The organism is Ruegeria sp. CDSA141 (genome assembly GCF_059612005.1).
On the sequence record NZ_JBXWPT010000008.1, the window covers coordinates 57,672 to 168,874 of the forward strand.

At 58.1% G+C, this 111,203-nt stretch carries 115 protein-coding genes (2 of these 115 cut by a window edge); 58 read left to right on the forward strand and 57 right to left on the reverse strand.

The genetic code is table 11. The features are described from left to right. Positions 1–93: the 3' end of a bifunctional methylenetetrahydrofolate dehydrogenase/methenyltetrahydrofolate cyclohydrolase FolD gene (gene folD / locus AC2FLP_RS12825; protein ID WP_117869726.1), read on the forward strand. The gene continues 798 nt to the left of window position 1, outside the view; 93 of the gene's 891 nt are visible here — the last part of the coding sequence; the start codon falls outside the window, past its left edge; the stop codon is at positions 91–93. Positions 94–299: 206 nt separating this feature from the next. Continuing rightward, positions 300–1,046: a LytTR family DNA-binding domain-containing protein gene (locus AC2FLP_RS12830; RefSeq protein WP_496684067.1), complete on the forward strand. Its 747-nt coding sequence runs from the start codon at positions 300–302 to the stop codon at positions 1,044–1,046. A 2-nt stretch (positions 1,047–1,048) separates the two neighbouring features. On the opposite strand, the gene pdeM is transcribed toward AC2FLP_RS12830, so the two are convergent. The 15 genes from pdeM to AC2FLP_RS12905 form a co-directional block, all read right to left on the reverse strand. Next, positions 1,049–1,711 (reverse strand): ligase-associated DNA damage response endonuclease PdeM, encoded by a 663-nt coding sequence (pdeM, locus tag AC2FLP_RS12835; RefSeq protein ID WP_496684065.1) that lies wholly within the window; start codon positions 1,709–1,711, stop codon positions 1,049–1,051. Positions 1,712–1,752: 41 nt separating this feature from the next. Beyond that, positions 1,753–4,164, reverse strand: a complete 2,412-nt coding sequence (locus tag AC2FLP_RS12840; protein WP_496684062.1) for a ligase-associated DNA damage response DEXH box helicase — start codon at positions 4,162–4,164, stop codon at positions 1,753–1,755. A 40-nt stretch (positions 4,165–4,204) separates the two neighbouring features. Beyond that, positions 4,205–5,512, reverse strand: a complete 1,308-nt coding sequence (locus AC2FLP_RS12845; protein ID WP_117869723.1) for a DUF8689 domain-containing protein — start codon at positions 5,510–5,512, stop codon at positions 4,205–4,207. A 115-nt stretch (positions 5,513–5,627) separates the two neighbouring features. Further along, the gene (locus tag AC2FLP_RS12850) at positions 5,628–6,173 is read right to left on the reverse strand and encodes a prepilin peptidase (RefSeq protein ID WP_117869722.1); all 546 of its coding nucleotides are present in this window, start codon (positions 6,171–6,173) and stop codon (positions 5,628–5,630) included. A 3-nt stretch (positions 6,174–6,176) separates the two neighbouring features. Beyond that, positions 6,177–7,028, reverse strand: coding sequence for a tetratricopeptide repeat protein (locus AC2FLP_RS12855; protein WP_117869721.1), 852 nt, complete (start codon positions 7,026–7,028; stop codon positions 6,177–6,179). Positions 7,029–7,058: 30 nt separating this feature from the next. Then, positions 7,059–7,601 carry a tetratricopeptide repeat protein gene (locus tag AC2FLP_RS12860; RefSeq protein ID WP_496684057.1) on the reverse strand — a complete coding sequence of 181 codons (543 nt, stop codon included), beginning with the start codon at positions 7,599–7,601 and terminating at the stop codon, positions 7,059–7,061. Positions 7,602–7,658: 57 nt separating this feature from the next. Further along, on the reverse strand, positions 7,659–8,633 hold the full coding sequence (locus AC2FLP_RS12865; RefSeq protein WP_117869720.1) for a type II secretion system F family protein: 975 nt from the start codon (positions 8,631–8,633) through the stop codon (positions 7,659–7,661). Positions 8,634–8,643: 10 nt separating this feature from the next. Then, the gene (locus AC2FLP_RS12870; RefSeq protein ID WP_117869719.1) at positions 8,644–9,612 is read right to left on the reverse strand and encodes a type II secretion system F family protein; all 969 of its coding nucleotides are present in this window, start codon (positions 9,610–9,612) and stop codon (positions 8,644–8,646) included. 11 nt (positions 9,613–9,623) lie between these two features. Continuing rightward, positions 9,624–11,066 (reverse strand): TadA family conjugal transfer-associated ATPase, encoded by a 1,443-nt coding sequence (locus AC2FLP_RS12875; protein WP_299898589.1) that lies wholly within the window; start codon positions 11,064–11,066, stop codon positions 9,624–9,626. A 24-nt stretch (positions 11,067–11,090) separates the two neighbouring features. Further along, on the reverse strand, positions 11,091–12,326 hold the full coding sequence (locus AC2FLP_RS12880) for a CpaE/TadZ family protein (protein ID WP_496684054.1): 1,236 nt from the start codon (positions 12,324–12,326) through the stop codon (positions 11,091–11,093). A gap of 199 nt (positions 12,327–12,525) precedes the next feature. Further along, complete coding sequence (locus AC2FLP_RS12885) at positions 12,526–13,155, reverse strand: OmpA family protein (RefSeq protein ID WP_117869717.1); 630 nt, start codon at positions 13,153–13,155, stop codon at positions 12,526–12,528. Between the two features lie 17 nt (positions 13,156–13,172). After that, entirely contained in the window at positions 13,173–14,579 is a 1,407-nt protein-coding gene (locus AC2FLP_RS12890) for a type II and III secretion system protein family protein (protein WP_299898593.1), read from the reverse strand. A 195-nt stretch (positions 14,580–14,774) separates the two neighbouring features. Further along, positions 14,775–15,653: a Flp pilus assembly protein CpaB gene (gene cpaB, locus AC2FLP_RS12895; RefSeq protein ID WP_117869715.1), complete on the reverse strand. Its 879-nt coding sequence runs from the start codon at positions 15,651–15,653 to the stop codon at positions 14,775–14,777. Positions 15,654–15,944: 291 nt separating this feature from the next. Continuing rightward, positions 15,945–16,184 (reverse strand): hypothetical protein, encoded by a 240-nt coding sequence (locus AC2FLP_RS12900; RefSeq protein ID WP_117869714.1) that lies wholly within the window; start codon positions 16,182–16,184, stop codon positions 15,945–15,947. A gap of 312 nt (positions 16,185–16,496) precedes the next feature. Further along, positions 16,497–16,727, reverse strand: a complete 231-nt coding sequence (locus AC2FLP_RS12905; protein WP_117869713.1) for a Flp family type IVb pilin — start codon at positions 16,725–16,727, stop codon at positions 16,497–16,499. A gap of 353 nt (positions 16,728–17,080) precedes the next feature. Here AC2FLP_RS12905 and AC2FLP_RS12910 point away from each other — a divergent pair, with 353 nt between their 5' ends. Further along, positions 17,081–17,947 carry a lytic transglycosylase domain-containing protein gene (locus AC2FLP_RS12910; protein ID WP_496684049.1) on the forward strand — a complete coding sequence of 289 codons (867 nt, stop codon included), beginning with the start codon at positions 17,081–17,083 and terminating at the stop codon, positions 17,945–17,947. Positions 17,948–17,985: 38 nt separating this feature from the next. Here AC2FLP_RS12910 and AC2FLP_RS12915 read toward each other — a convergent pair whose 3' ends face one another. The 5 genes from AC2FLP_RS12915 to tldD form a co-directional block, all read right to left on the reverse strand. Beyond that, positions 17,986–18,612, reverse strand: a complete 627-nt coding sequence (locus AC2FLP_RS12915) for a CoA transferase subunit B (protein WP_152457252.1) — start codon at positions 18,610–18,612, stop codon at positions 17,986–17,988. Next, positions 18,612–19,316 carry a CoA transferase subunit A gene (locus AC2FLP_RS12920; protein ID WP_117872820.1) on the reverse strand — a complete coding sequence of 235 codons (705 nt, stop codon included), beginning with the start codon at positions 19,314–19,316 and terminating at the stop codon, positions 18,612–18,614. The genes AC2FLP_RS12915 and AC2FLP_RS12920 overlap by 1 nt, the downstream gene beginning before the upstream one ends. Positions 19,317–19,407: 91 nt before the next feature. After that, positions 19,408–22,035: a type I DNA topoisomerase gene (gene topA / locus AC2FLP_RS12925; RefSeq protein WP_496684045.1), complete on the reverse strand. Its 2,628-nt coding sequence runs from the start codon at positions 22,033–22,035 to the stop codon at positions 19,408–19,410. Positions 22,036–22,202: 167 nt separating this feature from the next. Beyond that, entirely contained in the window at positions 22,203–23,327 is a 1,125-nt protein-coding gene (dprA, locus tag AC2FLP_RS12930) for a DNA-processing protein DprA (protein ID WP_496684043.1), read from the reverse strand. A gap of 239 nt (positions 23,328–23,566) precedes the next feature. After that, the gene (tldD, locus tag AC2FLP_RS12935; protein ID WP_496684040.1) at positions 23,567–24,988 is read right to left on the reverse strand and encodes a metalloprotease TldD; all 1,422 of its coding nucleotides are present in this window, start codon (positions 24,986–24,988) and stop codon (positions 23,567–23,569) included. 176 nt (positions 24,989–25,164) lie between these two features. On the opposite strand from tldD, the gene coxB reads away from it, so the two are divergent. The 11 genes from coxB to AC2FLP_RS12990 all read left to right on the forward strand — a co-directional run bounded on the left by coxB (position 25,165) and on the right by AC2FLP_RS12990 (position 35,126). Further along, positions 25,165–26,076, forward strand: a complete 912-nt coding sequence (coxB, locus tag AC2FLP_RS12940; protein ID WP_299898603.1) for a cytochrome c oxidase subunit II — start codon at positions 25,165–25,167, stop codon at positions 26,074–26,076. Positions 26,077–26,163: 87 nt separating this feature from the next. Next, complete coding sequence (cyoE, locus tag AC2FLP_RS12945) at positions 26,164–27,114, forward strand: heme o synthase (RefSeq protein ID WP_299898605.1); 951 nt, start codon at positions 26,164–26,166, stop codon at positions 27,112–27,114. Further along, positions 27,111–27,272: a cytochrome c oxidase system small membrane protein gene (locus tag AC2FLP_RS12950; protein WP_162896804.1), complete on the forward strand. Its 162-nt coding sequence runs from the start codon at positions 27,111–27,113 to the stop codon at positions 27,270–27,272. Before cyoE ends, AC2FLP_RS12950 begins: the two co-directional genes overlap by 4 nt. After that, complete coding sequence (locus AC2FLP_RS12955; protein ID WP_299898608.1) at positions 27,272–27,847, forward strand: cytochrome c oxidase assembly protein; 576 nt, start codon at positions 27,272–27,274, stop codon at positions 27,845–27,847. The genes AC2FLP_RS12950 and AC2FLP_RS12955 overlap by 1 nt, the downstream gene beginning before the upstream one ends. 22 nt (positions 27,848–27,869) lie before the next feature. After that, positions 27,870–28,685, forward strand: a complete 816-nt coding sequence (locus AC2FLP_RS12960; protein WP_117869706.1) for a cytochrome c oxidase subunit 3 — start codon at positions 27,870–27,872, stop codon at positions 28,683–28,685. Between the two features lie 156 nt (positions 28,686–28,841). After that, positions 28,842–29,519, forward strand: coding sequence for an SURF1 family protein (locus AC2FLP_RS12965; protein ID WP_299898610.1), 678 nt, complete (start codon positions 28,842–28,844; stop codon positions 29,517–29,519). Next, positions 29,516–30,904, forward strand: a complete 1,389-nt coding sequence (gene thrC, locus AC2FLP_RS12970) for a threonine synthase (RefSeq protein ID WP_496684036.1) — start codon at positions 29,516–29,518, stop codon at positions 30,902–30,904. The genes AC2FLP_RS12965 and thrC overlap by 4 nt, the downstream gene beginning before the upstream one ends. Continuing rightward, positions 30,901–32,163, forward strand: coding sequence for a M16 family metallopeptidase (locus AC2FLP_RS12975; RefSeq protein WP_299898614.1), 1,263 nt, complete (start codon positions 30,901–30,903; stop codon positions 32,161–32,163). Before thrC ends, AC2FLP_RS12975 begins: the two co-directional genes overlap by 4 nt. Continuing rightward, entirely contained in the window at positions 32,163–32,747 is a 585-nt protein-coding gene (locus AC2FLP_RS12980; protein WP_117869702.1) for a GNAT family N-acetyltransferase, read from the forward strand. The genes AC2FLP_RS12975 and AC2FLP_RS12980 overlap by 1 nt, the downstream gene beginning before the upstream one ends. Before the next feature lie 106 nt (positions 32,748–32,853). Further along, positions 32,854–33,672: an MBL fold metallo-hydrolase gene (locus AC2FLP_RS12985; protein WP_496684132.1), complete on the forward strand. Its 819-nt coding sequence runs from the start codon at positions 32,854–32,856 to the stop codon at positions 33,670–33,672. A gap of 38 nt (positions 33,673–33,710) precedes the next feature. Next, a complete protein-coding gene (locus AC2FLP_RS12990; protein ID WP_496684033.1) occupies positions 33,711–35,126 on the forward strand; it encodes an FAD-binding oxidoreductase in 1,416 nt (471 codons plus the stop codon). 36 nt (positions 35,127–35,162) lie between these two features. Here AC2FLP_RS12990 and AC2FLP_RS12995 read toward each other — a convergent pair whose 3' ends face one another. After that, positions 35,163–35,645: a fasciclin domain-containing protein gene (locus AC2FLP_RS12995; RefSeq protein ID WP_117869700.1), complete on the reverse strand. Its 483-nt coding sequence runs from the start codon at positions 35,643–35,645 to the stop codon at positions 35,163–35,165. Positions 35,646–35,815: 170 nt separating this feature from the next. Then, on the reverse strand, positions 35,816–36,355 hold the full coding sequence (locus AC2FLP_RS13000) for an adenine phosphoribosyltransferase (protein WP_117869699.1): 540 nt from the start codon (positions 36,353–36,355) through the stop codon (positions 35,816–35,818). A gap of 435 nt (positions 36,356–36,790) precedes the next feature. On the opposite strand from AC2FLP_RS13000, the gene AC2FLP_RS13005 reads away from it, so the two are divergent. Further along, on the forward strand, positions 36,791–36,970 hold the full coding sequence (locus AC2FLP_RS13005) for a hypothetical protein (protein ID WP_496673857.1): 180 nt from the start codon (positions 36,791–36,793) through the stop codon (positions 36,968–36,970). A gap of 7 nt (positions 36,971–36,977) precedes the next feature. On the opposite strand, the gene AC2FLP_RS13010 is transcribed toward AC2FLP_RS13005, so the two are convergent. After that, positions 36,978–37,607, reverse strand: coding sequence for a LysE family translocator (locus AC2FLP_RS13010; RefSeq protein ID WP_496684028.1), 630 nt, complete (start codon positions 37,605–37,607; stop codon positions 36,978–36,980). 355 nt (positions 37,608–37,962) lie between these two features. On the opposite strand from AC2FLP_RS13010, the gene AC2FLP_RS13015 reads away from it, so the two are divergent. Beyond that, on the forward strand, positions 37,963–38,628 hold the full coding sequence (locus tag AC2FLP_RS13015) for a hypothetical protein (protein WP_117869696.1): 666 nt from the start codon (positions 37,963–37,965) through the stop codon (positions 38,626–38,628). Between the two features lie 37 nt (positions 38,629–38,665). Here the strand turns inward: AC2FLP_RS13015 and AC2FLP_RS13020 are convergent, their stop codons facing one another. Together AC2FLP_RS13020 and AC2FLP_RS13025 are read right to left on the reverse strand one after the other, a co-directional pair. Next, positions 38,666–39,538, reverse strand: a complete 873-nt coding sequence (locus AC2FLP_RS13020) for an S-methyl-5'-thioadenosine phosphorylase (RefSeq protein ID WP_496684025.1) — start codon at positions 39,536–39,538, stop codon at positions 38,666–38,668. 66 nt (positions 39,539–39,604) lie between these two features. Further along, entirely contained in the window at positions 39,605–40,240 is a 636-nt protein-coding gene (locus AC2FLP_RS13025; RefSeq protein ID WP_496684022.1) for a hypothetical protein, read from the reverse strand. Positions 40,241–40,331: 91 nt separating this feature from the next. Between AC2FLP_RS13025 and AC2FLP_RS13030 the strand changes: the two genes are divergently transcribed. Next, positions 40,332–41,966: a SulP family inorganic anion transporter gene (locus tag AC2FLP_RS13030; RefSeq protein WP_117869694.1), complete on the forward strand. Its 1,635-nt coding sequence runs from the start codon at positions 40,332–40,334 to the stop codon at positions 41,964–41,966. A gap of 31 nt (positions 41,967–41,997) precedes the next feature. On the opposite strand, the gene AC2FLP_RS13035 is transcribed toward AC2FLP_RS13030, so the two are convergent. Next, a complete protein-coding gene (locus AC2FLP_RS13035) occupies positions 41,998–42,636 on the reverse strand; it encodes a CatB-related O-acetyltransferase (RefSeq protein WP_299898625.1) in 639 nt (212 codons plus the stop codon). Then, positions 42,636–43,241 (reverse strand): flavin reductase family protein, encoded by a 606-nt coding sequence (locus tag AC2FLP_RS13040; RefSeq protein ID WP_117869692.1) that lies wholly within the window; start codon positions 43,239–43,241, stop codon positions 42,636–42,638. The genes AC2FLP_RS13035 and AC2FLP_RS13040 overlap by 1 nt, the downstream gene beginning before the upstream one ends. Before the next feature lie 71 nt (positions 43,242–43,312). Here AC2FLP_RS13040 and AC2FLP_RS13045 point away from each other — a divergent pair, with 71 nt between their 5' ends. From AC2FLP_RS13045 to AC2FLP_RS13065, 5 genes are all read left to right on the forward strand, one after another. Further along, positions 43,313–43,807 (forward strand): GNAT family N-acetyltransferase, encoded by a 495-nt coding sequence (locus tag AC2FLP_RS13045; protein WP_117869691.1) that lies wholly within the window; start codon positions 43,313–43,315, stop codon positions 43,805–43,807. Between the two features lie 52 nt (positions 43,808–43,859). Then, positions 43,860–44,603 (forward strand): EcsC family protein, encoded by a 744-nt coding sequence (locus tag AC2FLP_RS13050; protein ID WP_117869690.1) that lies wholly within the window; start codon positions 43,860–43,862, stop codon positions 44,601–44,603. A gap of 133 nt (positions 44,604–44,736) precedes the next feature. Beyond that, positions 44,737–45,198 (forward strand): NUDIX hydrolase, encoded by a 462-nt coding sequence (locus AC2FLP_RS13055; protein ID WP_117869689.1) that lies wholly within the window; start codon positions 44,737–44,739, stop codon positions 45,196–45,198. A gap of 72 nt (positions 45,199–45,270) precedes the next feature. After that, positions 45,271–45,726, forward strand: coding sequence for a DUF1178 family protein (locus AC2FLP_RS13060; RefSeq protein WP_299898630.1), 456 nt, complete (start codon positions 45,271–45,273; stop codon positions 45,724–45,726). A 2-nt stretch (positions 45,727–45,728) separates the two neighbouring features. Beyond that, positions 45,729–46,367 carry an SDR family oxidoreductase gene (locus AC2FLP_RS13065; RefSeq protein ID WP_496684016.1) on the forward strand — a complete coding sequence of 213 codons (639 nt, stop codon included), beginning with the start codon at positions 45,729–45,731 and terminating at the stop codon, positions 46,365–46,367. Here the strand turns inward: AC2FLP_RS13065 and AC2FLP_RS13070 are convergent. Then, positions 46,361–46,717, reverse strand: a complete 357-nt coding sequence (locus tag AC2FLP_RS13070; RefSeq protein ID WP_299898634.1) for a hypothetical protein — start codon at positions 46,715–46,717, stop codon at positions 46,361–46,363. The genes AC2FLP_RS13065 and AC2FLP_RS13070 overlap by 7 nt on opposite strands. A gap of 165 nt (positions 46,718–46,882) precedes the next feature. Here AC2FLP_RS13070 and AC2FLP_RS13075 point away from each other — a divergent pair, with 165 nt between their 5' ends. From AC2FLP_RS13075 to AC2FLP_RS13100, 6 genes are all read left to right on the forward strand, one after another. Next, positions 46,883–48,121, forward strand: coding sequence for an aspartate kinase (locus AC2FLP_RS13075; protein WP_117869686.1), 1,239 nt, complete (start codon positions 46,883–46,885; stop codon positions 48,119–48,121). A 46-nt stretch (positions 48,122–48,167) separates the two neighbouring features. After that, positions 48,168–50,411, forward strand: a complete 2,244-nt coding sequence (gene ptsP, locus AC2FLP_RS13080; RefSeq protein ID WP_117869685.1) for a phosphoenolpyruvate--protein phosphotransferase — start codon at positions 48,168–48,170, stop codon at positions 50,409–50,411. A 149-nt stretch (positions 50,412–50,560) separates the two neighbouring features. Continuing rightward, a complete protein-coding gene (zwf, locus tag AC2FLP_RS13085) occupies positions 50,561–52,006 on the forward strand; it encodes a glucose-6-phosphate dehydrogenase (protein ID WP_496673897.1) in 1,446 nt (481 codons plus the stop codon). Between the two features lie 2 nt (positions 52,007–52,008). Further along, positions 52,009–53,814: a phosphogluconate dehydratase gene (edd, locus tag AC2FLP_RS13090; protein WP_299898639.1), complete on the forward strand. Its 1,806-nt coding sequence runs from the start codon at positions 52,009–52,011 to the stop codon at positions 53,812–53,814. Between the two features lie 3 nt (positions 53,815–53,817). Beyond that, positions 53,818–54,450, forward strand: coding sequence for a bifunctional 4-hydroxy-2-oxoglutarate aldolase/2-dehydro-3-deoxy-phosphogluconate aldolase (locus AC2FLP_RS13095; protein ID WP_299898641.1), 633 nt, complete (start codon positions 53,818–53,820; stop codon positions 54,448–54,450). Positions 54,451–54,501: 51 nt separating this feature from the next. Beyond that, positions 54,502–55,692: a pyridoxal-phosphate-dependent aminotransferase family protein gene (locus AC2FLP_RS13100; RefSeq protein WP_496684010.1), complete on the forward strand. Its 1,191-nt coding sequence runs from the start codon at positions 54,502–54,504 to the stop codon at positions 55,690–55,692. A gap of 125 nt (positions 55,693–55,817) precedes the next feature. On the opposite strand, the gene AC2FLP_RS13105 is transcribed toward AC2FLP_RS13100, so the two are convergent. Next, positions 55,818–56,933: a pyridoxal phosphate-dependent aminotransferase gene (locus tag AC2FLP_RS13105; RefSeq protein ID WP_299898645.1), complete on the reverse strand. Its 1,116-nt coding sequence runs from the start codon at positions 56,931–56,933 to the stop codon at positions 55,818–55,820. An 87-nt stretch (positions 56,934–57,020) separates the two neighbouring features. Here AC2FLP_RS13105 and AC2FLP_RS13110 point away from each other — a divergent pair, with 87 nt between their 5' ends. Both AC2FLP_RS13110 and AC2FLP_RS13115 read left to right on the forward strand, forming a co-directional pair. Beyond that, complete coding sequence (locus AC2FLP_RS13110; protein WP_299898647.1) at positions 57,021–58,091, forward strand: SMP-30/gluconolactonase/LRE family protein; 1,071 nt, start codon at positions 57,021–57,023, stop codon at positions 58,089–58,091. 66 nt (positions 58,092–58,157) lie between these two features. Further along, the gene (locus AC2FLP_RS13115) at positions 58,158–58,940 is read left to right on the forward strand and encodes a crotonase/enoyl-CoA hydratase family protein (protein ID WP_299898649.1); all 783 of its coding nucleotides are present in this window, start codon (positions 58,158–58,160) and stop codon (positions 58,938–58,940) included. On the opposite strand, the gene AC2FLP_RS13120 is transcribed toward AC2FLP_RS13115, so the two are convergent. From AC2FLP_RS13120 to AC2FLP_RS13135, 4 genes are all read right to left on the reverse strand, one after another. Further along, positions 58,941–59,273, reverse strand: coding sequence for a DnaJ family domain-containing protein (locus AC2FLP_RS13120; protein WP_299898651.1), 333 nt, complete (start codon positions 59,271–59,273; stop codon positions 58,941–58,943). 39 nt (positions 59,274–59,312) lie between these two features. Further along, positions 59,313–60,476: a benzoate/H(+) symporter BenE family transporter gene (locus tag AC2FLP_RS13125; protein ID WP_299898653.1), complete on the reverse strand. Its 1,164-nt coding sequence runs from the start codon at positions 60,474–60,476 to the stop codon at positions 59,313–59,315. Between the two features lie 135 nt (positions 60,477–60,611). Next, positions 60,612–63,767: a valine--tRNA ligase gene (locus AC2FLP_RS13130; protein ID WP_496684005.1), complete on the reverse strand. Its 3,156-nt coding sequence runs from the start codon at positions 63,765–63,767 to the stop codon at positions 60,612–60,614. A 79-nt stretch (positions 63,768–63,846) separates the two neighbouring features. Continuing rightward, a complete protein-coding gene (locus AC2FLP_RS13135; protein WP_496684002.1) occupies positions 63,847–64,575 on the reverse strand; it encodes a dienelactone hydrolase family protein in 729 nt (242 codons plus the stop codon). Positions 64,576–64,689: 114 nt separating this feature from the next. Between AC2FLP_RS13135 and AC2FLP_RS13140 the strand changes: the two genes are divergently transcribed. Both AC2FLP_RS13140 and AC2FLP_RS13145 read left to right on the forward strand, forming a co-directional pair. Continuing rightward, entirely contained in the window at positions 64,690–66,981 is a 2,292-nt protein-coding gene (locus tag AC2FLP_RS13140; RefSeq protein ID WP_496683999.1) for a xanthine dehydrogenase family protein molybdopterin-binding subunit, read from the forward strand. After that, positions 66,959–68,035, forward strand: coding sequence for a T6SS phospholipase effector Tle1-like catalytic domain-containing protein (locus AC2FLP_RS13145; protein WP_117869674.1), 1,077 nt, complete (start codon positions 66,959–66,961; stop codon positions 68,033–68,035). Before AC2FLP_RS13140 ends, AC2FLP_RS13145 begins: the two co-directional genes overlap by 23 nt. 4 nt (positions 68,036–68,039) lie before the next feature. On the opposite strand, the gene AC2FLP_RS13150 is transcribed toward AC2FLP_RS13145, so the two are convergent. Further along, the gene (locus tag AC2FLP_RS13150) at positions 68,040–68,600 is read right to left on the reverse strand and encodes a hypothetical protein (RefSeq protein ID WP_496683996.1); all 561 of its coding nucleotides are present in this window, start codon (positions 68,598–68,600) and stop codon (positions 68,040–68,042) included. 306 nt (positions 68,601–68,906) lie between these two features. Continuing rightward, complete coding sequence (locus tag AC2FLP_RS13155) at positions 68,907–69,482, reverse strand: GcrA family cell cycle regulator (protein ID WP_117869672.1); 576 nt, start codon at positions 69,480–69,482, stop codon at positions 68,907–68,909. Positions 69,483–69,608: 126 nt separating this feature from the next. Between AC2FLP_RS13155 and AC2FLP_RS13160 the strand changes: the two genes are divergently transcribed. Continuing rightward, on the forward strand, positions 69,609–70,412 hold the full coding sequence (locus tag AC2FLP_RS13160) for an ABC transporter permease (protein WP_496683993.1): 804 nt from the start codon (positions 69,609–69,611) through the stop codon (positions 70,410–70,412). 103 nt (positions 70,413–70,515) lie between these two features. On the opposite strand, the gene AC2FLP_RS13165 is transcribed toward AC2FLP_RS13160, so the two are convergent. Beyond that, positions 70,516–71,400 (reverse strand): DMT family transporter, encoded by an 885-nt coding sequence (locus AC2FLP_RS13165; RefSeq protein ID WP_117872812.1) that lies wholly within the window; start codon positions 71,398–71,400, stop codon positions 70,516–70,518. Between the two features lie 273 nt (positions 71,401–71,673). Between AC2FLP_RS13165 and AC2FLP_RS13170 the strand changes: the two genes are divergently transcribed. Both AC2FLP_RS13170 and argF read left to right on the forward strand, forming a co-directional pair. Continuing rightward, positions 71,674–72,861 carry an aspartate aminotransferase family protein gene (locus AC2FLP_RS13170; RefSeq protein ID WP_496683991.1) on the forward strand — a complete coding sequence of 396 codons (1,188 nt, stop codon included), beginning with the start codon at positions 71,674–71,676 and terminating at the stop codon, positions 72,859–72,861. 74 nt (positions 72,862–72,935) lie between these two features. After that, positions 72,936–73,862 carry an ornithine carbamoyltransferase gene (argF, locus tag AC2FLP_RS13175; protein WP_299898669.1) on the forward strand — a complete coding sequence of 309 codons (927 nt, stop codon included), beginning with the start codon at positions 72,936–72,938 and terminating at the stop codon, positions 73,860–73,862. Here argF and AC2FLP_RS13180 read toward each other — a convergent pair. Both AC2FLP_RS13180 and AC2FLP_RS13185 read right to left on the reverse strand, forming a co-directional pair. After that, the gene (locus AC2FLP_RS13180) at positions 73,859–74,455 is read right to left on the reverse strand and encodes a ferric reductase-like transmembrane domain-containing protein (protein ID WP_496684129.1); all 597 of its coding nucleotides are present in this window, start codon (positions 74,453–74,455) and stop codon (positions 73,859–73,861) included. The two genes, argF and AC2FLP_RS13180, sit on opposite strands and share 4 nt — an antisense overlap. Before the next feature lie 8 nt (positions 74,456–74,463). Further along, on the reverse strand, positions 74,464–74,952 hold the full coding sequence (locus AC2FLP_RS13185; RefSeq protein ID WP_117869667.1) for a peptidase associated/transthyretin-like domain-containing protein: 489 nt from the start codon (positions 74,950–74,952) through the stop codon (positions 74,464–74,466). Positions 74,953–75,168: 216 nt separating this feature from the next. On the opposite strand from AC2FLP_RS13185, the gene AC2FLP_RS13190 reads away from it, so the two are divergent. The 3 genes from AC2FLP_RS13190 to AC2FLP_RS13200 all read left to right on the forward strand — a co-directional run bounded on the left by AC2FLP_RS13190 (position 75,169) and on the right by AC2FLP_RS13200 (position 78,138). After that, the gene (locus tag AC2FLP_RS13190) at positions 75,169–76,002 is read left to right on the forward strand and encodes a phytanoyl-CoA dioxygenase family protein (protein WP_496673947.1); all 834 of its coding nucleotides are present in this window, start codon (positions 75,169–75,171) and stop codon (positions 76,000–76,002) included. Positions 76,003–76,121: 119 nt separating this feature from the next. Next, positions 76,122–77,084, forward strand: a complete 963-nt coding sequence (locus AC2FLP_RS13195; protein ID WP_496683988.1) for a pirin family protein — start codon at positions 76,122–76,124, stop codon at positions 77,082–77,084. Between the two features lie 79 nt (positions 77,085–77,163). After that, entirely contained in the window at positions 77,164–78,138 is a 975-nt protein-coding gene (locus tag AC2FLP_RS13200; protein ID WP_117869664.1) for a 2-dehydropantoate 2-reductase, read from the forward strand. 9 nt (positions 78,139–78,147) lie between these two features. Here AC2FLP_RS13200 and AC2FLP_RS13205 read toward each other — a convergent pair whose 3' ends face one another. The 3 genes from AC2FLP_RS13205 to hrpB form a co-directional block, all read right to left on the reverse strand. Next, positions 78,148–79,623 carry an inorganic phosphate transporter gene (locus AC2FLP_RS13205; RefSeq protein ID WP_496683986.1) on the reverse strand — a complete coding sequence of 492 codons (1,476 nt, stop codon included), beginning with the start codon at positions 79,621–79,623 and terminating at the stop codon, positions 78,148–78,150. An 87-nt stretch (positions 79,624–79,710) separates the two neighbouring features. Then, on the reverse strand, positions 79,711–80,169 hold the full coding sequence (locus AC2FLP_RS13210; RefSeq protein ID WP_299898714.1) for an NUDIX hydrolase: 459 nt from the start codon (positions 80,167–80,169) through the stop codon (positions 79,711–79,713). Between the two features lie 156 nt (positions 80,170–80,325). Beyond that, positions 80,326–82,800: an ATP-dependent helicase HrpB gene (gene hrpB, locus AC2FLP_RS13215; protein WP_496683983.1), complete on the reverse strand. Its 2,475-nt coding sequence runs from the start codon at positions 82,798–82,800 to the stop codon at positions 80,326–80,328. Positions 82,801–82,992: 192 nt separating this feature from the next. Between hrpB and meaB the strand changes: the two genes are divergently transcribed. The 4 genes from meaB to AC2FLP_RS13235 all read left to right on the forward strand — a co-directional run bounded on the left by meaB (position 82,993) and on the right by AC2FLP_RS13235 (position 85,707). After that, on the forward strand, positions 82,993–83,964 hold the full coding sequence (gene meaB, locus AC2FLP_RS13220) for a methylmalonyl Co-A mutase-associated GTPase MeaB (RefSeq protein WP_117869661.1): 972 nt from the start codon (positions 82,993–82,995) through the stop codon (positions 83,962–83,964). Positions 83,965–84,150: 186 nt separating this feature from the next. Continuing rightward, the gene (gene rpmB, locus AC2FLP_RS13225) at positions 84,151–84,438 is read left to right on the forward strand and encodes a 50S ribosomal protein L28 (RefSeq protein WP_117869660.1); all 288 of its coding nucleotides are present in this window, start codon (positions 84,151–84,153) and stop codon (positions 84,436–84,438) included. A gap of 407 nt (positions 84,439–84,845) precedes the next feature. After that, on the forward strand, positions 84,846–85,196 hold the full coding sequence (locus tag AC2FLP_RS13230; RefSeq protein WP_496683979.1) for a glycosyltransferase family protein: 351 nt from the start codon (positions 84,846–84,848) through the stop codon (positions 85,194–85,196). Between the two features lie 40 nt (positions 85,197–85,236). Continuing rightward, positions 85,237–85,707: a copper chaperone PCu(A)C gene (locus tag AC2FLP_RS13235; protein WP_496683976.1), complete on the forward strand. Its 471-nt coding sequence runs from the start codon at positions 85,237–85,239 to the stop codon at positions 85,705–85,707. Positions 85,708–85,799: 92 nt separating this feature from the next. Here the strand turns inward: AC2FLP_RS13235 and AC2FLP_RS13240 are convergent, their stop codons facing one another. Continuing rightward, positions 85,800–86,408, reverse strand: coding sequence for an HdeD family acid-resistance protein (locus AC2FLP_RS13240; RefSeq protein WP_117869657.1), 609 nt, complete (start codon positions 86,406–86,408; stop codon positions 85,800–85,802). Positions 86,409–86,469: 61 nt separating this feature from the next. Next, complete coding sequence (locus AC2FLP_RS13245; protein ID WP_496684126.1) at positions 86,470–87,168, reverse strand: NAD-dependent deacylase; 699 nt, start codon at positions 87,166–87,168, stop codon at positions 86,470–86,472. 28 nt (positions 87,169–87,196) lie between these two features. Here AC2FLP_RS13245 and AC2FLP_RS13250 point away from each other — a divergent pair, with 28 nt between their 5' ends. Next, entirely contained in the window at positions 87,197–87,640 is a 444-nt protein-coding gene (locus tag AC2FLP_RS13250; RefSeq protein WP_496683974.1) for a low molecular weight protein-tyrosine-phosphatase, read from the forward strand. Here AC2FLP_RS13250 and AC2FLP_RS13255 read toward each other — a convergent pair. Further along, positions 87,637–88,590 (reverse strand): LysR family transcriptional regulator, encoded by a 954-nt coding sequence (locus AC2FLP_RS13255; protein WP_117869654.1) that lies wholly within the window; start codon positions 88,588–88,590, stop codon positions 87,637–87,639. The genes AC2FLP_RS13250 and AC2FLP_RS13255 overlap by 4 nt on opposite strands. Positions 88,591–88,656: 66 nt before the next feature. Next, a complete protein-coding gene (locus AC2FLP_RS13260) occupies positions 88,657–88,965 on the reverse strand; it encodes a hypothetical protein (protein WP_299643607.1) in 309 nt (102 codons plus the stop codon). A gap of 275 nt (positions 88,966–89,240) precedes the next feature. On the opposite strand from AC2FLP_RS13260, the gene AC2FLP_RS13265 reads away from it, so the two are divergent. Both AC2FLP_RS13265 and lepA read left to right on the forward strand, forming a co-directional pair. Beyond that, positions 89,241–89,771 carry a hypothetical protein gene (locus tag AC2FLP_RS13265; protein ID WP_496683965.1) on the forward strand — a complete coding sequence of 177 codons (531 nt, stop codon included), beginning with the start codon at positions 89,241–89,243 and terminating at the stop codon, positions 89,769–89,771. Positions 89,772–89,890: 119 nt separating this feature from the next. Continuing rightward, positions 89,891–91,690: a translation elongation factor 4 gene (lepA, locus tag AC2FLP_RS13270; protein WP_496683964.1), complete on the forward strand. Its 1,800-nt coding sequence runs from the start codon at positions 89,891–89,893 to the stop codon at positions 91,688–91,690. 64 nt (positions 91,691–91,754) lie between these two features. Here lepA and AC2FLP_RS13275 read toward each other — a convergent pair whose 3' ends face one another. Further along, positions 91,755–92,468 (reverse strand): class I SAM-dependent methyltransferase, encoded by a 714-nt coding sequence (locus AC2FLP_RS13275; RefSeq protein WP_117869650.1) that lies wholly within the window; start codon positions 92,466–92,468, stop codon positions 91,755–91,757. Between the two features lie 688 nt (positions 92,469–93,156). Here AC2FLP_RS13275 and AC2FLP_RS13280 point away from each other — a divergent pair. Both AC2FLP_RS13280 and AC2FLP_RS13285 read left to right on the forward strand, forming a co-directional pair. Beyond that, a complete protein-coding gene (locus AC2FLP_RS13280) occupies positions 93,157–93,477 on the forward strand; it encodes a hypothetical protein (RefSeq protein WP_170345061.1) in 321 nt (106 codons plus the stop codon). Between the two features lie 106 nt (positions 93,478–93,583). Further along, entirely contained in the window at positions 93,584–94,033 is a 450-nt protein-coding gene (locus AC2FLP_RS13285) for a hypothetical protein (RefSeq protein ID WP_496683961.1), read from the forward strand. 100 nt (positions 94,034–94,133) lie between these two features. On the opposite strand, the gene AC2FLP_RS13290 is transcribed toward AC2FLP_RS13285, so the two are convergent. From AC2FLP_RS13290 to AC2FLP_RS13300, 3 genes are all read right to left on the reverse strand, one after another. Then, entirely contained in the window at positions 94,134–94,550 is a 417-nt protein-coding gene (locus AC2FLP_RS13290; protein ID WP_496683958.1) for a type II toxin-antitoxin system Phd/YefM family antitoxin, read from the reverse strand. 827 nt (positions 94,551–95,377) lie between these two features. Beyond that, positions 95,378–95,515: an entericidin A/B family lipoprotein gene (locus AC2FLP_RS13295; protein WP_117869646.1), complete on the reverse strand. Its 138-nt coding sequence runs from the start codon at positions 95,513–95,515 to the stop codon at positions 95,378–95,380. Between the two features lie 61 nt (positions 95,516–95,576). Then, complete coding sequence (locus AC2FLP_RS13300; protein ID WP_496683956.1) at positions 95,577–95,918, reverse strand: ArsR/SmtB family transcription factor; 342 nt, start codon at positions 95,916–95,918, stop codon at positions 95,577–95,579. Between the two features lie 366 nt (positions 95,919–96,284). Between AC2FLP_RS13300 and AC2FLP_RS13305 the strand changes: the two genes are divergently transcribed. The 6 genes from AC2FLP_RS13305 to AC2FLP_RS13330 all read left to right on the forward strand — a co-directional run bounded on the left by AC2FLP_RS13305 (position 96,285) and on the right by AC2FLP_RS13330 (position 100,161). Beyond that, positions 96,285–96,917, forward strand: a complete 633-nt coding sequence (locus AC2FLP_RS13305; protein WP_117869644.1) for an ATP-dependent Clp protease proteolytic subunit — start codon at positions 96,285–96,287, stop codon at positions 96,915–96,917. A 131-nt stretch (positions 96,918–97,048) separates the two neighbouring features. Continuing rightward, the gene (clpX, locus tag AC2FLP_RS13310; RefSeq protein ID WP_117869643.1) at positions 97,049–98,317 is read left to right on the forward strand and encodes an ATP-dependent Clp protease ATP-binding subunit ClpX; all 1,269 of its coding nucleotides are present in this window, start codon (positions 97,049–97,051) and stop codon (positions 98,315–98,317) included. A 189-nt stretch (positions 98,318–98,506) separates the two neighbouring features. Then, positions 98,507–98,869, forward strand: coding sequence for a RidA family protein (locus tag AC2FLP_RS13315; RefSeq protein ID WP_117872810.1), 363 nt, complete (start codon positions 98,507–98,509; stop codon positions 98,867–98,869). Between the two features lie 79 nt (positions 98,870–98,948). Further along, positions 98,949–99,332 (forward strand): NADH:ubiquinone oxidoreductase subunit NDUFA12, encoded by a 384-nt coding sequence (locus AC2FLP_RS13320; RefSeq protein WP_299898731.1) that lies wholly within the window; start codon positions 98,949–98,951, stop codon positions 99,330–99,332. An 11-nt stretch (positions 99,333–99,343) separates the two neighbouring features. After that, a complete protein-coding gene (gene mlaD / locus AC2FLP_RS13325) occupies positions 99,344–99,796 on the forward strand; it encodes an outer membrane lipid asymmetry maintenance protein MlaD (protein ID WP_117869641.1) in 453 nt (150 codons plus the stop codon). Beyond that, positions 99,793–100,161 carry a DUF2155 domain-containing protein gene (locus AC2FLP_RS13330; protein WP_117869640.1) on the forward strand — a complete coding sequence of 123 codons (369 nt, stop codon included), beginning with the start codon at positions 99,793–99,795 and terminating at the stop codon, positions 100,159–100,161. The genes mlaD and AC2FLP_RS13330 overlap by 4 nt, the downstream gene beginning before the upstream one ends. On the opposite strand, the gene aat is transcribed toward AC2FLP_RS13330, so the two are convergent. The 4 genes from aat to AC2FLP_RS13350 form a co-directional block, all read right to left on the reverse strand. Further along, complete coding sequence (gene aat, locus AC2FLP_RS13335; protein WP_496683951.1) at positions 100,116–100,748, reverse strand: leucyl/phenylalanyl-tRNA--protein transferase; 633 nt, start codon at positions 100,746–100,748, stop codon at positions 100,116–100,118. The genes AC2FLP_RS13330 and aat overlap by 46 nt on opposite strands. A 48-nt stretch (positions 100,749–100,796) precedes the next feature. After that, positions 100,797–102,146 carry an acetyl-CoA carboxylase biotin carboxylase subunit gene (accC, locus tag AC2FLP_RS13340; protein ID WP_117869638.1) on the reverse strand — a complete coding sequence of 450 codons (1,350 nt, stop codon included), beginning with the start codon at positions 102,144–102,146 and terminating at the stop codon, positions 100,797–100,799. Positions 102,147–102,155: 9 nt separating this feature from the next. After that, positions 102,156–102,644: an acetyl-CoA carboxylase biotin carboxyl carrier protein gene (gene accB, locus AC2FLP_RS13345; protein ID WP_117869637.1), complete on the reverse strand. Its 489-nt coding sequence runs from the start codon at positions 102,642–102,644 to the stop codon at positions 102,156–102,158. Positions 102,645–102,795: 151 nt separating this feature from the next. Next, positions 102,796–103,332 carry a LuxR C-terminal-related transcriptional regulator gene (locus tag AC2FLP_RS13350; protein WP_496683947.1) on the reverse strand — a complete coding sequence of 179 codons (537 nt, stop codon included), beginning with the start codon at positions 103,330–103,332 and terminating at the stop codon, positions 102,796–102,798. A 201-nt stretch (positions 103,333–103,533) separates the two neighbouring features. Between AC2FLP_RS13350 and AC2FLP_RS13355 the strand changes: the two genes are divergently transcribed. The 5 genes from AC2FLP_RS13355 (at position 103,534) to AC2FLP_RS13375 (ending at position 109,450) form a co-directional block, all read left to right on the forward strand. Next, positions 103,534–104,826 carry a helix-turn-helix domain-containing protein gene (locus tag AC2FLP_RS13355; RefSeq protein ID WP_496683945.1) on the forward strand — a complete coding sequence of 431 codons (1,293 nt, stop codon included), beginning with the start codon at positions 103,534–103,536 and terminating at the stop codon, positions 104,824–104,826. A gap of 78 nt (positions 104,827–104,904) precedes the next feature. Continuing rightward, on the forward strand, positions 104,905–105,285 hold the full coding sequence (locus AC2FLP_RS13360; protein WP_117869634.1) for a response regulator transcription factor: 381 nt from the start codon (positions 104,905–104,907) through the stop codon (positions 105,283–105,285). Then, positions 105,282–105,590, forward strand: coding sequence for a hypothetical protein (locus tag AC2FLP_RS13365; RefSeq protein WP_496683942.1), 309 nt, complete (start codon positions 105,282–105,284; stop codon positions 105,588–105,590). The genes AC2FLP_RS13360 and AC2FLP_RS13365 overlap by 4 nt, the downstream gene beginning before the upstream one ends. Continuing rightward, positions 105,590–108,268: an ATP-binding protein gene (locus tag AC2FLP_RS13370; protein WP_496683939.1), complete on the forward strand. Its 2,679-nt coding sequence runs from the start codon at positions 105,590–105,592 to the stop codon at positions 108,266–108,268. Before AC2FLP_RS13365 ends, AC2FLP_RS13370 begins: the two co-directional genes overlap by 1 nt. A gap of 78 nt (positions 108,269–108,346) precedes the next feature. Then, positions 108,347–109,450: a FliM/FliN family flagellar motor C-terminal domain-containing protein gene (locus AC2FLP_RS13375; protein ID WP_496683936.1), complete on the forward strand. Its 1,104-nt coding sequence runs from the start codon at positions 108,347–108,349 to the stop codon at positions 109,448–109,450. 3 nt (positions 109,451–109,453) lie between these two features. On the opposite strand, the gene AC2FLP_RS13380 is transcribed toward AC2FLP_RS13375, so the two are convergent. The 4 genes in view from AC2FLP_RS13380 to AC2FLP_RS13395 are tightly spaced (at most 34 nt apart) and all read right to left on the reverse strand, a layout consistent with a single transcriptional unit that may run on beyond the window. Further along, a complete protein-coding gene (locus tag AC2FLP_RS13380) occupies positions 109,454–109,885 on the reverse strand; it encodes a protein tyrosine phosphatase family protein (protein ID WP_299639769.1) in 432 nt (143 codons plus the stop codon). 9 nt (positions 109,886–109,894) lie between these two features. Further along, on the reverse strand, positions 109,895–110,326 hold the full coding sequence (locus tag AC2FLP_RS13385) for a DUF6691 family protein (protein WP_299639766.1): 432 nt from the start codon (positions 110,324–110,326) through the stop codon (positions 109,895–109,897). After that, positions 110,326–110,754: a YeeE/YedE family protein gene (locus AC2FLP_RS13390; protein ID WP_117869629.1), complete on the reverse strand. Its 429-nt coding sequence runs from the start codon at positions 110,752–110,754 to the stop codon at positions 110,326–110,328. The genes AC2FLP_RS13385 and AC2FLP_RS13390 overlap by 1 nt, the downstream gene beginning before the upstream one ends. 34 nt (positions 110,755–110,788) lie before the next feature. Further along, positions 110,789–111,203, reverse strand: the 3' portion of a protein-coding gene (locus AC2FLP_RS13395) for an MBL fold metallo-hydrolase (RefSeq protein ID WP_117869628.1). It continues 449 nt past the right edge of the window; the window shows 415 of its 864 coding nt (coding positions 450–864); the start codon falls outside the window, past its right edge — the gene reads right to left on this strand; its stop codon occupies positions 110,789–110,791.

Sequence of the window (111,203 nt, forward strand, 5' to 3'; positions counted from 1 at the left end):
GGCCCGATGACCATTGCCTGCCTGCTGGCCAACACGTTGACTGCGTGCTGCCGTGCCAATGCTCTGCCCGAACCAGAAGGTTTGACGGCATAAAGCAATCTGGTCGGGCCGATCCATTCGGCCCGACAAACCCCTTGGTTGCGCTGGACAAACACTGGACGCCACGGCCATTTTGTTCCAAATGGGTTTGACAGCTTTAAAATTCGTGATATCCCTGTATTCCCAGCCAGTTACAGGTAAGGTGCATCAGTGCTCGACGTGCTCAGGTTGATTTTTATTAAATCGTGCACAAAAGCGGTATGACGTCCAAGATTGACACTATTCGGAAAGCATTTACCCCACAGCGGGTGATGGCGGGTCTCGTCTTTCTTCCTTTGCTTGCCTATGCGTTTCCGCCGTTTCTGGTTGCTGATCTGACCTTTGGATTGCGACTTCTTTTCTGGACCGGGGTGATGGTCCTTGCCTTGACTGTTACCGGGGTGGCGCGAAAGCTGATGCAGAAAAACCCTGCATTTTTGAATGTTCCTGCCCGTGATGTGGCATTTGCCGCTTTAATTCTGGTCTTGTTCACACCGTCCCTTTGGATGTTGGCTTGGGTTCTTTTCACCTGCGGTGGTCACATGGCACCAGGTGCCCAGACAGTAGCAGTCTATGGGGTCCTGTTCGCGACTGGTTTGGTTCTTGTGCAGCGCGGTGACCTAAATACTTCGATGGACTCTGCGCCTGAGATCGAGAAGCCGCGCCTTGTCAGACGCTTGCCACCCAATTTCGACGGTCAAATCCATCGTCTGACGGTCAGGGATCACAATGTGGATGTTGTGACCTCGGAAGGCACGTTCACAGTCCGCTCGCGCTTTACGGATGCAATTGCCGAGATGGAGCCGGTTCCCGGACACTGTTCGCACCGTTCACATTGGGTGGTGGATGCGTCCATCGTTTGCGTTGAAAAATCAGGCGGTAAAACCTTTTTGCGCCTGATGAACGACGACCTGGTTCCGGTGAGCCGCAAGTACAAACCCATGTTGGAAGAAGACGGGTTGATCTGAATTTACCGCGGCATTGGAATCATGCGCGGTTGCGGACCGGTCAGAATGGCCATTGCATCCGCGTCCATGAGATCTGCCAGTGCCTGATCCGAACTGCGCAACCCCCCGGTATAAGTACCGTAGGCAGGCAGGATCAGCCGATTGCTGTCCAGCAAGAAGGCGGGTCGTGAGATGTGCCTGCCTTTCGTCCGAATCCGAGCTTTTGGATGAAAATGGCCTGAAATCTCGCCTTGTGGCCGACTTTGAGCGATATGGCGAAAGATAAGCGGGCCACACTGCCATTCGACCAAATGAGAGCCGCCCATCTCGATCGGGCCTGGATCGTGATTTCCTTCGATCCAGATCCACTGGCGCCCGGCCTGCAACGTTGCAATCCTCAACCCTTCGGCGCCGGGTAGAGCCCGGGCGGCTTCAAGATCGTCGAAACTGTCACCCAGGCAGATGACGGTTTCAGCGTTGGTGTGTTCCAGATCGCGCGCCAGCCGATCAAGCGTTTCGCGACTGTCATAAGGCGGAAGCGTCGCCCCGCCTCGACGGGCCATGCGTTCGGATTTCCCCAGATGCAAATCCGAGACACAGAGCAGTCGCCGCTCCGGCCACCATAATGCGCCAGATGGCAACGCATCGAGCCGCTGACCGGCAAAGGAAAACTTGCACACGTTCATGATACGTTCTTGAACTGTTTGCGGATGTTGCGCAAGGGGGATCAAAGCTGGTCCAACCCGGCGGTCTCAAGCAGGCGCGCGCTTTCTTCTGCAAGCAGCCTTTCCTCGGCTGCACCTTTGACAGGCACCTTTCCAACTTCAAGAAACAGCGGCGCGGCAAGTGGGGAAACGTGGTCCAGACGCAGCAGGTCGATGCGGTCTCCGATGCGGGCCAGCATCGCCTCGATACGACCGAAGTCAACCAGCCCGCGCATGGCTTCTTCGCGAGTGATCTGCATCAACAGATGATCGGGATCATATTTCAGTAGTGTGTCATAGAGAATATCCGACGAAAATGTGGCTTGCCGTCCGCTTTTGCGTTGCCCGCCCGTGTTGCGTTCGATCAGACCGGCAATTGTTGCCGACGCGCGAAAGGTACGCTTCATAACCGCGTTGCCTGCCAGCCAGGTGTCCAGCCCCTCACGCAGCGCTTCGGGTTGAAACAAAGGGCGAGGGTCAGTGACTGCGTCCAGCCCCCAAATCAGCGTGGCATAGTCTGTGGCTACAAACCCCAACGGGGCCAAACCGGTTTCCTCCATTCGCTTTGTCAGCAGCAGGCCCAATGTCTGTTGCGCGTTGCGCCCGGCGAAACCGTAAACGCACAGATGCTCTCGCCCGTCACTTGGAAAGCTTTCGATCAGCAAACGATCGCGCTGAGGCAGGCGAGACACTTGGCGCTGTAAGTCCAACCAATCAGCCGTGTGTGAAGGCAGGTGCGGCCAGTCAGTTTGGGCGAACATGCGCAGAATGCGGTCACTGAGTTGCGTGGAGGTTGCAAACTTCGTACCCGAGAAGGTCGCGATCTTTGGTTTGCGATCTGCGCGACGGCTGACTTCGACCACCATTTCGCGCAGGCCCTCATAGCGCACGATCTGCCCACCGATCAGGAAGGTATCGCCGGGGGTCAGCGAAGCAGCAAAGGCTTCTTCAACTTCTCCCAACGGTTTTCCACCACGGCTGCGCTTCAGGCGTACCTTCAGGGTGTCGGTATCCTGAATCGTGCCCAAGTTCATGCGAATGCGTGACGTTGCGCGAGGATCGCGCAATTGCCATTGCCCGTCGGCACGCTGCTGCAATCTTTGCCAGCGATCATAGGCGCGCAAGGCGTAACCCCCGGTGGCACAGAAATCCAGACAGGCGTCAAACTCGGGTCGCGTCAACTGCGCAAAAGGCCCGGCGGATGTCATCTCAGCATAAAGGTCATCGGCGTCAAAAGGCCCGGCGCAGGCCGCAATCAGAATGTGCTGGCACAACACATCGCGAGGGCCGGGGCCTCGGGGTTCCCCGTCCAGGTCATGAGCCTTGGCAGCCTCGAGCGCTGCAATGCATTCGACAACTTCAAACCGGTTAGCAGGTACCAGTAGTGCCTTGGAAGGCGCGTTATAGCGGTGGTTGGCTCGTCCAATCCTTTGCACCAGCCGTTTGACGTTCTTGGGCGCACCGATCTGAATCACCAGTTCGACATCGCCCCAATCAATGCCCAGATCCAGCGAGCCGGTGCAGACTATAGCACGCAAGTCGCCACGCACCATCGCTGCCTCGACCCGCTCGCGTTGCTGTCGGTCAAGACTGCCATGATGGACGCCGATGGGCAGGCCGTCGTCATTTGCCAACCACAGATTGTGAAAGTAGATCTCGGCCTGCGCGCGGGTGTTGTGAAAGATCAGCGTAGTCTTGTGCCGCCGGATTTGTTCCAACACTGCCGGAATCGAATAAGCCGCACCGCCGCCGGACCAGGGCGGCATTTCGGTTGTTTCCAGCATCTGTATGTCCGGGTCCGGGCCGGGGTCGGCCTGCACGATCCGGCAGGGGTCCGGGTGGCGCGCCAGAAAGTGGGCAATCGCTGCGGGGTCTTCGACCGTGGCTGACAAACCAACACGGCGCAGATCCGGGTTGAGACGCTGAAGACGCGCCAGGGCCAGTATCAGTTGATCGCCGCGCTTGCTTTCCGCCAGCGCGTGGATTTCGTCGACGATGATCCGTTGCACGCCGTCGAACATGCGCGGCGAATCTTCGTAAGAGGTCAGCAGCGCCAGACTTTCGGGTGTGGTCAGCAGGATATGGGGCGGGTCGGCCCTTTGGCGTTTCTTCTGTGTGGCTGAGGTGTCCCCGGTGCGATCCTCGATCCGAATAGGCAGGCCGATCTCGTCCACCGGGGTGCGCAGGTTACGTTTGATATCAGCTGCCAGGGCCTTCAGGGGAGAGACATAGATCGTGTGCAATCCGCCATGGCCACCGTCGGCCAGCTCGGACAGGGAAGGTAGAAAACCGGCCATGGTCTTGCCGCCACCGGTTGGGGCGATCAGCAAGGTTGACGGGTCCTTCGCCCGATCGAACATCTCTTGTTGATGTGGGTGGATGGACCAGCCTTTGGTGGAAAACCACGTATCAATCCGAGCGGGAATCTGCGTCATGGTCACAGATTACCCGCCCGGAGGAGGAATTGGCACGGCGTTATTTGACGATTTTCTCGTCTTTGACGAACATATTGGCCCAGGCACGGTCAATCAGGTCCGGGCTCATCTGATAAGGTATGCCCTCGAACTCGCAGATCGAGATCATCTGGTCGATCAGGAAGATCGGCTGATAGTTGGCATAGATATTGTCGATAGTCGGATACTTGACCTTCAGCAGGTGTACCAGTGCCGCCTCGTCTAGTGGTATTCCTCGTTTGCGGGCCACCATGGCGAAAATTTTCAGGAAGTTTTCCTGGTTCGGGCCGTCAATCTTGATCTTGAAGAAGATTCGACGCAAGGCGGCTTGGTCGAAGATCTCGTTCGGGTGGAAGTTGGTCGAGAAGATGACCAGCGTGTCGAAGGGTACTTCGAATTTTTCACCCGATTGCAGGCCGAGGATATCCTTGTTTTCCTCCAGCGGGACGATCCAACGGTTGACCAGCGCCTGCGGCGGCTCGGCCTGACGGCCAAGGTCGTCCACGATGAAGATGCCACCGGTGGATTTCAGCTGCAACGGGGCCTGATAGGTTCGTGCGGTTGGGTTGTAGACCAGATCCAACATGCTGAGCGACAGTTCACCACCGGTTACAACGGTGGGGCGTTCACATTGCACATAGCGGGAATCGAACCGCTTGCGACGGCGCAGGCTGTTGGGATCATCCGGCTCCTGTTGGATCGCCGTGTGAACGATCGGGTCATAAACCGTGATCACCTGCCCCGAGTATTCGATGGCGTAGGGCACATAAACATTATCGCCCAGTGCGTCCCGTACACCGTTCGAGATTGAGGATTTACCGTTGCCCGGGGGACCATACATCAAAATCGACCGGCCCGCGCTGACCGCAGGGCCCAGATGATCCAGCAGGCTGTCGGGTAGGACCAGATGGCCCATTGCACCTACGAGTTGTTCTCGCGTGACCTGAATATTGCGGATCGACTGGCGTTTAACCTGCTCGCGATAGACATCCAGCGGCACCGGCATCGCACCAAAATACTCGGATTGGCTCAGCGCATCCAGCGAACGGGCCTTGCCCGCATCGGTCAGCTGATACCCCATCTCATTGCCGCTATTGGCGTTCAGTGTCCCGGTCGCTTCAAGCAGTTTCTGATCGCGCGCGATGTCGATCAGTTCCTGAGTAACCGAAGTGGGAAGACAGATGGCTTCGGCCACTTCCGACACGGTGCTCGCGTTTTTGCGGAAAATCGTCTTCAGCAGAATATCCCGCATCATTACAAGCGGAAGCTTCATTTCGCCCAGACCCTTGGGGGCAGGGGGGGCCATAACAGAGGAAGTCTGCATATTCATGCGCGGTGCTCGTCCATCAAAATGTCACGCCAAGAACCCAAAAATGGGCGTCTTGAAAAAAATGAACCAGCTTTGTGGCGGGACAAAGGCAGCGAAAAGGCGCGCTGATGATAGTTTACGATCCGAGAACAGTGCCCAAAATCAGGTACATGGCGAGCGATCCGCCCAAGGCGAACCCCATCGGAAACTGTTTGCCTCGATCCCAGCTTTCCCAATGCGGCGCAATGGTGCGCAGCTTTGTGATTTTGGCCAAACGATGAGTGACCACGGCAGCCAGAATGCAGGCGGTCACGATCACCAGCACAATTCTAAAATCGCCGAGCCATACAAACGCCGACGCGGCAGCCAGAAACTTGGCGTCGCCAGCGCCCATGGTGCCTGCAGCATTCAGGAAGATACCAATTACCAGGACCACGACGATATGCAGAAGTTGCCAGAAATAGACCGGCATCGACACGGTGAACGGCCCCAGGTTGCCGCTGATGCCGCCTGTGGACCAGGGTGGGAGGACGATCAGACCTATCACAATGTAAACCAGTGCCAGCGCAAGGACTGCATGGTTCTTGATCCGCATCTCACGCATATCCGTGAATGCCACGTAAAAGCAGATCGGCAGCACAAACGGCAGGAACCAAGCCGCGGCCACTGCAGGTATTTGCATGTGTCAGGCCCCTTCAAGCGCCCGAAGCGAGCGGACTGCCTCGTCGAAATGCTGCGGGTGGGTTGAAATGGCTTCACGGAACAGGTTCTTGGCAGTTGTTATATCGCCCTGTTTGACTGCTGAAATACCCATTGTGTTCAGCAAGCGCGCCCGTTCAACCTGAGTCATGGGGACGACTGGCAGGCTATAGTTGCCTTGCGCTGATCGGGCCAAAACAAGGTTGTTCTTTGCGGTAAACAATGAGTTGTCCTGGCGGATTGCATCCGAGAACAACCGCTCAGCTTCGGCATATTGGCCGCGGGTCAGTTTGGAATACCCCCAGTTGTTCATCACACTGCCTGGACGTGTCGTCAGTCCGACAGCGGTTTCATAGAAATGATCCGCGCGCTTCCACTCTTTCCGGGAATCCGCAACCACGGCTTCAAGGCGATACCGTTTGAAGGTTTCAAAGGTCGGGGGGACCGAATCCAGAACCGTTTTGGCCTGCGACCAGTCTCCGTTTCGGACTAGTGCGTCCGCGTATTCGACCTTGTCCGCGGCATTCGTGCCTTTCATCGTCGTAACGCGCTTCCACGCGGTTACGGCTTCGGTCGTGCGTTTGGCACGGCCCAAGGAAATTGCCAGTCCACGCTGAAGATCGATCCGGTCCGGGTTTTTGAGTGCTGCACCGTGGAAATAGGTCACTGCCTCATTTGGATCAGCGGCGCTCAGAAGCACATCGTTCAGGTTGGTTTCGTCAATTACGTTCACTTCCTGGAATGTGCGTTCAACCTTTTCCTCTTCGGTTTCCTTTGCACAGGCCGAAAGGATCAGACCACTGATAACAACAGTCGGAATCAAGAATTGCTGGCGCATTTTTTGCGTCCTTTACTGCTCTCGCCTCAATTACTGGATCTTGCGTAGCGTGAATTGCCCGTCGCCAAGCTGCTCCAGTGTGTATTCTTGTTGTTCTTGTGGTGTATTATTAACAGGATTTTCCATTTTTGCGAGTGCTAAGCGCAGATTGTCCCGGATTGCGTCACTTTCGCCATTGTCCAACGCATAGGCCCGCTGAAACACTTGCGCGGCTTCAGGGTATTCCTGTTTCTCCATCAGCAGGACACCGAGATTGTTCCACGCCACGGGCCAGTCCGTGTCGTCTTCTACAGCACGGCGCAGCAGTTTTTCGGCCTGACCCAAGCGGCGGAGTCCGACATTCGCGGTGCCCAGAGAAGTCAGGACCTGGGGCGTCATACCCTGCTCCAGCGCGGCCCGGGAAAAAGTTTCAAGCGCCAGTTCGTATTCTCCGGCGGCCATCAATCTGTTTCCGACTTTGATGCTGTCCTCGGCCTGACCTTTGGCGTCAATTCCCGGTGCATCCAATCCGTTAGGTGACAGGCCTTCTGTGCAAGAAGCCACCATGGCAAAAACCATGGTGGCCCGGAGCATTCGGCGAAACCCGGAAGGGAAGCACCTGATTTCAGCATTCATATGGTTCTATCCGACCTAGCGTCCAAAACTCGAAATAACGTTCGCCGACGGGCCGATCAGAATAATCAGCAGTGGCGGTACTGTCAGCATCATTGTGACAAGAGTCATCTTGGTCGGCAACTTGTTCGCGGCCTCTTCGGCGCGCATCACACGTTTGTCGCGCATCTCACCGGCGTAAACCCGCAACGCCTCGGCAATCGATGTGCCAAATGTCGCCGATTGGATCATAACGGTAACAAATGAGTTCACGTCCTGCACACCACATCGCACGCCGAAATCACGCAGGACGGTGTCCTTGTCCTTACCAGCCTTCATTTCATGCGCGACAGTTTCGAATTCCTGCGCGATATCTGGATACGACGCACTCATTTCACCGGCTACCCGAACAATGGCCTGATCCAGCGACTGACCGGCCTCAACGCAGACGAGCATCAGGTCGAGCGTATCGGGAAAGCCGGCGGTAATCGCTTCCTTCCGTTCTTCAACCCGGCGCGTAATCCAGTATTTTGGTGCGAAATAGCCAATCGCGCCGGGAACAAGCACCCGGATCATCATCTGTGTTCCGGTAAACTCCTGGCCGCCGGAAAAGACTGTGACCAACATAACACCAAGGAAAATGCCAAGGATACCCAAAGAAAACTGCGCAAAGTGAAAGAACCGAACTGAATCCTTCGACCTGTAGCCCGCCTGACGCAGTTTCAGCTCGACTGCCGAATATTCTTCTTCGTTCTTGGGCTCCAGAAAAGTCGCGAACTTCTCAAGCTGTTCGTTTCGGCTTGAGTTTCGAAGCTGCTCTTTTTTCCCCTTTTTCTGCTTTGGAGGGGCAGCATTAGATCTTTGCAGTTTCTTCAGGGGATCTTCCGGCTGCTTCATCATCAGTGTGACAGCGACCAGAACCAAAATCAGGCCAAGTACGCCGACAATGATCAGGGGGCCGAACTCACCCAAGTGCTGGGTCAACAGGTCATTGATGCTGGTCAGGAATTCCATGGTACTGCCCTCAGACCTTGATGTTGGTGATGATTTTCATGACGATCAGGTTCAATGTCAGCAGGATAGCGACAACAAAACACGCGGGAATAAACCAGGGGTGATCCAAAACATCGTCGTAATAGCCCGGGTCCTTGACCAGAATGAATATCAGACAGGCGACGGGAAACCCGGACAGGAACTTACCAGACCATTGTGCCTCGGCTGTAATCGCCTTGACGCGACGGAACAAGCGAAAACGAGCACGGATCACCTTTGCCAATCCGGCCAATATCTCAGCAAGGTTACCGCCAGATTGCTGCTGAATACCCACGGCTACGGCCAGAAAGCGCATATCCTGCATGTCCAGACGTTCAGCCATGTCCTTTAGGGCCTCGCCCACATCGCGACCATAGGCACATTCATCGGCGATAACGCCAAATTCGGTTCCCAGCGGATCCTGGACTTCGTTTGCAACCACTTGAATTGTCGATACAAATGGATTTCCGACACGCAGAGATCGCACCATCAGTTCAACCGCGTCCGGCAGTTGTTCTTCGATCATACCCATTCGTTTCTTGGCCTTGTGGTTGACCCAGGCGTAAACGCCACCGATGCCGATTGCGATGGAAACAACGATGCGCAGTGCCGTGTCCGTAGCGGTGCCAATGCTCAATCCGACAAAGGCCATGGCGGATACCAGACCCATGATCATGATCAATTGACGTGGAGAGAACGCGATTGCCGCCTTTTGCGCCTTGTCTGCCAGCAGTGAGTACAGAGGGATGCTCTGCGACTTCATATGCTGCTGCATCTCTTTGCGCAGCTGTTCCAGTACCTGTTCGCGCCCAGCACCCTTTTCCAGCATGTCCAGACGCCGGTTGACCCGGCTGTTCAGGCTGATGGACTTGCCGAAGGCGACAAGATAGATGCCCTCGACCAAGGCAAGAACCCCCACAAAGATGGCGACATAAATGATCGCCTCCATAGGCAATTGCATACCTGGTTCTCCTACATTGTGGTTGGGTCGTAGATGGACGCTGGCAAATCAAAGCCCCATAGACGGAAGCGTTCCGAATAGTGGCTGCGCACGCCGGTCGCGGTAAAGTGTCCGATGATCTTGTTGTCGGGTGTCAGGCCAACGCGTTGAAAACGAAATATTTCCTGCATGGAAATCACGTCACCTTCCATCCCGGTGATCTCGGTGATCGAGGTCATCCGGCGCGAACCGTCCTGCAGACGACTGGCCTGCACGATCAGGTTGACAGCCGAAGCGATCTGACTGCGGACGGCTTTGATCGGCATTTCGATCCCGGCCATGGCGATCATGTTTTCCAGACGTGAAATACCGTCCCGGGCCGAGTTGGCGTGGATCGTGGTCATCGATCCGTCGTGGCCTGTGTTCATGGCCTGCAACATATCGATCACCTCGGCACCACGCGTCTCACCCACGATGATACGGTCAGGACGCATACGCAGGGCGTTTTTCAGACAGTCACGCGGACTGACCTCACCTTTGCCTTCCACGTTGGGCGGGCGGCTTTCCATCCTGCCCACATGCGTCTGTTGCAGCTGAAGTTCCGCCGTATCCTCGATGGTCAGAATGCGCTCGGCGTCGTCGATGAAACTGGACAGGGCGTTGAGCGTGGTCGTTTTACCAGAACCCGTACCCCCGGAAACGATGATATTCAGCCGGGTGGACACGGCGGCCTGCAAATAGGCGGCCATTTCTTCGGTGAACGCCCCGAAATTGACCAGATCGTCAATGCCCAGCTTATCTTTCTTGAACTTACGAATGGAAACAAGCGATCCGTCCACCGCAATCGGTGGCACCATAGCGTTGAAACGCGAGCCATCGGCCAGACGGGCGTCAACATACGGGTTGGATTCGTCAACTCGACGGCCCACGGCGGACACGATCTTGTCGATGATCCGCATCAGGTGCTTTTCATCCTTGAAGGTAATATCGCTGATTTCCAGCTTACCGGAGCGTTCCACAAAGATCTGTTGTGGACCGTTCACCAGAATATCGTTGACCGTATCGTCCTGAAGCAATGCTTCAAGCGGCCCAAGCCCCGTTACCTCGTCATAAAGTTCCTTGTTCAGCTGGGACCGGTCTTCGCGGTTCAGAACAATGTTTCTTGTTTCCAGAACTTCACTGGCGATTGCACTGATTTCAGCACGCAACTCCGATTCGCCAGCGTTCTCCAGTGCTGCCAGGTTCAGGTTTTCGAGCAACTCGCGGTGTAGTTCGATCTTGATCTCGCCCAGCCGCTCTTTGCGTTTCCGATCCCGGTCCGAGCTTGCGACCTCACCTGCAATCTTTTTCACAGGCTTGCGGGCCACGGCAGTCGCAACAGGTGTCTCTTGCGCTGTGGACGCCCCAGTTTCGGGCTGTTGCGCCGGCGTTTTGACGGGCTGCGCTACGGGCTGCTTTTTGTATCTTGAAAACACGGCTTATCCCCCCTTGGGATGATGTTACGCAGCTTCTTCGGCACTGCTGCCAAGGCTGTGAAGCGACTTTGCCAGCTTTGCGATTTCCCGGCGTAACGGATTCTTGGCGGCCGCATTTGCCAGAGGCAGGCCGTGATCCCCACTTTGCATGACCGGTTTGCCACCATCAGGCAGTAGCAGGTCGATGGAGATACCAAGGCTTTCCCCCATGCGCTTCACACGGCTTTTTCCGTTCAGGTCGGTAAACTTCGGCGCCCGGTTCAATGCAAAGCGCAACTTGTTGAATGGCAGTTCCTCTGCCTGCAAAGCACGCTTCAGGCGCAGGGCATTCTGGGCGGACCGCATGTCCAGCTCAATCATGGCGAAATACACATGGGCAGCCTGCAAAACTGTTTCAGACCACAGGACAAGCGTCTTCGGCATATCAACAATGACGTAGTCGAAATGCGCGCGCGACACGTCAATCACGCGTTGAATGTCTTCCGGAGTAATCAGGTCCAGCGGCACCATATCAGAGGGGGCCGTCAAAACCTGCAATTTTTCTTCATATGTTTGAAGAGCTTGCGAGAACACTTCGCTGTCCATCGCATCCGTGTCCGATAACATTTCAAACACTGTTTCCCGCCGCGGCAGGTCTAGGTAGGTGGAAACGGTACCGTATTGCAGGTCCAGATCGATCAGGCAGACAGTTGGCGCGTCCTTGTCAGAGGCACATGCCAGTTCCCAAGCTAGGTTAACGGCCAGCGTCGTCGCTCCGACACCACCTGCCAGGCCCTGAACGACAAACAAGGCGCCTTCCTTTGATTCGCCACCCGCCAGAGGAACGGCAGCCGCTTGCGCCACGGCAACCGGGTCTGGCTGCTTCATACGCTCAATGGCTTCCTGCAACTCACCTTCCGGAAGAGGGTAGGGCACAAACTCGTCCGCGCCCTTGCGCAGCAGTTGGTGCAATGAAGCCGGAGTAACGTCCTCGGCGATCAGAACAACTTTTACTTTCTTTTCATTCGCTTGGGTAATTATCTCACCCAGCAGGGAAAGGTTGTCTTCATCTTCTCCGTCGATAGCCAGAGCTACAAATTCCAGTGCTTCAGCTTCGGGTTGGCTGAAAAAGGCCAACGCTTCTGCAAATCCCAGATCCCCCCAGCGCTCGCCCAGGATGGTTTCCATGTCTTCGATCAAAAGGTCGAAATTCTGAACATCCCGACTGATCGTGCAGGCCAAGATTGCAGTATTGTCGTCTTGCGGCGTCGCGCTGGTCATTAACATTATCCTCGTCGTGAGGGCTCAGCATGTCATATGAACGAAATCCGCCAGATTGATGTGCTGTCGCCCCAATACGGTCAAATTTGGCCGCAGGTCACCCTATTGTTCACAATGTTGCTTTGAAGTTGGGCAAGAATTGGGCGCAAAAGAACCAATTGTAGGGAAATGGGCGACGATGCCGCCCATTTCAAACGTATTATCCACCGCTGCCAGCGTCCTGGGCGTCAACTTCCTGAATCTGGCTTACAGCGGTCGCACTTTCTACATATTCGCGATAGATGACTTCGGCATATTTGCCATCCAGAAGCTGCGGGTTACGGTCAACAAATCCTGAAACTTCGGTGACCGTTCTGCGGTTCCTGCGATCCCGGTTTTGCGTTGCGACCAGCGGTTGCGTCTTGCCAAAGGACACCACCGCCTCAAGCCGTGAGCGCGAGATACCCTGTTGTCCCAAAAACGCGACGACTGCCTGTGCACGGCGTAAGCCAAGGCTTTTGTTGTAGCTGGTTGATCCCACAGCGTCCGTATGTCCGTAAACGCGGAAACGGGCTTCGGGAAACTGTTTGATCCAGTCCGCCTGTTGCAACAGAATACGCTGAGCCGAAGCATCCAGTTGCGAGCTGTTGAACGCAAAGTTCACCTGGCTGGGCACGTCAGCGGCAAACCGGCGGCTGAGAATCTGCGCATAGGTCAATTCACCGCTTTGAACCTGGACATTGTTTAATGTCGCGTTTCCGAAAGTGCCTGCATCGATCTCGTACCCGGCCTCACGCGTACACGCGGCGACAGCGACCGAAAGACCCAGTGTGATAATCCACTTCTGCATTGGTCCTATCCTCCTGATCAATCTAGGACGTAGCCGTAGGAGCTGCCGAAGTCTTGCTTGGCAACCTCTGACGCTCCGCCGGCTCCAGTGCGTTGTGTGCGCGCGACCCTGCCATTCACGAACAGGTCAAATTCGCTGGGCGGTTTTACCCGATCGGTGGGAAGGGCAAGTGTCTCTCCACGAGTTGGCGAAACCAGATGCGCGGTGATGATGACCACGAGTTCGCTTTGCTCGCGCTGGTAGTCGGCGCTGCGGAACAACGCGCCAAGAACGGGCACATCACCCAGCCATGGGACCTGATTGCTCAAATCGGCGAAGTTATCCTGGATCAAACCGGCAATGGCAAAGCTTTCACCATCCCGAAGTTCAATCGTTGTTTTTGCCCGGCGCGTGATGAAGCTGGGTACGGAGTCGCCGTTGATGGTGAAATCCGAGCTCTGATCGATACTTGAAACAGCGGTGCCCATTTCAAGATTGATCAGATCACCGTCAACAACGCGTGGGATGAAGTCCATCTCAACGCCGAATGCTTTGTATTCAATGGCAACAACGCCATCATCCTGTGGTACCGGAATCGGAACTTCACCGCCGGCCAGGAAGGAAGCTTCCTGACCTGACAAGGCGGACAGGTTCGGTTCAGCCAGACTGCGGGCCAACCCTTTGGTTTCAAGTGCTTCCAACAACAGGCGAACTTGCGTTGAGCCTGCGCCGAAACCAAACAGGATCGCGCCTGTATTGGCCTGAACGGCCGGAATGTTGTTCGACAAAGCGTTGTTCAGTGCGAACTGGTTATTGAGCGTGTTGAAGCCCCCGGTAACGTCACCTCCGCCGAAACCAAGCGACGCTGTCAGGCTTTTGGCGACCGAGCGGTTCATTTCCGCAAAGCGGACCTTCAGCATGACCTGCTGAACACCACCGACCGACATCAGGTTGGAAACACGCTCGGGAGCATATCTTTCAGCCAGTTCCAAAGCGCGCGCCAGTTTTGCCGAGCTGGAGATTGTGCCGGACAAAACAATGCCATCATTGGCCGTGCGAACCTCGATGGGTTCGTTGGGCAGGATCTGACGCAGACGTTCCTTGAACTCCGTGACATCTGGTGCGACGCGGACGCGAACGTTGGCCAACAAATTGCCAGCGCCATCAAACAGCGTCAGCGTGGTAAGGCCGGGGGCCTTACCCAGAACATAGATTGTGCGCTCCGACAATGAAGAGATATCTGCAATGCCGGCGTTGGCAATGCTGAGCTCTGCAAACGGTTGCTCGCTTTCTACGACAATTGCGCGGTTCATCGGGACGTCGAGTGTTTCCACAGTCCCTTTCTTCACCACGCGCAAAGTTTCGGCCCAGGCGGTGTCGCCAATGGGGGCCATAACAAGCGACAACCCCAGCAGGGTTGCGCTGATCCAGGAACGTATTGTCATGTGACCTGCCTCTCCGATCACGCCTCGTTTTTTTGGGTCTTATGCCCTATAGGTGGAGAGACTGCGCGAAATCCGAATTTATTGCAATAATCAATGGTTTCCGTAAGTTTCCTTATGTGGGGAATTGGCAACAATCGCAAAAAAATAAGCCGCACCAAGGGTGCGGCTCTGAACCTGTAACGTTCTGAATTGGCGTCAATTTGTACAGGGGATCGGTACATTTACGATTTCGCCACCGCGGCGAATACGTGTTGTGCATACCTTCTCGGCTTTTGCCTCGGGTTCCGGGGCAGTTTTCTGAATTCCCAGCAGCTTGTTTTGGTCCACCTCAATCGTAGACGCAACGGATTCATCCTGTACCCCAACCAGAGCCAGTGAAAGACGCCCTGTGTTTTGGGCCTGTGCCAATGCGGCGACCTGTTCCGGTGTGGCCGCAACCGTAACTGTGCGCGCAATCGTTGTGTTGGTGACATCCGAACCGGCGGTCTGGTCGACGGCAATGAGTTGCACGTTGGTTTCGATCAGGCGGGTGATACCACCGCTGCTCCCCTCGATGGTTCCACTGGAACCCGTCCAATAGATGTCGACACTATCGCCGGGTCGCAAGAAACCCGAAACGCCAGAAGCAACGTCAACGCTGATCGCAAAGGCACGCATACCCTTTTCCAGACGTGACGTCAGGCCAGCTTTTTCGCCCGGACGAGTGATCTTGACCTCCATGATCGCTTCGTCCTTTTCCATTGCCCTCAAAACGAAACGTTCATTTGCGCCGCTTACGGGGAACAGGGCTGTAAGCTCCTTGAAAGTACCTTCCGGGATCGCGTTTTCCGGCCAGTCAACAGCGCGTATATCTTCCTCAGTCAACCGCTCGCCGTATTTCAAGGCGCGGTTCGACACAAACACAGTGACAGTCGGAACAACGTCGACTTTGGCGTTGGCCAGGGCTTCTTCTGCAGCAAGTCTTTGGCGTGCCAACTCGCTTTGGTATTCCGCAATATAGTTTCGCGCCATGTAAACGGCGCCCCCGGCCAGTGCAACGCCGACAATCAGGACAAGTCCGAAAACTGCTCGCATGCGTGTACCTCATTCTTTTGTTTGGTCGATTACTTAGCGGCCAAGGAACCACATTGAAACAGCCTATTTGCTAACTGCAAATTGTGTCGAAATGTGGGACAAATGTGCCTGATTGTCAGATTCTACGCCATCTTCCGCACAATTCTTCATGGTGAGTGTTGCCTTTCCTCACGATTGCCAGCGGATCGTGCGCAACAAAAGAGCGCCGCACCCCATGGGCGCAGCGCTTTGCGTCGAAACGGTTAAGAGTAACGTCTTTGGAAAACAGCTGAGGCGTACACCTGCTGTGGTTTAGTTTCCGCCGCCGGCGGTTCCTGCCGTGATAATGCCCGAGGGTGCAGTGTTCGACCCGGTGCTGACAACGGCACTGTTCATGGCCCCGTTTATGTTGCCGCCCATGCCGTCGACGCTTGAGCTGATTACGAGGTAGGTCGCGCCCGACAATCCTATGACCACGGCGGTCAATACCACCCAGTCAACTGTCACCGCTCCTGCTTCGTCAGATTTAAACTGATTAAGGAACCTGAACATGTGCTTATCTCCAAATACGTCGCGTCAGTGCCACCGACAGGTTGGTCCATAACTGGTTCGCGCGGACGGCGAAATTTGGGCTAAATATTGATTTCGCAGAAAATTTCGGTCTCAGGCAGAGACCGCGCGTGTGTCGGATTGATTGGGACATAAGAAACACAGGGGTTGCAACAAAACACCCCGAGCGTCGCGAAGTTTTGCATGACTTGCGCGCAGGCTGGAATCTGTGCGCCTGGGATGAAGCAGTTTCAGATCACAAAAAAAAGGCCGCGCCCATTGAGCGCGGCCTTGAAAATTCTCTAGAGCAGCAACTTAGTTGCTTTTGCCTTCGCCGGTGATACCACCTGTCGCAGTGTTGCTGCCGGTGCTCAGCGATGCGGCGTTCAGCGCTTCGTTTACGCCGGTTGCCAGGCCAGTGGCGCCAGCCGAAATCTGCTGGTATGCAACTGCGGCCAGGCCGATGACTGCTGCGGTCAGAACAACCCAGTCAACTGTTACTGCGCCGTCTTCGTCTTTGCGGAAGTTCTTGATGAACTTGATCATGTTACGTCCCTCCTAAAGGATCAAAAAAAGTTTAACAAACCTCGGCGTCTTTCAGAGCTTTCTCTCTCAGTCCGCTCATGTCCGTCTCGGTATGGGACTATGTTTGACTGTTGGGCGTGGCAGGAATTGGGCCAAACACCGATTTTTTTTCGCGCAGCTTAACTTTTTGGTGATAATTTTAGTAACTTATTGAAAATAAATGGTAAAAAAATATCATCGATTGAAGTGAAGGCCCTATAGCGATGCAAAATTGCGCCAAATGAGGCGAAACTGCCCCAATTCGCTTTGTTTTTCTGGCCTTGCGAGAAGATTCAGGGTTCAAATCGCCTAAAAAGAAAACACGAGGCAGGCAAATGAATCTCCGGAACGCACTCCAATGCGCCGGTGTGCTGGCGTTTCTGATATCGGGTACCGCATCAGTGAATGCGACCGAGATAGAGCCGCGCGGCGTATACAAGCGAGTCAAAGCCCCCAAACCCGGCGACCGCCCGCGTGTATCTGTGCAAATCACACCGGAGGAACACGCAGCCAACCCTTCAGCGCCCAGTACGGGCGTTGAACTGGTGGTCCCTGAAATCATCGCGCGCACCAAGGTCACTCCGGCAGCGGTGCCTGGTGTCGAAGCCAAACGAGATCCCAAGGGGTCGTACAAGGCATTCTGGAACCGGGTTTCACCACACATGGATGAAGCCGGGGCCTGGCGGCTGGATGCAGCTATCAACGCCCTAGCCGCGACGAACGTAAGATCACCGCGACTGCAATCGCTGCAAAACATCGCAAAGGAACGCGGGATCGAGATCCTTCGTTCCACAGTCGGAACCAATGTTTCACCTGCGCTGGTGTTAGCGGTGATTTCGGTGGAATCAGCCGGACGTGCAGATGCTGTCAGCTCTGCTGGCGCGCAAGGGCTCATGCAATTGATGCCCGCCACGGCGGCCAGATTCGGGGTGAAAGACAGTCTTCAGCCCTCTGACAATATCGCAGGCGGTGTGAAATACCTCAACTGGCTGATGGAAGAGTTCGGGAATGATCCAATACTAGTATTGGCTGGATACAACGCGGGTGAGGGGGCCGTACGCAAACACAGCGGCGTGCCGCCCTATGCTGAAACCCGAGACTATGTGCCAAAGGTCCTTGCCGCGTTCCAGATCGCGCGGGCCTTGTGTACGACGCCGCCGGACCTGATTTCCGATGGCTGTGTTTTTCAGACGTCAAACTGAAAAAGGCCCGCCGTGATCTGGCGGGCCTTTCCAATTGATCAGGAAACGATTGTCGCTTCTGTTGCTGCGCGTAGCTCGTCTTCGCTGACACCTTCCGCCAGTTCCACGATTTTCAGACCGCCTTCGACCACATCCAGCACACCCAGATTGGTGATGATACGATCTACGACGCCCTTTCCGGTCAATGGCAGGGTACATTCCTTCAGGACCTTACTGTCACCATGTTTGTTGGTGTGGTCCATCACGACAATCACACGGCCTACGCCTGCGACCAGATCCATTGCACCGCCCATGCCTTTCACCAGCTTTCCGGGAATCATCCAGTTGGCCAGATCACCTTTCTCATCCACTTCCATTGCACCCAGAATCGCCGCAGCGATCTTGCCGCCGCGGATCATGGCGAAGGATGTGGCACTGTCGAAATAGGCCGTGCGGGACAATTCAGTGATCGTCTGCTTGCCCGCATTGATCAGGTCTGGGTCTTCTTCGCCCTCAAAAGGAAAGGGGCCCATGCCCAGCATGCCGTTTTCCGATTGCAGAGTGATGTCCTTGTCACCCACATAGTTTGCCACCAGCGTCGGGATGCCGATGCCGAGGTTCACATACATGCCGTCTTCCAGTTCCTCTGCCGCGCGTGCGGCCATCTGATTGCGGTCCCAGGGCATTATGCTTCCTCCTTCTTCCGGGTGGTGCGCTGTTCAATGCGCTTTTCGTGTTTGCCCTGAACGATGCGATGCACATAGATACCGGGCAGGTGGATGCAGTCGGGGTCCAGCGCGCCACGCGGAACAATCTCTTCCACTTCAGCCACGCAGATCTTGCCGCATGTCGCTGCCGGCACATTGAAGTTGCGGGCGGTCTTGCGGAACACCAGGTTGCCGGTGTCGTCGGCCTTCCACGCCTTGACGATGGCCAGGTCGGCGAAGATGCCCTCTTCAAGAATGTAAGTCTCGCCGTTGAAGTCCTTGTGCTCCTTACCGTCGGCAATCACGGTGCCAACGCCGGTTTTTGTGTAGAAGCCGGGGATACCCGCGCCACCTGCGCGCATCCGTTCCGCCAGAGTGCCCTGCGGGTTGAATTCCAGCTCCAACTCGCCGCTCAGATATTGACGCATGAACTCTGCGTTTTCACCGACATACGAACTGATCATTTTCTTGACCTGCTTGGTTTGCAGCAGGATGCCGATGCCGAAATCGTCCACGCCTGCGTTGTTTGACGCAAAGGTCAGGTCTTTGACGCCCGATTCCCTGATGGCCTCAAGCAACAATTCCGGAATGCCGCACAGGCCAAACCCGCCTGCGGCGATCAGCATACCATCCGACAGCACCCCATCGAGCGCCTCGGTGGCATTGGCATAGACTTTCTTCATGGAAAACTCCCCCAATGACATGGTGATGGGCAGGTTGTGCCGCCACGTCATTGGGAAGTCAATGAAACCCGGAGGAGGGAGGTATTTCTACCTATCCCGCCGCCTTCTTGGTTGTGGCCTTCTTCTTGGGGGCCGCCTTTTTCTTGGTGCCCTTCTTGGTCGCGCGTTCATTGACCAGTTCGATGGCCATTTCTTGCGTCACGTCCTCGGGTTTTATGTCCTTGGGGATGGTTGCGTTGACCTTCTCCCATTTCACATATGGCCCATAGCGCCCGTCGAGAACCTGCATTGCTCCGCCATTGGGATGCTCGCCCAGTTCCTTCAGGGGTTTCGCTGCGGCTCGTCGTCCACGTCCGGGATTGGCGCGTTTTTCGGCCAGCAATTCAACGGCACGGTTCATGCCGATCTCGAACACGTCATTGGGGTCTTTGAGGTTGGCGTAAACCGGTTTCGCCTCTTCCGGCAACTGATGCATCAAATACGGGCCGAACCGTCCGAAATTAGCGCTGATCATGCCTCCCTCGGGGTGTTCGCCGATCTGACGGGGCAGGGACAGCAGCGTCAGCGCCTTTTCCAGATCCATGTCATCCTTGCTCCACCCTCGCGGCAACGACGCGCGGGGCGGCTTTTTGTTCTCGGGCGTGGGTTCGCCGCGCTGAACGTAAGGACCGAACCGGCCGGATTTCAACCAGATCTCATCGCCACCATCTTCGCCCAGCAGTTTTTCGTCGCCTTCCGCACCTTCACCTGCAATCGGACGCGTATAGGTACATTCCGGATAGTTTCCGCAGCCAACGAACCCGCCGGTCCGCGAGGTCTTCAGGTGCAACTGACCGGTACCGCATTTCGGGCAGATACGCGGATCGGACCCATCCTCGCGCGGCGGGTAGAGCTGCGGAGCCAGAGCTTCGTCGAGCCTGTCCAACACTTCAGAAATCCGCAGCTCGGACGTCTCGCCAATCGCGGCTGAAAAATCACGCCAGAACTTGCCCAACAGGTCCTTGTAGTCGCGTTCCCCGGCGCTGACATCATCCAACTCTTCTTCCAGATTGGCGGTGAACTCATAGCCTACGTACTGCCGGAAGAAATTCAGCAAGAAGATCGTAACGATCCGCCCCTTTTCCTCGGGGATCAGCCGGTTTTTGTCCTTGCGTACATATTCCCGGTCCTGAATCGTCGTGACGATCGAGGCATAGGTTGATGGTCGCCCGATCCCCAGCTCTTCCATCCGTTTGACCAGCGTCGCTTCGGTATAACGCGGGGGTGGTTGAGTGTGATGCTGCAGCGCCAGAACAGATTCGTTCTCGGACAGGATCGCCTCTTTCGCAACCTTGTCCCCGCTGTCGCTGGTCGCCTTGGCGAACTGATCCTTCAGAGAGGTTTTGGCAAAACGGGCTGGATCACCCTGCGTGATCTGTGGCAGACGCTTTTCGTCCTCGTCCGCAATGTCATCCCGGCCTTCTTCGTACACCCGCATGAAACCATCGAACATCACGACCTGGCCAGTGGCGCGAAGGCCGACCTGACCGTCATCGCTGCCAATCTCGACGGTCGTGCGCTCCAGGCGGGCGGCTGCCATCTGACAGGCAATGGTACGTTTCCAGATCAGATCATAAAGCTTGCGCTGATCCTCGTCCGTGACTTTCAAGGCCTTGGCGTCGCGCGACATATCTGTCGGGCGGATACACTCGTGCGCTTCCTGAGCGTTCTTGGCCTTGTTCTTGTAGATGCGCGGGCTGTCCGGAACATATTCGGCGCCAAAGCGGTCGGCGATGGCATCCCGTGCTGCCGCAACGGCCTCGGGCGCCATGTCTATGCCGTCGGTCCGCATATAAGTTATGTATCCGGCCTCATAGAGCCGCTGCGCCACTTGCATCGCGTGGCGCGCGCCCATTCCGAACTTGCGGCTTGCTTCCTGCTGCAAGGTCGAGGTCATAAATGGTGCGCTGGGGTTGCGGGCGGCAGGCTTGGCCTCGACCGAGGTTATGGTCAGTGCCCGGCTGGTAACGGCCTGAACGGCCAGTTCCGCCTGCGTGGCGTTGGCCAGATCATGCTTGTCCAGCTTTTTGCCCGCCAGCGTGACCAGCCGCGCCTCATAGGTCTGACCACGAGGCGTCTCGAGCAGTGCTCTGACCGACCAGTATTCGACCGGTTTGAACGCTTCGATTTCCATCTCGCGTTCGACGATCAGGCGCAAACAGACGGACTGCACGCGCCCAGCGGACTTCGCGCCGGGCAATTTGCGCCACAAAACCGGAGACAGGTTGAAGCCCACAAGATAGTCCAGCGCACGGCGGGCCAGATAGGCCTCAACCAGCGGCATGTCGACCTGGCGCGGGTTTTGCATTGCCTGTGTGACAGCCTCTTTCGTGATGGCGTTGAAGGTCACGCGGCTGACAGGCGTGTCTTTCTTGATCGACCGGCGTTTGGTCAACGCTTCCTGCAGGTGCCAGCTGATTGCTTCGCCCTCCCGGTCAGGGTCAGTGGCGAGGATCAGCGCGTTGTCTTCTTTCAGCGCGTCAGCAATGGCTTTGACATGCTTGCGGCTGTCGTTCCCCACTTCCCATTTCATCGAGAAATCGTGTTCGGGATCGACGGATCCGTCCTTTGGCGGCAGGTCCCGCACATGGCCGTAAGAGGCCAGAACTGTGTAGTCGGGCCCCAGATATTTATTGATTGTTTTTGCTTTGGCCGGAGATTCTACAACAACTACGGGCATTTAAGGGGAAACCTCGCTCGACGAATTTGACGCCTTCTATGGTGGAGCAAAATGTGTGGGGCAAGCAGGAATTGTCAATGCGTTCCTTTTGCAGGTGGAAAAGCGCCGTGATTTCAGTGCGCTACCACAGATATTCAGGAACCGGACCAGCCAGATCAAGGGTTCGATCAACTTGCCAGCGACAGCAGACCTCCAGGCTGACGCTGGATTCGCCCATCAAGTTCAAGGTCGATCAGCGCCGGACCAAGCTCACCGGCTGAGACCGTGATATCCCGCAGCAATTGATCTTCAGCGATAGGTGAGGGACCGAGTCGCTCGAGGATCTGCACATGCAGGTCCCTTGCGGGGCGCGCGATCGGTGCAGAGGGAGGTTCGGGCGGTAGTGAAACCAAATCGTTTGTTCGGGGCAACGCTTCAATAACATCATCAGCGGATCGAACCAGCGTTGCGCCATCACGAATCAACAGATTGCAACCGGCGGCCCGCGCGTCGAACGGATGGCCGGGAACGGCCAGAACCTCGCGTCCCTGATCCAACGCGTCACGTGCTGTTATCAGACTCCCGGATTTGGCAGCGGCCTCGACGACGACAACGGCCTGTGCAAGCCCCGAAATGATCCGATTTCGGCGCGGAAAGTGACGGGCCTGGGGTGTTACACCCATCGGCTGCTCAGAAAGCCGCAAGCCTCTGGAGGCGATGTCGCGGGCCAGCTCCGTGTTTTCGGCGGGATAGATCACATCGACACCGCCTGCCATGACTGCCACCGTACCTGTCTCCAGTGCGGCCATATGTGCGGCCGTGTCGATACCGCGCGCCAGACCAGACACAACCACGTACCCCTTGCTGCCCAACTCCGAGGCTAAGCCACGCGCCATCCGTGCGCCAAGCGAGGAACAGTTTCGCGCGCCGACCATCGCAATCGATGGTTTTTGCAGAAGCGAAACATCCCCGACTGCCCAAAGCAACGGGGGGGCATCGTTCAGATCATCCAGGGTCGTTGGAAAATCAGCGGACCCAAGGCACAAAAGCCGCGCTTTGGCGGCCCTTGCGGCCTTGAGTTCCGCCTCGATCACGCCGGGAGGGCAGGTTTCATACCCTGTTATACCGGCGGCGCGTGCCATTTCAGGCAGCGCGGCCAGCGCGTTCTGCGCTGAGCCATGTTCGCGCAGCAGCCGACGAAATGTCGCCGGACCGACCTTGCGAGAACGCAACAGGCGAAGCCACGAGAACCGGTCCTCTTCCGTGGTGGGTGGGAGTGGGGGGTGATTGGAAGAAAGCTGCTCTTCGGTCATCCGTTGCTCCGCCTTGTTACAGAACTGGTCTACGGGATAAGCGGTTAACAGCTTGTGAATCGTCGAAAATTTGACATATTTATTTTAATATCGTCAGGCGATGCGACTATAAAATCTTGATATTAAACAATATAAAAGAAATACCACAGAAAGAGGTGCTTTTTGTCACCAAACGCAAGTTTAATGATGAAAGAGGCGCAAGGTTAACCCTGCGCCTCTTTCTGCATCCTGGGTTCGACTCAGGCTGCAGAGCCGCCGACGGTCAGCCCGTCCATCAGGACGGTTGGCTGGCCAACGCCTACCGGCACCCATTGCCCATCCTTGCCGCAGGTTCCCATGCCGGGGTCCAGCGCCATATCGTTGCCGAGGCCGCGGATCCGTTTCAAGGCCGAAGGGCCGTCACCAATCAGCGTGGCCCCTTTGACCGGTGCACCGATTTTGCCGTTTTCGACGCGGTACGCCTCGGTGCATGAGAAAACGAACTTGCCGTTGGTAATGTCTACCTGACCTCCGCCGAAACCAACCGCCCAGATACCGTCCTTGATGTCAGCTACCAGAGCCTGCGGGTCGGCCTCGCCCCCCAGCATGATCGTATTGGTCATGCGCGGCATGGGTTTGTACGCATAGCTTTGTCGCCGCCCGTTGCCAGTGGGCGCAACACCCATCAAGCGAGCGTTCTGGCGGTCCTGCATGTAGCCGGTCAGGATGCCGTCTTCGATCAGCACCGTGCGTGCGCTGGGCGTGCCCTCATCATCCACGCTGATCGAGCCGCGGCGATCAGCAATCGTACCGTCATCCACCACGGTCACACCTTTCGAGGCAATCTGCTGCCCCATCAATCCGGCAAAGGCCGAGCTGCCCTTGCGGTTGAAATCACCTTCCAGACCATGGCCTATTGCCTCGTGCAACAGGATGCCAGGCCAGCCGGGGCCAAGCGCGACTTCCATGACGCCGGCTGGCGCGGGAACGGCGTCCAGGTTGACCAGCGCAATGCGCAGCGCTTCGCGTGCCTTGGCCTGCCAGTCGGCGGGATCAATCAACCCGCTCAGGCCAACCCGACCGCCGCCACCGGCGGATCCGCTTTCGCGGCGGCCGTTCTGCTCGACAATCACCGAGACATTCACACGGGTCATGGGGCGCACATCGCGGACCATCACACCATCCGGACGCAGGATCTCGACCTCTTGCACAGCCGCCGCGATCGTGGCGCTGACCTGAACAACACGCGGGTCCAGATCGCGCGCGAAGGCGTCTATCTCACGCAGTGTCTCGATCTTGACCGGGAACGCGGCAGATTCAATTGGGTCTTCGTCCGTATAGAGACGCGTGTTGGTGGAACGCGGAGCATCCGCCAAAACCCCGCCGCCATCCCCTACAGCCAGTCTTGCGGTTTCCGCCGCCCGTTTCAGGGCAGGAATGGAAACGTCAGTTGAATGCGCATATCCAGCCACTTCACCTTGTACGGCGCGCAGTCCGAACCCTTCCGACGCATCATAAGACGCGGTGCGCAGACGTCCGTCATCGAACACGAGGGACTCGGATTTTCGTCGCTCGACAAACAGCTCTCCATCCTCGGCGCCATCCGTTGCCGAGCGCAATATGGCAAGCGCTTCATCGTGCGGAAGAGCGCTTTCAAAGGGGCGAAACTGGGCGTCGGACATGGGTTGGGACCTTTCGGGTTTGATCCAGATCAAAAATAGCGTCTGTTTGACGCAAGCATTTTGCTTTATCTACCCGACGGAATATGGTTTTTAACGCGGCCAAAGACAACGGGAGAGGTGCGACCGATTCACACCTTTTCGCCAGGGACGCAAAGATCAAACGATCAGGACAGAACATGAAGAATGCTTTGATGCTTTCAGGGTTTATGACAGCCCTCTCCAGCCTTCCAGCCATGGCTCAGGAGCTTGAGATTATTGGCAAGCCGGTTGACGGCGGTATGGGTTTTCAACCCGCGGCCACCAGCCTTGCCACAGGAATTCAGCGTCTGGACGGCATGATTCTGGTGATTATCACCGTAATCTGCCTGTTGGTAGCCGGTCTGCTGGTTTACTGCATCGTGCGCTACAACGAACGTGTTAACCCCAAGCCGGCACGGTTTTCGCACTACACCCCGGTTGAGATTGCGTGGACCCTTGGCCCCATCCTGATTCTGGTCTTCATCGGTGCGTTTTCGCTGCCGGTTCTGTTCAAACAGCAGGAAATACCTGAAGGCGATATCACCATCAAAGTCGTCGGCAACCAGTGGTACTGGACCTATGAATATGTCGATCACGATTTCGCGTTCGACAGCTACCTGCTGGGTCATCCCGCCACTCTGGATGAGGGCGCGCGCCCCGCTGACGCGGACGTGACCCCGTTTGTTCTGGATGACGCTATGCGCGCGAAGCTGGCAGATGCTGGTTACAGCGATGACGAATGGCTGTTGGCCACCGATACCGCCGTGGTCGTTCCGGTTGGCAAGGTTGTCGTGATGCAGGTTACCGCGTCTGACGTGATCCACTCCTGGACCATCCCGTCCTTCGGCGTGAAGCAGGATGGCGTGCCCGGACGTCTGGCAGAACTGTGGTTCGAGGCCGAGAAAGAAGGCATCTACTTTGGTCAGTGCTCGGAACTCTGCGGCAAAGACCACGCTTATATGCCGATCACCGTCAAAGTCGTCAGCCAGGAAGCTTATGACCAGTGGCTGCAAGGCGCGATCGAAGAATATGCAGGTCTGCCGCAAAACTATCAGGTTGCTTCGAACTGAGCACGCTGAGGGCGGGTTAAACCTGCCTGACACGAAATGCAGGCTGTGCGGGCTGACCGCACAGCTTTCGCCCCAAAAGGACCCGAGATGACCGACGCAAGCATCAATGCCAGCACAGCGACCGCCCACGCGGACGAGGCCAGCTTTGGCGATTACTTCGCCCTGCTCAAGCCGCGCGTGATGTCTCTGGTCGTGTTTACGGCGCTGGTCGGTCTGCTGGCGGCCCCGGTTCCGGTCCATCCCTTTGTCGGATTCTGCGCCATTCTGTTCATCGCCATAGGTGGCGGCGCATCCGGTGCGCTGAACATGTGGTGGGATGCGGATATCGACAAGGTCATGAAACGCACCAAAGGTCGCCCGATCCCCTCCGGCAAGGTGGAAGAGGGTGAGGCGATGGCCATTGGCCTGACCCTGTCGGGCCTGTCGGTGATCATGCTGGGCCTTGCGACCAACTGGTTTGCGGGAGCGTTCCTGGGCTTCACAATCTTTTTCTATGTCGCTGTCTACACGATGTGGCTGAAGCGCTCGACGCCGCAGAACATCGTGATCGGTGGTGCGGCTGGCGCTTTCCCTCCGGTGATCGGCTGGGTGGCTGCGACCGGATCCATGGCGGTTGAGCCCTGGCTGATGTTTGCCCTGACCTTCATGTGGACGCCGCCGCATTTCTGGGCACTGGCCCTGTTCATGCGCTCGGACTATGACGATGCGGGCGTGCCCATGCTGACCGTGACACACGGCCGCCGTGCGACGCGTGTACATATTTTGGTCTATACGGGCTTGCTGGCGATTCTGGCGGTAGGAACCGCGTTTTCTGGCATCGGCGGTCCCATCTACCTGACCGTGGCTCTGGTGTTGAACGCGTTGTTCCTGCGCGGCGCCTGGCAAATTTCGCGTCGGACCGAGGATGACTCGGAGGCCGACAACTTCAAGGTCGAACGCAGCTTTTTCAAACTTTCGCTGCTCTACCTCTTCCTGCATTTCGGCGCTATTCTGGCCGAAGCCTTGCTGAAGCCCTATGGTTTGGGAGGATGGTCATGAGCCTGCGCAAAAGCCATGAACTGCATCAGCGACGGTTCAGCCGCAATCTGGGCGTTGGACTGACGCTGGCTGCCTTTATCGTGATCATCTTTGGCCTGACCATCGTGAAGGTGTCGGGTACTGATTTCAACATGGCCACGCAAGAGGTTCAGAACTGATGGCGCTGTCTGGTCCTCAGAAAACTGTTGCCCAAACCGTGGGTGTGGTTGTCCTGATGGGCAGTCTGGCCTGGGCATCGGTACCGTTCTACGACTGGTTCTGCCGCGTTACCGGATTTGGCGGCACCACGGGTGTTGCCGAAGCCGCCCCCGAAGAAGTTCTGGACCGCACTGTCACCATACGGTTTGACGCATCCAAGGCCAAAGACATGGCCTGGGAATTCAAGCCCGTCGTCCGCGAGATGGAAGTACGCATCGGCGAGACCGGGCTGGCCTTCTATGAGGCCTACAATCCAACGGATCGTCCGATTGCAGGGCAGGCCTCATACAATGTGGCGCCCTATTCGGCAGGCGGGTACTTTCAAAAGATTGCCTGCTTCTGCTTTGAAGAGCAGGTACTGCAACCCGGCGAACGTGTAGAGATGCCGGTAACCTTCTTTGTCGATCCTGAAATGGTCGAAGATCTTGAAGCAAAGTATGTTCATACGATCACGCTGTCGTATACATTCTACGAAATTGACCTGCCAGAGGGCTATGCCGCCCTTGAAGCGCAGGCAGAAACAAACACGAACTAACGCCTGTAGGTGAGGGACGCTGATGGCACACGCTAAAAACCATGATTATCACATTCTGGCCCCGTCGATCTGGCCTCTGATCGGAGCTGTCGGCGGCTTTGTGATGTTGTTCGGAGCAGTCCTTTGGATGCACGGCGTGACGCCGTGGATGTTCTGGGCCGGTCTGGTCGCAGTTCTCTACACCATGTTCGCATGGTGGTCCGAAGTTGTTGTCGAGAGCCGCCAGGGGGATCACACTCCTGTCGTTCGCATCGGTCTGCGTTACGGTTTCATCCTGTTCGTCATGTCCGAGGTGATGTTCTTCTTTGCCTGGTTCTGGTCGTTCTTCAAACATCGTATGTACCCGATGTACGACTATGCCGGCACCGAATACATCCAGCCGGACATCCACGCGGTTGACCCGTTCCACCTGCCTCTGATCAACACTCTGGTCCTGTTGCTGTCAGGCTGTGCAATCACCTGGGCGCACCACGCGCTGGTGCATGACAATGACCGCAAGGCGCTGATCAACGGTCTGGCCATCGGTATCGTTCTGGGCATCGCCTTTACCGGGTTGCAGGCGTTCGAGTATTATGAGCTGCTGGCCCATGAAGGCTGGAAGTTTGGCGATGATCAGTTCTATTCGAACTTCTTCATGGCGACCGGCTTCCATGGTTTCCATGTCGTTATCGGAACCATCTTCCTGTCGGTCTGCCTGATCCGGGCCCTCAAGGGTGACTTCACACCTGAAAAGCATGTCGGGTTCGAGGCGGCAGCCTGGTACTGGCACTTCGTTGACGTTGTCTGGCTGTTCCTGTTTTTCGCGGTCTACATCTGGGGACAGGCCCCGCTGATGTAAGCCCGGTCAGCTGGTTCAATTGCAAAAGCCGCCCCTTGGGGCGGCTTTTTCTCTATTCCGGGCGCAAGATTGCGCCCCATACAATTGCGTGGTTGCAATTTGGCCCACACGCCCCTTAACAAGACGCCGGTTCCTGAAACGAGGTTTGACCCTGACATGCGCCGCATTCTGTTCCTGCTGATCTTCGGCCTTGCCGGTTTGGGCGCGCTGCTGTCGCTGGGCATCTGGCAGCTTCAGCGTCTGGCCTGGAAGCAGGAGGTGCTGGCCGAGATCGAAAGCCGAATCTCAGCCGCACCCATCGCCTTGCCTCGGCAGGTTTCAGAGGACACTGACAAATACCGTCCGGTAACGGTTGCGGGTGAGATGGAACCGGGCGAAATCCATGTTCTTGTTTCGGTCAAACAGGTCGGGGCAGGGTATCGGATCATCCAGTCGTTCAGCACCGAGGGCCGAACTATTCTGGTGGATCGGGGTTTTGTACCGACAACGGCCAAGCAGGCACCGCGTCTGACCGGCCCGATGGAGATCACCGGCAACCTGCACTGGCCGGATGAAGTCGACAGTTACACGCCTGAACCCGATATCCATGAAAATATCTGGTTTGCCCGCGACGTGCCAAATCTGGCCACCGCTCTGGGGACCGAGCCGGTGCTGCTGATCGCGCGGTCTGAGACCGACCCGAACGTGACGCCTTTGCCGGTAGATACGGCGGGAATTCCAAACGATCACCTGCAATATGCAATCACCTGGTTTGGCTTGGCTCTGGTCTGGGCTGTGATGACCGGTTATTTCCTGTGGCGCAATCGCGCCCCTTCTGAGAGAGAAGAGCAATGAAATACATCTCGACCCGTGGCCAAGCGCCAGAACTGACCTTTGAAGAGGCGATGCTGACCGGATTGGCCCGCGATGGTGGTTTGTATCTGCCCGCCGAGATCCCCGTGATGAGCCATGACGAGATCGCGGCGCTTGCTGGTCTGCCCTATGAAGAAATCGCATTCCGGGTGATGTGGCCTTATGTCAGCGGGTCCTTTGCCGAGGATGAGTTCAAGCAGATCATCGCCCGCGCCTATGAAGGCTTCGGCCACGATGCCCGCGCGCCGTTGAAGCAATTGAACGAGAACCATTTTCTGCTGGAACTGTTCCATGGGCCCACGCTGGCGTTCAAGGACTTTGCGATGCAGTTGATCGGCCAGCTGTTTCAGGTGGCACTGAAACGGCGCGCGGACCGCGTGACCATCGTCGGCGCGACCAGCGGTGACACCGGCTCGGCCGCGATCGAGGCATTCCGGGGGCTGGATTCTGTGGATGTGTTCATCCTGTTCCCGCATGGCCGCGTGTCCGAGGTGCAGCGTCGCCAGATGACGACGCCTGCGGACAGCAATGTTCATGCTCTTGCCGTGGACGGCGACTTCGACGATTGTCAGGCCGCGCTGAAGGACATGTTCAACGATTTCGACTTCCGCGACGGCGTGAAGCTGGCTGGCGTGAATTCGATCAACTTTGCCCGTGTTCTGGCGCAGATCGTCTACTACTTCTCCGCTGCTGTCAGCCTCGGCGCACCGCATCGCAAGGTCAGCTTTACGGTGCCGACCGGCAATTTCGGTGACATCTTCGCGGGCTACCTTGCCAAGCGCATGGGCCTGCCAATTGACCGTCTGGTTGTCGCAACCAATCAGAACGACATTCTGCACCGTTGCCTGTCGGGCGAGGGGTACTTCAAGGGCGACACCATCCCCTCGATCAGCCCGTCGATGGATATTCAGGTCAGTTCGAACTTTGAGCGTGCGCTTTACTATGCTTATGGTGAGGATGGCGGGGCTGTCGCGCAGTTGATGGATGAACTGAAGAACGGCGGCTTCAATGTCAGCCAGGGCGCGATGGAAGCGCTGCGCGAGAGCTTTGACTCGGACCGTGTCTCTGAAGAAGAGACGCTGGCGACAATCAAGTCCACTCTGACCCATAGTGCGGAACTGGTTTGCCCGCATACCGCCGTGGGCATCAAGGTTGCAGAAGAGCATCGCTCGACCGACGTTCCGATGATCACACTGGCCACCGCGCACCCTGCAAAATTCCCGGCAGCGGTCGAGAAGGCAAGCGACGTGCATCCGCCTCTTCCATCCCGCATGTCTGATCTGTATGAACGTCCGGAACGGGTGACCCGCATCGCCAACGATCTGGGCGCCATCGAGGATCATATTAAAGGGCACATCGCCGAGTGACTGTCAGACAAGACCAACTGAAGAACGGCTTTCGTATCGTCAGTGAACACATGCCGGGGCTGCAATCTGCGGCCATCGGCATCTGGGTGACCGCCGGTGGGCGGCATGAGCGGATCGAACAGAACGGCATCGCGCATTTCCTTGAGCACATGGCGTTCAAGGGAACCGAGCGGCGATCGGCGCTGCAAATCGCCGAAGCGATCGAGGATGTGGGCGGTTACATCAACGCCTATACCTCGCGCGAGGTCACGGCCTATTACGCGCGTGTCCTGAAGGACGACGTGGCGCTGGCAATGGACGTGATCGGCGACATCGTTCTGAACCCGGTGTTTGACCCGCGGGAGATCGAGGTCGAGCGTGGTGTGATCCTGCAGGAAATTGGTCAGGCCTATGACACGCCCGACGATGTGATCTTTGACTGGTTGCAGGAGCAGAGCTATCACGACCAACCCTTGGGCCGCACCATTCTCGGCCCGACCGAGCGGGTCAGTGCGTTTTCACGAGAAGACCTCTCTGGCTTCATAGCCGAGCATTATGGTCCCGATCAGATGATCCTGTCCGCGGCAGGCGCGGTGGATCACGATCAGCTTATGAAAATAGCCGAAGAGATGTTTGGTCATCTGCAACCACGAACCGGGCTTATCGCCGAGCTTGCGCGCTTTACCGGTGGTGAGGCACGGCAGGAGAAAGAGCTGGAGCAGGCCCATTTCGCACTTGCACTGGAAAGCCCGGGCTATCGTGACGATGCGATCTATACGGCACAGGTATACTCGACGGCTCTGGGTGGGGGCATGTCTTCGCGCTTGTTCCAGGAAGTGCGCGAGACCCGCGGGTTGTGCTATACGATATTTGCTCAAACCGGTGCTTATGCAGACACAGGGACGACCACGATCTATGCAGGTACTTCTGCCGATCAGGTTGCAGAACTGGCCACGATAACCATCGACGAGATGAAGCGCGCCGCCGACGATATGAGTGCCGAGGAAGTGGCACGTGCCCGGGCGCAGATGAAGGCCGGGATGCTGATGGGGCTTGAAAGCCCGTCGAACCGGGCCGAACGATTGGCGCGGCTTGTGCAGATCTGGGGGCGGGTGCCTCCATTGGAAGATACCGTTGGCAGGATCGACGCCGTAGGAATCGAGGATGTGCGCGCCTTCGCTGAGACAATGGCCCTGCAAGCACCGGCGGCGCTGGCGCTGTACGGTCCGGTGTCAGCCGCGCCGACACTGGCTGAATTGCAGGAGAGGCGGGCGGCGTGATGCTGTTGGGCAGACGCAAGCTGAAACTCGAGACCGCGCGGCTCAGCTTGCGCCCGCCTGTACATTCCGACTTCAACGATTGGGCCGCGTTGCGGCGGGCCTCGAAAGATTATCTGACACCATGGGAGCCGATCTGGGCCAAGGATCACCTGAGCCGCAAGTCCTTCACCAACCGTGTGTACTGGGCACAACGTTCGGTAGCGGCCGGGACGGCCATTCCGCTTTTTTTGTTTCGCCGCGAGGATGACGTGTTGGTTGGGGCCATCACGCTGGACAACATTCGGCGCGGTCCCGCGCAGGCGGGCACATTGGGGTACTGGACCGGTCAGGCCTTTGCCCGACAGGGGTATATGCGTGAAGCAATTGGCGCGATGGTTCACCATGCCTTTACCCGATTGGACCTGAGCCGGATTGAAGCCGCTTGCCTGCCGGAAAACCGGGCGTCGCGCGGATTGCTGGAAAGCTCAGCCTTCAAGTACGAGGGCGTGGCGCAGTCGTATTTGCAAATCAACGGCCGGTGGCGGACGCATGTTCTGTATGCCAGCCTGCGGTCTGACCGGCGCGGAAAAACCGACGCGGGATAGGATGGGGGCGCTGCCCCGTCGCGGCAAGCCGCGCCTCCCCCGGGATATTTGGGGCCAGATGAACAAGGGGCATGACTTGTGGGCGTTCTGCGCTACACTTCGGACTATGCGCTGGTTGATTGCGGCATTTATGGTGTTTTCGGGCGGGGCCGTTGCGCAGGAGCGTCGGCCAAGCCACTGTATTGCCATTGCTGATGCGGCACCCGGACTTGAGTATCTGCACAAGGCAGCGTGGCAGGATCCTGTGCCAGTGTTCTCGGTGCGGATCAGCTATATCGCGCATGCCTCTTTCATGATCCAGACCCGCGGCGGGCTGAATGCGGTGACTGACTTTACCGGGTTTATCGGCAGCGCAGATTTGATCCCAGACGTAGTGACGATGAACCATGCCCACGGCACGCATTGGACGGCACATCCCGATCCGGCCATTCCGCATGTTCTTCCGGGGTGGGGAGAGTTCGGGAAAGGTATCGAGCATCATCTGGATCTGGACGAGATGCTGGTACGTAATGTCTCAACCGACATCCGGTCTGTTTATGGTCGAGTCGAAGAACGCGGCAATTCGATTTTTGTGTTCGAGGTTGAGGGGTTGTGCATAGGTCATCTGGGGCATTTGCATCACGTGCCGTCGGATGAACAGTTCGCTGCGCTGGGCCGGTTGGATGTGGTCATGGCTGCTGTTGATGGCGGGACCACCATGCCTCTGCCCGAGATGATTGCGGTTCTGAAACGGCTGAAAAGTTCAGTCATCATTCCGATGCACTGGTTCTCGCAGTTCTCGCTGGATCGCTTCCTGGTGGATATCAGGGATACTTTTCCGGTTGAGCGCGACGGGGTGTCGGAAATTACCGTCTCGCTGCGGGACCTTCCGGGCCGCCCCACGGTTGTGGTGCTTGAGCCGCGCTATCTGATTGATCTTGAATAAGGCTTGCGGCAACCGCATCGCTTGGGCATTGAAGGCGTATGAATTTGAACCCCGCTGATGACCGTTTTGCTGCATTGATCCGTTCAAAACTGGGCGATAGGGTGATGCGCCCCGTGGAAGAACGGTACCTGGAAGAACCGCGCGGGCGGTTTGCCGGACAGATCGGTCTGCTGGCCTTGCCCCGCAACACCGAAGACGTGGCGGTGCTGGTAGAGTTGGCTGCGCAAGCGAGGGTCCCGATCGTTCCTTATGGCGGCGGCACCGGTCTGGTTGGCGGGCAAGTGATGTCAGAGGGTCCGGCGCCATTGCTGATCTCGTTGGAACGGATGACCGCCATCCGGTCTGTCTTCCCGACCGAGAACATTCTGGTCGCCGAAGCCGGAGCCATTCTTCAAGACGTTCAGGCCGCAGCCGAGGCGTTAAACCGGTTGTTTCCTCTGTCGTTGGCGGCACAGGGATCCTGCCGGATCGGGGGCAACCTGTCGACCAATGCAGGGGGCGTCAACGTTTTGCGGTATGGCAACGCGCGCGACCTGTGCCTGGGGCTTGAGGCGGTGTTGCCCAGTGGCGAGATCTGGCACGGCCTCAGCCGGCTGCGAAAGGACAATACCGGCTATGACCTGCGCAATCTGCTGATCGGGGCCGAGGGGACGCTGGGGATCATTACTGCCGCATCGCTCAAGCTGTTCCCCCGCCCGGCCGCCGTTGGGACAGCGGTGTTTCAGGTGGCTTCTCCCGAAGCGGCGATCGACCTGCTGGCTTTGGCCCGGGACAAGGTGGGTGAGGCGGTCAGCACGTTTGAGTTGATCCACCGGCAAGGGCTTGATTTTCTGGCCGAGGTTCTGCCGGATGTCCGTCAACCGTTCCGCTCGCCGCCAGAGTGGAGCGTATTGATTGAGCTGGGTCTGGCTGACAGGCAGTCACCATTTGACGCGCTGGAGGAACTCTTCGTTCGCGCTGAAGAACTCGGTCAGGTTCAGGACGGAGTAATCGCCCAAAGTGAAGCGCAGCGGGCCGATTTGTGGGCGGTGCGCGAACGCATCCCCGAAGCCAATCGTCTGATCGGGTCGGTGTCGAGCCATGATATTTCCATCCCGATTTCCAGAATTCCCGACTTCATTTGCGAAGGCAGAGAATTGATTGCGGGTCTAGGGCCTTTCCGGATCAATTGCTTTGGCCATCTTGGTGACGGCAATCTGCATTACAATGTGTTCCCGCCCAAAGGGCAGAACCGATCGGATTTTGAGGGCCAAAGAGGCGCGATCAAGCGGGCCGTACATGATCTGGTTGACGCCTTTGACGGATCAGTCAGTGCTGAACATGGGGTGGGGCGCCTCAAGACCGGCGATCTGGAACGCTATGGCGATCCGGCCAAGCTGGGCGCGATGCGGGCCATCAAAACGGCATTGGATCCGCAGGGCATCATGAACCCTGGCGCGGTTCTGAAAGGGTGAACACGGCCCGAGCGTCGGACCGTGCCCGGTTGTTTCTTACGAGGCAGGCAGGATCACCTTGTCGATCACATGGATCACGCCGTTCTTGGTTTCGATGTCGGCCTGAACCACGTTGGCGTCATTCACCATCACACCCGAATCCAGATCGATTGTGATATCGCCGCCTTGTACGGTTGCAGCCGTCATGTCATCGCTCAGATCACCTGACATCACTTTGCCCGGCACGACATGGTAGGTCAGAATGGCTACCAGCTGATCCTTGTTTTCGGGCTTCAGCAAGTTTTCGACGGTGCCTTCGGGCAAAGCCGCGAACGCGTCATCGGTGGGGGCAAACACGGTGAACGGGCCTTCGCCTTTAAGTGTGTCCACCAGTTCGGCGGCCTGAACTGCCGCGACGAGTGTTTCAAAGCTGCCAGCGGCGACGGCTGTGTCAACAATGTCCTTGCCGTGACCATCGGCGAATGCAGCAGTGCTAAACAGGATCGAGGCGACACCGGCGGCGGCGAATTTGCGGAACATGAGCTAAACTCCCTAGGTTGAAATGCTTCAAGCAGCATCACCCAGGGTACGGGGCAACCTGACCACAAGATCACTTGTATTGATCCGTTTTGCGCCTTGATCGGCGCAAAAACCGCGCTAAGCCTGCCCGGTTTTCAGTTTCCAGTCACGTTTTTGTGAAAAACTCCTGGTCAGAGTCCTTCGAATTCGCACAGGACATGCACGTCCATGCCCATCTCCTCCAGCACTTTACAGCCGCCAAGCTCGGGCAGGTCTATGATGAAGGCGCACGAGACGATTTCGCCCCCAAGCCGTTCGATCAGCTTGATACCTGCCGCTGCGGTTCCGCCCGTGGCCAGCAGATCGTCGACCACCAGAATTTTTTCACCGGGTTGGATGGCATCGTCATGGATCTCTACGATCGCCTCTCCGTATTCTAACTTGTAATCTTGGCTGATTGTTGTGCCGGGCAGTTTGCCTTTCTTGCGGATCGGGACAAAACCGACGCTCAACTGATGTGCGATCGCACCGCCCAGAATAAAGCCTCGTGCTTCAAGCCCGACCACTTTGTCGATCCGCTCACCTGCATAGGGGTGCAGCATCTGGTCAATCGCCATCCGAAACCCGCGGGGGTCGGCAAACAGGGTTGTCACATCGCGAAACATGATCCCTTCGTGAGGAAAATCGACGATGGTTCGGATATAATCTTTGACAGATTTGTTTCTGGACATGGACCAACCTTTTTGCGTCAAACAGCAATTTTGTGTTTGGCCTAAGAGGATTGACCATGCAAGGAACAATTCCTTGGCAGGATTGGCGTCAATGTGAGGTTGCAGCTTTGAGCAGGCCAAAAAAACCGGCGTAACCTGGGCCGTCACCACGATAGGTGCCTGACCCATTTATATTGTTGCTGCCGGCTCGACCAAATATCCCCAGCGCCCGGATTGCCGGGGGGACAGTGAGCAATCTGTTTGGGTTGCAATCCGATGGGCCTTGGCTCCGGGTGCGGTTTGACTCAATTGCCTTGCTCCGGCGAAAAAACTGCCTGTACGGCATGAAGCTTCATTGCCAATTTCCAATCATTATTGTTATGTGCCTGATAACGACAACAACTATGCTATGTATACACAAAGTATCGCCTATAGCAGCAAAGCTTCGTTAGGAAAATGCGCGTGGCCGGGAAGGATGGCAAAGGATCGACCAAGAAAAACAGTCAGTTGGTCTTACGCCTCGACAGGGACGAACGTGACTCATTTGTCGAGCTTTGCAAAGAACTGGACACGTCGGCCGCGCGCGAAATCCGCAGATTTATTCGTGGATTCATGAAAGAACACGCCGAAGACTGATGCGGTGTCAGGCCGGTCGGCGCAGGACCGCCGTGGCCATACCCATCCCGATCAAGGTCAAACCGCCAAACCGTGTCATTGCCGTAATGACGCTGGCGCGCCCGATCAGCCGCCGCAACCTGTCTGCCAAAAGGGCGTAGGCCAACGCGTTCAACCAGGCCAGCCCGACGAATGTGGCAATCAGGATGACGAACTGAGGTCCAAGCGGTTCAGCAGGGCGTATGAACTGCGGCACAAAGGCAATGAAGAAGGCGATGGATTTCGGGTTCAGGGCAGTGACGGCCGCTGCGTGGCCGAACACGCTGCGTGCGGTGACATCCCGCCCGGTGTCGACCGTGCTCAATCCACCGGCTGGTGCGCTGCGCAACAGTTTGACCCCAAGCCAGACCAGATAGGCCGCGCCCACCCATTTGAGAACAGAAAACAACGAGGCCGAAGCCAGAACAAGTGCGCCCAGTCCCAACAAGGATGCGGTCATGGCCACAAGATCGCCCACTGCAACCCCCGTGGCCGAGGCAACGGCGACACTGCGCCCTTTGGATAAGGCGTAACTCAGTACCAACAACACGGTAGGCCCCGGAATGAGCAGCAGGGCGGTGGATGCGGCAACAAAGGCCAGCCAGAGATCGAGTTGCATCGTCAAATTCCTGATCAGATCGCCCGAGAACGAGAGAATCAGTCCCGGGGATCAAGCTGCTTGAGCCGGGAGATTGTTCTGTAAGCCAGCTCCCATTTCCCGTGAATCACAAATTTAGTCAATCGCTTATTCGTGTTATGGGGGTTTCGGGACAAAATATTCAATTTGTGCTATAATTACGCCGTTTTTTTATTGTCATTTAATAAGGAGGTTCGTCATGAAACTTGTCGTTTCAATTTTTTTGTTGAGCGTATTGCTGATGCCGACTGCCACCGCTGCCTGCCCGGACGGGTATTTCAACTGCGGCGGGTCGCTATGCTGCCCTAAACCTCAAAACTAGTTCGGAGAGCTTGGGATGTCTGTTATCAGTTTACGCAACGCTGTCATTGTTGCTGGCGCACTGGCAATCATGGGCGCTGGTAAAACGCTTGTTTTGAATGCGAATGAACTGGATTTACAATACCAGAAACTTGTTGTTCCGAAGGGTTCACTACATGCGCCTGTGCTTGGTGCGGCTTATGCCTTGGATCATTCGACCGGAAAATTTAGACCCACAAAGATCTGTAATTTGTTTGTTGGGGGAAACGAATCTGGCCCGGAAGATGTTTCCTTCACCAGCCTTAGCCTTGTGGCAATCGGCTGGAACGGTGCCATGGATGCCGTAACCGACTACGTCGGTGACAAAATCGTAAAATCCATGAAGTTCTCGGATGAGAGCGCCAAGTGGGAATTCCAAAAAAGGTTCTGGAGTGCCCACGAGGGTATGTCATTCAGAAGCACCTGCAGGTCTCTTGTTGAGGAAACCGCTGCGAACCCCAACTACTCTGTTTTTCTTGTAGAAACCATCTTCTTTGATCCGGTTTCGGACGAAAAACAGGTTATGGTTCAAATGTCTCAGACTTCGGTAGTATTTGATGGTTGCGAAGATGCATGTCCAAAACCTGTCTCGCTTCAATCCGTGCTGAAAGTCGGCTGGCTAGCTCGTTCAAAGGGCGATTGGGGCATCGTTCGCATTCATTGAGGTCATTGAGACCCTGACCGATTATCTCAAGTCGGTCTTATAGAATTCGCCCGGCCACAGCGTCCAGCTTGGCCAGCAGCGCCGCATTGCGACTATCGGGGGCCGTAAGGATCGCATACTCCAGCGCCCGATCGCAGCCATGCGGGCAGGGTGCGCGCTCGGAACCCAGTAGGGCGGGCAATCCCTTGACCAGTGCGCGGCCTTTTTCGGCATTGCCGGTCAGGGTGGCGATGATCGTGGACACGTCCACCTCGCCATGGTCCGGGTGCCAGCTGTCATAGTCGGTGACCATCGCGATCGACGCGTAACACAGCTCGGCCTCTCGGGCGAGTTTCGCCTCGGGCATGTTGGTCATGCCGATCACGTCACAGCCCCATTGCTCGCGATACATCCTGGATTCTGCAAGGCTGGAAAACTGAGGGCCCTCCATCGCCAGATAGGTGCCGCCCCGGTGGATTGTGATGCCGGCGGCCTTACCCGCTGTCTCGCATGCGTCCGACAGGCGTGGGCAGGTGGGATGGGCAACGCTGACATGGGCAACGCACCCAGTTCCGAAGAAGCTCTTTTCCCGCGCAAAAGTGCGATCGATGAACTGATCGACAATCACGAAGTCACCCGGTGCCATATGTTCGCGGAACGATCCGCAGGCCGAAACCGAGATCACGTCCGTCACGCCCAATCGTTTCAGCGCGTCGATATTGGCGCGATAGGGTACATCTGTCGGCGAATGCACATGGCCGCGCCCATGACGCGGCAGAAAGGCCATTTCGATACCGTCCAGCGATCCGGTCAGGATCTGGTCTGACGGCGTTCCCCATGGGGTCTCAACCTCTACCCACTCCGGGTTCTCCAGCCCATCGATGTCATAGATGCCTGATCCGCCGATGACGGCTATCCTGGTTTGGGTCACTGTCCTGCTCCGCCTGAATACCTGATGTTGAATTTGTGCGGGTTCAGCCCGGATTTGACAAGAGGCCTATTCCTGTATCGCCAACAGGTTGCGCTGTTGTGATTGCCCGGTGAAATCGGCCCAAGCTATGCCAAACGCACCCAGAGACCAGGTCAGATCCTGTGACTGCCCGTGTCGGTCTCGGAACACGAAGCGGAACGCATCTCCGGTCAACATGGCGTCCAGCACGTCCTTGGCGCGTTGGTCTTCGAAGGTACAGCCAAGCCCGGTCAAGCATCCGGGGCGCCGGGTGCGCCATATGGTTTCTTCGCCTTGGTCGATGCGAAATCCGGATGGGGTGAAGAAAGTACCCGGCTCTATCCCGAATTCAACTTTGAAACCTTCCGGTTCCGGCGTAACGAAAACGAACTGTGCCGCGAATTTTGGCCGAAGGGAAAACACTTCTGCCCGTCGGATGTAGCACCGCTGTCGCAACGCACCGTTTTCTTCGCGCTCGTCACAGATCGAATTCCAGATGCCGAAAATCTCGTGATGCGTCACCCGCCAGTTTCCTGCCGTGTCATTGCCATTCAAATCCTGCGCGAGGGCGGGAAGGGCTGAGAAGAGAAAGAGGATGATCCAACGCATGATCTGACATGTGGTGGCTTCTTCGTGGTCCCGCAAATCAACTTGCCGCGAGCCCAAGATATGCATTATGCGCATGGCTGCATCCCACGTAGTGCAGTAGCTCAATGCCAGCGCGCCAGCTACAACAACGCCTTCGCGCGAACATATAACCCCATAGGACTGTCTGATGCCCCGAGCCTTGCTGGCAAGCTTTGCCAATCGCCTCGCTATTCCCGATCTGCGCTGGGTGCCAGATGAGGGACTGACCTTCTCACGCCTGCGGATTGAGCTGCTGTCCGGTCTGACGGTTGCCCTTGCACTGGTGCCCGAGGCGGTGGCCTTTGCCTTTGTGGCGGGCGTGCACCCGTTGGTCGGACTCTACGCCGCGTTTTTGGTGGGGCTGATTACGGCACTGATCGGTGGGCGACCGGGCATGATCTCGGGCGCGACCGGCGCGCTTGCGGTTGTCATGGTGGCACTGGTGGCCGAACATGGGGTCGAATACCTGTTCGCGACCGTTGTTCTTATGGGAATCCTTCAGGTCATTGCCGGGGCCATGCACTGGGGGCGTTTCATTCGATTGGTGCCGCATCCGGTCATGCTGGGCTTTGTGAACGGTCTGGCCATCGTGATCTTTCTGGCCCAGATGGGACAGTTCAAAGTGCCCGGAACCATGGAAAACACCGGTCATGGATTGAGCGGCGGCGAATGGTTGTCCGGGATACAGCTTTACACCATGCTGGGTCTTGTCGGGCTGACCATGGCAGTGATCTGGATCATGCCGCGTATCACGCGCATCATCCCAGCGCCTCTGGCCGGTATTCTGGTTGTCGCGGCAATCGTGATCGGGTTTGGCCTTGATGTGCCGCGCGTCGGCGATCTGGCATCGATCGAAGGCGGTCTGCCTGCGTTCCATGTTCCAATGGTTCCTTTGAACTGGGAAACCTTTGAGATCATTCTGCCTTATGCGGTCATTCTGGCCGCCATTGGCCTGATCGAATCCCTGCTGACTCTGAACCTTGTGGGTGAGATCACAGGCAAGCGCGGTGGGGCATCTCAGGAATGTATCGCGCAGGGCGCGTCGAATATCGTGACCGGGTTTTTCGGCGGCATGGGCGGTTGCGCGATGATTGGCCAGTCGATGATCAACGTGAAATCCGGCGGGCGTACACGTATAGCCGGTATCGCGGCAGCGCTATTCCTGCTGACCTTCATCCTTTTCGCATCACCCCTGATCGAGCAAATTCCGCTGGCCGCGCTGGTCGGTGTGATGTTCATGGTGGTGATCGGCACCTTTGCGTGGAACTCATTCAAGATTCTGCGCAAAGTGCCAATGACCGATGCCTTCGTCATCGTTCTGGTCACCGTCGTAACGGTGATGGAGGACTTGGCCGTTGCTGTCGTGGTCGGCGTCATTGTCTCGGCCCTGGCCTATGCATGGAACAATGCCAAGCGCATTCATGCGGTCACCCGTGAATCCGAGACCGAACAAGGCGCGAAAGTGTATGAAATTCAGGGACCACTGTTCTTTGGGTCCTCTGAGGGCTTTATCGAACTGTTCGAAGTACAGAACGATCCTGAAACCGTTATCATCGATTTTGCCGAAAGCCGCGTGGTGGATCAGTCCGCCCTGCAAGCCATCGAGAATATCGCAGGAAAATACGAGGCAGCAGGCAAACGAGTCATGCTTCGCCACCTGAGCCGCGATTGTCACAAACTGCTGAACAAAGCCGGACACCTCATGGTCGACAGTGATGATGACCCGGACTACGAGCTGGCGGTAGATTACTCTGTCCGCACCGGTATTCTGGGCGGGCACTGACTTCGAAAGGCGGCCAATCAGGCCGCCTTTTTCAAGGGTCCAAGCGCTCCAGCTTATCGATATCTCCCGTCAGCAGAGCGCTTTCGGCTTCGGCGATCAGTTCGACTGGCCAGTCCCACCACTTCAAAAAAAGCAGCCGCTCGATTGTGCCGGCGTCAAACCGGTATCGCCGTACCTCGGCAGGATTGCCAGAGACGATCGCATAAGGCGGGATGGTTCCACGCACGACTGAACCCGCGCCGATTATCGCTCCGTCACCGATATTGGCTCCGGGCAGGATCAACGCGCCATAGCCGATCCAGACATCATTGCCTATCACGGTGTCCCGGAAGTCCGGCTGGAATTCCAACATCTGTTCCGGATCGAAAACTGGAAAGGGAAAGCAGGTTATCCCATCCATCGCATGATTTGCCGAGGCTGTCACAAAGCGGACGCCGTGGGCAATTTGGCAAAACTTCCCCAAAATCAGCTTTTCGCGCGAAAACTCGAACAGATAAGGGGCCAGCCGATTGGCCCAATCCTCGGGTTCGTCAAAATCTGATGCGTAAGTGTAATCTCCCACCTGAATTCTGGGGTGGTCGATCACTCGTGACAGAAAGGCCGTTCCTTTGTGTTCCGTGCCGTCAGGCAGAGTGACAGGATATCGGCGCGAAGCGTCAGGCAGGGGCATCAGTCATCCGGTCTAGAAAGGCTGAACAACTCGGAAACGACAGAGTAATCGCGATACCCAAGCCGCGCCAAAGGTTGGAACGAGGTCACGTCGAACATGCCATCCCGAATATGATCGTCGTGCAGGTGTACACCTGTCACTTCCCCAAACACCACCCGGTTGGCTTCACCGGGTAGGGTGACGATTTGGGTCAGCTTGCATTCCAGGGCGGCTGGTACCCCTTCAATCCGTGCGCAGGGGATGGTCTCGCATTCGATGGGTGAAAGCCCGGCATGTAAAAACTCATCAACTTCTTTCGGCAATCCGGCGGAACTTGCATTCATCGCGTCCCGGTGCGCATGGGCCACGACATTCACGCAAAACACACCCGTGGCCTCGATATTGGCGATGCTGTCCTTGCCCACGCTCTGATCCTGTTTGGTGCCGGTCGAGGCAAACATGACCTGCGGGGGCGTATAGGCAACGCCGTTGAAGAAGGAATAGGGTGCCAGATTGTTGATCCCATCCGCATCCCGGGTCGAGATCCAGCCAATCGGGCGCGGCGTGATAATGGCATTGAACGGGTTGTGCGGAAGGCCGTGGCCGTCTTCGGGGCGATAGAACATCTGAACTCCAAGCGTTTGCCCAAGGCGTAGCGAAGTGCTAGGGCGATTTCCAGCAAGTAAAAGAGGGCAGGGTGCAGCAATTCGGGATCAGGCCGGAAGAGCCGGACGACTGGTGGGAGGTCGAAGCCCTTTATGACCTGTGTTTTGCACCGGGTCGTGAGGCCTTGTCGTCGTACCGGTTGCGCGATGACGTGCCGCCGGTTGCGGACCTGTCTCTGGTCGCGCGTGACGGTCAGGGGATTCTGGCCGGTGCGATCCGGTTCTGGCCGGTTCATGTCGGCGATCACGACGCACTGCTGTTGGGGCCGGTTGCCGTGCATCCCACCCACCAAGGTGAGGGTCTGGGCGGATTCCTGATACATGAAGGGGTCGAAGCGGGGCGGACCCGCGGGTGGCAACGGGTCATGCTGGTAGGGGATGAGCCCTATTACAGTCGGTTCGGGTTCACCCGATTACAAGGGGTCGAGATGCCTCCGCCCACAAATCCTGACCGGGTTTTGGGGCTGGAATTGTTGCCCGGTGCCTGGTCCGGCATTGAGGGGGCAGTGACACGTTGGAGCCTGTGACCTATTGAAACCATGCTGCGTAACGCCGATGTTTATAGACAGGAGGGCGTGAATGCAGAACGTAGTTCTAGTCGAAAACGTGGATACCGAGGCCGAACTGGATCGTTTGGCGGATCACTACCGATCTGCCGGAGGCGTTGGTGTCAAGTTGTTGAACAAACTGGGCGGCTCGGCCGAGTCATTGCTGGAACAGTTGCCGGAACCTGTGCGAAATGGCCTGACCGGCGCAACCGAGCAGGCGTTATGGCTGGCGATGCATGCGGCTCAGGGGTCACGGCGCGCTGTTCCCGATCAGCAGCCTTGGGTGAATACTGCCGTCACCACGGCCATGGGTGCGGCCGGGGGGCTGGGCGGTGTTTCCACAGCCCTGATGGAACTGCCTGCAACAACCGCGATGCTTCTGCGCGCCATTCAGGGGGCTGCGGCACGCGAGGGGTTCGATCCTTCTGCTGAAAACGTAAAGTTCGATTGTGTTCGCGTATTGTCGGCGGCAGGACCATTGTCGCATGATGATGGGGCAGATCTGGGTTTTTTCTCGGTTCGACTGACCCTGACCGGGCCGGCCATGCAACGTCTTATTGCCGCCGTTGCGCCGCGCTTTTCGATTGTGCTGGGGCAAAAACTGGCAGCCCAGTCCGTTCCTGTGCTGGGCGCATTGGCCGGTGGTGGTACGAACTACGTCTACACGCGCTATTACCAACAGATCGCGCGCGTGCATTTCGGTTTGCGCCGGCTGGCAATTGACGCTGATATTCCCCATGACGCTCTGGTGCGGCGGCTCTCTGCCAGAATGTAGGCGATCCCTTGGTCGACCTGACTGCCTTGGCGAACGACACATCATGTAGTATGTTTGCAGATGTCAGCCGCTAGATAGGTAAGCGTAAGATTTTTCGGTTGGCTGACGTTTGACCAAAAGGGTGCGTCGCTCAATGAAAGCACGATTGCTGCTTCATGACTTTCCCAAAGCTGCAAAGCAGCCTGTTTTGCGGCAATCTTCGGCTTTGTGTTTCCGGATCAAGCGCGGTCGTCCCAAGGTCCTGTTGGTCACGACACGCAAGTCACGGCGATGGATCGTTCCCAAAGGGTGGCTTATCTCCGGCCTGAGCCCACAGGAAACCGCCTTGCAAGAGGCGTGGGAAGAGGCGGGCGTGTCTGGCGGGTGCAACGGAACGCGATTGGGGCAGTTCCTGCATCTCAAGCACCATTCGAACCGGTCTCCAACCTTGTGTCTTGTGGATGTTTTTTCAGTGCATGTGCGGGTTTTGTCGCCAGACTACCCGGAAAAGAGCGAGCGCAAGCGCAAATGGTTTTCGCCGAAAAAAGCGGCGCAAAAGGTTGATTCCCGTGAACTTGCTGAATTGTTGCGCGACTTTAAGCCGTACACACATTAAAGTAGCATCTGGTAGGCTTGATATTGTCACCTTGATCGGTATCTATTCGCCAATCGATTTTTTGGACTGAACATGATTCAATACGCGTTGAAATGCAGCGAAGGCCACACTTTCGACAGTTGGTTCCAATCCGTCGAAGCCTATGACAAGCTGGCCTCTGTGGATATGGTCACATGCGCGGTTTGCGGGTGCACGCAGGTCGAGAAGGCGATCATGACGCCTCGCGTCCGTCCAGCGCGGAAAGCTCTGAAAAAAAACGAAATCCGGCCTGCCACAGAAGAAAAGATCGACGTGGCCACCCCATCGCCTGAGATCGAGAAGGTTTTGGCCGAGATGCGCCGCCATGTCGAAGAGAACTCGGATTATGTGGGGAAAGACTTCGCCAGAGAGGCGCGCAAGATCCACCTTGGCGAAGCTCCGGACCGCGCCATCTACGGAGAAGCCAAGCTGGATGAGGCGAAATCGCTGATCGAAGATGGCGTGTCGGTGGCCCCGCTGCCGTTTGTCCCCAGCAGAAAGACTAATTGATCATGCACATCGTGATTACCGGCGCCAATCGCGGCATCGGGCAAGCGCTGGCACAGCGTTACGTCAGTCGGGGGGAGAAAGTCACCGGAACGGCGCGCGACGGAGGCATGCAGGTTCGTCTTGATGTGTCCGATCCCGTGCAACAATCGGCCATGGCGGAACAGTTGAAAGGTCAGCCTATCGACCTGCTGATCTGCAACGCCGGAGTGTATTTGGACAAAGGGCACTCGATCAATGATTATCCGGCTGACATGTGGGCGCAAAGCTTTGCGGTAAATGTCACGGGTGTCTTTCTGACGATACAGGCCCTGTTGCCCAACCTGCGCGCGGCGGGGGGCAAGGTCGCGGTCCTTTCGTCGAAAATGGCGTCGCACACCCTCGCGCCGGGTGGCAGTTATATATACCGCGCGTCCAAAGCGGCGGTTCTGAACCTTGGGCGGAATCTGGCAATCGATCTCAAAGATGACGGGGTTGCCGTTGGTATCTATCACCCGGGCTGGGTTCAGACAGATATGGGCGGTGCTGCGGCTGATATCGATGTGGATCAGGCCGTATCCGGCCTGATTGAACGATTTGAAGCCTTGTCGCTAGGCACCACGGGGTGTTTTGAAACCTATGACGGGCAACCGCACGCTTATTGAGAGGTCAAAGCGGCTTTGGGGATTTCAAAGACCTCACCGGGTTCAATGTAGACCACCATCAAATCGCCGCGCGTTTCATGCGAGATTTTCGAGGTCGAGTTGCTGGAGTCCGGCACACCACCCTTGAAGTAGATATTACGCACATGTCCGCCACCCAGGGCCACCGCAACGGTTATACTGCCGTCGTCATGGCGGCGCAGCTCGGCGTTGCAGCTTTGCATGGGATCACCGGCATTTGCGGCGCAGGGAATTTTACCCAGCGCGTTCTTGCCGTCCGTTCCGGCGACACTCGCGACCTGGGCCAGTGCAGGCGATGAAAGTAAGGCAAAGGCAAGGGCTAGGCGAAACATGAAGAACCTCTTGAATTGGTTGTTCTTCACAGGCTGACACCGTGCCGGTGCAATGTAAAGCGGCCCTGCGCCGCAGGGGTGACCCCTTTGCGCCCTTGCCCTTGCGGTGCCCCTCGCTTATGAGGCACGGAACTTATAATCCAAGGCGCGGAGACTTTTGCCCCCATGCCCGTACTCGTAATGAAATTCGGCGGCACATCAGTCGCCAATCTGGACCGTATCCGCCGCGCCGCCAAGCGTATCGGCGTTGAAGTTGCCAAGGGCTATGACGTGATCGTCATCGTCTCGGCCATGTCGGGCAAAACCAACGAGCTTGTGGGCTGGGTGAACGAGACATCACCTCTGTTCGATGCGCGCGAATACGATGCCGTCGTGTCCTCGGGTGAGAACGTGACCGCCGGCCTGATGGCCCTGACCTTGCAGGAAATGGACATCCCTGCGCGCAGCTGGCAGGGCTGGCAGGTGCCGCTGTTGACCACCAGTGCGCACAGTCAGGCGCGGATCGAGGAAATCCCGACCGAGAACCTGAACCAGAAATTCGGCGAAGGTATGCGCGTGGCCGTGGTTGCCGGGTTCCAGGGCATCAGCCCGGAAGGCCGGATTACCACGCTGGGCAGGGGTGGGTCGGACACCACAGCCGTTGCCTTTGCGGCAGCATTCGGTGCTGAGCGCTGTGACATCTACACAGACGTTGATGGCGTCTATACCACCGACCCGCGCATCTGTGAAAAAGCACGCAAGCTGGACCGCATCTCATTTGAGGAAATGCTTGAACTGGCGTCGCTTGGTGCCAAGGTGCTGCAGACCCGCTCGGTTGAACTGGCGATGCGGTACAAGGTGAAACTGCGCGTTCTGTCAAGCTTTGAAGAACAATCCGATGAGGCCGGCACGCTGGTCTGCGACGAGGAGGATATCATGGAATCCAATGTTGTGGCCGGTGTGGCCTATTCCCGCGACGAAGCCAAGATGACCGTTGTTTCCGTGGCCGACCGGCCGGGCATCGCCACGACCATCTTCTCGGCCCTCAGCGAAGAGGGCGTGAATGTCGATATGATCGTCCAGAACATTTCGGACGAGGGCCGCACGGACATGACGTTCTCGTGCCCCACCGATCAGGTGGCCCGTGCCGAAAAAGCGCTGCTGGCGATCAAGGAAAAGGGCGAGTTGAACTATGCAGAGCTGGTGGCAGACACCGATGTCTGCAAAGTCTCGGTTGTGGGAATCGGGATGCGCTCGCAATCGGGTGTTGCGGCCAAGATGTTCAAGGTGCTCTCGGATGAGGGGATCAACATCAAGGTCATTACAACCTCCGAGATCAAAATTTCCGTACTTGTGGATCGGAAATACATGGAACTTGCCGTTCAGGCGCTGCATGATGCCTTTGAACTGGACAAGGCGGCCTGAGCTGATCGGCCAAAGGTTTCGCCTGACACATTAAATCGGTTGGGCCATGTCAGACGGCACGGAAACAGAATCCCGCAAGCTGCTGCGTCGGCTACGCGAAGAAATGGCAAGCGAAGCCGCCGGTCAGGAACGTCTTGACCGGATCACGCACCTGATTGCTGATAGTATCAGGGCCGAGGTGTGCTCGATCTACCTGTTCCGCGATGAAGACACGCTCGAGCTTTGCGCGACCGAAGGCCTGTCTCCCGAAGCGGTCCACAAAACCCGGATGCGCATGGGCGAAGGTCTTGTTGGGCGGGTTGCCAAGTTCGGCAAGGTTGTCAACACCGCCAACGCGCCGTCGGCCAAGGGCTTCCGCTATATGCCGGAAACCGGCGAGGAACGATATTCCTCCTTCCTGGGCGTGCCGGTTCAGCGCCTAGGGGAAAAGCTGGGTGTTCTGGTTGTCCAGTCCCGCGAGGCGCGCGAGTTTACCGCTGACGAGATTTATGCGCTTGAAGTGGTGGCCATGGTGTTGGCCGAAATGGCCGAATTGGGTGCCTTTGTCGGCGAGGGCGCGGCCTTGTCGCCACTGCACCAGCAATCCGTTCTGTTGCGCGGTGGTCCGGCGCAGGAAGGTTCCGCCGAAGGGCATGTCTGGCTGCACGAACCGCGCGTGGTTGTAACCAATCCAATTGCCGAAGACCCGCACCGGGAACGCGAACGTCTGGTCGGCGCAGTAGAAGAACTGCGCGTCGGTGTCGACAAGATGCTCGAGATTTCCCAGGGCGGCGATAAGGAACAGCTGAAGGTGCTGGAAGCTTATCGTATGTTCGCCAATTCCAAAGGCTGGATGCGGCGGATGGAGGAAGACATTGCCCTGGGTCTCAGCGCCGAGGCCGCGGTGGAGAAAGAACAATCCCAGGCCCGTGCGCGCATGGGGCAGGTCACCGATCCCTATCTGCGTGAACGGCTGGCGGATCTGGACGATCTCAGCAACCGGCTGCTGCGCATTCTGACAGGGCAGGGCAAGACGGACAGTGCTGATCTGCCACCCGATCCGATCCTGGTCGCGCGCAATATCGGTCCCGGCGACCTGCTGGAATACGGGCGGGCGCTGAAAGGGATCGTGCTTGAAGAAGGGTCTGTTGGTAGCCATGCCACCATCGTTGCAAGGGCGCTGGCGATTCCTTTGGTCGTGCATGTGGGCCGGATCACCACCGAGGCACTGAACGGAGATCACATTCTGGTCGATGGTGACCAGGGTGTTGTGCATCTGCGCCCGGAAGACAGCGTGGTCAGTGCCTTCCGAGACAAGATCGCGATGCAGGCCAAGGCGCAGGAACGTTATGCTTCGATCCGCGAAACTCCCTGCGTCACGCGGGACGGATCGCGGATAAACCTGGTGATGAATGCGGGTCTGATGGCCGACCTGCCATCGCTTGGCACCTCGGGCGCCGAGGGTGTTGGCCTCTTCCGAACGGAACTGCAGTTTCTGATCCGCAACCAGATGCCGAAACGGTCTGAACTGGTCAGCCAGTATCAGCGCGTTCTGGACGCGGCGGCGGACAAGCGGGTCGTGTTCCGCACACTCGATATCGGGTCGGACAAGGTTCTGCCCTATATGAAACACGTGGCCGAACCAAACCCGGCGCTGGGCTGGCGCGCCATTCGCGTTGGTCTGGACAAGCGTGGTGTCATGCGGATGCAGTTGCAGGCCTTGTTGCGGGCTGCGAATGGTCGGCCTTTGACCATCATGTTCCCGTTTGTCGCCCAGGCCGAGGAATACCGCGAAGCCCGCTGGGAGGTGAACAAAACCATCGAGCGGGAAAAACGACTTGGCCATGTCCTGCCCGAAACGCTTGAGGTTGGCGCGATGCTGGAAACCCCGTCGCTGGCCTTTGCACCGCAGAAGTTCTTTGATGAGGTGGACTTCATTTCAATCGGCGGCAACGATCTCAAGCAGTTCTTCTTTGCCGCTGACCGTGAAAACGAACTGGTCCGTCGTCGCTATGACACACTGAATGTCAGCTTCCTGAGCCTGATGGAACGCATTGTGGAACGCTGCGATATCTCGGATACCCCGCTCAGCTTCTGTGGCGAAGATGCGGGTCGCCCGGTTGAGGCGTTGTGCCTTGCGGCAATGGGGATACGGACGCTGTCGATGCGCCCTGCCTCAATCGGTCCGGTCAAAAGCCTTCTTTTGCGGTGTAACCTGACGGAAGTTCGCAAAATCATCGCTGATGCACGCCATCGCGGCGACCAATCCGTGCGTCCTGCGGTGATGGATTGGCTGCGCAATCAGACTTAATGCGCAAAACGAGCCGGTTTTCTCAAACTATGCTTGATTTTTTATGGGCGACTTTCTAATAGACAAGCAATGTTAGCGATAACATATCAGGTTTTGCGGGTTTTCACGCCGTGCTAAGCTGATATCGGTAAACTCAAAAGGAGCCCGTGATGGTTTCACGCGTAATTCCGGTAGAGCCATTCGATCTGGTGCTTTTCGGCGCGACCGGCGACCTGGCGCAGCGTAAGATCCTGCCGGGCCTGTACCATCGCTTCGAGGTCGGGCAAATGCCCGACGGCGCGCGGATCATCGGTACGGCACGCTCTGATATCGACAGCGACGGGTTTCGCGATCAGGTCCGCAAATCGATGCAACAGTTCGCGCCGGGTTTTTCCCAACAGACATTGGATCGGTTCCTTGCCCATGTCGAATACGTGCCCGTGGACGCTCTGGGTGAGGCCGGGTGGTCTGATCTGAAAGAGCTGATGCGCGATGACGTCGTGCGGGCCTTTTATTTGTCCGTTGGTCCAAGCCTTTTTTCGGGTATCGCGCAGCGGCTGCATGACGCTGGCCTTGCGACACCGGACAGCCGCATTGTCGTCGAAAAACCATTTGGGCACGACCTGGCCTCAGCGAAGGCGCTGAACGAAGGCTTGCGTGCCTGTTTCGAAGAACATCAGGTTTACCGAATCGACCATTATCTAGGCAAAGAGACCGTGCAGAACCTGATGGCGCTGCGCTTTGCGAACTCGCTGTTCGAACCACTCTGGAATTCGACCCATGTTGATCACGTGCAGATCACAGTAGCCGAGACCGTAAGCGTCGAAGGGCGCGGGGCCTATTACGATCAGTCCGGCGCGATGCGGGACATGATCCAGAACCATCTTGTGCAGTTGTTGTGCCTGACCGCGATGGAACCGCCGTCGAAATTCTCGCCCAATGCGGTGCGAGACGAGAAGGTCAAGGTTATCGAAGCGCTGGAACCCGTTGCCCAGTCCGACATCGCGCGCGGCCAGTACCGGGCCGAAAAAGGCGAGGGCGGCTATGTCGATCATGTCGGCAACCCCGCCAGCCGCACCGAAAGCTTCATTGCCCTCAAGGTTCATATCGGTAACTGGCGCTGGGCAGGTGTGCCGTTCTATCTGCGCACCGGTAAACGCCTGCGGGCACGCGAATCCGAAATTGCGGTGTTCTTTCGTGACCCTCCGCATACGATTTTCCCCAATGTCGGTCCACTGCATGGCAACGTATTGGTGATCCGGTTGCAACCTGATGAAGGCATCACCTTGCGCACCACGATAAAGGATCCGGGGCCGGGGGGCTTCCGCCTGTCGGACGTTGCGCTTGACATGAGCTTTGCCGATGCACTGGGGGCCGAAGCGCAAGCGCCGGACGCTTATGAACGTCTGGTGATGGATGTTATCCGTGGCGATCAAACCCTGTTCATGCGCGGGGATGAGGCCGAGGCCGCCTGGGCCTGGGTCGATCCCATCGTTCAGGGGTGGGAACAACGGGGTGATCGACCCGCACGATACGATCAGGGCGGTTCAGGCCCCGAAGAAGCATTGATGCTGATGCATCGCGATGGGCGTCGCTGGCGTCAGATCGGAGGGTAATCATGGTTCACTCAGTCATTTCCGATGTCACCGGACGGATCATCGACCGCAGCGCCGATCTGCGCGGCCCCCATCTTGAACGGATGGAGCAGGCCAGATCCAAAGGTCCTGCCCGTGCGCATCTGTCCTGTAGCGGTCAGGCCCATGCCTATGCGGGCGCAGGCGCAGATCAGCAATCGATGGCCACCGGCACCGCCGGCAATCTGGGCATCGTCACCGCCTATAATGACATGCTTTCGGCCCATCAGCCGTTCGAACGGTATCCCGCCCTGATCCGCGACGCGATCCGCGCCGCCGGTGGAACGGCACAGGTGGCAGGCGGTGTGCCCGCCATGTGTGACGGTGTTACCCAGGGCGAAGCGGGAATGGAACTGTCTTTGTTCTCGCGCGATGTGATTGCGCTGGCGACCGGTGTGGCGCTCAGCCATAACACGTACGACGCGGCCGTGTTCCTCGGGGTTTGTGACAAGATTGTCCCTGGTCTGATCATCGGCGCGCAGGTCTTTGGCCATCTGCCAGCCGTGTTCCTGCCCGCAGGACCAATGACCAGCGGCTTGCCGAACGACGAAAAAGCCAAGGTCCGACAGAAATTCGCCTCCGGAGAGGTGGGCCGCGAAGAGCTGATGGCGGCTGAAATGGCGGCTTATCACGGCCCCGGCACCTGTACCTTCTACGGCACCGCCAATACCAACCAGATGCTGATGGAGTTCATGGGCCTGCACCTGCCGGGCTCCAGCTTCGTCAATCCGAATACCCCGCTGCGTGACGCCCTGACCGAGGAAGGCGCGCGGCGTGCCCTGTCACTCAGCGCGATGGGCAACAGCTATACACCGGTCTGTCAGATTCTGGATGAGCGCGCCTTCGTCAACGGTATCGTGGGCCTGATGGCGACTGGTGGTTCAACCAATCTTCTGATCCACCTGATCGCCATGGCGCGCGCCGGTGGTATCGTGTTGGACTGGCAGGATTTTTCCGACATTTCCGCAGTCGTGCCGCTGGTCGCAAGGGTTTATCCCAACGGTCTGGCAGATGTGAACCACTACCATGCGGCCGGCGGCCTAGGGTACACGATCGGAACGCTGCTTGAAGATGGCTTGCTGCATCCGGACACGCTGACCGTCGCGGGGCAGGGGCTACACAACTATACCAAGGAACCCAAGCTGATTGATGGCGAGTTGATCTGGCAGGACGGCGCGGGTCACAGCCTGAACGAAAAGATCCTGCGCCCGGCCAAAGACCCTTTCCAACCCACCGGTGGCCTCTCGCGCCTGACTGGAAATCTGGGCACTGCTGTCATGAAAGTCTCGGCGGTTGCGCCAGAACATCAGGTCGTCGAAGCCCCCGTGCGCGTGTTTCACGGTCAGGATGAGGTCAAAACCGCATTCAAGGCCGGAGAGTTCACCGATGACGTCATTGTGGTTGTTCGCTTCCAAGGTCCCAAGGCCAATGGAATGCCTGAACTGCACTCGCTGACACCTATCCTGTCGATTTTGCAGGGCCGCGGGCAGAAAGTGGCACTGGTCACCGATGGCCGCATGTCGGGTGCTTCCGGCAAAGTACCCGCTGCCATTCATGTCTGCCCCGAAGCGCTGGATGGCGGGCCCATCGCCTACCTGCAAGACGGTGATCTTCTGCGCGTTGATGCGGTCAAGGGTGAGTTGGAAATCCTGACCGAAGGCGTTCTGGATCGTGCGCCCACAACCGCCGACCTTTCAGCCAACCAACACGGTGTCGGGCGCGACCTTTTCGATGCGTTCCGGCAGAATGTCGGGTCTGCCGACGCAGGCGCCAGCATATTCGGAGCATAAGAGATGTCCAAAACCCAACGCACCCGTGAAATCTGCGCACTTGCGCCCATTGTTCCGGTTCTGGTCGTCGATGACGCCGCTCAGGCTCGCCCTCTGGCCGAGGCGCTGGTCGCAGGTGGTTTGCCGGCGCTTGAAGTGACCTTGCGCACCCCGGCGGCGCTGGATGCGATCAAGGCCATGTCCGAAGTGCCAGGCGGCGTGGTCGGTGCAGGTACACTGGTCACGCCCGATGATGTCCGTGCTGCCAAACAAGCCGGCGCGCTGTTTGGCGTTTCCCCCGGCGCCACAGATACCCTGATCGCGGCGTGCGAGGCCGAAGGTCTGCCGCTGCTGCCCGGCGCCGCCACAGCAAGCGAAGCGATGGCGTTGCTGGAAAAGGGCTATGACATGCTGAAGTTCTTCCCGGCCGAGGCTTCAGGTGGTGCGCCTGCACTGAAGGCGATCGGCGCGCCGCTGCCACAGATCAGCTTCTGCCCTACGGGTGGTGTGTCCCCAACCAACGCCCGCGACTACCTGTCGTTGTCCAACGTGGTCTGCGCTGGCGGAAGCTGGGTCGCGCCGAAGCAAATGGTCGAAAACGGCGACTGGGCCGGGATCGAAACACTTGCGCGCGAGGCATCGAAGCTGGCGGATTGACGCTGCGCGGCCTCTCGGTAATGTGGGCGTCAATTCATACAGGTTGACTCCATGACACAGACAGTTTCCCTTTCCCAGGGGCGGGCATATTTGGCCATTCCAGGCCCTTCGGTCATGCCGGACGCGGTTTTGCAAGCCATGCACCGTCCGTCGCCCAACATCTATGATGGCGAACTAATTGATATGATGCCCGGCCTGACGCGCGATCTGTGCCGGGTTGCTGGCACAAAACACAACGTCGCCATTTATATCGCCAATGGCCACGGCACATGGGAGGCGGCGCTGTCCAACGTGATCGCCCCCGGCGAAACCGTTCTGGCCCCCGCCTCGGGCCGGTTTACCCACGGCTGGGCCGAAATGGCCGAGGGGCTCGGGGCAAAGGTACAGTTGATCAATTTCGGCAGCTCGTCCGCCTGGGATTTCGACCGGATCGCAGATGCGTTGCGTGCGGATCAAAACCACCAGATCAAGGCCGTTCTGGCGGTGCACGTGGATACATCCAGTTCGATCCGCAACGACATCCCGGCATTGCGTCAGCTTTTGGACGATCTGAACCACCCGGCGCTGTTGATGGCAGACTGTATCGCCTCGCTGGGCTGTGAACGGTTCGAGATGGATGAATGGGGCGTCGATGTCACTGTCACCGCCTGTCAGAAGGGGCTGATGACCCCGGCAGGCGTCGGCTTTGTCTTCTTCAACGAAAAGGCGCAAGCCAAGCGGGCCACCATGCCGCGTGTTTCGCAATACTGGGACTGGCAACCGCGTGCCCATCCAGACCTGTTCTACCAGTATTTCAACGGCACAGCGCCCACGCACCATCTCTACGGTTTGCGCGCCGCGCTGGACCTGATCCATGCAGAGGGGATCGAACAGGTCTGGGCCCGTCACGAACGACTGGCCAAGGCCATATGGGCAGCCTGCGAAACCTGGGCACAAGGCGGCGCGCTGCATCTGAACGTCGCTGACCGCGCCCACCGTAGCCACGCCGTCACCGCATTGCGCCTGACGGACAGCCGCGGCACAGCCCTGCGCGCATTCACCGAAAACCAGTTGGGCCTGACACTGGGCATCGGATTGGGAATGGAGGACTATGACGGCTGTTTCCGCCTGGGCCATATGGGTCATGTCAACGGGCAGATGGTGATGGCCATTCTGGGTGGAATGGAAACAGCCATGGCCGCACTTGATATACCGCGTGGCACGGGTGCCCTCGAAGCCGCCGCCGCCGTACTGGCCGCCTGACACCCTATTGGGGTCCCTGCGCGATCCGCCTCTTCATCTGGCTAAAAATATCCTCGGGGGGATCGCGCAGTGGCGCGATGGGGGGCAGACAGCCCCCCTTTGCTGTCCGACCATATGGAAAAGGATCAGTCAGCCCGTCCGCGCGCGACCACAAGCGCCTTGGGCAAAGCAGCGGCAAACGCGTCCAGATCAGACGCCGCTCCACAGCTGATCCGAATGCACCTGTTCTGAGGTGCAGCAAACGGCATTCGGACAAATATCCCTTGCGCGACCAATGCATCCAGAACGGCCTTGGCAAAACCCCCGTCCTGCCCACAGTCAATCGCCACGAAATTGGTGGCCGAAGGCAGGGCCGCCAATCCATTTTCCCGGGCAATCGCGCCGATCCGCTCACGTGCCTCTGCGATCTGCGCTTGGATATGCTCCAGCCACGCGCCATCCTGTAAAGCCGCCAAAGCCCCGGTCTGCGCGGCGCGGTTCATGCCGAAATGGTTGCGCACCTTGTTGAAGGCCGCGATCAGATCCCGCGTGCCCATGGCATACCCAACCCGTGCACCTGCCATGCCATAGACCTTCGAGAAGGTTCGCATCCGGATAACGCGGGGGTCGTCGATACCTACAGGCGCAGCCGTCCCCTCTGGCGCGCATTCCACATAGGCCTCATCCAGAACCAGCAGGCACCCATCGGGCAAAGCGTCCATGGCGGCCACTATATCCGCGCCAGAATGCCAGCTTCCCATCGGGTTGTCCGGATTGGCCAGATAGACCAGCTTGGCGTCGACCTCAGCAGCCTTGGCAAACAGGGCTGAGGGGTCTTCGTGATCACCTGAATACGGTACCTTGTGAAGAATGCCGCCGAACCCGGCCACATGATAGTTGAAGGTCGGATAGGCCCCGTCCGAGGTGACAACGGCATCCCCGGGGCCGACAATCAGTCGCACCAGATAGCCCAAAAGCCCATCAATCCCTTCGCCCACAACAATATTTTCCGACGACATGCCATGATGGTCTGCCAAAGCATGGCGCAGGTCATGGTTTTCGGGGTCACCATACATCCAGATCTCTGACGCCGCTTGTGCCATGGCCTCGATCGCGCGGGGGGACGGTCCGAAAATGCTCTCGTTGGCTCCCAATCGCGCAACAAATGACGCGCCACGTTGACGCTCTTGCGTTTCGGGGCCCACAAAGGGCACGGTGGCGGGCAGGGTTTGGGCTAGCGGGGTGTATCGAGGTTCGGTCATGTCCGCAGATAACCCCAAGCCCGATCAATGAGCAAGCACGCACCATGTTTTGGCGCGCAGGAAAAGATATTTGAAAAAGGAGCGCAAATGCGCATTTTCGTTGCCGTTATTCTCCTGGGCCTCGCCTATCTACTATTCTGGCCCGTCCCGGTTGAACCTGTTGCCGTCGAGATGCCGGAAGATGCCGGATTCACTGGGGATTTCGTCGAAAATACAGCACTGGACGCAGCGCAACTGATCCGCCTGCCGGGGGAAGAGATCGGCCCTGAAGACATCGCCGTCATGCCCGATGGATCAGTCTACACGACCAGTCTGGCAGGCACCCTCTATCGCATCGACGCGGCGGAACCGGTTGCAGTTGACCAACTTGGCGGGCGTCCCCTGGGCCTCAAGGCCGGACCGGATGGCGCGCTTTACATCGCCGACAGCTTTCGCGGCGTAATGCGTTGGACTGGCCCGGGCACGTTGGACAGAGTGGTGAGTGACATCAACGGCGCGCCAGTGATCTACGCGAACCAGTTGGATGTGGCGCAGGATGGCACGATTTACTTCTCAAATTCATCTGACCGCTTCGACCCGGAAACCATGGGCGGGACCAAACCGACCTCTGTCCTCACCATCTGGGAACAGTCCGATACAGGTTACGTCGCGCGTCGCACAGCCGATGGCCGCACCCAGAAGATCGCCGAGGGTTTTATCTATACCAACGGTGTCGCGCTTTCACCTGATGAGGATTTTCTGCTGATCGCGGAAACAGGTCGCGCGCGCGTGCACAAACTGTGGCTGACCGGACAAAAAGCAGGGCAACAAGAGATCCTGTTGGAAAATCTGCCCGGCTATCCTGACAACCTCGAGGCTCAGGGTGACGGCACCTATTGGATGGCCTTCGCCAGCCCGCGGGTCCCGTCCGAGGCATTGATGGCGTACCCGTTCCTGCGCAAGGTGATCTGGCGGTTGGGTCCGGCAGTACGCCCCGCGCCAATCCATCGCGGCATGATGGTGCAGTTTGATGGCGACGGTACGATCCTGCGCACGCTACAGGACCCGCAAGGCCGCTTGGGCATCACGACCGGAGGCAAGATCGTAGGCGATCAGTTCTATGTCATGACCCTCGATTCCCCGTGGTTCGGACGAATGCCTGTCAGCGAAATGCCCTGACGTCGCAGTGGTATTCCGCACTCTGTCCGGGCATGTTTGCAGCAATTGAATTTCGGGAGGTCCCCCATGTCACGCGTATCCGTTGCCTATCAAGACCACGTTGCCCATGTCACTCTGACCCGAGGCGACAAGATGAATGCGCTGGATGATGCGATGATCAAGGCGCTTCTGTCCGCCGGGCAAGAGGTCACCGCATCGGATGCCCGTGCCGTGGTCCTGTCCGGCGAAGGCAAAAGCTTTTGCGCCGGGCTCGACATGGCAAGCTTTGCCAAGATGGCCCATATGGACCCAACGGAATGGCTGATGACCCGCAGTCATGAAGACGCTAACGAAATGCAGGAACTTGCCCTGATCTGGCGTCGCGTTCCGGTTCCGGTGATCTGCGCAATTCAGGGTGTGGCCTATGGCGGTGGCCTGCAAATCGCGTTGGGCGCGGATATCCGTATCGCGCATCCCGAGGCGAAACTGGCGGTGATGGAGATGAAATGGGGCATCATCCCCGACATGGGTGGCATGGTTCTGCTGCCTCGACTGGTCCGCTCGGACGTGCTGCGCCTGCTGACTTACACAGCCCGCCCGATCGGCGCGACGCAGGCGGCCGATTGGGGCCTTGTCACGCAGCTGTCCGATGACCCGTTGACCGAGGCGCTTGCCATCGCCGAGAACATTGCCGGCCAAAGCCCTTCGGCCATCCGTGCCGCCAAGCGATTGATCGAAGTCGCCGAAACTCAGGTACGCGCAGACGTTCTGATGGCGGAATCCGCTGAACAGGTGGAATTGATCGGCAAGCCTGATCAAATGGAAGTGGTGATGGCGCAGATGCAGGGCCGCAAGCCTGAATTCAAATGATCACCGCATGAAAGACCGCCGTGCGTCGCGGGCCATGTTGTAGCGCATCTCGAGATCGGCGATGCGAGCCATGGCGGCCTTACGCTCGGCGGGGTCCGTCAGGGTCGCGTAGTCCTGTCTCGCGATATCGAGCTGCTTTTTGATGTCGAATTCTTCTGGCAAAACACCTGCCTGGGCCATGATCCGATGGCCGGCGGCGGTGGCCGGATCGCTCAATGCCTCGGATGACCGGTCAGGCAGCGGTTGGCCTTCGCCCTCGAGGCCCTGCAACTGACCCTCGGCCTGGGCTTTCTTGATCTGGCGCTCGACCAGTTTTCCCAACGCTCCAAACATAGCCTCTTCATACGTGATCCGCAGGGAGGTTGAAACCGGCTATCTGGCGCGTTGCGTAACCAGATAGGCAATGCCACCCGCCAACAGACCCCAGACAGCCGCGCCGAGTCCAAACGCGGTAATGCCGGATGCAGTGATGGCAAAGGTCAGGATGGCCGCTTCGCGCTCGGCTGGAACTTCCAGCGCCGCTGAAGTGGCATTGGCCATCACTCCGATCAGCGCAACACCGGTCAGCGTGCCCATCAACAGTGGATCGGCATGAATTGCGAACCCGGTGATTGCCACGGCGAACACTCCGAACAGGCAATAGAATACCCCACCCATTATCGCGGACCAGTAGCGTTGTTCGGGGTCTGGATGGCTGTCTTTGTTGGAACACATCGCCGCAGTGATAGCGGCAAGACAGGTTGCGGGCGCACCGAACGGAGAGGACAAGATGCTGGAAATGCCTACGGCCGAGAACAGCTTGCCTGTCTGCGGCGCATAACCAAAGCTGCGGATCACCGCGATTCCGGGGATGTTCTGAGTCGCCATCGTGACAATGAACAGCGGCACGGCAATTCCGATGACCGAAGCCACAGAGAAGCTGGGCGTGGTCCAGACCGGAGCCGCGATCCATTGCGTCGGTGTCAGCGACGCGTCCCCGGCGTTCAAAACCACGACGGCTGCCGCTGCTACAACCGCAGCCGGAACGGCAAACAGGCGGTTGATCCGGCCGGCGATGAACCAAGTCAGGATCACCGGCAAGGCTTGCCATGGCAGCTCGACCGCCGCCTGAAAGGGTAGTATGCAAAGCGGCAGCAACACGCCCCCCAACATGGCCTGCGCCAGAGTCGTAGGTATCGCCGCGGCCAACCGCCCCAAAGGTCGCCACAACCCGGCCAACACAGTCAATGCCCCTGCACATAGGAACGCGCCCGTCGCTTCAGCGAATCCGAGAGCCGGTGTGGCAGACACCGCCAACAAGGCAGCACCCGGTGTGGACCAGGCCACGCTGATCGGCTGCCTATACCACAGGCTTAGCACAATGGCGGTCAGACCCATGGCGATCGCCGCCATCATCAATCCGGACGCCGCCTGCGCCGGGGATGCGCCCATCGCCGCCAACCCTTGCAATACAATCGGGAAAGAGCTGAAGAAGCCGACGATTGCCACAACCAGCCCGGTCGAGACTGTCTGGAGCGGTGGGGCTGTGTGCGTCATTACGGCCTCGAAATATTGTGGTCGCGGATTGCTAACAAGCGGGGGCAGGGTCGGGCAAGGTCCCATCGTGCAAAAGAAAACCCCGCCGGATCAGCGACGGGGCCGGGGGTTTGAACATTAAGGACAAGATGAAGATCAGGCGATTTCAGCCAGCCGGGCGAGGGCTTCGTTCAGCTTGACCTCTTCTTCCTCGCGGGCGGCGAGGTTGGCTTTGGCTTCCGCAACCACCTCTTCCGGGGCCGAGGCCACGAATTTGGGGTTGTTCAGACGGCCGCGTAGGCCACCAAGTTCCTTGGCCAGTTTGCCCTTGGCTTTCTCCAACCGTTCCTTTTCCGCGCCGATGTCGATGATATCCGCCAGCGGCAGGCCAAAGGAGGCTCCGGGGGCGGCAATCGAGATGGTGCCCTTGGGCAATTCATCCGCTTTGGTCAGGCTGTCGATCCGCGCCAGACGTTTGATCAGCGCCTCGTTCCGGTCCCAGGCGGCCTGGCCGTGGGCGTCGATCTCGGTCACCAGCATCGGCACGTACAGGCCCGCCGGAACCCGCATCTGGGCGCGGGCCGAACGGGTGTTCTCGATCACCGAGATCACCCAGTTCATCTCGCGATCCGCGTCGGCATCGACCAGATCAGCGGCGGCATAGGTTGGCCAGTCGGCATGCACCAGCATCTTGGCGCGGCTGCCGGTCAGGCCCCACAGCTCTTCGGTGATGAAGGGCATGATCGGGTGCAGCAGAACCATGCACTGGTCCAGAACCCAGCGCATTGTGGCGCGGGTTTCAGCCTGTGCTTCGGCATCGTCGCCTTGCAGCAGCGGTTTGGACAGTTCCACGTACCAATCACAGACCTTGCCCCAGACAAAGGCATAAAGCCCGTTCGCCGCATCGTTGAAGCGATAGCTTTCCAATGCAGCGTCGACTTCTTCCCGCACGCGTGCGGTTTCGCCGATGATCCAGCGGTTCACGGCGGCCTTGGGCTCCAGGTCGGCCACATCCAACTGCGGCACTGCGTCGGTAAAGACTTCGTTCATTTCAGCGAAGCGGACGGCGTTCCACAGCTTGGTGCCGAAGTTGCGATAACCGGTGATGCGTTCGCGCGACAGTTTCAGCACGCCGCCAATCGCCGCCATCGACGTGTTGGTAAAGCGCAGCGCGTCGGCGCCGAATTCGTCCACGATTTCCAGCGGGTCGATGACGTTGCCGGTGGTCTTGGACATCTTCTTGCCCTTCTCGTCGCGGACGAGCTGGTGCAGGTAGACGGTGTGGAACGGGACCTGATCGACCACGGCCAATTGCATCATCATCATCCGGGCGACCCAAAAGAACAGGATGTCGAAGCCAGTGATCAGAACGTCCGTAGGGAAGTAGCGTTCCAGCTCCTCGGTCTGCTCGGGCCAGCCCAGCGTGCCGATGGGCCAGAGGCCGGAGGAGAACCATGTGTCGAGGACGTCAGGGTCACGCCAGACCGGGTAAACCAGCTTGGTCGGATCCTGTTCGATTGCATACTGCGCAAGGCTTTCGGCGAATTGATGGATCGCTTCCTGCTTGTCGGCGACCTCGATGACAGTCGCGTGGCTCAGTGGGCTGGGGATGTTTGCGTTGTCGTCGAGGAATTTCTCGGTCACCGCCGCAAGGCTCGCTGCGCATTCCATGACATTGCCACGGTGCAGCATGCCACGTTCATTCAGCAAGCGACCCATCTCGACCAAATCAAGATTGCCATCATTCTCGTCGTCGATGAACTCTTCTGCTGATAGGTCGAGACCGTACCAAACCGGTATCTGGTGTCCCCACCACAACTGGCGCGAGATGCACCAGGGCTCGATATTTTCCAGCCAGTGGTAATAGGTCTTCTCGCCCGATTCAGGAATGATCTTGACCGTACCATCCTTGACCGCATCCAGCGCGGGGCCGACGACCTTTTCGGCGTCGACGAACCACTGGTCAGTGAACATCGGTTCGATCACGACCTTTGAACGGTCGCCGAAGGGCTGCATGATCGGCTTGCTCTCGACAAGCGGCACCTGCGCTGCGGGATCATCATCTTCGCCCAGCTTGGTGCCCAGAACTGGATCGTCGGCGCGCGTCATGACGGCCAGACCGTCAGCGGTGATTTCTTCCACCACCTTCGCCCGGGCCTCGAAGCGGTCGAGCCCGCGCAGGTGATCAGGCACGAGGTTGATCGCGTCGATTTCGTTCTCTGTGAATTCGCGCCCGCGCGCGTATTCCTGAGCCTTGCCTGCCGCTTCGGCGTATGGTGCACCATCTGCCCGCATTGCACCTTTGGTGTCCATCAGGCGGTACATCGGAATGCCGCCGCGCTTGGCCACCATGTTATCGTTGAAGTCATGCGCGCCGGTGATCTTCACCGCGCCCGAGCCGAAATCGGGATCGGGGTAGTCATCGGTGATGATCGGAATCTGGCGGCGATGCTCTTTCGGGCCAACCGGGATTTCGCACAGTTTGCCGACGATGGGCGCATAGCGTTCATCCGACGGATGAACCGCAACCGCGCCATCACCCAGCATTGTCTCGGGGCGGGTCGTGGCGATCGAGATGTAATCGCGCTCTTCTTCCAGCACGATATTCCCGTCCTCGTCTTTTTCGACGTAAGTATAGGTCTCACCCCCCGCCAGCGGATATTTGAAGTGCCACATATGGCCGGCGACCTCGATATTTTCGACCTCGAGGTCCGAGATCGCGGTCTCGAAATGTGGATCCCAGTTGACCAGGCGCTTGCCGCGATAGATCAGGCCCTTCTCGTACATGTCGACGAAGACCTTGATCACCGCATCATGGAAGTTGGCCGAGTTCTCATGCCCCGTGCGCGGATCGCCCGCCGCACCGGCCATGGTAAATGCGTTGCGCGACCAGTCACAGGAAGACCCCAGACGCTTAAGCTGCTCGATGATCGTGCCGCCATATTCGCCTTTCCATTCCCAGACTTTCTCAAGGAATTTTTCACGGCCCAGTTCAGTGCGGCTGGGCTGTTGGGTGGCGGCCAGCATCTTTTCGACCTGCATCTGCGTGGCGATGCCGGCGTGGTCCTGACCCGGTTGCCACAGCGTGTCAAAGCCACGCATGCGGTGCCAGCGGATCAGGATGTCCTGCAGCGTGTTGTTGAAGGCGTGTCCAACGTGAAGCGCACCCGTCACGTTGGGCGGCGGGATCATGATGGTAAAGCTTTCATCGCGCGAACGGTTCGCGCCAGCCTTGAAGGCTCCGGCCTGTTCCCAGGCCTCATAAATGCGGGCCTCGGCCTCGGCCGCGTTGAATGTCTTTTCCATCGCCATGGGATGCGTCCTGCGTCAACAAATTCGGGTCAGCGACTGCAATAGCGAATGCGCGCGGTAAGGGGAAGGCCTAGTGCGCCTAAGCCATGCCAAAGCGCGCTTTGAAATAGGCGTCAACGCGTTGATAGGCGGGATCATGGAAATCCAGCGTCAGCAGCGAATGATCCTTGCCGGGATATTCGACCGTTTCCAGCAGATCGCCGAATGCCTGTTTGAGCGCCTGCATCAGTTTCTTGGGTGCAAGCTTGTCTTCTGAATACCGCATCGCCAGACCGGGGCCCTTCGCGGCCATGCCCGCAGAGGCCGCGCCGACGTCGTCAGCGCTCATGTGCAGATGACGGCCCCCGAGGATTGGCAGTGCAGGTTGGCTGGCTACCCCACCCAGTACTGCGTCTTCGGCCATCAGAGTAAGGGCAAAACTGCCTGTCAGGCACATGCCGATGACGCCCACACCGGCGCTGTTTTCGCGCTGCTTGATCTCACGGATCAGGGCGCGCATCCATCCTGCAATTGGGCTCTGTCTGCCACGGGCGAAAATGTTGAACTCGCGCCGCACGCAGAACAACCGGGCCATGTTCTTGGCCATTTCAACCTTGCCATAGGCTCCAAACAAATGAGGCAGGTAGACGCGAAAGCCGGATGCATTGAGCTTTGCGGACAACGCCAGCGTTTCGGGCCCGATCCCTGGCAGCTCCTGAAGGATCAGGATCGGTGGGCCTTCACCGCCGACATAAACGTCATGTGTGATCGTCTGCCCGCTGGTCATCGGGGCAGAGAAGGGAAAAACGGTATCATGCGTCCAGCTCATGGCCCAAGGCTATCCGAACATCCTTTGCGCGCAAACGAATTTCGGCGAACCCCGCTGGACATTGCCGGGTCGCGGGCTACGCTCGCCCCTGAGATCGCGCAGGAGGGCCACCCCATGGAAAAGTTCGGCAGAAGCCAGCCGGTGAAACGGACCGAGGATCAACGATTCCTGACCGGGCAGGGGCGTTACATGGATGATGCGGTGCCCGGGAACGCTTTGTTTGCCGCTTTCTACCGCAGTCCGGTGGCGCATGGTGACATCACGTCTCTGGATATCGAGGCCGCAGGGGCTGCCGACGGCGTTCGGCTGGTCATGACGCTGGACGATCTGGCCGCAACAGGCATCGACACGGTGCTGAATGCGGCAGTCCTGCAGAACCGCGATGGGTCCAAGGCGGCTGCGCCGGACCGGCACATGCTGGCCAAGGACCGTGTGCGCTTTGTGGGCGAGCCGGTGGCGGTTGTCGTTGCGGATACACTGATCCAGGCGCAGGACGCGGTCGAGTTAATCTGGATGGACACAGTAGAACGCTCGGCCAAACTGGACGTTGACGCAGGTGGTGAGACTTTACACACGCAAGCACCTGATAACCGCGCTTTTGATTGGGGATTGGGCGACGAAACCGCGACCCAGGCTGCCTTTCAGTCCGCCGCACATACCGTGTCGCTGAACGTCGCCGACAACAGGGTCATCATCAGTTCGCTGGAACCGCGTGGCTGCCAGGCCGATTGGTCTGACGGGCGTCTGCATTTTTCCTATGGTGGGCAGGGCGTCTGGGCGATGAAGGCCCAACTGGCACAAAAGCTGAAACTGGATGCGGACGACATACGCGTCACGACCCCGGATGTCGGTGGTGGTTTCGGTATGAAAGTGATGCCATACCCTGAATATTTCTGTGTTTCAGTGGCGGCGATGAAGTTGGGTCAGCCGGTGCACTGGATGTCCGACCGGTCCGAGGCGATGCTGTCTGACCATCATGGCCGCGATCTGACCTCGCTGGCCGAGCTGGCCTTCGACGCCGATTGCAAGATCATTGCCTACCGCGTCCACAGCAAGGTGAATCTTGGCGCCTATAACAGCCACTTCGGTCAGGCGATCCAGACCAGCCTGTTCAGCAAGGTGTTGATGGGTGTCTACGACGTCCAGACCACTTATTTGCGGGTCGAAGGGTTCTATACGAACACGACGCAGGTCGACGCATATCGCGGTGCAGGTCGGCCCGAGGCGATTTACGTGCTTGAACGCGTGATGGATCGCGCCGCGCGCGAACTGGGCGTTGACCCGTGGGAGCTGCGGCGCAGAAATTTCATCCGCCCCGGTGATTTCCCTTACACCTCCTCCACCGGCGAAACTTATGATGTCGGTGATTTCGACATGGTCCTCACCCGCGCGGCTGACCAGACCACCGGGTTCGAGGGCCGCAAGGTTGCGGATGCCGAACGCGGGCTGATCCGGGGGCAGGGTCTCTGTTACTATATCGAAAGCATTTTGGGAGACCCTTCCGAAAACGCGAAGGTCGCGTTTTGCGAGGATGGCACGGTGAACCTTTACGTCGGCACACAATCGAACGGGCAGGGGCATGAGACTGTTTACGCCCAGTTCCTGTCGGATCAGACGGGTATCCCCATGAACATGATCACCGTCATACAGGGCGATACCGACCGGCTTGCCCATGGCGGCGGCACTGGTGGTTCTCGCTCGGTCACGGTGCAAAGCACCGCCACTCTGGTCACGATTGACAAGATGATCGCCGCATTCACGCCTTATCTTGCCGATAAGATGGGGGTCGAGGAAAGTGATGTGAGTTTTGACCACGAGACATTCCGAGCGCCGGGCTCCAACCTGACGCCGACGCTGACCGAAGCCGCCGAGATGGCGCGTGCCGATGGTCGAATGGATCTGCTGCAACATGAGGCCCGCGCCAACCTGGATGCGCGCAGCTACCCGAATGGCGCGCATGTTGCCGAAGTCGTGATCGATTCTTACACCGGCGAAACGTGGGTGGACCGCTACACCGTGGTTGACGATTTTGGAAATCTTATCAATCCGATGCTGGCCGAAGGGCAGGTGCATGGCGGGGTGGTGCAGGGCATCGGGCAGGCCCTGACGGAACATGTCGTGCACGATGCACATGGGCAACTGCTCACGGCTTCGTTTATGGACTACGCCTTGCTCCGTGCAACCGACATACCCATGATTAAGTTTACCTCGGCGCCGGTTCCATCAACCTCAAACCCGATAGGAATGAAAGGGTGTGGCGAGGCCGGCACCGTGGGCGCGCTGGCCGCGGTGGCAAACGCGGTTCAGGATGCGCTCTGGGATTACGGGGTGCGGCAGGCGGACATGCCTTTCACACCTCATAGAGTATGGGAATTGTTGACGCATGGTTCTGTCGCGGCTGAGTAGAAAGGTACTGGGATGGCTCGGACGGCCCTTACGGTCCGAGCATTCCGCCGAGGCGCTTCACCGCGAGCCCGTCAGCCACGTGATTATCTTGGACGGCACCATGTCGACGTTGGAGCCGGGCTATGAAACCCATGCGGGCCAGACCCTGCGACTATGCCGCGAAATGGGCAGCAAAGTGTCCGTCTTTTACGAATCTGGTGTGCAATGGGAAAACTGGAAGTCCTCGCTAGACGTGATGATGGGGCGGGGCATCAACCGCCAGATCCGCCGCGCATATGGCTATCTCGCTTCACGCTACAAACCCGGCGACCGTATCTATTTCATCGGCTATTCACGCGGCGCTTACGGTGTGCGCAGCTTGGCTGGTGTGATTGACATGATCGGTCTGCTCAAGGCCGAACATGCCACTGTGCGCAATATCAAGCAGGCCTACCGGCACTATGAATGCAATGCCAGCGGGTCGGCTGCGGCCGAGTTCCGGAAGCAATTTTGTCACGAAGATGTGGCGATTGAGATGGTTGGCGTCTGGGATACGGTCAAAGCGCTGGGCATGCGTCTGCCGCTGCTGTGGCGCTGGGCCGAAGAGCGTCACGCCTTTCACTCCCACCAGCTTGGACCGGCGACGCGCCACGGGTACCACGCAATGGCACTGGACGAGACTCGCGAAGTGTTTGAGCCGGTCTTGTGGAAATGTACGCCCGAATTCAAAGGTCATGTCGAGCAGGTCTGGTTCCGCGGCACACATGGCGATGTCGGTGGCCAATTGAACGGGTTCGAAGAGGCGCGTCCGCTTAGTAACATCTCTCTGGTTTGGATGCTGGACAAGGCCGAGTTGCACGGCTTGCCGTTGCCCGAAGGGTGGCGCGATCGTTACCCAACAGACACGTCGGCTCGTTCAGTCGGCACGTGGCGTGGCTGGGGAAAGATTTTCCTGCTGCGCAAGCACCGCAAAGTGGGGCGGGATCGGTCAGAGAAACTGCATGTCTCGGTGTCGCCAGATGAACTGCCGGGCTGGGTGCCTATGCCGGACTTGCCGTCCCACCCGGCGCAATAACGGGTCAGGCTGGCGTGCAAACGTTTCTAACGGGTTTGATAAATCCATCCGGACGTTCAATCTGATCGAAACGCCATCTTCGTGGTGACCAGTTGTAGACACGTTGCTCTTCAGGGTAATCGACGATCATCAGGCCGTGGAAGTACCACGCGGATGTAGATTTGTATCCGGTCTTGGTGGTGTAGAAAGAAAATCCGCGCAATTCGTACAGGGCTTTGACTGGAGAATTCTCTGCATGTTCGGCGATGCAATAGGGTGCGCCGTCTGAGATTGTGCGCGCCTGAACAAGAACCACCGGAACTGTTAACAGAGACCAAAGCGCAGTCACGGTCGCAACCGATATCGCAATCTTTGCCGCCCATGAAGGTTGTGGTTTCCCATTGAGACCAGACCAGATCAGGAAGCTGGATGCGAGGGCAATGGTCAAGCTCACACCATGCAGGGCCTGAGTGTCAGTAAAGGGCCCAAAAGCGCCAGATGCCAGTGTCAGAAAAAGTCCCAGAACGACTGAGAAACCCGCAAGAATTCTGGCAAGAAGTCGCGGGATCGGAAACATTCCCAGCAAGGCAAGGCCTCCAACGATTGCGGGTATAGCGGGAATGAGCCACAAAGAAAAAAACAAACTTTGAAAGAGCAATAGCCGAGCTTTCTTGTCCGTGTCAGCTTCGAACAGGTACGGGTCTAAGGGCTGTATGTAGGCAGCAAAGATCAACGCAGCATACGCACAGAACAGTGCTTTGTATTTTAGGTCTGGCTGAAAAGCGAAATCTCTCTAGTTAAAAAATTACCACCCACCTGTCTTGCGACGGGTGGGTAGTCAGAAAAAACTGTAACTTTCACACCGAAATTACCGGCGTGCATAACTAAACTTCTACCGCCGACGATCCCGGCGCGAGCTCATCGGCTGGAACGCCACGCCCACATGTGCCTCGCAATAGGGTTTGCCTGCCTCAACCGGAAGGCCGCAGAACCAGAAATCCTCGGTCGCGGGGTCGCCCACGGGCCACTTGCAGGTTTTCTCGGTTAATTCCATCAGAGTCAGCTTCTTGGCCTTTTTCTCTATCTCGTTGACCTTGGCCAGCGCTTCGGGGCTGATCTCATTGGCCGACGGTTGCGGTGGCAGCGGCTGACCGGCGGGGATGATCTGACGGCGGGCCGGAACGACCGGTTTTGACTCGGAGGTCGGGGCAGGGGCCGGGCGCGCCGGTTCGGTCTTGGGCGCAGGTCTGGGTTTGGCCTCGGCCTTGGGGGCAGGCGCCGGTTTTTCTTTCGGTTCCGCCTTGGCCGGGGATGCGCCTGCCGTCCGGTTGGACAGGCCCAGGCGGTGCACCTTGCCGATCACCGCATTGCGGGTCACGCCACCCAGTTCCTTGGCAATCTGGCTGGCCGACTGGCCTTCGCCCCACATCTTCTTCAACAGTTCTACGCGCTCGTCTGTCCAGGACATCGTTAGCCTTTCAAAAGCGGAAAGCGGCCCCGGATTCGGGCCGCCTTGGGAATTCGTCTCAGCCCCCTATTCTAAACACTGCAGCCCGAGTTACAAGCTGTCTTCGAATCAGTTTGAGGGCAAAACATGCAGAATCCCGCAGATCAGACCGCGCGTCGCTTCGGAGCAGTCAACTGGATGGGCCTTTACACGCTGGCGCAGCGCGAAACCCTGCGCTTTCTGGCCGTCTGGACCCAGACGGTTCTGGCACCACTGGTTTCGGCGGGGTTGTTCCTGTTGATCTTCACCATCGCCATCGGACCCAGCCGGCCTGATGTCATGGGCGTGCCGTTTGTGATGTTTCTGGCGCCGGGGATCATGATGATGACGGTGATCCAGAACGCCTTTGCCAATACCTCGTCCTCGATGGTGATCGCCAAGGTGCAAGGCAACATCGTTGATACCTTGATGCCACCGCTGTCACCGCTTGAGATTCTGCTGGGCTACCTCGCGGGTGGCATCGCCCGCGGCGTGATGATTGCAGTGGTGATCTCGATTGCGCTTTTGGTCTTGCTCTCCATCGCGCCTCAGCACCCGTTGATCGCGTTGACCTTTGTCGTTCTGGGCGGAGCGTTCATGGGCGCGTTGGGACTGTTTGCAGGTATCTTTGCCAACAAGTTCGACCAGATGGCTGCGATCACCAACTTTATCGTCACACCGCTGGCCTTCCTGTCGGGTACGTTCTATTCGGTCGAGGCGCTGCCGCCTGTCCTGAATCGCCTGACACACCTGAACCCGGTGTTCTATCTGATTGATGGCTTGCGGTATGGGATGATCGGGGTGTCGGACAGCTCTCCGTGGCTGGGAATAGCGGTCTGTACGTTTGCAACACTCGTGATCGGAGTCATCACCTGGCTGATGCTGCGTACCGGTTACCGTCTCAAGGCTTAGCGCCGCTCTGCCAGCGTGTCGGGTTTCAAGGGCAGGCTTGGCCTTCCCAGCAAGGGCGCAGGCGCCCCCGTTCCGGAATAAAGGGCCTGTGCAGGGCAGGCTCTCAGGCATGGCGCTGCACCGCTTCTCGCCAGACCAGGATCAGCCCGCCGGCCAGGATAGTCGCAGACCCGACCAGACTGATCCAGTCAGGGATCACATCAAAGACCGCAAAGTCGTAAAGGGCGGCAAAGATCAGCGTGGCATAGCTGATCGGGGCCACAAAGGATGCGTCCGCCCGCGCCATGCCGTTGACGAAACAAGCCTGCGCGCAGGCCATCAGAACGCCGATCCCCACCAATGCTGCCCATTGCTGCGGGGTCGGCATCTGAAAGACGAAGCTGACGGCTATCGTGGCGATCACCAGCCCCATCGAGTTATTGATCAGCAGGATCTGCATCGGTGGCTCGCGCCCGGAAAGTTTCTTGATGAAAATCAACTCCATCCCGATCAGCGCGGCCGCTGCCAGCGCCAGAAGGGCAGCGGGCTGAAAACTGGCTGGGGTCGGGCGAAGCAGGATCAGTGCACCCGTCAAGGCAACAGCCGCAGCCAGCCAGCGCCACAGTCCCACGCGTTCTTGTAGCAGAGGAATGGCCAGCACCATACCAAAGACAGGGTTCAGAAAGGATATAGCCGTCGCATCCGCCATCGGAATGAAGGCAACCGACGCGAACATCAATGTCACCCCCGCCCAGCCAAAACTGGTCCGCCCGATGTGAAGACCCCAGTGGGGCCGCACCAATCGGGGCCGCAGAATTGCAACCGCCAACAGGATCGCCAGCAGGGCAAACAGAAATCGCCCGTGACTGATCTGCATCGCATGCAAGGGCGGGCCCAACGCATCCGTCCCCAGCGCCTTGGCCAGCAGCGTCGTCGCCGCGATAAAGGCGGTGGCGACAAAGATAAGCGCGGCGGCAAGCGGTGGATTATGGTGTTTGGGTTCGAACATGGCCAAGCGGTGCGCGGTTGCGCAGGCGTTGGCAAGCGCAAAATGGGATCGTTTCAAAATACCGGCTTCCCAACCTGCGCAAGCATCGCTATACGGACGGCCATGATCAAACATGTGCATATCCAACTGCTCCGACGCCGACGCATCTTTGCGTAACCGGCCTGTTTGATCCCGTGTGCCCAGCTATTCGGCACAAACCTCACCAAATCTGTTGACGAACTGGGCCTTCGTGTACCACTCACGAGGCTCATACTACCTGAAAAGGATGATCCCATGATCCCGTCCGTTCTGCCGACCTATAACCGTGCGCCCCTGACATTCGTGAAGGGCGAAGGCGCCTGGCTGACCGAGGCGGATGGCCGACGTTTTCTGGACCTCGGCGCAGGGATCGCGGTGAACGCGCTGGGTCACGCCCATCCGGCATTGGTGGCCGCGCTGACTGACCAGGCCCATGCGCTGTGGCATGTCTCGAACCTGTACAACATTCCTCAGCAACAGGCGTTGGCTGACAAGCTGGTGGAACACACTTTTGCCGATACGGTTTTCTTCACGAACTCTGGCACGGAATCCTGCGAACTGGCCGTGAAAATGGCCCGCAAGTATTTCTATGACAAAGGTCAGCCCGAGCGGGTTGAAATCATCACCTTCGACGGTTCCTTCCACGGCCGGTCGTCAGCCGGTATCGCTGCTGCCGGGTCCGAGAAAATGACCAAGGGCTTCGGCCCGCTGCTGCCCGGCTTTGTCCACCTGGCATTCGGAGACCTCGATGGCGTCACCAACGCCATCACCGATGAGACCGCCGCGATCCTGATCGAACCGGTGCAGGGCGAAGGTGGTATTCGCCCCGTACCTGATGCCGAACTCAAAGCGCTGCGCCAGATCTGCGACGAAAATGGCCTTCTGCTGATCCTTGATGAAGTCCAATGCGGCGTTGGCCGGACAGGCAAGCTCTTTGCCCATGAATGGGCGGGGATCACCCCTGATATCATGATGGTCGCCAAGGGCATCGGCGGGGGCTTCCCGCTGGGGGCTGTACTGGCGACCGAAGACGCGGCGTCCGGTATGACTGCGGGCACCCACGGTTCGACATATGGCGGCAACCCGCTGGGCTGCGCCGTGGGCTGCGCGGTGATTGATCACGTGGCAACACCCGCCTTCCTTGAAGGCGTCAACCGCAAATCCGGGCTTCTGCGCCAGAAGCTCGAAGGCCTGATCGCCGACCACCCTGAAGTGTTCGAAGAAGTGCGCGGATCGGGCCTGATGCTCGGTCTGAAGTGCAAGCCGACCAATATCGACGTGGTCAACGCAGGGTATGACAACGAGGTTATCACCGTTCCCGCCGCCGACAACGTGATTCGTCTGCTGCCACCGCTGACCCTGACCGAGGACGATATCGCTCAGGCCGTGATCCGCCTCGACAAAACAGCCAAACAGATCGAAACCCAGCTTGCGACTGCCTGAGTTTCACCTTTCTTCAAATACTTTGGGGGTGTTGGGGTCTGACCCCACCCGCCGTCAGCCAAAAGCGAAGCAAAATGAACCATTTTCTTGATATCCACAAAACCGATTCTACCGATCTGCGGGCCATGATCGATCAGGCGGGCGTGATGAAACAGGCGCGTTTGGGCCGCCCCAAGGCCGCCCCTGACGACGAACAACCGTTGAAAGATCGTATGGTGGCACTGATCTTCGAAAAGCCGTCGACGCGGACGCGCGTGTCTTTCGATGTGGGCGTGCGCCAGATGGGCGGGCAGACCATGGTGCTGTCCGGCAAGGACATGCAGCTGGGTCATGGCGAGACCATTGCCGACACCGCCCGTGTGCTGTCGCGCTATGTCGACATGATCATGATCCGCACCTTTGATGAAACCATCCTGACCGAAATGGCCGAATACTCGGACGTGCCGGTGATCAACGGCCTGACCGACCGCACCCATCCCTGCCAGATCATGGCTGATGTTCTGACATTCGAGGAACACCGCGGCCCCATCGCCGGAAAAAAGGTGGTCTGGACCGGCGACGGCAACAATGTCTGCGCCTCCTTCCTGCACGCCGCTGGTCAGTTCGGGTTCGATCTGACCTTCACCGGGCCCGCTCAGCTTGACCCGGAAGAAGGGTTCATAGGGTTTGCCCGCCAGAAAGGGTCGAAAATCGTGATCGAAAGGGATCCGCACAAAGCGGTGGAAGGCGCTGACCTCGTCGTCGCAGACACCTGGGTCTCGATGCATGATTCCCAGTCGGCCAAGGAACGCCGCCACAACATGCTGCGACCATATCAGGTCAACGCTGAACTCATGTCGCATGCCAAACCGGATGCGCTGTTCATGCATTGCCTGCCGGCCCACCGCGAGGAAGAAGCGACCTCCGAGGTTATGGACGGACCGAACTCGGTCATTTTTGATGAGGCCGAAAACCGCCTGCACGCGCAGAAGGCGGTCATGCGCTGGTGTCTGGGCGTCTAAGGGCGCCGACGGACATCCCACACTTTCAGCTTGGCGAGTGCGCTTGCGCTCGCCAGCAGGACCAGTGTGCAAAGCGCTGTTTTGGTCATGATCTCCATCGTGCCTTCGATCAGCATGGCGTGAACAACGCTGCCGACAATCGTCACCGCGGCCAGCACGGTGTGGCTCAGCCGCCAAAGTCGAAAGCGCAGACGCAGGTGCTGGCGGAAGACACCCAGCAGGGCCGCCCCGAAAGCTGTCCACATGGCAATGACGCCCCAGGCCGAGAACGGTGTCGGAGAGACGAACAACAACGCATCCACCACATCCGGCGGGCTGGTAAGCCACAAACCCGCGACATGGACCACAATCACCAGCACCAGGGTCAGACCGATCCAACGGTGAATGTGGCGGCTCTTCACTGCGGACAAGCCCGGAAGGTTTTTTCCGGCTAGAAGCGGTTGCAGCAACAGCAGATCCAAGCTCAGAATTCCGGCAAACCCGGCGAGGATGTAGACAGGGTCGCGCCATGCAAGGTAAGGGCTGCCTGCCGCAGCGATCAGAGGAACGGCAAGGGCGGCGATCAGGGTCGCCCAAATGACACCGGTTCGGATCACCGGGATCAGAGCGGTTGCAACACGAAATGCGCAGCCAGTGTCTTGTCCTTGGAACTGGACATCACAGGCCGCAGGAACACCGTCTCGAACGCGCCGCTGTCATAGGCCAGATGCCCGTGCGGTTGGCCGAAAGCGGGCACGATCTGCGGCATTTCCAGGCGGAATTCACCCTTTTCATTCGTCAAAGTCGCCCCATGGCTTTGCGGGTCGCGCTCGTGCCCCTCGGTGGTATGGGCCCAGATTTGAATGCGTTGGCCGGGCAGGGGTGCGCCGTCGCCCGCCCGTCGTACGGTGCCGGTCATCCAGAACCCCCCTCTGCCGATCCGGTCCACGACCGGTGCGCCAGGGCGATAGTTGTTTGATCCGCCCCGCATCGAAGGCGTCGGCGCAAGCCCGGCTGCGCGGGCAGGAACCAAAAGCCCCGCAGCCCCGGTTGCCAAAACGGCAGCACCTTGGGTGATCAGGGAACGACGGGACAGCAACGCATCTGTCATCGAGAAACCTCCAATACGCGATCCAATCTTGTCAGTCTGCGGCTTCCATCTGAAACATAGCATGTTTCTTTAAAAATCCGAGGCTGTGCTCGGTTCAACCCATGCACGCTCACTGTACTGTGAGCGATTCTGGGTCGTCGAAACGAATCTCTTTGACGTCTCGTGCTGTGCGGTGCGATGCTCAGGGTCACCGAACCACTTCGGGATGATCATTCCATGACGACAGCAGACCTGGTCACAAAGGAAGACATCGGCGCCTTCCAACGCGATGGGGCTGTTGTTCTCCGGTCGAAATTCTCATCTGACTGGTTGTCACTGTTACGCGCCGGTATCGATGCCGACCTTGACACTCCAACCGACAATTTCACTCGCCACACCAAGGATCCGGACGCCCCGGGTTATTTCGAAGACTACTGGGCCTGGAATAAAATTCCGCAATTCAACGAATTCGTTCACAATTCACCCTGCGCACCGCTTGCTGCCGGGTTGCTGGGCGCGCCATCCGTAAACCTTGTCATGGACAACTGGTTTCTCCGCGAGGCCGGCTCGACTTCGCGCCCGCCCTTCCATCAGGATCTGTCTTACTTCGATTTCGAAGGTACGATGTGCGTCCTTTGGCTGCCGCTGGAACCAGTGACCAAGGAAAACGGCATCGCTTTCGTCAAAGGCTCACACCTATGGGACAAGCTGTTCATGCGGGTGCGGTTCGCCGATGGTCATCCCAGTTATCAGCCCACCGAAGTTGCCGGGCAGACCTATCACCCACCACCTGATGTCAATGCAGACCCCGGCGCGTTTGATTTGCTGCAATGGGATCTTGAGCTTGGGGATTGCATTTTCTTCGACATGCGAACGCTGCATGGCGGGCTGTCTTCAACCACCCCGTCGGAAACGGTGCGTCGCTTCACCCTTCGCATGACCGCACCAGACGGTGTCATCCGATACCGTGGCGACTGGGCCAAGGACGAGCGCGCGCAGTTCGAGGCAGCAGGTTATGGCGAGGGGGATCGGATTGACGGACCCTTTTTTCCCAAGCTCTGGCCGCGTTAGTCGGAACGGCGCCGCACTCCACCTGTGCAATCGTGCACTTTATAGGCTGCTTTGCGCGGCTATTTCTTACCTGAGAGAACGCAGACGGCCTGACCATCTGCAACGAGGGGAGTGCTGAAATGAGTTGGAACCCGACACACAATCCGGACTGCATCTCGGAAAATGCGGCGCTGGACACGTTGATCATCCCGCGTGCCCGTGACCTGGGAGGGTTCGAGGTGCGCCGTGCGCTGCCTTCGGTAAAACGACAGTTGGTGGGCCCGTTCATATTTTTCGATCAAATGGGGCCTGCTGAATTCATCACCGAAGGCGGCATCGATGTTCGCCCCCACCCGCATATCGGATTGGGCACGGTCACTTATCTGTACCAGGGCGAGTTCGAGCACAGCGACAGCCTTGGCACACATCAGATGATCTATCCCGGCGAGGTCAACTGGATGGTCGCAGGCCGCGGTGTGACCCATTCAGAACGCACCAGTGATGAGACCCGAGGCAAGAAACACAGCCTGTTCGGCATTCAGACCTGGATTGCCTTGCCCGAAGCGCATGAGGATATGGCCCCGGATTTCGAACACCACAAACAGGCCGCTCTGCCGCATCTTCAGGATGCGGGTGTCAGCGCCCGGTTGATCCTGGGTTCGGCCTATGGTGAGACCAGCCCGGTCACGATGTTGTCCGAAACCTTCTATCTCGATGTGCAATTGGAACCCGGCGCGTCCTTCCCTCTGCCTGACGACCACGAAGATCGCGGTGTCTATGTCACGCAAGGTTCGGTCGAAATCGCAGGTGACACGTTTGACGAGGGCCGCATGATGGTGTTCCGTCCCGGGGACAGGCTGTCTGTCACGGCGGGCGCACTGGGCGCGCGGCTGATGCTGCTGGGCGGAGCGACCCTGAATGAAGACCGCTACATCTGGTGGAATTTCGTTTCGTCTTCGAAGGAAAAGATCGAAACGGCAACCCGTGAGTGGAAAAGCGCCGATTGGGCCAACGGTGCGTTTCACCTGCCTCCGGGTGACGATCAGGAATTTATCCCTATTTCCAAAGAGCTTGAGCACACAAAACCCCGGCTGGCCCGCTAGCGCGCGACGTCAGGGGCAAGTGGGCTTGTGTCACGGGCCGTTTGCGGTGATCCTTTTCGGGAATACCGGAGGGGGTATCATGAAAATTGTCCTCGCAGGCGCGGGCAGCATTGGCTGCTACTGCGGTGCCTTGCTTGCCCGTTCGGGGCACTCCGTGACCCTTCTGGGACGGGCACGTGTGCTGGACCCGATCCGTGAGCACGGGCTGACGGTCACGGATTTTGACGGCCTTGATTATACGGTTCCGCCCGAATCTTTGTCTCTCAGTGAAGATCCGGCCTGCCTGGGTCAGGCCGAACTCGTCATCGTATCCGTCAAATCGGGCGCTACATCAGACATGGCCGAGCTGATTGGCACTATTGCACCGCGAGATGTGCCTGTCCTGTCCTGGCAAAACGGGATCGAGGCCGCAACAACACTGCGCAATGCCCTTCCCGGGCGCGACGTTCGCGCCGGAATGGTTCCGTTCAATGTGGTGCCGACTGCCCCCGCCACCTATCACCGGGCCACGTCCGGAGAGATCGTCATCCAGAGCGGCACCGGAGATCTGGCGACGCAGCTGAGCAGTGCGGACCTTCCCGTTATGTCCAGCGACCGGATCGAGGCCGTGCAATGGGGCAAGCTTGTGATCAACCTGAACAATGCGCTCAATGCCTTGTCGGGCCTCACGCTGGTGGATCAGCTGATGAACCGCGACTGGCGCAATCTCATGGCGGATCAGATGTCCGAGGCGCTGACTGTTCTCAAGGCGGCGGGGCATCCCGTGGCTTCGACCACACCACTTCCGGCATGGATGACGCCGCATATTCTGCGACTTCCGACGCCGCTGTTCACCCGGATCGCGGCCCGGATGCTGACAATCGATCCGAGTGCGCGAACGTCCATGGCCTATGACTTGATGGCCGAGCGCCAAACGGAAATTGACAGTCTGCAAGGCCATATCATCCGGATGGGTCACGAAACCGGAGTGCCAACACCCATCTGCACGCAAGTGTCCGACCTGATCAAACACGCACCCGATCACCCGTTGTCACCTGAGCAGATCAGGCTCTGACGGTATTCGTCAGACGAATGCAGTCAGTACCCAGTATATTACGGCCGACATGGTTGCAGCGGCTGGCACGGTCACAACCCATGCCGCCACGATGGTCATGAAATGCGACCGGCGCACCAGCTTGCGACGGCGGTATTCTTCCGGGGCAAGGTGTTGCGCCGTGCGCTGAAGGTTTCCCTGCTTGCGCCGACGCTCGGAATGCCACTCGCGATAGAAGCCGACGCCAAAGACTGCTCCAACGGCAATATGGGTCGAACTGACCGGCAGACCCAGCCAGCTGGCCAGAATTACGGTGATCGCCGCCGACAGGGCGACGCAAAAGGCGCGTATCGGGTTCAGCTTGGTGATCTGACTGCCCACCATGCGGATCAGCCTGGGGCCGAACAGGAACAGACCGAACGAAATCCCGAACGCGCCAATGATCATCACCCACAGAGGGATTGAAACCTTGGCTGCGAACTCTCCGAATTCAGCCGCGTGAACAATCGCGGCCAGCGGGCCGACCGCATTGGCCACGTCATTTGCGCCGTGGGCGAAACTCAGGAACGTGGCCGAGATCACAAGGGGCAGCCCAAACAGCGTTTTCAGAGACCGGGTCCGGTTCTCCATTCCTTCGGATTTGCGTTTGACCCACGGGACGGTCACGGACCAGGCCAGAAGCCCCACAGACAACCCGATCAGCAAAGCCATCTCCAGATCGATTGTCACGATCCGCTTCAGCCCTTTGACGGACATATATGTGGAAAAGGCCCCAGCCATCACCGCCAAAAGGATTGGCACCCATTTGCGCGCGGCTGCAATCTTGTCGTCCTGATGCTGGATCTTTGACCTGATCAGCGCCAGAAAACCCGCTGCAATCACACCCCCAAGCACCGGCGAGATCACCCAGCTGGCCGCAATTGCGCTCATTGTGCCCCAGCTCACCGCGCTCAGGCCCGCTGCGGCAATACCTGCACCCATGACCCCGCCCACGACAGAATGCGTGGTGGAAACAGGAGCGCCGATCCAGGTTGCCAGGTTGACCCACATGGCTGACGATATCAGCGCCGTCATCATGGCCCAGATGAACACCTCGCTGTTTTGCACCGAGGCCGGATCGATGATCCCCTTGGAGATGGTCGAAACCACATCACCCCCCGCAAGCAAAGCGCCTGTGCTTTCGGCAATGGCGGCAATCACGATGGCGCCGCCCATGGTAAGCACATTCGCACCAACCGCAGGGCCCATATTGTTGGCCACGTCATTGGCGCCAATATTGATTGCCATATAGGCCCCGAACGCAGCCGCTGCGACGACGATATAGCTACCATCCGCCTGACCAAACAGAACTGCCGCCGTCAGCCCGGCCAATGCCATGAAGGCCAGCGCGACTCCCGGTGCCAGCAAATGGCGCGCGACATGGATATTGGCGGCTTCGACACGCGAAATTCGGTGCAGGTCGCTGTCTAGCTTTTGCCAGCGTGGTTTTGGATTCGTGTCAGACATGAACTTGGTCAAATATTGAACGAGCGCGCAGCTAGCGGTTTCCTGCTGCGCAGGCAAGCTGGGTGCCACAGAATTGTTGCGAATTCCTTAGAGACTACGCAACAAGGCCTGTAACTCGGGCTCCTGTACCTGTGTGGCCGCATCAGCCGGCGAAAACCAGCGGCGTTCGCGCTGATCGGCCTCGGGAAACTCTTCAGCCAGTGCTTGCGCCGAAATCCGGTAGACACTGGTCAAAACCGGCTGCGCTGATCCGTCTTTGAGGATCTTGTCGTAAGTGTAACGACCGATGGGATCATTGTGTACTTTATCCCCGCGTACTCCGGCCTCTTCCCAAGCCTCCTGCAGGGCCGTTTCCGCTCCACTCAAACCATCAATTGGCCAACCTTTCGGGATGATCCAGCGTCTGGTGTCGCGGCTGGTGATCAACAGGACTTCGTCCTTCCCGTCATGAATGCGGGTGCACAACGCTGCAAACTGCACCCGCCGGGGGCGCAGAAAAAGAGGTCGTCCAACCTCTTCCCAGATGTTTTGCAGCCATGCACTCATCGGTTTCTTGTTGTCTACTCTATGCCTTCAAAGTTTATAAGACATAACAACAGAAATGGTGAGTTTCAATTGTATCTTCCGATCTTGGCCGATATTTGAGGGTTTTTAGTCTGATATTGTGGGTTTTTGGCCAAACAGCAGAATTTTCTGACTGCTCTATTCCCGTCTGCGCTTCGCTCTCAGCGTGGGATCAGCCCGGGTCGGATCTTCGGGCCAGGGGTGTTTGGGGTATTGCGCCCTCATGTCCTTGCGTACATCCGCGTAAGAGCCCGCCCAGAAACCGGGCAGGTCGCGCGTTATCTGGATCGGGCGCTGTGCTGGTGACAGCAGGGTGATCTTCAAAGGCTGGCCGCCGATTGCCGGATGGCGGGTCACGCCAAACACTTCCTGCAAGCGGACCGAGATTTCAGGCACGGCAGCGCTGTAATCAATTGGTACCTTGCGCCCCAGCGGCGTTTCAAATGACCCCGGAGCGCGCCGGTCCAGTTCCTGCGTCTGTGCCCAGTCCAGCCGCGCGCGCAGGGCGGGCATAAGGTCGAACTTCTTCCAGTCTTCGGCGCTTTTGACACCTGACAGCATGGGCAGCAACCAGTCGTCCATCTCGGCCATCAGGCCTGCGACCGAAAAATCGGGCAGATCGACGCCATCGGCACGCACCAGCTCGACACGGGCAGCCAAACGCGCGGCGGCACCCTCCAGCCGCAAGCCCAGATCGCGGACCCCGTCCAGCATCGCGCGCGCCACGGCGTCGTCTGGAACGTCCTTCCAGATGCGGTCATCCAGCGTGATCGCGCCGAACCGCTCTTGCCACCGCGACACGACCCGCCGCTCGCGTTTCGACCAGGCGCAAGTCTCAACCCAATCGATCTGATCCGCGAACAGATCGCGGGTCTCGCGTTCCGAAATCTGGGTGGCCATCCGGACCTTAGCCTCGCGCGGGTTGCCATCAGTGTCGATGACGACCAGAAACGGAGCGTTGGCCAGTGGATCCGCACTGTCCAGAACAACGCCTTTTCCCCCTGACAGCACATAGCGCGGCGCGTCACCTTTGCGCCGCTGCCCGATGCGGTCAGGATACGCCAGCGCAGCCATGGCGGCAGGGCTCAGATCAGCAGAGTCGCCCTTGGCCTGTTTCCGCAACCGTTTGGTCTCGGCATTGATCCGATCCACGGCGCCCATGTTGACCTGCCAGACCCTGTTGCGCTGAAAAGTCCGTGGATCACGCAGCGCCTCTTGCCGCAGGGTGATATCCACCGGCGCACCGCGAAGGGGGTCACGCTCTGCCATCAACGCCGCCAAAGGTGCGGCGTTCGGACCGGCCCGCACAAGCATGTGCCCCAACCGGGGATGCAAGGGCAGTGCTGCCAGGGCGCGCCCATGATCGGTGATCCGCCCATTGGTGTCGAGTGCGCCCAGCATTGTAAGCAAAGCCCGCGCCTCGGCCATCGTCCCTTCGGGAGGTGGTGTCAGAAAGGCAAGATCGGCCGCGCCAGCGCCCCACAGGGACAGCTCCAGCGCCAGCCCGGTCAGGTCAGCCGCTTCGATCTCGGCAGGCGGGTAGGCGGCCAGCGCACCGTCTTCCCCCTTCGACCAGAGCCGGTAACACACCCCTTCGGCGACACGTCCGGCCCGGCCCGCGCGCTGTGTGGCCTCGGCCCGTGTCACCCGTTCGGTCACCAGCCGTGACATTCCCGATCCCGGATCGAACCGAGCCCGTCGGGCCTGCCCCATGTCCACGACAACCTTGATATCGGGGATCGTCAGCGACGTTTCGGCAATCGACGTCGCCAGCACAACTTTGCGCCCATGTTCCACCGGGGCGATCGCCGCACGCTGGGCCGCAAAGGGCATGGCCCCGAATAACGGGCGCACCACGCAACTATTGGGTAATCGACTGTTCAAGGCGCCCTCAGCGCGCCGAATTTCGCCCTCTCCCGGCAGGAAAACCAGAATTCCGCCGCCGGACTTGCGCGTCTCACGCTCGGCCTGTGTCACCAGATCGATCAACGCATCCAACCGTCGCGCTTGCGGTCCCAATGGCCGATCCAGCCAGCGCGTCTCAACCGGAAAGCTGCGCCCGTCTGATGTGACCAGCGGGGCCGCCATCAACGCGCCGACGGGATCTGCATCCAGCGTGGCTGACATGGCCAGCAGGATCAGATCGTCTCGCAGTGCGCCCGTTACCTCAAGGCACAAGGCCAGCCCCAGATCGGCGTTCAGAGACCGTTCATGGAATTCGTCGAAAATCACCGCGCCGATGCCGGGCAGGTCGGGTTCGGATTGCAGCATCCGCGTCAGGATACCTTCGGTCACCACTTCGATCCGGGTGTCTTTTGACACTTTCGCATCGCCGCGCACACGGTAACCCACGGTCTGCCCTGCGCGCTCTCCCAGGGTCTCGGTCATCCGCTCGGCAGCGGCCCGGGCCGCCAGCCGCCGGGGCTCCAGCATCACGATCCTGCCGTCACACAGACTTGCCTCGAGCATTGCCAGAGGAACCCGCGTGGTCTTGCCCGCCCCGGGTGGCGCCTGAAGCACCGCGCGACCATGCGCACGTAAAGTGTCTAGCAGTTCGGGAATGGCGTCGTCGATGGGCAGGCGTATCGTCATCCGGCTCTTATCCGCCATCATGCAGGTGACGTCCAGTTCTCGCACAGTGCGAGCATTTTGGTGTAACCCATGGTGCCAAGACCATAACCGGAAGTGCCAAGCGGCGCACGAATTGACGCAGCTATTGCCTTGATCGCATTTCCAGAGACCTCCGGTCTGGACAAACGCCCCCGGAGCGCGGCAACTATTCTTGCCTCTAGGATCGGGACAAGAATGCAGACAGACAGCCTTAGCGACAGGATTTTGAAGGGCGAGCGCCGGGCGCTGGCACGTGCAATCACTCTGGTGGAAAGCAACCGCGCCGATCATCGCGCACAGGCGAGCGAGCTGTTGGCACAGCTCGCCGGATCGGGGCGCCAGGCGCTGCGGATCGGTTTGTCGGGCACGCCAGGAGTGGGCAAGTCCACATTCATCGAAAGCTTTGGAATGATGTTGACGGGGCAGGGGCTGCGTGTCGCGGTTCTGGCAGTCGATCCCAGCTCTGCCCGTTCGGGGGGCTCGATTCTGGGGGACAAAACCCGGATGGAACGCCTGAGCCGTGAGAAGAACGCTTTCATCCGCCCGTCCCCCAGCCAGAGCCATCTCGGCGGCGTTGCCCGACGGACCCGTGAGGCCATCGCCCTGTGCGAGGCCGCGGGCTATGATGTGGTGCTGATCGAAACCGTGGGTGTAGGGCAGTCCGAAACGGTGGTGTCTGAATTGTCGGACCTGTTCCTGTTGTTGTTGGCCCCGGCGGGTGGGGACGAATTGCAGGGTGTCAAACGTGGCATCATGGAGATGGCCGACATCATCCTGATCAACAAGGCGGATGGTGACCTGAAGGCCACGGCGACACGGACGTGCGCAGACTATGCCGGCGCGCTGCGATTGCTGCGCAAACGCCCCCAGGATCCCGAAGGTTTCCCCAAGGCAATGACCGTTTCAGCGGTCGAAGAACAGGGGCTGGAGCAAGCCTGGGACGAGATGCAATCCCTGATCCAATGGCGCAGCGACAACGGTATCTGGGAGGCCAACCGCGCCGCGCAGGCACGTTACTGGTTCGATCAGGAGGTCCGTCACGCCCTTCTGGCTCGCCTCGACACGCCGCAAGCCAAGGCTGAGATGGAGCGTCTGAATGCCGAAGTCTCGGCCGGGCATCTGAACCCGGTTTTGGCGGCACAGGAACTGCTCAATACGCTGACCTGACGGGTTGAAAAAGGGCGGGGTTTCAAAGGTTGGCGCAAAATGAAAGAATTCGCGCAGCCCGTCTTGACCCTCCCTGCGATTCCCACTACACGCATCCAACCAGTTTTCGGGCGCGACTTCGGGTTGTGCCCCTTGTGATTTGGCCGAGGGCTTTGTGCCCGGCCTCCAGAAACAAAGGAAGAAACCATGTCGCGCCGTTGCGAACTGACCGGAAAAGGCCCGATGACTGGCAACAATGTCAGCCACGCCAAAAACAGAACTCGTCGTCGTTTCCTGCCGAACCTGAATGACGTCACCCTGCAGTCCGAGACCCTGGGCCGCGGCGTGAAGCTGCGCATCTCGGCCGCTGCCCTGCGTTCGGTTGACCACCGCGGTGGTCTGGACGCATTCCTGGCCAAAGCCAAGGATGACGAGTTGTCGTCGAACGCTCTGAAAGTGAAGAAGGAAATCGCCAAGGCACAAGCCACGGCCTAAGCTTTTTCGCTAACGGTATTTCAAGCCCTGTACCTCTGTGGTGCGGGGCTTTTTCTTTTTTGAAACGCCCACACTGCCTCATATTGTTTTCAATTTCGAAATTATTTTTCGCTATTGGTGAATTGCTTCACATACGGGCTCTCGAATCTGACCTAACGTAACTGTCATTCATCAGGCGGGGGCCACACTATGACGTTAAAAAGTTTCTACCTTTTCCTGTTCCTGGCCGCGGTCTTTCGCAAAGCAATTTCGGCTTGCACGCGGATGCAGCGCAGGGTGAACCGTTCCCACACCAGCTTCAATACAAGCAAGGTGAAACGACCGGGAATTGACTACTGAAACCAGCTTCAAGCGCGACCCTTTGGCGCTTGAAGCTACTCTGCTGACTGACCTATACCCGGGTCAGGATGAGACCAGTTTTAATCAGAATCCTACCTTATGTTCTGTCCCTGCTTTTGGTTCTGACCGGGCAGGGTCTTGCTGTTTCGCGCGGCATGGACAGGGCCGTGGGTCAGATGGTGCTGTGCACAGGCACTGGTCCGGTCGTTGTCTATATGGACGAAGACGGGCAACCGACCGCGCCACCGCATTACTGTCCGGACTATGCGCTGTCCCTGATGGGCGCGATTGCCGTCGCCCACCCATCGATGCCTGTGGCGCCGAAACAGGCGCAGCCTTCGCCGTTGCGGCATCTGGTCAATCAGATCGCTTTGCCAGTCCCCGGCTCTCCGGCGCGCGCACCGCCTGTAAGAATTTGAAAACCAATCTTTTTCAAACTCAAAACACAGGAGAGGCACGATGTCCCTCAAGACTACTCTGTTTGCAACTCTGGCCGTTGTGACACTGGCTTTGCCGGCTTTTGCCGAAGGTACAATCAAAGTTGATGACGCCTATGCCCGGTCATCGGGAAAGACCGCCAAGGCGGGTGCTGCGTTCATGATGATCCGGAATCAGGGTGATACAGATGACCGGCTGGTCGGTGCGTCTTCGGATGCCGCGGCCCGGGTCGAACTGCATACGCACAAAGTCGACGAAAATGGCGTGGCCAAGATGATGCATGTCGAGGAAGGCTTTGCCATTCCGGCCGGCGAGACCCATATGCTGAAACGCGGCGGCGACCACGTGATGTTCATGGGGCTGGCGGCACCGTTCGAGCAGGGTGCCACGGTTCCGGTGACGCTGATCTTCGAAAAAGCTGGCGAGGTTGAAGTCGAAATCCCGGTCGATCTGGAGCGCCAGGACATGGGCGGGGGATCACATTCGAACTAGGGCAACGCCTGTCTTCAGGCCGCGCTGCGGCCGTCATTCATGCGTCAGGCCGGGCATTGCCCGGCCTGTTGTCCTTGTGGCTGTCGCTGGTGCTACTTATTGACGGTCTTCAGGCCAACACGGTCGCCGGCCTGACGGAATCGGGACGCCAGCCAGAACATGACGGCAGCAATGGCCAGTGCCGAAAAGGCGATGCCCCATCCCAGCGCAACAAGCGCGACCGCGGGCCAGATCATCAAAACGAGCCCGACGACAAGCGCGACGAATCCCGATACGCGCATCGAGCCACGCTGCGGATCTCTCTCATGCATTTGCCCGGAGGCCGCCAGCGAGCCGATCCCGATGATCAGCGCCCATGCGCCCATCAGGAAAAAGGCCAGTTTGACCGTCCCTTCCGGCCAGAACAGCAGGACAAGCCCGATCAGAAGCGCACCAATCGCAGCGCCGCCCATCACACCACGTCGCCCAACGCCCAAGAGCGTCAGGCCGCCATCGAGGATCAGCAGCACGCCAACCAGTCGCAGCAGCAACGCGATGCTGCCCGACGGCCAGAAAAGTGCGGCAATGCCGACAAGCCCGGCCAATACTCCGCGCAGCAGAAAGGTCCACCACAGGCTGGAAAGCTGCTCGCCCAGCATGTCGCGCCCGGCCATGCTGTCGTCATCAAGGATCTCACCGGTCCGGGGGTCTTGATCAGCCATTTCTCGTCCTCCAGTCGTTTCGAAGATAGTCTATACAAATTAAGCGCGTGCTGTCTGTACCTTAAGTGTGCGGCGCAAGCAGATGCTCAACCCATCGCGGAACTGTTTGAGTCGCTTTGCCGACAATACGTTCGTCAAACCCGGATGCGCCCAGCGACGGTTCCAGATTGATTTCGATCGTCCGTGCGCCCGCCGCTTGTGCCTCGTGTACAAAGGCCGCTGCCGGATAAACCTGACCCGAGGTGCCAATGGCAGCAAAAAGCGACGCGCTAGCCAGTTGGTCATAAATCTCGTCCATGAAATAGGGCATTTCACCAAACCAAACCACATCGGGCCGGGCAGAGGGGTGCGCACAGGCGGGGCAGGGTTCTCCTACAGCCATCTCGGTCGGGGCGGTCCATTGATGGCCGCAGGCAGAACACAAAGCGCCGGCCAATGTTCCGTGCATGTGAATGACATCCTTGGCGCCGCCCGCCTCATGCAGGCTGTCCACGTTCTGGGTGACAATCACGACGTCTCCGGGCCAGTCCCGTTGCAATCGGGCCAGCGCTTCATGCGCGGCATTGGGTTGCACCTCAGAGGCCTGAACGCGCCGCGCATTGTAAAACCCCTGAACCAGTGCGGGGTCGCGGGCGAATCCTTCCGGCGTGGCGACATCCTCGATCCGGTGCTGTGCCCATAATCCACCCTCATCGCGAAAGGTGCTCAACCCGCTTTCGGCGGATATTCCGGCCCCGGTCAGGATCACGATCTTTTCCATTTCTCCTCCGCGCGGTACAGCTTGGTGCATGTCACACCGTATCCTCTTTGTCTGCCTGGGCAATATCTGCCGTTCGCCCGCTGCCGAAGGCGTTTTCCGCGCCCGCGCGCCGCACCACGTAACCGATAGTGCCGGAACCATGGGCTGGCACGCGGGGAACCCGCCCTATGGCCCGATGCAGGCAGCTGCGAAGGTCAGGGGAATCGACCTGGGTGACCTGCGCGCCCGTCAGTTCACCGCCGCCGATTTCGCCCGCTTCGACCTGATCCTCGGCATGGACGCCAACAACATCGCGGATATCGAGGATCTGCGCCCCGCCGGCAGTGACACCACGGTGCGCCTGCTGACCGATTTCGCCCCTGAAACCGGCGCGGATCATGTGCCTGACCCATATTATACACGGGATTTCGATGGCGCTCTGGACCTGATCGAAGCGGCTGTCGAGGGCCTTGCGGCTCATCTGGACAGTTAACCGCCTATCACCCGCAGCGATCCGCTCAGCCAGGGCAGTTTGGCCAAAGCCGGGTCCACGATCTGGTTCTGCATCAGGCGCCGTGTCATGCCCGCGACCTCCTGCGGTACCTGATCGGACCAGTCCGTACGCGCCAGCAAGGATATGCTGCGCGAGAAATCCCCGAACGGGGCAGGGTGGGCCTCCAGCCCTTCATGGAACCGCGCTGCGCGCATGAAGCCCAGCGGCGTCGTGATCGCCCAACCCAGGCCCCGTGCAACCATGGCCATCAGCGCCATGTGCGAGCCGATCTCGAACCGTTCCTCAAACTCCTGCGCGCCGCGCGCCATATGCGCCTCGATCTGCCGGCTGATCAGTTGCTCGCGGGCATAGCGCAGATATGGCAGCCTGTCCTGTACCGCCTCCACTCCGCCCGACCCCTGTGGTGCAACCAGAATGAACGGATCCCGGACCAGAGGGTACTCGACCACCCCCTCCAGCACTTCTCCGCTATGGGCGGTTACGGCCATATGCAGGCGTTGTTCGGCCAGGGCCTCGAACAGATCGAGGCTCGACAAGGTGATCAGTTTGAAATTCGATCGGGTCAGACTGTCTGCCAGCAACGTTGCCAGCCGCGGGGTCAGATCATTGTCGAAGTCGTCGATCAGCCCGATTGACAGCGTGGTCAGATGCCCCAGATCCATGACCGACAATTCGCTTTGTGCCATTTGCAGCTCGGCCAGAACCGTCTCGGCCCGCGCCAGAAAGCTGCGCCCGGCCTGTGTCAGGCGCATCGGTCGCCGCCCGTGATCGACCAGTTCAGTGCCCAACGCCTTTTCCAGATTACGTAATTGCTGGGAAACGGATGGCTGGCTGAGCCCCGTGATCTCGGCGGCTTGCGCCACCGATCCCGTCCGTGCCAAGGCCTCGAATACTTCAAGGCCCCGCAGGGTCAGCCCTTTCATCACCATAAGATACACCTTTCGTTGCGCCTTTTCTGGGGCGCAGTGTGCATCAGGTCAAGCGTTCCGAAGGGCTTAGCTGCAGATCGCCTGCGCCATCTGGCCAAAGTTCTGATACCGATCCCACAGCGCATCATCGCGCGCAGTCTGCGACATCTTCAACTCTTGCGCCTGATGCGGGTCAGAGAACCACTTGGCCACGGTCTTCTGATCGCTGCGGGTCAGCGCCTGATCCGCCACGCGCTGGATGCAAGTACACCGATCCCGCGTCGCCGCCGACCGATCCGACGCCAGACACGCCCGTTTGATCTGCGCCGCGTCCGCAACCGGCGCCACCGCCGTCAGAGACGTGGCGCAAAACGCGATAAGGAGAAACTGTTTCATACTCGAGCCTCGTTTTTGCCTGCCCGGACGGGTCTGATGCCCCTCTCGGTCTGCGGCAGAGTATGAATCAATCGAGGGAAGGGATCAATCGGGTGGTGCGAAAAAGTAAATTTCGGAGTAGTAGCTATGGCTTTCTCGCCCAGACCGTAGGCCTGGTTTCAGCCCAGCAACGGCCAGGACTGCATCAGGACCTTGAGGTTTGGCAGTGCTGCTTGATCGTCTACTGCAATCTTATAGAGTAAACTATCGACTAAGCTTGGAATATGGAAGAAATTATGAGCTTACAAGCAGCGGCTACTGTTGTGATCGCGATCCTGATGTTCGTGATGGGCGCAGTAGAGGAAGTCGCAGCACAAGACCGATCTGAAGACCTCAATCGACCGGTACGGGTGCTGATATCAGGAGTGTCTGATGATTTCGCCCACGAGGTGAGCACACTAGATTCAAATAGAAAAATTGACTTCAGCTATCCTTCAAAGAAGCTTTCCGACTTTGATTTAATGGTCATACTGGTCGATGAGTTTAATGATGCGCTCGACGAAAAAATTGTCCGAGAGCTTGGCTTTGTCCCTGATGACTTTCCCGACAGCGGGGAGCGGAATTTTGTAGCTGCATTGACTGTGGAATTTGAGGGCGATGAAATGCCTTTCCCAATCCTTGTGATTGACCGGCGGCATTTCTACTCTCGAGAAAGAGCTTGTCATGCCCCCCTGCTCAGGGATTTCATCTTGCAAGCTGATTGGTTCAGCATAATTGAGCGGGAACATGAATATAAGCTGGCGTCAGATTGTAAAATCTTATCGTAGCATCTAGTTGCGCGTGAGGTTGTTCGAGGAAACATACAATCTTGGAGTCATTGTATGGTGCTGCTGGGACACTCAATCCACCTTGACCAGCCCACGATTCCCCTACATATCCCCAACCCATGACAGACCTCGCTCATATCCGCAATTTCTCCATCGTCGCGCATATCGACCATGGCAAATCCACCCTTGCTGACCGGCTCATCCAAGAGACCGGAACGGTCAAGGATCGCGACATGAAGGAACAGCTGCTCGACAGTATGGATATCGAGCGCGAGCGCGGCATCACCATCAAGGCCAACACGGTTCGCATCGACTATACCGCCGACAATGGCGAGGCATACGTGCTGAACCTGATCGACACCCCCGGCCACGTGGACTTTGCCTATGAGGTCAGCCGCTCCATGCGCGCGGTCGAAGGCTCGCTGCTGGTTGTGGATTCGACCCAAGGCGTCGAAGCGCAGACGCTGGCGAATGTGTATCAGGCCATCGACGCCGATCATGAGATCGTGCCGGTGCTGAACAAGATCGACCTGCCCGCGTCCGACTGTGATCGCGTGGCGGAACAGATCGAGGATGTGATCGGCATCGACGCGACCGACGCCATTCAGGTCAGCGCCAAAACGGGGCAGGGCATCCACGAGACGCTGGAAGCCATCGTACAGCAACTGCCCGCGCCGCAGGGCAATCTGGACGCGCCGCTCAAGGCGATGCTGGTGGATTCGTGGTACGACGCTTATCTCGGCGTCATCGTTCTGGTTCGTATCATGGACGGCACGCTGAAAAGGGGCATGCGGGTCAAGTTCATGTCGAACAACACCCTGCACCATGTCGACCGCGTCGGCGTCTTCCGGCCTGAGATGGAGATGGTCGACTCGCTTGGCCCCGGTGAGATCGGATTCCTCACGGCATCGATCAAACAGGTCCGCGACACCCGCGTCGGTGACACCATCACCAATGACCGCAACGGCACGGAAGAGGCCCTGACAGGCTTCAAACCCGCGCAGCCGGTGGTGTTCTGTGGCCTGTTCCCCGTCGACAGTTCCGAATTCGAAGACCTGCGCGATGCGATTGACAAACTGGCGCTGAACGACGCCAGCTTCAGCTTTGAAATGGAAACCTCGGCAGCGCTTGGCTTTGGCTTCCGCTGCGGCTTCCTTGGCCTTTTGCACCTTGAGGTCATCCGCGACCGTATCGAACGCGAATATGATATCGAGCTTATCACCACCGCGCCGTCGGTGATCTATCACGTCTACATGAAAGACGGCGAGATGATCGAGCTCCACAACCCCGCCGACATGCCCGACCCGTCGAAGGTCGACCATATTGAGGAACCGCGCATCAAGGCGACCATTCTGGTGCCCGACGAATTCCTAGGCGACGTGCTGAAACTGTGTCAGGACCGCCGTGGCATCCAGATGGACCTGACCTATGCGGGCAGCCGCGCCATGGTCGTCTATGACCTGCCGCTGAACGAGGTCGTCTTTGACTTCTACGACCGCCTGAAATCGGTGACCAAGGGTTATGCCTCGTTTGACTACCAGATGACCGGCTATACCGAGGACAATCTGGTCAAGATGTCGGTGCTGGTGAATGATGAGCCGGTTGACGCGCTGTCGACCATGGTTCACCGCGACCGGGCCGAGATGCGGGGCCGCGCGATGTGCGAAAAGCTCAAAGACTTAATCCCGCGCCACATGTTCAAAATCCCGATCCAGGCCGCCATCGGAGGCAAGGTCATCGCGCGCGAGACCCTGTCCGCCTTACGCAAGGACGTGACCGCCAAATGCTACGGAGGCGACGCCACGCGGAAACGCAAACTGCTGGACAAGCAGAAGGCGGGTAAGAAGAAAATGCGCCAGTTCGGGAAGGTCGATATCCCGCAGGAGGCGTTTATTTCAGCGCTGAAGATGGACAGCTAAAGCTGTCCGTTTTGAACAGTCACTGACAGGCTTTCTTTTTGGGTTCGAGCTTGATGCCACCTGATCAGGTGGCGGCTCGCACCAAATGGAATTCGCAGTCCGTCAGGCCGAATTCGCTGTAATCAATCGGCTTGGAAAAGTTCAGGCGCCTCAACTGTCTGTCTGCAATTCGAACCGGTCTGAGGTTGGAATCGTCATGCACGATGAAGGCACCGGACGGCATGAGAGCGTGTAGCGCCAGAACCTCTCTGAGGTGCGTGTCCTTGGCCCCGTCCAGGTGCAGGAAATCGATTTTCGCATCAGGATGCCTCAGGGCGTATGCCGGAGCTTCGATCAGAGAGTTTCCTTTGATCAGCTCAACCCGGTCAGGAAACTTGTACCTTAGCCAGTTGAATGCTGCCGGCACGTAAATGTCCACGCGGGCCCAGCGGCGGTTCAATCTCTGGCAAACATCCACGCCGACGCACTTGATTTCAGGGTTGGCCATAAGCGCCAACAACATGCTGTGGCCCGCATTCACGCCTATTTCGAACAGACGTGTCGAGCGTCGGGCCAACTCAAAGAAATTTCTTCGTTTGGGTTCGAATCTTTCAATAAATGGCTGTGTTTGAAAACCCGTCGCGCGGTGTTCGTAGAACAGATTGCCATTCAGCGCAGGTGGTTCACCCACTTGTTCAAGCGAATGTGCGACATACTGATTGAGGTCGCGCAAGTTTTCGTTCCACTGTGCTGAGGACAAGAGATCGTCATAATCTGAAGGATGGAAGTTGGAAGACACAGTACTTTTCCTCGAAACCCTTTAGTTCCATTACACGCGAGGTTTTCGTTAAACTGTTGAAGCGATGGAAAGTAAACCTTTGAAGCGAAGAACAAGTGTTCTCGTTTTTGGGCCTAAAGTGAGTTCCGTCAGTGACGTAAAAGCACGAGTGCCTGCCTTTGGGATGACCTTCCTGCGTCAACCTCAGGGTTTACCTTCGAAAAAAACGGGTGGTGCGTTTGCGCCCTTGGGCTCTGTCCGTTCGCGGCTGAATTCGTCCACTGGACGAATTCCGAGACGCCGCTCACCCCTCGGGTTGGCGCTGCCCTCATCACTTGGATTTCTGTGACTAGCCGCTGACAGATCACATCGTTAGGTTGTTGCTATGGCAATGAACTATAGAACTATCTTGGAGCGCTGGCCCGTCGCGACGATTGGCCTGACTTATTTTTCGTACTTTGTTTTGCAAAGCACTATGGACCACACTTTCCGCGCCTTTGATCAGCAGGAGTTTAACCCTGGTTGGATGCTGTTTCTTATTTTTGTTGGTTGGGGATTCTACAGCATGTTTCACATAGTCTTTTATCTAATTCGAACGTTTAAATAGCATCGTATCAGTTGTCCATCTAACACCTGTGACCAACCTCACAGCTTCAACTTCGCCCACCTGCTAATGTTGACGCAACGGCAACCTCGGCAGGAGGCCCTTATGTCCACATCGCTCATCCCTCTCATCGCCCTCGGGTCGGCGGGTCTATATTCCGTTGCCATGATCTCGATGAAGTTCTGGTGGAAGATTCCCGGTGTTGGCCTGACCCTTCTGATCGTCGCCACGTTGCTGGCCGCCGCGACGCTGGAACTTGCCGCGCTGCGCAACGAACGATTGGGCATCATCTATACCGGCATTCTGGGGGCCGAGGTCGTGCTGATCGCCATCGCCTCGTATTTCCTGTTTGGCGAGAACTTTTCCTATCGCGAGGGGATCGGCATCGCGCTGGTGATTGTCGGGACAGCTCTGGCCTGGGCCTGAAACTCCATTCTGAGCCCCCGCTGAACCAATCATGAAGTTTCCCTTAAGTAAGTTGTAACCGCCACGTGCCCTCCCAATCTGTTCACCAGACGAACAGGAGAGAGCCATGACCAGATACATGACTGCCGGAGCAGCCGCTTTGGCCACGACCCTCGCCCTTGGAACGGCCGCGCTGGCCGATACCACGCCCGACCTGCGCGGCACATGGCTGGGGTCCTACACGACCGTCCAGCCCAGCCATTACTACAAAGGCGATCAGCCCCGGTTCAATCAGGCCGAATGGATGCTGGATGTGCAGCTTCAGGACGGCAACGTTTTCTGGGGGCACAGCAAATGGCGTCGCGATGGCGATGCCGACTGGAATGAATACGAGGCCACCGGCACCATCAGCCTCGATGGGACGGGCAGTATCGGCATCGTCGAAACCTCACCTCTGCTGATCGGCGCGAATGCGTTGATCGATGCGCGGTACGAAGATGGCAGGATTTTTGCCGATTTCCGTAGCCTGCGGACCGGAACGACCTACAGCACCGTTCTGGAACGTCAGGTGAACTGAAGCGTGTCCGGCCCGGGCGATTGTAGGGGGTAAGTATCGCTGCTGCGATTTTGACTGCGGCGGAGGTTAGTAGGTTGCCACGCGCGGGTCGGACCGCTTCTCAAAAACGGAACAATCGTCTCCACAGCGAGGAGACGGGCCGGGCGGCCAGTTCACCGCCTGCGACAGGATCCAGACCGCCCCGCGCAAGAATGCGGCGTTCCTCGGCGCGGGTCATCTGGATTTCGCGAACCTTCAGCGCGGCTTCGCGCGCGGTAACATAGCTGCCGTCCGGTCCCGGTTCCATTCCGGGGATGTTGCGTCCCCGCGACCACATCCCGCGAATGCCCGACAGCGGGTGTTTCCACCCGATCTCGTCATCATCCTGCAAATGCCAGATCCGCTTCGCCTCGGCGACCGAAACCAGAGCGGCCAGCGGTTTGCCGTGCCGGGTCAGAATGATCACTTCGCGCGGGTCCTGTGCACGGGTGACCAGAGCGCCCAAATTGGCGCGCGCATGGGAAATGGTGCAACGCATCGGCGAATCTCCGTATGTACGATTCGAAAGATTGGTGGTCCGAAAGTTGTACAAACCGTGCAATTTTCACCTAATGGAGCGTGCGGCAGCCTTTGCGCCTGCAGCATAGGGCGAAAATGGGGGCCTGGATCAAGTCTGAACATGTCCCGGTTCAAACATGCGTGGATTCGAAACTTCTCGGATTATCCACAAAGATTTCCCGTCAGATACTAACAGTTTATCCCCGTCTAATTTTCATGCTGCATTGCTATTTTCTTGTCGGATACAAGACGTAATGCAACAGTCTGAACACCACACAGGTTCTTCGGAACCGAAGGTGGGACGCAAAGGCCCGGGGGTCTTGGCAGAGAGACCGGATCTTAGGATTTGCGTTGAACTGCAATGGCTTACCGGTGGGTGATCAGCCGCATGCGGGTTTCGTACCCTACTCGGATGGCTACCTTCTCAAAAGGCCGATGCACGCTGTGATGTTCCTTCGGGCGCAAAGCAGCAGTCGCAGTCTCTTAGGGGGCTGGGGCAACTGGATCGGGGTGCCCTTCGGGGCGCATCGAACCGGTAAGGCGTCAGGAGTATCCGAAAGGATGCATGCAAAGACCGCGTCTGCGCACCTGACGCCTTTTCCTTTGCCGATTTCGGTTTCATACAGGCTACCACTCACCCCTGCCGAAAGGGACCGGGGCTCTTCTGCGTGTGCAAAAGAGCCCCGATTTAGCGTCAGATGATGCAGTGCCGCGTCTATGCACCTGTGAGGATAGGTTACTGCGGCCTGGTGCGTCTTTCAACCATATATTGATAATGGTTCCGCGCGTGGCGCAAAATAAGGTATGCTACAGGCTTTCCTGAACGTCGGTTGCTGCGCCCTGGATGGCATCTCCGGCTTTTTCGATGTCCTTGCCGGCGCCTTTTGCGGTTTCGCAGGCGGTCAGTGCAAACAGACTCAGGCCAATCAGAATTACGCGGATCATATTCGTCTCCTTAGTGCTCGATCATTTTTCGGTAGCACCTTTCTTCAGGCGGAGCCAGTTCTTAGGCTGGGGCCTCGCCGCAGAAAAGTTCGTAAACGACTTCGAGCATGCGGCGCGGACGTTCATCCGCCAGACGATAATAGATGGCCTTACCTTCCCTGCGAGGTGTCACCAGACCTTCAAGTCGCAGGCGGGAAAGCTGTTGCGAAACAGCGGCTTGCCTGGCGGACAGCAGCTCTTCCAGTTCCGTGACAGATTTTTCACCGGACACAAGGTGACACAGGATCATCAATCTGCCTTCGTGGCTAATAGCCTTGAGGAAATTGGATGCGCGCGTCGCGTTTGAGACCATGCGGTCAAAATTTTCTTGTGACATGTCTTGGGATAGCTGGGGAATTGCCATCGATTGTGTTCCTTGCAAACCCGTTGGCCGGGCGGTGTTTCCGTTACGTAAAGAGGTGTGAGAGTGAGCCCTTCAGTACACGTTTCGTACATTCATTTCTATATGTATGAATCAAAATAGCGTGATGTGTGAAAGGGGAGTTCGGATTGAATGTTCCCGAAACGCAAAGTGCATGTAATTCAACTGAAGGCGATCTGCGGATCAGCCCGGGAAACAACAGATGGTTCGCTTTGAGGATTGATCACGATCAACAATCGGTCAGCGTTCTCACTTGCCCCCCTTGCAGCCCCCCTTAGCCGACACTAAGACTCAGGTAACACTTGTTGGGATATTGTCCCGATCCATAGCTAAACAGGCAGGTTACGAATGTTCGATCCCGTAGAAACCTACATGAATACACTTGTCCCCATGGTCGTTGAGCAGACCAGCCGGGGCGAGCGCGCCTATGATATTTTCTCCCGCCTGCTGAAAGAGCGGATCATATTCATCAACGGACCGATCCATGATGGGATGAGCCATCTTGTTGTGGCGCAATTGCTGCACCTCGAGGCGGAAAACCCGAACAAGGAAATCTCGATCTACATCAACTCGCCTGGCGGAGTGGTGACCAGCGGTTTGTCGATTTACGACACAATGCAATACATCAAGCCGAAATGTTCCACATTGGTTATCGGTCAGGCGGCCTCGATGGGGTCGGTTCTGTTGGCCGGGGGCGAGAAGGGAATGCGCTTTTCACTGCCCAACAGCCGCATCATGGTGCACCAGCCCAGCGGCGGATACCAGGGCCAGGCCAGTGACATCATGATTCACGCGGCTGAAACGCAGAAGCTGAAGGATCGCCTGTATGACATCTACGTACGTCACACCGGACAGACGAAAAAGGCAGTCGAAAAAGCGCTGGATCGTGACAATTTCATGAGCCCTGAAGAGGCCAAGGAATGGGGTCACATCGACGAGATTGTCGAAAACCGAGCGAAAATGGACACGGAAGAGGCCTGAGGCCAATACCCGGCGTCACCGGCGCGGGGGTCATTTTGAGATTGTAGCCGCCAGAGTGCTGGCCTAAGCTGCACACACAGGTGTAAGCGCCCCCGAAAAGGGGTGCAGGGACGAAGCCCGAAAGGTAGATCATGGCGACGAATTCAGGCGGCGATGGGAAAAACACGCTCTACTGCAGCTTCTGCGGCAAAAGCCAGCACGAAGTCCGTAAGCTGATCGCAGGCCCCACGGTTTTCATCTGTGATGAATGTGTTGAGCTGTGCATGGACATCATCCGCGAGGAGACCAAGGCCAGCGGGCTGAAGTCTTCTGACGGTGTTCCGACGCCCAAGGATATCTGCGAAGTACTGGACGATTATGTAATCGGTCAGGCCACCGCAAAGAGGGTTCTGTCGGTTGCCGTTCATAACCATTATAAGCGTTTGAACCATGCTCAGAAAGCGGGCAGCGATATTGAACTGTCGAAGTCGAATATCCTGCTGATCGGCCCGACCGGTTGTGGTAAAACGCTGCTGGCGCAGACACTGGCGCGCATTCTGGACGTCCCGTTTACCATGGCGGACGCGACTACGCTGACCGAAGCCGGGTATGTGGGCGAGGATGTCGAAAACATCATCCTCAAGCTGCTTCAGGCCAGTGAGTACAACGTCGAACGTGCACAGCGTGGCATCGTCTATATCGACGAGGTTGACAAGATTACCCGCAAGTCCGAGAACCCTTCGATCACGCGCGACGTGTCGGGTGAGGGCGTGCAGCAGGCTTTGCTGAAACTGATGGAAGGGACAGTGGCCAGCGTCCCCCCGCAGGGTGGTCGCAAGCATCCCCAGCAGGAATTCCTGCAAGTGGACACGACGAACATTCTGTTCATCTGTGGCGGCGCATTCGCGGGTTTGGACAAGATCATCGCGCAACGCGGCAAAGGTTCGGCCATGGGTTTTGGCGCCGATGTGCGCGACAATGATGACCGCGGTGTCGGCGAGATATTCAAGGAACTGGAACCCGAGGATCTGCTGAAATTTGGCCTGATCCCGGAATTCGTCGGTCGTCTGCCGGTTCTGGCGACGCTTGAGGACCTGGATGAAGACGCGCTGGTGACTATCCTGACCAAGCCCAAGAATGCATTGGTCAAGCAATACCAGCGTCTGTTCGAACTGGAGGATGTTGAACTGGCCTTTACGGATGACGCCCTGAAGGCAATCGCCAAAAAGGCCATCGAGCGCAAAACCGGTGCGCGGGGTCTGCGGTCGATCCTGGAAGATATTCTGCTGGATACCATGTTCGAACTGCCTGGTATGAAGAATGTCAGCGAAGTTGTTGTGAACGAAGAGGCGGTCATCTCTGACTCGCAGCCTCTGTTCATCTATACCGACGCTGCACCGGAGTCGGCATCGGCCGGATAAAATCGGTCATCGATCGCGGCTGTGGTTCGGTGTGCTGAATCGGTTGAGGGGGCTCTGCCCCCGCCACCAAATGAGAACTTCCCCCGCGGTACTCCCAGCCAAAAGAAGCCGGGGATTTCCACCTGGAAGGTTTGCGCGTGCAAGTATGTACAACTCCGGCGGTTTCCCAAGCGGGTAAGGTGAATGGTCATGACGCTTAAACGCATTCCCTCTGGTGGTGAGTTCGAAGCAAAAGTCGGGTACTGCCGTGCAGTGATCGCAGGCGGATGGGTTCACGTCGCCGGTACCGTCGGGCAGGGTGAAGACGCGGTTGAACAGTGCCGATCAGCCCTCGCGACAATTGAGAAGGCTTTGGCAGAGGCTGGCGCAGGCTTTCACGACGTGGTTCGGGTCACTTACATGTTACCCGATCGCAGTGAGTTTGAGCCGTGCTGGCCGATCCTGGCCGAAACTTTCGGAGCCAATCCTCCGGTGGCGACAATGATCGAATGCGGTTTGATTGATCCGAAATACAGGATCGAGATCGAAGTGACCGCCTTTCTGTCGGAGTGACGCAGGTGGTATCAGGGGCACTGGACCTTGGCGGGCCTTTGGTCCATACCTTTCTTCGACGAAATGCCGGAGGCACCCGATGGGAATCCTGAACAGTCTTTTGCGAGCTGTGACCTGGTGGAATGGGTCGACTTTGAACACTCAGATCTACACTGCGCGCAAGGGCGTGAAAGTGGGCGAAGACAATGAAGGCAACGTGTTTTACCGCAATGCCGACGACAGCAGGCGTTGGGTTATTTTTAATGGTGAGGCCGAAGCCAGCCGGGTTGATCCTGAATGGCATGGTTGGTTGCATCGCACTTGGGACGAGCCTCCGACGGATAAACCGCTGTCGCATAAATCCTGGGAAAAACCACATCAGGAAAACCTGACCGGCACCGCGCTGGCCTATACTCCTGCCGGGTCTCTGCGTCGTGCAGAACCGATGGAGCGTAGGGACTATGAGGCTTGGAGCCCAGAATAGACGAGGCAAAAATGTCGACCCATAACTGGACCGAAATTCTTGTCGGCGGCGTCGTATTGGCCGGTGCCGTGGCATTTGGCGTTTATGCCAGTCAATCGACGGGCTTGTCGCAAGGTACCGCTGGATACGAACTGGGCGCGTCGTTCAGATCTCTGGAAGGGGTAGGCGTCGGCACGGATGTTCGCCTTGCCGGTGTCAAAATCGGAACCGTGACGGGTGTCAACCTCAACCCGGATACCTACCGGGCGGACACGACCTTCACGATTGCGGACGGCATTCTCGTGCCGGACGACAGTGCCATTGTCATTTCGTCAGAAGGTTTGCTGGGCGGAAACTTCGTCGAGGTAATGCCCGGCGGCTCGCCGTTCTTTTTTGATCCCGGCGATGAGATCGAGGATACCCAGGGCGCGGTCAGCCTGATCTCGCTTCTGGTCAAGTTTGTCGCCGGAGACGGCAGCGAATGATACGCGTCGCGTTTCTTGCCTTGTTGCTTTCCGGCACTGGTGCGGCCGCGCAGCAGAATGTTCAGTCTGGACCCGGGGCACTGTTGCGGGGCCTCGACAAGGTGAATGGCCAGACCGTCGATGTTGAATTGCAGACCGGCGAGACAGCAGCGGTTTTTGGGCTGGATGTCGCCTTGGGGGATTGCCGTTATCCCGTTGACAATCCAACGGGTGACGCTTTCGCCTATCTGACCATCTGGGAGAGCGGAAAGGCCGATCAGCTGTTTGACGGTTGGATGATCGCGACGTCCCCGGCTTTGAATGCGCTGGATCACGCGCGTTATGACGTTTGGGTCATACGGTGTATTACACTCGCTGCGGACTGATTTAGCGGCGCTGTGAAATCGGCGCTGAAGTTCAGGGCTTCTTCCAGCTCTTTCTTGTAGACACCGCGCGGAATTTCGATCGCCCCCAAAGAGGCCAGATGTGCGGTTAGAAACTGCGTGTCAAACAGACGGAACCCGGTTTGCCGCAGACGGTCCACAAGATACGCGAGGGCGATTTTCGAGGCGTCTTTGCGCCTTGAGAACATGCTTTCGCCAAAGAAGCCCGCGCCCAGGGTCACGCCATAGACGCCCCCCACCAGCGCGGTGCCTTCCCAGACTTCCAACGAATGCGCATGACCGGTTTGGTGCAGCTGACGGTAAAGGTCGTGCAGCTGGGCGTTGATCCAGGTATCGGCCCTGTCGGCGCAGCCGTCGACGACGCCGGAAAAGTCCTGGTCGATTGAGATGTCGAACCCGCAGTTTCGAATACGGCGTGCCAGGCTTCGGGATATGTGAAATCCGTCCAGTGGAAAGACGCCCCGGAACTTGGGATCGACCCAGAACAGGTCGGGGTCATCGCGATGCTCGGCCATCGGAAAGATACCGATGGAGTATCCATGCAGCAAAAGTTCGGGGGACAAGCTCATGTCAGGTATGAGTCAACCGGGGGGCACGGGCCCTCCGGTCCTTGGTGACTACTGTTCCATATTCTCCGCAAGCCAGCGCTCCAGCCAGTGGATGTTATAGTTGCCGCTGCGCAGATCGGGTTCCTGCAACAGGGCGTGGAACAGAGGGACAGTGGTGTCTATGCCGTCGACAATCAGTTCTCCCAATGCGCGTTCCAGTCGGGCCAGCGCTTCTGCCCGGTCGCGACCCTGCACGATCAGCTTGCCGATCAGAGAGTCGTAGTAGGGTGGAATCGAGTAACCGTCATAGAGCGCCGAGTCCATTCGAACCCCCAAGCCACCCGGCGCATGATACGCGGTAATCTTGCCGGGACAGGGCGAGAAATTGGGAAGCTTTTCGGCGTTGATCCGAACCTCGATGGCGTGGCCGTTGATTTCCAGATCGTCCTGACCGAACGACATCGGTTCACCCGCGGCGACAAGGATTTGTTCGCGCACCAGGTCGACGCCAAAAATAGCTTCGGTTACCGGGTGTTCCACCTGAAGACGAGTGTTCATCTCGATGAAATAGAACTCGCCATTCTCATACAGGAACTCGATCGTGCCGGCGCCGATATAGTTGATCTTGGCGACCGCGTCGGCGCAGACCTTGCCGATCTTGGCGCGTTCTTCGGGCGTGATGGAGGGACCTGGGGCCTCTTCGAATACTTTCTGGTGCCGCCGCTGTAGAGAGCAGTCACGCTCGCCCAGGTGAACGGCCTTGCCTTTACCGTCGCCAAAGACCTGAATCTCGATGTGGCGCGGCGTGGTCAGGTATTTCTCTATATAAACCTCGTCATTGCCAAAGGCGGCTTTGCCCTCGGCACGCGCGGTCATAAACGCGCTTTCCATCTCATTCGCGTTCATCGCGACTTTCATGCCGCGTCCGCCGCCACCTGCAGTGGCCTTGATGATGACAGGATAGCCGAATTCCTCACCGATCTTCTTGGCGGCCGCAAGATCAGGCACGCCACCATCAGATCCTGGAACGCAGGGCACGCCCAGAGCCTTCATCGTGTCCTTGGCTGTAATCTTGTCGCCCATGACGCGGATATGTTCCGCTGTGGGGCCGATGAAAGTAATGCCGTGATCTTCGACGATCTGCACGAACTCGGCATTCTCGGACAGGAAGCCATAGCCGGGGTGGATCGCCTGCGCACCGGTGATTTCACAGGCCGAGATGATCGCGGGCACTGACAGGTAACTCTGGGGGCTAGGCGGGGGGCCGATGCAGACCGATTCGTCAGCCATGCGCACATGCATCGCGTCGCTATCCGCGGTGGAGTGGACGGCAACCGTCTTAATCCCCATCTCGCGGGCGGCGCGGATGACGCGCAGGGCGATCTCGCCTCGGTTGGCAATCAGGATCTTGTCGAACATGGGCCCGCCTTACTCGATAATGACCAGAGGGGTGCCGAACTCCACAGCGTCGCCATCGCCGACCAGAACACGCTTGATGGTACCCGATTTGGGTGCGTGGATGTGGTTCATGGTCTTCATTGCCTCGACGATCAAAAGAGTGTCACCTTCGGAAACAGAAGCGCCGACCGAAATGAACGCAGGTGCGCCGGGCTCGGGCTGCATGTAGACGGTACCAACCATAGGGGAAGTTACAGCGCCGGGGTGGCTGGCCGGATCTTCCTGAGCGGCAGGAGCTTCCGCCACGACGGGGGCCGCTGCAGGGGCGGGTGCTGCTGCAGGTGCGGCGACCTGAACTGGCGCGGCCGCGACTTGTGTTATACGGCTGACGCGGACGTTCAGGCTGTCTTCGTCGCCATACTCGCGCTTGACCTGCAGTTCGGTCAGATCGTTGTCGCGCAGCAACTCGGCCAGAGCTTTGATGAATGCCACATCCGCTTCGTGTTTGGTGTCTGTCATGAGTATCCTCGACGGTTCCCCTTTGGCCCGTCTGTTTCTTGCGGGCTCTGATCAAATTACGCAGGGTTATAGGCTAAGCGGCGGTGCATGAAAAGCGTCGACTCGCACCATCACAGGCGGGAATCTCGTATAATTTAAAGGGGCGGACAGGTTACAGAGGCATCCCTGACAATTTGGCGACCAGCTCAGGTAATTTGCGGGCCCCGAATTTCTCAAGCAGGCGGGCGCGATAGGCTTCGATTGTGCGATAGCTCAGCCCCAATTCCACGCCGATTTCCTTGGCGGACAGGCCGCGGCAGGACAGGATCGCCACTTCGCGTTCTCGGACGGTCAATTCGACAAGGGGACGTTCTTCCGAGATGTCGGAAAAGCTCCAGATTCCATGCAGGAATGGGTCATCCGGTGTCAAGGAACGGCCACGGGCGCGGCACCAGAACAGATCGCCATTGCGTCGGCGCATGACGCGCTCATCCGTGTAGTACCCGGTGTCACGCATCACTTGAAGGCTGCGTTCTCCGATCCTCTCCCAATCAGCAACCGACGGGTAAAGATGCAGCAACGGCATGTTGCGGTAATCGGTTTCTTCACCACCAAAAGTGCGGGCGAACTGCAGATTGCAGCGTTTGATGATCCGGTTTTCCAGCTCAACCAACCCGATCGGGGCATATTCAAAGGCGGGGTCACTCATTTGCCTATCGTGCCGGGAAACCACGCGGAATTGAAGGGGAGATGCGGTTTATTGTGACTGCTGATGCGCTGCTGATGTGTCATGGTTGTTGCGGTTTTTGTTAAGGGTGTAAATGCGACTTGAAAACTTGTGGGTAAACTACAGAAACACATGATATGTTCTGAAAACAGGCGACCGAACCCTGGTCAGGAGAAGCCAATCATGCGCGATATGTTGACAGGAAGCCGCATCCGGGAAAGACGGCAGATTGCCGGGCTTCGGCAGGCAGAACTTGCGCGCCTGGCCGGGATATCGGCGTCTTATCTGAACCTGATCGAACATAACCGCCGAAGGATTGGTGGCAAATTACTGGTGGACATAGCGTCTGCACTCTCTGTTGAACCTTCTGTCCTGACCCAGGGGATTGAGGCAACCCTTGTGACGGCGCTGCGGGAGGCGGCGGATGATGCCGTCGGGCAGCAGGCCGAAGTGGACGGGCTGGAGGAATTCGCCGGGCGTTTTCCCGGGTGGGCCGGGGTTCTTGCACAGATGCACCGCCGGGTTGTTTCGCTTGAGCGGAATGTCGAGGTCTTGTCAGATCGCCTGACGCATGACCCTCATCTTGCGGCATCAATGCACGAAGTGCTGTCCACAGCGGCCGCGATTCGTTCAACAGCGGCAATTCTTGCAGACACAAAGGACATCGAAGCCGAGTGGCGGGAGCGATTTCACAAAAACTTGCATCAGGATGCAGAACGACTGGCCGGCAGTTCCAAGGCGCTTGTAACCTTTCTGGACGAAAGTGATTCGTCAGTTGATCCGCGCGGTGTTCCGCTTGAAGAGGTCGAAGCCTTCTTCGAATCCCGTAGGTACAGTTTTTCGGAACTGGAACAAGGGGAAGACGTGGATGCTGTTGATCTGAGCAGTCTCAACACGTCGGCTGCCCGAATTGTGGCGCGTGAAATTCTGGAGATGTATCGCGATGATGCAACTGTGTTGCCGCTGGATGCACTCAGATCGGGTCTGCAAGAAGACGACGCGGATCCCATCGCGTTGGCCCACCGTTTTTCCGTAGACGTCGCCACCATTCTCAGACGACTGGCATTTTTGCCCGAGGATGTGTTGCCGCAACCTGTTGGTATGGTGCTGTGCGATGCGTCCGGCAGTATATTGTTCATCAAGCCGATTCCGGGTTTTGCGTTGGCGAGGCATGGTGAGGTTTGCCCCCTATGGCCGTTGTTTTCGGCTTTGAGTCGTCCGCTTGTTCCTGTTCGCAAGCAAGTTGTCCAGATGGGCCGGACACCAGCTGAATTCGAATGCTTCGCCTATGCCTGGCCTTATGCTGTATTGGGGTATGATCAGAATCCCGCCTACCGCTCGGTTATGCTGGTTCGTTCGGTCAACGAAACAACAGGTGATGCACCGGTTACGCGGGTCGGGTCGAACTGCCGCGTCTGTCCCAGCAATGCGTGCAAGGCCCGCCGCGAGCCGTCGATTTTGAGCGAAGGCTTTTGACACTTTCCCGGCAGAAGGCTTAGTCTAAAAAGGACCGGTCTCGGGATGGAGGAACGGTCTTGGGGAGGAACTGAAAATATGAGCCGCAAGGTTCTGTTGATCGAGGACGAGCCGAACATTGCCGAAGCAATCCGGTTCCTGCTGACCCGCGAGGGATGGCAGGTCGAAACGCATGGCGATGGAGCGGATGCGGTTCAGGTGATCCAGGGGGCACAACCCGACCTGGTCATTTTGGACGTCATGCTGCCGGGTAAGAGCGGCATGGATATTCTGCGGGACATCAGAGAGATGGAAGAACTGGCAGGTTTACCGGTTTTGATGCTGACCGCGCGCGGTCAATCGCGGGACAGGGAAATGGCGGAAAACGCAGGTGTCAGCCGTTTCATGACCAAACCGTTTTCCAATGCCGAAGTTCTGACGGCTGTGCGCGATCTTCACGCGCAGGCGACGCGAATATGATGACTGGCGAGGGCAACAAGGATAAACCACAGGTCACACGGCCCTCGCTTTTTCTCGAACGTCAAAGCTATCGCCGACGCAGGCTAACGGATGCAGCGCGGCTTCTACCTTTTTTGGGGGCGGCTTTGCTGGCGCTTCCGTTGCTGTGGCCCGATCAATCCAGTGGGGGTGCGGCCGTCCCTTTGTCTTCAGCGACTTATTACATTTTTGTCTGCTGGGGCGCGCTGATCCTGGTCGGGTTGGTTTTTGGCATTGCTGCCCGCCGTTTAGGCGCGCGCGAGGATCGAGACGCGGACGCTCAGTGATGGCAACCATTAACACGCTGATCCTGGTCTGCCTTGCCTATGTCGTTTTCTTGTTCGCGGTAGCTTTCGCGGCTGACCGGATGGCCTCAGCACGGCGGGGAACGTGGTTGCGGTCTCCCCTGATATATACGTTGTCACTGTCGATCTATTGCACTGCCTGGACATTTTACGGCGCGGTGGGCAATGCCGCGCGGTCCGGTTTGGAGTTTGTCACCATCTATCTCGGCCCCACTCTGGTAATGGTCAGTTGGTGGTGGGGGTTGCGCAAGCTGGTGAGAGTCGGACGTAGTCAGCGGGTGACCTCCATCGCAGACCTGCTGTCGTCACGCTATGGCAAGTCAAACACATTGGCCGTGTGTGTGACCGTTCTAGCCGTGCTCGGCGGGACGCCCTACATCGCGCTCCAGTTGCAATCGATTACCCTGTCATTTTCGATATTCGCCGAAGCCGATCCATCAGGCCTGTATCGCGAGGGGTCCAGCGTTTTCTGGGTCGCCGCGGGGCTGGCCGTGTTCGCAATTCTCTTCGGTACGCGCAATCTGGACGTGAACGAGCGTCACCACGGCGTCGTCACGGCCATTGCCGTTGAAGCCGTGGTCAAACTGTTTGCTCTTATCGCCGTGGGCGTTTTCGTAGTGTGGGGTATCGCTGGTGGCGTTGGCCCGATGATGGAACAGATCGATGCCTCGGAAATCGGACAGTGGAATGTCGATGCCGGTCGCTGGACGACTTTCATTTTTCTGTCCGCCGCGGCCTTTATCTGTCTGCCGCGCATGTTTCAGGTGATGGTGGTTGAAAACGATGACGAAAGTCATCTGAGAACGGCTGCCTGGGCGTTTCCGCTCTACCTGCTTTTGATGAGCCTGTTTGTCGTGCCAATTGCCGTCGTTGGTCTGGATCTGTTGCCAGAGGGGGCCAATCCCGACCTGTTCGTGCTGACCGTACCGTTGTCGCAGGGCAATGACTGGCTGGCGATGCTGTCCTTTATCGGTGGGTTTTCGTCCGCAACTTCGATGGTTATCGTTAGTGCAATGGCCTTGTCGACGATGGTGTCGAACCATGTGGTCATGCCGATATGGCTGAACACGCATGAAGGAACAGGGTCAGTCTCGGGCGATGTGCGAAGCATTGTTTTGATAGCGCGCCGTGTTTCCATCGCCGTGATCATGGCATTGGGTTACTTTTATTATCGGTTGTCCGGCGGTGGTGCGGCACTGGCATCGATAGGATTGATTGCCTTTGCCGGCATCTCGCAGATTCTGCCTGCTTTGGTCGGAGGGCTGTTCTGGCGCGGAGCAACCCGTACAGGGGCACTGATCGGGCTGAGCGTCGGTTTCATATTGTGGATTTATACGCTGTTGTTGCCAGGTATGGGCGCACCGTGGATGCCAGAGGCTGTAATGCAGAATGGGCTGTTCGGTCTTGCCTGGTTGCGTCCTCATGCTCTGTTCGGGATCGAAGGGATCGACCCGATGGTCCATACCGTGATGTGGTCTCTGTCCCTCAATACCATTGCATTTTGCGTGGCGTCCCTGCTGAGCTTTCCCAGCCCTCTGGAGCGTTTGCAGGGCGCGCAGTTCGTCAACGTTTTCGATCATTCGGTTTCACCGGGCGGCTGGTCCGGTTCGGTGGCGCAAAGCGAAGACCTGATGATAATGACTCAGCGTATTCTGGGCACCGCTCCGGCGCAGGAGTTCTTCCAGGCTGAGGCTGAAAAACAGGGTGGCCGGTCACACATGCCGGAACCAACCCCGGGTTTCCTCAACCGTCTAGAGCGAGAGTTGAGCGGGTCGGTCGGAACCGCCACGGCACATGCGATGATCGCTCAGATCGTGGGCGGGTCTTCGGTTTCGGTTGAAGACCTGCTTGCGGTGGCGGATGAATCGGCGCAGCTTCTGGAGTACTCAGGGAAGTTGGAAGAGAAGTCGTCCGAATTGTCCCGCACGGCGCGCCAGCTGCGTGAAGCAAACACCAAGCTCACTCAGATTTCCGAGCAAAAAGACAGCTTCCTGAGTCAGGTCAGTCACGAATTACGTACGCCGATGACCTCGATCCGAGCTTTTTCCGAGATCATGCGGGATACAGAGGGCCTGAGCCGAGAGGAACAGACCCGCTATGCCGCAATCATTCACGATGAGGCCTTGCGCCTGACCCGGCTTCTAGACGATCTGCTGGACTTGAGCGTGCTCGAAAACGGGCAGGTCAATCTGAACCTCAGCGATGACAGTTTGCGTTCGGTTCTGGACCGCGCAGTGTCCAGTGCGCTGGCTGGAGCGGAAAGGAAAATCACGGTCCGGCGGACTCTTACGGCAGAGCGAATGTCCCTTCATACGGATCTGGACCGGTTGGGGCAGGTGTTCATCAATCTGATCTCGAACGCGCAGAAATACTGTGACGCGGAAGAACCGGTATTGGTCATATCAGCCCACGACGTCGGCGGGAGGGTTATCATCGATTTCATCGATAACGGCAGCGGTATTCCACCCGGGGCGCGGTCGATGGTGTTCGAGAAATTTGCCCGAGTCGGGGTCGACAAGGCAGGGGGTGCAGGTTTGGGGTTGGCGATTTGCCGAGAGATCATGCAGCGGTTGGGCGGCGAGATCACGTATCTGCCCGGGCAGGGCGGCGCGGCATTCCGGGTAAGCATGCCCTTGGCGTTCCAGCAGGCTGCGCAATGACCTCGTCGTAAAGAACTTCGTAACGCTCGGCGGGGTAAACCAATAGTCAGTTATTGGAACAACTGGTGATCGGGCGCCATGTCACAAACCGTCAGCGCCGCTTTGGCGCGCAAACTGTCTGTTGGACGAAAAGATTTAGGCGATCGTCCGCGTTCGGTTCTGCGGGCGCTGCGCTTGGGGTTTGCGCGGGCAGCAAGCGATCGATTGAACCTTCCCTTGGCTGTCATCGGTGCAAAGCAAGTCAGCGGCTCTCAGGATGATCTGGTGGAATCTGTCGGTCAGGATTGGCTGCTGTTGGTTTTTGATGGACAGGAGGGCCGCGCTGCGATTTGCTTGAACCCGCACGTAGTGTCCGCCATTGTACAAACCCAGACCATCGGTGAAGTACTGCCCGGAGGTCCCGAACCAAGGGTGTTTACAGATACGGACGCCGCCATGGCGGCGCCATTTATCGAATCCGCGCTGACTCTGTCCGCCGGCTTAATAGTCGCTGCGGACGAGCGGATTTGTCTGACAGGATATGAGCTTGCCGCACGTTCGGAAGATGCGCGCGGCTTGTCTTTGGCCATGTCTGCAGACGCGCACCATGTCTTTGATCTGACGGTTGATCTGGCCAACGGGGTGCAGCAAGGACAGATATCCATTTTCCTTCCGGATCATCCTGCTGCGCCGGACAAAGTTGATGAGGTCACGGAAACGGCCGGTCCGAGGATTGCGCTATCATCGGGTGTTGTTCGGGCGGAACTGAACGCCGTTTTGTGCCGGATGTCGCTGCCATTGTCCGATCTGTCAACGATTCAACCCGGTAGTGTTTTGCCACTACACGGGGCACGTTTGGACAGAACTGAGATATTGACTATCGGCCGAACGCCAACGGGCATTGGTCGCCTTGGTCAGTGCGGCGGCTTGCGAGCTGTTCGATTGAACGAACATGCGGCTCTACCCGCCTTGTCTGGGGCTGATACGCAGGAGTTTATCGAGAGCCGAGGGAGAATGCAGCCGCACGACTACCTGGCCGAATCGGTTTCCAATGCGGTGGATGTGATGCCTCCGGCAACAGGGGGCGAGGGTTTGGAACTGGCAGACAACGATCTGTCACTGAACGATTCCGAACGGATGGTCGCGGAGATTTCGCAACTGGCTGGTCTTGACGCTGCCGACACAAATACCGACGCCGAATAAGGTTTAGTCCGCCCTGTTTCGGAATTGCTCCAGTGCGGGGCGCAGATTTTCCAGTTGATACCCGGCATTTGTCGTAGCGGTCAGAATGTCGTCCGTGCTCATGCGGTCGCACTGACCAAGGGCCCAGACCACCGAACACCGAGTGCCCGAGGCGCAATAAGCTAAAACCGGACCATCGCAGCTTTCTGCCAGTTCGCGTTGCCGCCTTGCATTCTCGGGCGTCATGGTCTGGTGTGTCAGTTCCAATACTTCGTATTCCATACCAGTGGCACGAACGGCCTCACCGATTGCGTCGGATTGCATGATCGCGGGAACTTCAACATCGGGCCGGTTGCAGATCACCTTGACGAAGCCCGCCTCGGCAATTGCCGGGACGTCTTCTACCGTGATCTGCGGCGAGACAGCATAGCGGGTCGTGATCGGTCGAATCTCCATATCAGATCCTTAGGCCGCGTTTGCGGCTCTGTCCAGTTGAGCGCCAAGCGTAGGCGCCATGAACATGCCGGCGACCATCGCAATCAGAAAGACCAGGCCACCCAACCCACCATAAGTCAACGAGGCCATAGCTGGTCCGGGGCAAAGCCCGGCCAAGCCCCAGCCCATCCCGAAAAGGACCGAACCAACGATAAGCCTTTGATCAACCTCGGGCCTTGCAGGAGGCGGAAAATCGTCCCCGGTCAGGGCTTTGCGACCGATTGTCAGCCTCCACGCCACAAGCATCGGCAGGATGGCACCACCCATCACAAAGGCAAGGGTCGGGTCCCAGTTTCCGAATACATCCAGCCAGCCCTGAACTTTGGTCGTGTCCGTCATACCTGAAATCAACAATCCGGCACCGAACAGGGATCCGGCAAGTAATGCAATGATAAGGCGCATCAGATCAGCTCCCAAACATGGCGCAGCAGGACGAGGGTCACGCCCCCAGCTAGGATATAGAATACGGTTGCCACGATGCCGCGCAGAGAAAACCGCGAGATGCCGCAGACCCCGTGACCCGACGTGCAGCCATTGGCGATACGCGTTCCGACGCCGACAAGAAGCCCGGCCAGAACAACAAGACCCAGATTGCTGGTAAGATGCGTTTGGGCCTCGGGAGCGATCAGTGGCCGCAGCAGGAGCGGCATACCGATCAACCCGGCAATGAAGGCCAGGCGCTCGGGCCACGTTCCGCCGGCCTCACCGTCGACAAGGCCGCCCAAGATACCGCTTGCACCCATGATCCTGCCATTTCCAAGTAGGTACACGGCTCCGCCCAGGCCAATCAGCAGACCGCCGCACAGCCCCCAGATCCACTCGATGTTCATGTGGAGTTATCCTTTTTGATCGATTTGACTTGCGTCAGATTTTGTTCACCGGCAGCTTCAGAAAGACATCGCCTTGATCATCGGCCGGAGGCATTTGACCCGCCCGCATATTGACCTGCAGAGAGGGCAGGATCAGACGTGGCATGGCCAGTGTGGCGTCCCTTGCGTCACGCATTTCCACGAATTCTTCGATACTGCGCCCTTGTCCGATATGAACATTTAGCGCTTTCTGTTCACCTACCGTCGTTTCCCACGCGTATTCATCACGGCCCGGCGCTTTGTAATCATGCCCGACATAGATGCGTGTTTCGTCTGGCAGCGACAGGATTTTCTGGATCGATTCAAACAATTTCGCTGACGACCCTCCGGGAAAATCACAGCGGGCTGTGCCAAAATCTGGCATGAACAGCGTGTCTCCTACAAAGGCGGCGTCGCCTATTACGTAGGTC

Excerpts from the sequence above, each read along its gene's own strand:
- AC2FLP_RS13390 (WP_117869629.1), bottom strand. The coding sequence starts at position 110,754 with ATGAACATCGAGTGGATCTGGGGGCTGTGCGGCGGTCTGCTGATTGGC.
- AC2FLP_RS13195 (WP_496683988.1), top strand. The coding sequence starts at position 76,122 with ATGAGTTGGAACCCGACACACAATCCGGACTGCATCTCGGAAAATGCG.
- AC2FLP_RS12920 (WP_117872820.1), bottom strand. The coding sequence starts at position 19,316 with ATGAAGAAAGTCTATGCCAATGCCACCGAGGCGCTCGATGGGGTGCTG.
- AC2FLP_RS12955 (WP_299898608.1), top strand. The coding sequence starts at position 27,272 with ATGGCGCTGTCTGGTCCTCAGAAAACTGTTGCCCAAACCGTGGGTGTG.
- AC2FLP_RS13365 (WP_496683942.1), top strand. The coding sequence starts at position 105,282 with ATGATGACTGGCGAGGGCAACAAGGATAAACCACAGGTCACACGGCCC.
- mlaD (WP_117869641.1), top strand. The coding sequence starts at position 99,344 with ATGTCGACCCATAACTGGACCGAAATTCTTGTCGGCGGCGTCGTATTG.
- AC2FLP_RS13300 (WP_496683956.1), bottom strand. The coding sequence starts at position 95,918 with ATGGCAATTCCCCAGCTATCCCAAGACATGTCACAAGAAAATTTTGAC.
- AC2FLP_RS13205 (WP_496683986.1), bottom strand. The coding sequence starts at position 79,623 with ATGTCTGACACGAATCCAAAACCACGCTGGCAAAAGCTAGACAGCGAC.
- AC2FLP_RS13060 (WP_299898630.1), top strand. The coding sequence starts at position 45,271 with ATGATTCAATACGCGTTGAAATGCAGCGAAGGCCACACTTTCGACAGT.
- AC2FLP_RS12995 (WP_117869700.1), bottom strand. The coding sequence starts at position 35,645 with ATGTTCCGCAAATTCGCCGCCGCCGGTGTCGCCTCGATCCTGTTTAGC.
- AC2FLP_RS12850 (WP_117869722.1), bottom strand. The coding sequence starts at position 6,173 with ATGCAAATACCTGCAGTGGCCGCGGCTTGGTTCCTGCCGTTTGTGCTG.
- AC2FLP_RS12915 (WP_152457252.1), bottom strand. The coding sequence starts at position 18,612 with ATGCCCTGGGACCGCAATCAGATGGCCGCACGCGCGGCAGAGGAACTG.
- AC2FLP_RS13230 (WP_496683979.1), top strand. The coding sequence starts at position 84,846 with ATGAGACCAGTTTTAATCAGAATCCTACCTTATGTTCTGTCCCTGCTT.
- AC2FLP_RS13255 (WP_117869654.1), bottom strand. The coding sequence starts at position 88,590 with ATGGTGATGAAAGGGCTGACCCTGCGGGGCCTTGAAGTATTCGAGGCC.
- hrpB (WP_496683983.1), bottom strand. The coding sequence starts at position 82,800 with ATGATGGCGGATAAGAGCCGGATGACGATACGCCTGCCCATCGACGAC.
- AC2FLP_RS12960 (WP_117869706.1), top strand. The coding sequence starts at position 27,870 with ATGGCACACGCTAAAAACCATGATTATCACATTCTGGCCCCGTCGATC.
- AC2FLP_RS12950 (WP_162896804.1), top strand. The coding sequence starts at position 27,111 with ATGAGCCTGCGCAAAAGCCATGAACTGCATCAGCGACGGTTCAGCCGC.
- lepA (WP_496683964.1), top strand. The coding sequence starts at position 89,891 with ATGACAGACCTCGCTCATATCCGCAATTTCTCCATCGTCGCGCATATC.
- pdeM (WP_496684065.1), bottom strand. The coding sequence starts at position 1,711 with ATGAACGTGTGCAAGTTTTCCTTTGCCGGTCAGCGGCTCGATGCGTTG.
- tldD (WP_496684040.1), bottom strand. The coding sequence starts at position 24,988 with ATGTCCGACGCCCAGTTTCGCCCCTTTGAAAGCGCTCTTCCGCACGAT.
- AC2FLP_RS13250 (WP_496683974.1), top strand. The coding sequence starts at position 87,197 with ATGTCACACCGTATCCTCTTTGTCTGCCTGGGCAATATCTGCCGTTCG.
- AC2FLP_RS13380 (WP_299639769.1), bottom strand. The coding sequence starts at position 109,885 with ATGGAGATTCGACCGATCACGACCCGCTATGCTGTCTCGCCGCAGATC.
- AC2FLP_RS12870 (WP_117869719.1), bottom strand. The coding sequence starts at position 9,612 with ATGCAATTGCCTATGGAGGCGATCATTTATGTCGCCATCTTTGTGGGG.
- AC2FLP_RS12900 (WP_117869714.1), bottom strand. The coding sequence starts at position 16,184 with ATGTTCAGGTTCCTTAATCAGTTTAAATCTGACGAAGCAGGAGCGGTG.
- thrC (WP_496684036.1), top strand. The coding sequence starts at position 29,516 with ATGAAATACATCTCGACCCGTGGCCAAGCGCCAGAACTGACCTTTGAA.
- AC2FLP_RS13350 (WP_496683947.1), bottom strand. The coding sequence starts at position 103,332 with ATGAGTGACCCCGCCTTTGAATATGCCCCGATCGGGTTGGTTGAGCTG.
- AC2FLP_RS13065 (WP_496684016.1), top strand. The coding sequence starts at position 45,729 with ATGCACATCGTGATTACCGGCGCCAATCGCGGCATCGGGCAAGCGCTG.
- AC2FLP_RS13030 (WP_117869694.1), top strand. The coding sequence starts at position 40,332 with ATGCCCCGAGCCTTGCTGGCAAGCTTTGCCAATCGCCTCGCTATTCCC.
- AC2FLP_RS13280 (WP_170345061.1), top strand. The coding sequence starts at position 93,157 with ATGTCCACATCGCTCATCCCTCTCATCGCCCTCGGGTCGGCGGGTCTA.
- AC2FLP_RS13285 (WP_496683961.1), top strand. The coding sequence starts at position 93,584 with ATGACCAGATACATGACTGCCGGAGCAGCCGCTTTGGCCACGACCCTC.
- clpX (WP_117869643.1), top strand. The coding sequence starts at position 97,049 with ATGGCGACGAATTCAGGCGGCGATGGGAAAAACACGCTCTACTGCAGC.
- aat (WP_496683951.1), bottom strand. The coding sequence starts at position 100,748 with ATGAGCTTGTCCCCCGAACTTTTGCTGCATGGATACTCCATCGGTATC.
- AC2FLP_RS12990 (WP_496684033.1), top strand. The coding sequence starts at position 33,711 with ATGAATTTGAACCCCGCTGATGACCGTTTTGCTGCATTGATCCGTTCA.
- AC2FLP_RS13375 (WP_496683936.1), top strand. The coding sequence starts at position 108,347 with ATGTCACAAACCGTCAGCGCCGCTTTGGCGCGCAAACTGTCTGTTGGA.
- AC2FLP_RS13110 (WP_299898647.1), top strand. The coding sequence starts at position 57,021 with ATGCGCATTTTCGTTGCCGTTATTCTCCTGGGCCTCGCCTATCTACTA.
- AC2FLP_RS13185 (WP_117869667.1), bottom strand. The coding sequence starts at position 74,952 with ATGACAGATGCGTTGCTGTCCCGTCGTTCCCTGATCACCCAAGGTGCT.
- ptsP (WP_117869685.1), top strand. The coding sequence starts at position 48,168 with ATGTCAGACGGCACGGAAACAGAATCCCGCAAGCTGCTGCGTCGGCTA.
- AC2FLP_RS13355 (WP_496683945.1), top strand. The coding sequence starts at position 103,534 with ATGCGCGATATGTTGACAGGAAGCCGCATCCGGGAAAGACGGCAGATT.
- AC2FLP_RS13135 (WP_496684002.1), bottom strand. The coding sequence starts at position 64,575 with ATGAGCTGGACGCATGATACCGTTTTTCCCTTCTCTGCCCCGATGACC.
- coxB (WP_299898603.1), top strand. The coding sequence starts at position 25,165 with ATGAAGAATGCTTTGATGCTTTCAGGGTTTATGACAGCCCTCTCCAGC.
- AC2FLP_RS12865 (WP_117869720.1), bottom strand. The coding sequence starts at position 8,633 with ATGGAATTCCTGACCAGCATCAATGACCTGTTGACCCAGCACTTGGGT.
- AC2FLP_RS13125 (WP_299898653.1), bottom strand. The coding sequence starts at position 60,476 with ATGACGCACACAGCCCCACCGCTCCAGACAGTCTCGACCGGGCTGGTT.
- AC2FLP_RS13200 (WP_117869664.1), top strand. The coding sequence starts at position 77,164 with ATGAAAATTGTCCTCGCAGGCGCGGGCAGCATTGGCTGCTACTGCGGT.
- AC2FLP_RS12910 (WP_496684049.1), top strand. The coding sequence starts at position 17,081 with ATGAATCTCCGGAACGCACTCCAATGCGCCGGTGTGCTGGCGTTTCTG.
- AC2FLP_RS13005 (WP_496673857.1), top strand. The coding sequence starts at position 36,791 with ATGCGCGTGGCCGGGAAGGATGGCAAAGGATCGACCAAGAAAAACAGT.
- AC2FLP_RS12840 (WP_496684062.1), bottom strand. The coding sequence starts at position 4,164 with ATGACGCAGATTCCCGCTCGGATTGATACGTGGTTTTCCACCAAAGGC.
- AC2FLP_RS13260 (WP_299643607.1), bottom strand. The coding sequence starts at position 88,965 with ATGAAACAGTTTCTCCTTATCGCGTTTTGCGCCACGTCTCTGACGGCG.
- AC2FLP_RS13360 (WP_117869634.1), top strand. The coding sequence starts at position 104,905 with ATGAGCCGCAAGGTTCTGTTGATCGAGGACGAGCCGAACATTGCCGAA.
- AC2FLP_RS13025 (WP_496684022.1), bottom strand. The coding sequence starts at position 40,240 with ATGCGCATAATGCATATCTTGGGCTCGCGGCAAGTTGATTTGCGGGAC.
- AC2FLP_RS13105 (WP_299898645.1), bottom strand. The coding sequence starts at position 56,933 with ATGACCGAACCTCGATACACCCCGCTAGCCCAAACCCTGCCCGCCACC.
- AC2FLP_RS12860 (WP_496684057.1), bottom strand. The coding sequence starts at position 7,601 with ATGCTCCGGGCCACCATGGTTTTTGCCATGGTGGCTTCTTGCACAGAA.
- AC2FLP_RS13155 (WP_117869672.1), bottom strand. The coding sequence starts at position 69,482 with ATGTCCTGGACAGACGAGCGCGTAGAACTGTTGAAGAAGATGTGGGGC.
- AC2FLP_RS13055 (WP_117869689.1), top strand. The coding sequence starts at position 44,737 with ATGAAAGCACGATTGCTGCTTCATGACTTTCCCAAAGCTGCAAAGCAG.
- AC2FLP_RS13190 (WP_496673947.1), top strand. The coding sequence starts at position 75,169 with ATGACGACAGCAGACCTGGTCACAAAGGAAGACATCGGCGCCTTCCAA.
- argF (WP_299898669.1), top strand. The coding sequence starts at position 72,936 with ATGAACCATTTTCTTGATATCCACAAAACCGATTCTACCGATCTGCGG.
- AC2FLP_RS13385 (WP_299639766.1), bottom strand. The coding sequence starts at position 110,326 with ATGCGCCTTATCATTGCATTACTTGCCGGATCCCTGTTCGGTGCCGGA.
- AC2FLP_RS13265 (WP_496683965.1), top strand. The coding sequence starts at position 89,241 with ATGAGCTTACAAGCAGCGGCTACTGTTGTGATCGCGATCCTGATGTTC.
- cpaB (WP_117869715.1), bottom strand. The coding sequence starts at position 15,653 with ATGCGAGCAGTTTTCGGACTTGTCCTGATTGTCGGCGTTGCACTGGCC.
- AC2FLP_RS13070 (WP_299898634.1), bottom strand. The coding sequence starts at position 46,717 with ATGTTTCGCCTAGCCCTTGCCTTTGCCTTACTTTCATCGCCTGCACTG.
- AC2FLP_RS13120 (WP_299898651.1), bottom strand. The coding sequence starts at position 59,273 with ATGTTTGGAGCGTTGGGAAAACTGGTCGAGCGCCAGATCAAGAAAGCC.
- AC2FLP_RS13050 (WP_117869690.1), top strand. The coding sequence starts at position 43,860 with ATGCAGAACGTAGTTCTAGTCGAAAACGTGGATACCGAGGCCGAACTG.
- AC2FLP_RS13035 (WP_299898625.1), bottom strand. The coding sequence starts at position 42,636 with ATGCCCCTGCCTGACGCTTCGCGCCGATATCCTGTCACTCTGCCTGAC.
- AC2FLP_RS13170 (WP_496683991.1), top strand. The coding sequence starts at position 71,674 with ATGATCCCGTCCGTTCTGCCGACCTATAACCGTGCGCCCCTGACATTC.
- AC2FLP_RS13320 (WP_299898731.1), top strand. The coding sequence starts at position 98,949 with ATGGGAATCCTGAACAGTCTTTTGCGAGCTGTGACCTGGTGGAATGGG.
- AC2FLP_RS12830 (WP_496684067.1), top strand. The coding sequence starts at position 300 with ATGACGTCCAAGATTGACACTATTCGGAAAGCATTTACCCCACAGCGG.
- AC2FLP_RS12985 (WP_496684132.1), top strand. The coding sequence starts at position 32,854 with ATGCGCTGGTTGATTGCGGCATTTATGGTGTTTTCGGGCGGGGCCGTT.
- dprA (WP_496684043.1), bottom strand. The coding sequence starts at position 23,327 with ATGACCGAAGAGCAGCTTTCTTCCAATCACCCCCCACTCCCACCCACC.
- AC2FLP_RS13000 (WP_117869699.1), bottom strand. The coding sequence starts at position 36,355 with ATGTCCAGAAACAAATCTGTCAAAGATTATATCCGAACCATCGTCGAT.
- AC2FLP_RS13075 (WP_117869686.1), top strand. The coding sequence starts at position 46,883 with ATGCCCGTACTCGTAATGAAATTCGGCGGCACATCAGTCGCCAATCTG.
- AC2FLP_RS13210 (WP_299898714.1), bottom strand. The coding sequence starts at position 80,169 with ATGAGTGCATGGCTGCAAAACATCTGGGAAGAGGTTGGACGACCTCTT.
- edd (WP_299898639.1), top strand. The coding sequence starts at position 52,009 with ATGGTTCACTCAGTCATTTCCGATGTCACCGGACGGATCATCGACCGC.
- AC2FLP_RS12965 (WP_299898610.1), top strand. The coding sequence starts at position 28,842 with ATGCGCCGCATTCTGTTCCTGCTGATCTTCGGCCTTGCCGGTTTGGGC.
- AC2FLP_RS13040 (WP_117869692.1), bottom strand. The coding sequence starts at position 43,241 with ATGTTCTATCGCCCCGAAGACGGCCACGGCCTTCCGCACAACCCGTTC.
- AC2FLP_RS13130 (WP_496684005.1), bottom strand. The coding sequence starts at position 63,767 with ATGGCGATGGAAAAGACATTCAACGCGGCCGAGGCCGAGGCCCGCATT.
- AC2FLP_RS12885 (WP_117869717.1), bottom strand. The coding sequence starts at position 13,155 with ATGCAGAAGTGGATTATCACACTGGGTCTTTCGGTCGCTGTCGCCGCG.
- rpmB (WP_117869660.1), top strand. The coding sequence starts at position 84,151 with ATGTCGCGCCGTTGCGAACTGACCGGAAAAGGCCCGATGACTGGCAAC.
- meaB (WP_117869661.1), top strand. The coding sequence starts at position 82,993 with ATGCAGACAGACAGCCTTAGCGACAGGATTTTGAAGGGCGAGCGCCGG.
- topA (WP_496684045.1), bottom strand. The coding sequence starts at position 22,035 with ATGCCCGTAGTTGTTGTAGAATCTCCGGCCAAAGCAAAAACAATCAAT.
- AC2FLP_RS13100 (WP_496684010.1), top strand. The coding sequence starts at position 54,502 with ATGACACAGACAGTTTCCCTTTCCCAGGGGCGGGCATATTTGGCCATT.
- AC2FLP_RS13115 (WP_299898649.1), top strand. The coding sequence starts at position 58,158 with ATGTCACGCGTATCCGTTGCCTATCAAGACCACGTTGCCCATGTCACT.
- AC2FLP_RS13295 (WP_117869646.1), bottom strand. The coding sequence starts at position 95,515 with ATGATCCGCGTAATTCTGATTGGCCTGAGTCTGTTTGCACTGACCGCC.
- AC2FLP_RS13330 (WP_117869640.1), top strand. The coding sequence starts at position 99,793 with ATGATACGCGTCGCGTTTCTTGCCTTGTTGCTTTCCGGCACTGGTGCG.
- AC2FLP_RS13160 (WP_496683993.1), top strand. The coding sequence starts at position 69,609 with ATGCAGAATCCCGCAGATCAGACCGCGCGTCGCTTCGGAGCAGTCAAC.
- AC2FLP_RS13305 (WP_117869644.1), top strand. The coding sequence starts at position 96,285 with ATGTTCGATCCCGTAGAAACCTACATGAATACACTTGTCCCCATGGTC.
- AC2FLP_RS13370 (WP_496683939.1), top strand. The coding sequence starts at position 105,590 with ATGGCAACCATTAACACGCTGATCCTGGTCTGCCTTGCCTATGTCGTT.
- AC2FLP_RS13245 (WP_496684126.1), bottom strand. The coding sequence starts at position 87,168 with ATGGAAAAGATCGTGATCCTGACCGGGGCCGGAATATCCGCCGAAAGC.
- AC2FLP_RS13315 (WP_117872810.1), top strand. The coding sequence starts at position 98,507 with ATGACGCTTAAACGCATTCCCTCTGGTGGTGAGTTCGAAGCAAAAGTC.
- AC2FLP_RS13095 (WP_299898641.1), top strand. The coding sequence starts at position 53,818 with ATGTCCAAAACCCAACGCACCCGTGAAATCTGCGCACTTGCGCCCATT.
- AC2FLP_RS13015 (WP_117869696.1), top strand. The coding sequence starts at position 37,963 with ATGTCTGTTATCAGTTTACGCAACGCTGTCATTGTTGCTGGCGCACTG.
- AC2FLP_RS12980 (WP_117869702.1), top strand. The coding sequence starts at position 32,163 with ATGCTGTTGGGCAGACGCAAGCTGAAACTCGAGACCGCGCGGCTCAGC.
- AC2FLP_RS13145 (WP_117869674.1), top strand. The coding sequence starts at position 66,959 with ATGGTTCTGTCGCGGCTGAGTAGAAAGGTACTGGGATGGCTCGGACGG.
- AC2FLP_RS12880 (WP_496684054.1), bottom strand. The coding sequence starts at position 12,326 with ATGACCAGCGCGACGCCGCAAGACGACAATACTGCAATCTTGGCCTGC.
- zwf (WP_496673897.1), top strand. The coding sequence starts at position 50,561 with ATGGTTTCACGCGTAATTCCGGTAGAGCCATTCGATCTGGTGCTTTTC.
- accC (WP_117869638.1), bottom strand. The coding sequence starts at position 102,146 with ATGTTCGACAAGATCCTGATTGCCAACCGAGGCGAGATCGCCCTGCGC.
- AC2FLP_RS12855 (WP_117869721.1), bottom strand. The coding sequence starts at position 7,028 with ATGCGCCAGCAATTCTTGATTCCGACTGTTGTTATCAGTGGTCTGATC.
- AC2FLP_RS13235 (WP_496683976.1), top strand. The coding sequence starts at position 85,237 with ATGTCCCTCAAGACTACTCTGTTTGCAACTCTGGCCGTTGTGACACTG.
- AC2FLP_RS13165 (WP_117872812.1), bottom strand. The coding sequence starts at position 71,400 with ATGTTCGAACCCAAACACCATAATCCACCGCTTGCCGCCGCGCTTATC.
- AC2FLP_RS12890 (WP_299898593.1), bottom strand. The coding sequence starts at position 14,579 with ATGACAATACGTTCCTGGATCAGCGCAACCCTGCTGGGGTTGTCGCTT.
- AC2FLP_RS13010 (WP_496684028.1), bottom strand. The coding sequence starts at position 37,607 with ATGCAACTCGATCTCTGGCTGGCCTTTGTTGCCGCATCCACCGCCCTG.
- AC2FLP_RS12905 (WP_117869713.1), bottom strand. The coding sequence starts at position 16,727 with ATGATCAAGTTCATCAAGAACTTCCGCAAAGACGAAGACGGCGCAGTA.
- cyoE (WP_299898605.1), top strand. The coding sequence starts at position 26,164 with ATGACCGACGCAAGCATCAATGCCAGCACAGCGACCGCCCACGCGGAC.
- AC2FLP_RS12845 (WP_117869723.1), bottom strand. The coding sequence starts at position 5,512 with ATGAATATGCAGACTTCCTCTGTTATGGCCCCCCCTGCCCCCAAGGGT.
- AC2FLP_RS13240 (WP_117869657.1), bottom strand. The coding sequence starts at position 86,408 with ATGGCTGATCAAGACCCCCGGACCGGTGAGATCCTTGATGACGACAGC.
- AC2FLP_RS13140 (WP_496683999.1), top strand. The coding sequence starts at position 64,690 with ATGGAAAAGTTCGGCAGAAGCCAGCCGGTGAAACGGACCGAGGATCAA.
- AC2FLP_RS13290 (WP_496683958.1), bottom strand. The coding sequence starts at position 94,550 with ATGCGTTGCACCATTTCCCATGCGCGCGCCAATTTGGGCGCTCTGGTC.
- accB (WP_117869637.1), bottom strand. The coding sequence starts at position 102,644 with ATGACAGACACCAAACACGAAGCGGATGTGGCATTCATCAAAGCTCTG.